At 64.0% G+C, this 91,590-nt stretch carries 77 protein-coding genes and 1 pseudogene; 53 read left to right on the forward strand and 25 right to left on the reverse strand.

Translation table 11 applies throughout. The features are described 5' to 3' along the window. The 12 genes from PCJ21_RS20955 to PCJ21_RS21010 form a co-directional block, all read left to right on the forward strand. Positions 1-4,558: beta strand repeat-containing protein (locus PCJ21_RS20955; protein WP_269933382.1), on the forward strand; the 4,558-nt coding region annotated here is incomplete at its 5' end. A gap of 33 nt (positions 4,559-4,591) precedes the next feature. Next, positions 4,592-4,978, forward strand: coding sequence for a hypothetical protein (locus PCJ21_RS20960; protein ID WP_269933383.1), 387 nt, complete (start codon positions 4,592-4,594; stop codon positions 4,976-4,978). Between the two features lie 83 nt (positions 4,979-5,061). Continuing rightward, positions 5,062-5,436, forward strand: a complete 375-nt coding sequence (locus PCJ21_RS20965; RefSeq protein ID WP_269933384.1) for a hypothetical protein — start codon at positions 5,062-5,064, stop codon at positions 5,434-5,436. Between the two features lie 102 nt (positions 5,437-5,538). Next, positions 5,539-6,243, forward strand: coding sequence for a lytic transglycosylase domain-containing protein (locus PCJ21_RS20970; protein WP_269933385.1), 705 nt, complete (start codon positions 5,539-5,541; stop codon positions 6,241-6,243). Positions 6,244-6,409: 166 nt separating this feature from the next. Next, entirely contained in the window at positions 6,410-7,618 is a 1,209-nt protein-coding gene (locus PCJ21_RS20975; protein WP_269933386.1) for an ABC transporter substrate-binding protein, read from the forward strand. 212 nt (positions 7,619-7,830) lie between these two features. Further along, entirely contained in the window at positions 7,831-8,142 is a 312-nt protein-coding gene (locus PCJ21_RS20980) for a YtcA family lipoprotein (protein WP_269933387.1), read from the forward strand. Continuing rightward, on the forward strand, positions 8,139-9,170 hold the full coding sequence (gene mdtN, locus PCJ21_RS20985; RefSeq protein WP_269933388.1) for a multidrug transporter subunit MdtN: 1,032 nt from the start codon (positions 8,139-8,141) through the stop codon (positions 9,168-9,170). The genes PCJ21_RS20980 and mdtN overlap by 4 nt, the downstream gene beginning before the upstream one ends. Further along, complete coding sequence (locus PCJ21_RS20990; RefSeq protein ID WP_269933389.1) at positions 9,171-11,333, forward strand: FUSC family protein; 2,163 nt, start codon at positions 9,171-9,173, stop codon at positions 11,331-11,333. A gap of 11 nt (positions 11,334-11,344) precedes the next feature. Continuing rightward, positions 11,345-12,865, forward strand: coding sequence for a TolC family protein (locus tag PCJ21_RS20995; protein ID WP_269933390.1), 1,521 nt, complete (start codon positions 11,345-11,347; stop codon positions 12,863-12,865). A 268-nt stretch (positions 12,866-13,133) separates the two neighbouring features. Beyond that, positions 13,134-14,507 (forward strand): glutamate decarboxylase, encoded by a 1,374-nt coding sequence (locus tag PCJ21_RS21000; protein WP_269933391.1) that lies wholly within the window; start codon positions 13,134-13,136, stop codon positions 14,505-14,507. A gap of 80 nt (positions 14,508-14,587) precedes the next feature. Further along, positions 14,588-16,288 (forward strand): aspartate:alanine exchanger family transporter, encoded by a 1,701-nt coding sequence (locus tag PCJ21_RS21005; RefSeq protein WP_269933392.1) that lies wholly within the window; start codon positions 14,588-14,590, stop codon positions 16,286-16,288. A 26-nt stretch (positions 16,289-16,314) separates the two neighbouring features. Beyond that, complete coding sequence (locus PCJ21_RS21010) at positions 16,315-17,997, forward strand: transporter (protein WP_269933393.1); 1,683 nt, start codon at positions 16,315-16,317, stop codon at positions 17,995-17,997. 4 nt (positions 17,998-18,001) lie between these two features. Here the strand turns inward: PCJ21_RS21010 and PCJ21_RS21015 are convergent, their stop codons facing one another. Further along, positions 18,002-19,246, reverse strand: a complete 1,245-nt coding sequence (locus PCJ21_RS21015; RefSeq protein WP_269933394.1) for a TCR/Tet family MFS transporter — start codon at positions 19,244-19,246, stop codon at positions 18,002-18,004. A gap of 219 nt (positions 19,247-19,465) precedes the next feature. On the opposite strand from PCJ21_RS21015, the gene PCJ21_RS21020 reads away from it, so the two are divergent. Beyond that, positions 19,466-20,914, forward strand: a complete 1,449-nt coding sequence (locus PCJ21_RS21020; protein ID WP_269933395.1) for an aldehyde dehydrogenase family protein — start codon at positions 19,466-19,468, stop codon at positions 20,912-20,914. 139 nt (positions 20,915-21,053) lie between these two features. Here the strand turns inward: PCJ21_RS21020 and PCJ21_RS21025 are convergent, their stop codons facing one another. The 3 genes from PCJ21_RS21025 to PCJ21_RS21035 form a co-directional block, all read right to left on the reverse strand. After that, complete coding sequence (locus PCJ21_RS21025; RefSeq protein WP_269933454.1) at positions 21,054-21,725, reverse strand: MBL fold metallo-hydrolase; 672 nt, start codon at positions 21,723-21,725, stop codon at positions 21,054-21,056. Positions 21,726-21,775: 50 nt separating this feature from the next. After that, the gene (locus PCJ21_RS21030) at positions 21,776-22,942 is read right to left on the reverse strand and encodes a diphosphate--fructose-6-phosphate 1-phosphotransferase (protein ID WP_269933396.1); all 1,167 of its coding nucleotides are present in this window, start codon (positions 22,940-22,942) and stop codon (positions 21,776-21,778) included. Between the two features lie 119 nt (positions 22,943-23,061). Next, a complete protein-coding gene (locus tag PCJ21_RS21035) occupies positions 23,062-23,778 on the reverse strand; it encodes a L,D-transpeptidase (RefSeq protein ID WP_442866056.1) in 717 nt (238 codons plus the stop codon). Positions 23,779-23,983: 205 nt separating this feature from the next. Here PCJ21_RS21035 and PCJ21_RS21040 point away from each other — a divergent pair, with 205 nt between their 5' ends. The 3 genes from PCJ21_RS21040 (at position 23,984) to xylB (ending at position 27,607) form a co-directional block, all read left to right on the forward strand. Beyond that, positions 23,984-24,607, forward strand: a complete 624-nt coding sequence (locus tag PCJ21_RS21040; RefSeq protein ID WP_269933398.1) for a LysE family translocator — start codon at positions 23,984-23,986, stop codon at positions 24,605-24,607. A gap of 15 nt (positions 24,608-24,622) precedes the next feature. Further along, positions 24,623-25,942, forward strand: coding sequence for a tetratricopeptide repeat protein (locus tag PCJ21_RS21045; protein WP_269933455.1), 1,320 nt, complete (start codon positions 24,623-24,625; stop codon positions 25,940-25,942). A 213-nt stretch (positions 25,943-26,155) separates the two neighbouring features. After that, positions 26,156-27,607, forward strand: coding sequence for a xylulokinase (gene xylB / locus PCJ21_RS21050; protein WP_269933399.1), 1,452 nt, complete (start codon positions 26,156-26,158; stop codon positions 27,605-27,607). A gap of 11 nt (positions 27,608-27,618) precedes the next feature. Here xylB and PCJ21_RS21055 read toward each other — a convergent pair whose 3' ends face one another. Then, positions 27,619-27,978: a nuclear transport factor 2 family protein gene (locus tag PCJ21_RS21055; RefSeq protein WP_269933400.1), complete on the reverse strand. Its 360-nt coding sequence runs from the start codon at positions 27,976-27,978 to the stop codon at positions 27,619-27,621. Positions 27,979-28,129: 151 nt separating this feature from the next. Between PCJ21_RS21055 and xylA the strand changes: the two genes are divergently transcribed. The 3 genes from xylA (at position 28,130) to PCJ21_RS21070 (ending at position 30,798) form a co-directional block, all read left to right on the forward strand. Then, entirely contained in the window at positions 28,130-29,440 is a 1,311-nt protein-coding gene (gene xylA / locus PCJ21_RS21060; protein ID WP_269933401.1) for a xylose isomerase, read from the forward strand. A 303-nt stretch (positions 29,441-29,743) separates the two neighbouring features. Next, positions 29,744-29,977 carry a hypothetical protein gene (locus tag PCJ21_RS21065; protein WP_269933402.1) on the forward strand — a complete coding sequence of 78 codons (234 nt, stop codon included), beginning with the start codon at positions 29,744-29,746 and terminating at the stop codon, positions 29,975-29,977. Positions 29,978-30,006: 29 nt separating this feature from the next. Beyond that, complete coding sequence (locus PCJ21_RS21070; protein ID WP_269933403.1) at positions 30,007-30,798, forward strand: TIGR01458 family HAD-type hydrolase; 792 nt, start codon at positions 30,007-30,009, stop codon at positions 30,796-30,798. 179 nt (positions 30,799-30,977) lie between these two features. Here the strand turns inward: PCJ21_RS21070 and PCJ21_RS21075 are convergent, their stop codons facing one another. Next, on the reverse strand, positions 30,978-31,958 hold the full coding sequence (locus PCJ21_RS21075; protein ID WP_269933404.1) for a GlxA family transcriptional regulator: 981 nt from the start codon (positions 31,956-31,958) through the stop codon (positions 30,978-30,980). A 79-nt stretch (positions 31,959-32,037) separates the two neighbouring features. Between PCJ21_RS21075 and PCJ21_RS21080 the strand changes: the two genes are divergently transcribed. The 7 genes from PCJ21_RS21080 (at position 32,038) to PCJ21_RS21110 (ending at position 40,190) form a co-directional block, all read left to right on the forward strand. Then, a complete protein-coding gene (locus PCJ21_RS21080) occupies positions 32,038-32,955 on the forward strand; it encodes a 3-keto-5-aminohexanoate cleavage protein (RefSeq protein ID WP_269933405.1) in 918 nt (305 codons plus the stop codon). A 173-nt stretch (positions 32,956-33,128) separates the two neighbouring features. Beyond that, entirely contained in the window at positions 33,129-34,193 is a 1,065-nt protein-coding gene (locus PCJ21_RS21085; protein ID WP_269933406.1) for a carnitine 3-dehydrogenase, read from the forward strand. 51 nt (positions 34,194-34,244) lie between these two features. Beyond that, positions 34,245-34,664, forward strand: a complete 420-nt coding sequence (locus tag PCJ21_RS21090) for a hypothetical protein (protein WP_269933407.1) — start codon at positions 34,245-34,247, stop codon at positions 34,662-34,664. Next, positions 34,661-35,824, forward strand: coding sequence for an acyl-CoA dehydrogenase family protein (locus PCJ21_RS21095; RefSeq protein ID WP_269933408.1), 1,164 nt, complete (start codon positions 34,661-34,663; stop codon positions 35,822-35,824). The genes PCJ21_RS21090 and PCJ21_RS21095 overlap by 4 nt, the downstream gene beginning before the upstream one ends. Before the next feature lie 73 nt (positions 35,825-35,897). Then, the gene (locus PCJ21_RS21100) at positions 35,898-38,198 is read left to right on the forward strand and encodes an acetate--CoA ligase family protein (protein ID WP_269933409.1); all 2,301 of its coding nucleotides are present in this window, start codon (positions 35,898-35,900) and stop codon (positions 38,196-38,198) included. 114 nt (positions 38,199-38,312) lie between these two features. Further along, positions 38,313-39,095, forward strand: a complete 783-nt coding sequence (locus PCJ21_RS21105) for a carnitinyl-CoA dehydratase (RefSeq protein ID WP_269933410.1) — start codon at positions 38,313-38,315, stop codon at positions 39,093-39,095. Positions 39,096-39,248: 153 nt separating this feature from the next. After that, entirely contained in the window at positions 39,249-40,190 is a 942-nt protein-coding gene (locus PCJ21_RS21110; protein ID WP_269933411.1) for an alpha/beta hydrolase, read from the forward strand. Between the two features lie 141 nt (positions 40,191-40,331). Here PCJ21_RS21110 and PCJ21_RS21115 read toward each other — a convergent pair whose 3' ends face one another. The 5 genes from PCJ21_RS21115 to PCJ21_RS21135 form a co-directional block, all read right to left on the reverse strand. Further along, positions 40,332-41,996, reverse strand: a complete 1,665-nt coding sequence (locus PCJ21_RS21115; RefSeq protein ID WP_269933412.1) for an ABC transporter ATP-binding protein — start codon at positions 41,994-41,996, stop codon at positions 40,332-40,334. Then, positions 41,989-42,819: an ABC transporter permease gene (locus PCJ21_RS21120; protein ID WP_269933413.1), complete on the reverse strand. Its 831-nt coding sequence runs from the start codon at positions 42,817-42,819 to the stop codon at positions 41,989-41,991. Before PCJ21_RS21120 ends, PCJ21_RS21115 begins: the two co-directional genes overlap by 8 nt. A gap of 9 nt (positions 42,820-42,828) precedes the next feature. Next, on the reverse strand, positions 42,829-43,788 hold the full coding sequence (locus tag PCJ21_RS21125; RefSeq protein ID WP_269933414.1) for an ABC transporter permease: 960 nt from the start codon (positions 43,786-43,788) through the stop codon (positions 42,829-42,831). Positions 43,789-43,804: 16 nt separating this feature from the next. Continuing rightward, positions 43,805-45,388, reverse strand: coding sequence for an ABC transporter substrate-binding protein (locus tag PCJ21_RS21130; protein ID WP_269933415.1), 1,584 nt, complete (start codon positions 45,386-45,388; stop codon positions 43,805-43,807). Between the two features lie 141 nt (positions 45,389-45,529). Then, a complete protein-coding gene (locus PCJ21_RS21135; protein ID WP_269933416.1) occupies positions 45,530-47,530 on the reverse strand; it encodes a CocE/NonD family hydrolase in 2,001 nt (666 codons plus the stop codon). 147 nt (positions 47,531-47,677) lie between these two features. Between PCJ21_RS21135 and PCJ21_RS21140 the strand changes: the two genes are divergently transcribed. Further along, a complete protein-coding gene (locus PCJ21_RS21140; RefSeq protein ID WP_269933417.1) occupies positions 47,678-47,926 on the forward strand; it encodes a type II toxin-antitoxin system Phd/YefM family antitoxin in 249 nt (82 codons plus the stop codon). Then, positions 47,916-48,197, forward strand: coding sequence for a type II toxin-antitoxin system RelE family toxin (locus PCJ21_RS21145; protein ID WP_269933418.1), 282 nt, complete (start codon positions 47,916-47,918; stop codon positions 48,195-48,197). Before PCJ21_RS21140 ends, PCJ21_RS21145 begins: the two co-directional genes overlap by 11 nt. A 7-nt stretch (positions 48,198-48,204) precedes the next feature. On the opposite strand, the gene PCJ21_RS21150 is transcribed toward PCJ21_RS21145, so the two are convergent. The 4 genes from PCJ21_RS21150 to puuE are packed head-to-tail and all read right to left on the reverse strand — an operon-like array spanning position 48,205 to position 51,607. Continuing rightward, positions 48,205-48,798, reverse strand: coding sequence for a nucleoside deaminase (locus tag PCJ21_RS21150; protein WP_269933419.1), 594 nt, complete (start codon positions 48,796-48,798; stop codon positions 48,205-48,207). Between the two features lie 3 nt (positions 48,799-48,801). Then, complete coding sequence (locus PCJ21_RS21155; RefSeq protein WP_269933456.1) at positions 48,802-49,302, reverse strand: ureidoglycolate lyase; 501 nt, start codon at positions 49,300-49,302, stop codon at positions 48,802-48,804. Between the two features lie 21 nt (positions 49,303-49,323). Next, a complete protein-coding gene (locus tag PCJ21_RS21160) occupies positions 49,324-50,169 on the reverse strand; it encodes a bifunctional allantoicase/(S)-ureidoglycine aminohydrolase (RefSeq protein ID WP_269933420.1) in 846 nt (281 codons plus the stop codon). Between the two features lie 4 nt (positions 50,170-50,173). Further along, positions 50,174-51,607, reverse strand: a complete 1,434-nt coding sequence (gene puuE, locus PCJ21_RS21165; protein WP_269933421.1) for an allantoinase PuuE — start codon at positions 51,605-51,607, stop codon at positions 50,174-50,176. 176 nt (positions 51,608-51,783) lie between these two features. Between puuE and uraH the strand changes: the two genes are divergently transcribed. Genes uraH through xdhC form a run of 4 tightly spaced genes read left to right on the forward strand, consistent with a single transcriptional unit; the run spans position 51,784 to position 56,931 of the window. Then, positions 51,784-52,149: a hydroxyisourate hydrolase gene (uraH, locus tag PCJ21_RS21170; RefSeq protein ID WP_269933422.1), complete on the forward strand. Its 366-nt coding sequence runs from the start codon at positions 51,784-51,786 to the stop codon at positions 52,147-52,149. A 3-nt stretch (positions 52,150-52,152) separates the two neighbouring features. Further along, complete coding sequence (gene xdhA, locus PCJ21_RS21175; protein ID WP_269933423.1) at positions 52,153-53,634, forward strand: xanthine dehydrogenase small subunit; 1,482 nt, start codon at positions 52,153-52,155, stop codon at positions 53,632-53,634. Between the two features lies 1 nt (position 53,635). Continuing rightward, complete coding sequence (gene xdhB / locus PCJ21_RS21180; RefSeq protein WP_269933424.1) at positions 53,636-55,996, forward strand: xanthine dehydrogenase molybdopterin binding subunit; 2,361 nt, start codon at positions 53,636-53,638, stop codon at positions 55,994-55,996. Beyond that, complete coding sequence (gene xdhC, locus PCJ21_RS21185) at positions 55,993-56,931, forward strand: xanthine dehydrogenase accessory protein XdhC (RefSeq protein WP_269933425.1); 939 nt, start codon at positions 55,993-55,995, stop codon at positions 56,929-56,931. The genes xdhB and xdhC overlap by 4 nt, the downstream gene beginning before the upstream one ends. Before the next feature lie 22 nt (positions 56,932-56,953). Here xdhC and dps read toward each other — a convergent pair whose 3' ends face one another. Then, complete coding sequence (gene dps, locus PCJ21_RS21190) at positions 56,954-57,442, reverse strand: DNA starvation/stationary phase protection protein Dps (protein ID WP_269933426.1); 489 nt, start codon at positions 57,440-57,442, stop codon at positions 56,954-56,956. 217 nt (positions 57,443-57,659) lie between these two features. Next, the gene (locus PCJ21_RS21195) at positions 57,660-58,580 is read right to left on the reverse strand and encodes a LysR family transcriptional regulator (protein WP_269933427.1); all 921 of its coding nucleotides are present in this window, start codon (positions 58,578-58,580) and stop codon (positions 57,660-57,662) included. Between the two features lie 145 nt (positions 58,581-58,725). Here PCJ21_RS21195 and PCJ21_RS21200 point away from each other — a divergent pair, with 145 nt between their 5' ends. The 4 genes from PCJ21_RS21200 (at position 58,726) to PCJ21_RS21215 (ending at position 63,399) form a co-directional block, all read left to right on the forward strand. Next, positions 58,726-59,949: a urate hydroxylase PuuD gene (locus PCJ21_RS21200; RefSeq protein WP_269933428.1), complete on the forward strand. Its 1,224-nt coding sequence runs from the start codon at positions 58,726-58,728 to the stop codon at positions 59,947-59,949. A gap of 134 nt (positions 59,950-60,083) precedes the next feature. Continuing rightward, positions 60,084-61,403 carry a guanine deaminase gene (gene guaD / locus PCJ21_RS21205; RefSeq protein ID WP_269933429.1) on the forward strand — a complete coding sequence of 440 codons (1,320 nt, stop codon included), beginning with the start codon at positions 60,084-60,086 and terminating at the stop codon, positions 61,401-61,403. 58 nt (positions 61,404-61,461) lie between these two features. Beyond that, positions 61,462-61,959: a heme-degrading domain-containing protein gene (locus PCJ21_RS21210; RefSeq protein WP_269933430.1), complete on the forward strand. Its 498-nt coding sequence runs from the start codon at positions 61,462-61,464 to the stop codon at positions 61,957-61,959. A gap of 174 nt (positions 61,960-62,133) precedes the next feature. Beyond that, positions 62,134-63,399, forward strand: coding sequence for a glycerate kinase type-2 family protein (locus PCJ21_RS21215; protein WP_269933431.1), 1,266 nt, complete (start codon positions 62,134-62,136; stop codon positions 63,397-63,399). A gap of 195 nt (positions 63,400-63,594) precedes the next feature. On the opposite strand, the gene PCJ21_RS21220 is transcribed toward PCJ21_RS21215, so the two are convergent. Continuing rightward, complete coding sequence (locus PCJ21_RS21220; protein WP_269933432.1) at positions 63,595-64,983, reverse strand: glutamine synthetase family protein; 1,389 nt, start codon at positions 64,981-64,983, stop codon at positions 63,595-63,597. A 30-nt stretch (positions 64,984-65,013) separates the two neighbouring features. Further along, positions 65,014-66,399: an aspartate aminotransferase family protein gene (locus tag PCJ21_RS21225; protein WP_442866055.1), complete on the reverse strand. Its 1,386-nt coding sequence runs from the start codon at positions 66,397-66,399 to the stop codon at positions 65,014-65,016. 239 nt (positions 66,400-66,638) lie between these two features. Here PCJ21_RS21225 and PCJ21_RS21230 point away from each other — a divergent pair, with 239 nt between their 5' ends. Next, the gene (locus PCJ21_RS21230; RefSeq protein ID WP_269933434.1) at positions 66,639-66,998 is read left to right on the forward strand and encodes a hypothetical protein; all 360 of its coding nucleotides are present in this window, start codon (positions 66,639-66,641) and stop codon (positions 66,996-66,998) included. A gap of 63 nt (positions 66,999-67,061) precedes the next feature. After that, entirely contained in the window at positions 67,062-67,226 is a 165-nt protein-coding gene (locus PCJ21_RS21235; RefSeq protein ID WP_269933435.1) for a hypothetical protein, read from the forward strand. A gap of 33 nt (positions 67,227-67,259) precedes the next feature. On the opposite strand, the gene PCJ21_RS21240 is transcribed toward PCJ21_RS21235, so the two are convergent. Together PCJ21_RS21240 and PCJ21_RS21245 are read right to left on the reverse strand one after the other, a co-directional pair. Continuing rightward, positions 67,260-68,234: a WD40 repeat domain-containing protein gene (locus PCJ21_RS21240; RefSeq protein ID WP_269933436.1), complete on the reverse strand. Its 975-nt coding sequence runs from the start codon at positions 68,232-68,234 to the stop codon at positions 67,260-67,262. 168 nt (positions 68,235-68,402) lie between these two features. Beyond that, positions 68,403-69,485, reverse strand: coding sequence for a CobW family GTP-binding protein (locus PCJ21_RS21245; RefSeq protein WP_269933437.1), 1,083 nt, complete (start codon positions 69,483-69,485; stop codon positions 68,403-68,405). A gap of 186 nt (positions 69,486-69,671) precedes the next feature. Between PCJ21_RS21245 and PCJ21_RS21250 the strand changes: the two genes are divergently transcribed. The 6 genes from PCJ21_RS21250 (at position 69,672) to PCJ21_RS21275 (ending at position 74,913) form a co-directional block, all read left to right on the forward strand. Beyond that, entirely contained in the window at positions 69,672-70,403 is a 732-nt protein-coding gene (locus PCJ21_RS21250; RefSeq protein WP_269933438.1) for an intradiol ring-cleavage dioxygenase, read from the forward strand. Positions 70,404-70,592: 189 nt separating this feature from the next. Further along, positions 70,593-71,105, forward strand: a complete 513-nt coding sequence (locus PCJ21_RS21255; protein ID WP_269933439.1) for a MarR family winged helix-turn-helix transcriptional regulator — start codon at positions 70,593-70,595, stop codon at positions 71,103-71,105. A 188-nt stretch (positions 71,106-71,293) separates the two neighbouring features. Continuing rightward, on the forward strand, positions 71,294-72,187 hold the full coding sequence (locus PCJ21_RS21260) for a DMT family transporter (protein WP_269933457.1): 894 nt from the start codon (positions 71,294-71,296) through the stop codon (positions 72,185-72,187). A gap of 77 nt (positions 72,188-72,264) precedes the next feature. Beyond that, on the forward strand, positions 72,265-73,287 hold the full coding sequence (locus tag PCJ21_RS21265) for a LacI family DNA-binding transcriptional regulator (protein WP_269933458.1): 1,023 nt from the start codon (positions 72,265-72,267) through the stop codon (positions 73,285-73,287). 235 nt (positions 73,288-73,522) lie between these two features. Continuing rightward, a complete protein-coding gene (locus PCJ21_RS21270) occupies positions 73,523-73,981 on the forward strand; it encodes a hypothetical protein (RefSeq protein ID WP_269933440.1) in 459 nt (152 codons plus the stop codon). Positions 73,982-73,992: 11 nt separating this feature from the next. Further along, the gene (locus tag PCJ21_RS21275; RefSeq protein ID WP_269933441.1) at positions 73,993-74,913 is read left to right on the forward strand and encodes a hypothetical protein; all 921 of its coding nucleotides are present in this window, start codon (positions 73,993-73,995) and stop codon (positions 74,911-74,913) included. Positions 74,914-74,968: 55 nt separating this feature from the next. Here the strand turns inward: PCJ21_RS21275 and PCJ21_RS21280 are convergent, their stop codons facing one another. Then, complete coding sequence (locus tag PCJ21_RS21280) at positions 74,969-75,742, reverse strand: gamma-glutamyl-gamma-aminobutyrate hydrolase family protein (RefSeq protein WP_269933442.1); 774 nt, start codon at positions 75,740-75,742, stop codon at positions 74,969-74,971. A 300-nt stretch (positions 75,743-76,042) separates the two neighbouring features. Between PCJ21_RS21280 and PCJ21_RS21285 the strand changes: the two genes are divergently transcribed. Then, complete coding sequence (locus PCJ21_RS21285; RefSeq protein ID WP_269933443.1) at positions 76,043-77,152, forward strand: TRAP transporter substrate-binding protein; 1,110 nt, start codon at positions 76,043-76,045, stop codon at positions 77,150-77,152. Positions 77,153-77,298: 146 nt separating this feature from the next. Here PCJ21_RS21285 and PCJ21_RS21290 read toward each other — a convergent pair whose 3' ends face one another. From PCJ21_RS21290 to PCJ21_RS21300, 3 genes are all read right to left on the reverse strand, one after another. After that, complete coding sequence (locus tag PCJ21_RS21290; protein ID WP_269933444.1) at positions 77,299-79,023, reverse strand: TRAP transporter large permease; 1,725 nt, start codon at positions 79,021-79,023, stop codon at positions 77,299-77,301. Next, entirely contained in the window at positions 79,020-79,604 is a 585-nt protein-coding gene (locus tag PCJ21_RS21295; protein WP_269933445.1) for a TRAP transporter small permease subunit, read from the reverse strand. Before PCJ21_RS21295 ends, PCJ21_RS21290 begins: the two co-directional genes overlap by 4 nt. Positions 79,605-79,808: 204 nt before the next feature. Then, positions 79,809-80,714 (reverse strand): branched-chain amino acid ABC transporter permease, encoded by a 906-nt coding sequence (locus PCJ21_RS21300; RefSeq protein ID WP_269933446.1) that lies wholly within the window; start codon positions 80,712-80,714, stop codon positions 79,809-79,811. 95 nt (positions 80,715-80,809) lie between these two features. On the opposite strand from PCJ21_RS21300, the gene PCJ21_RS21305 reads away from it, so the two are divergent. The 8 genes and pseudogenes from PCJ21_RS21305 to PCJ21_RS21340 form a co-directional block, all read left to right on the forward strand. Further along, complete coding sequence (locus PCJ21_RS21305; RefSeq protein WP_269933447.1) at positions 80,810-81,406, forward strand: CGNR zinc finger domain-containing protein; 597 nt, start codon at positions 80,810-80,812, stop codon at positions 81,404-81,406. Further along, on the forward strand, positions 81,399-81,920 hold the full coding sequence (locus PCJ21_RS21310) for a hypothetical protein (RefSeq protein ID WP_269933448.1): 522 nt from the start codon (positions 81,399-81,401) through the stop codon (positions 81,918-81,920). Before PCJ21_RS21305 ends, PCJ21_RS21310 begins: the two co-directional genes overlap by 8 nt. Before the next feature lie 202 nt (positions 81,921-82,122). Beyond that, entirely contained in the window at positions 82,123-85,599 is a 3,477-nt protein-coding gene (locus PCJ21_RS21315) for an indolepyruvate ferredoxin oxidoreductase family protein (RefSeq protein ID WP_269933449.1), read from the forward strand. 140 nt (positions 85,600-85,739) lie between these two features. Beyond that, a complete protein-coding gene (locus PCJ21_RS21320; RefSeq protein WP_269933450.1) occupies positions 85,740-88,049 on the forward strand; it encodes a putative bifunctional diguanylate cyclase/phosphodiesterase in 2,310 nt (769 codons plus the stop codon). Between the two features lie 135 nt (positions 88,050-88,184). Continuing rightward, positions 88,185-88,967 carry an N-acyl amino acid synthase FeeM domain-containing protein gene (locus PCJ21_RS21325; RefSeq protein ID WP_269933451.1) on the forward strand — a complete coding sequence of 261 codons (783 nt, stop codon included), beginning with the start codon at positions 88,185-88,187 and terminating at the stop codon, positions 88,965-88,967. Between the two features lie 91 nt (positions 88,968-89,058). Further along, positions 89,059-90,393, forward strand: coding sequence for an ABC transporter substrate-binding protein (locus PCJ21_RS21330; protein WP_269933452.1), 1,335 nt, complete (start codon positions 89,059-89,061; stop codon positions 90,391-90,393). Positions 90,394-90,609: 216 nt separating this feature from the next. After that, positions 90,610-90,858: an aa3-type cytochrome c oxidase subunit IV gene (locus PCJ21_RS21335; RefSeq protein WP_269933453.1), complete on the forward strand. Its 249-nt coding sequence runs from the start codon at positions 90,610-90,612 to the stop codon at positions 90,856-90,858. Between the two features lie 275 nt (positions 90,859-91,133). Then, positions 91,134-91,590: pseudogene (locus PCJ21_RS21340) on the forward strand (Re/Si-specific NAD(P)(+) transhydrogenase subunit alpha); the annotation flags it as partial.

Here is a 91,590-nt window from a genome sequence, read left to right on the forward strand (position 1 = left end):
CGGCGCAGTCGTCGGCTCGACGGTGGGCGGCGGCGAGATCTTCCGCATCAGCGTCGATGCCAATGGCACGGTGACGCTGAAGCAGTCGGCGGAGATCGACCATCTGCCTGAAACTGCCGATGCGACCAACGACAATGCCAACATCGCGCTTGCGTCGGGCAAGGTGACGCTGTCGGCGACGGCGACGGTGACGGACGGCGACAACGACACGGCGACGACGACGGTGTCTGTCGACCTCGGCGGCAACATCTCGTTTGACGACGACGTTCCTGCGGTCATGCCCAATGCGATCGTGCAGCTCGACGACGATGCTCTCGCCGGCGGGAATCCAGGTGGTGTTGGCGATGCTGACATCAGTCCCACTGCTGGGACGTTGGGGCATAGTTTCGGTGCCGATGGTGCAGGTGCGATCAGCTGGCTGACCACAGGCAATCCTTTGGGCTTCACCTATCAGCTTGGCCCCAACGGTGCACTTGAAGTCCTGCAAGGGGGGACAAAGGTGCTGACTGTGACGCTGGACAGTGCAACTGGCGCCTACTCCGTGACACAGAACGCGCCGATCAAGCACGCGGCTGGAAACAACGAGAACGACCAGACCTTCACGCTGAATTATCAGGTGAGGGACGGCGACAATGACACCGCGACGGGGTCGCTGACGATCAACGTCGACGACGACACGCCTGTTGTCGCCTTTAGCGGTGCAACAAGCGTCAATGAAAACGCGGCTGGCACAGTTGGTGGCACCTATGCGTTCAAGCCGGGTGCAGATGGAACGCTCCTGGGTAGCGGCATCACGATTACGGTTGGTGGGTTCAGCAAATTCATTGCTGCTGCTGACCTGGCCGATGGCGAGACCGTCACTACGCCCGCTGGGCAACTGGTGCTTTCGGCGCCGAATGCTGCTGGCGACGGTACCTGGACCTTCGATCCGAGTTCAGTCACGGCGACGACGACGGTGAACATCTCTGTCACCTTGACCGACAATGACAATGACACCGCTACCGTCACGCATTCGATCAAGGTAAACAATGTCATTACACCGTTGACGATCAACGGAGCAGTTACCGGCGTCGTCGAAGAAGAGCACGGTCTGCCTGGCGGCAACGAAGACCAGACCGCCAATCCTGACAACGATGGCGATACGGTCGTTGACTCCAACGTCACCACAAACGTGGCGAGCGGCAGTTTCGGAGATTTGATCACCGGTGGTATCGATGGCAACCTGACCTTTGCCTTCAACACGCTTTCCGGCAATCCCGCCGTTCAGACGGTGTCCAATGGTCCGCTGACTTCAGGGGGGCTGCCGGTGCTGTTCGCCCTCGATGGTGGCAACCTTGTCGGTTATGTCAACAAGGGCGGCACTGGTGGATATGAGGCGGGCGCCGACACCAAGGTGTTCACCCTCACTCTTAACCCGGCGACCGGCGTCTACAGCTTTACGCTCAATGCGCCAGTCGATCATCCGGTTAATTCGCAGGCTACGGAAGACTCCATTGCCATCAACCTGAATGGCTATGTGACGGTGACCGACGACGGTGGCCCGGCCGGAGACACCAAGTCGCTCGACGCGTCGATTACCGTCATCGACGACGTGCCGATAGCCAACAACGACACCGCAACCCTGAACGTCGTGGTCGACGAACTCGGGGTTGGCGAGATCGTGGGCGCCTGGACCAACATCGACATGACGTCGGGCAGTGCAACGTCCTATGATCGTGACGGCGACGGTGCGACGGACGAAATTCGCTGGGGATCGGAGAGCAACCAGTCGGGCTACGGCTTTGTCGACAACGCCTTGCTGGTGAACACGTCAGTGACGACCAACGAGACGTTCACCCTCGGCACATTCACGCACTACAATTTCCCAGTGACCGGCGGAAGCTTGGACACGGTGACGCTGACGGTGAACTTTACGGCGATCATCAACGGCGAGGAGGTTCAGGTCGGGCCAATCGAGATCAGTTTCGATCACACGGAAACCACGAATACCAACGATCCGGTTGCAAGCCGCGACATCATCTCGATCTCGACGACGACCGCGACGGTCAACATCGCGGGGCAGAACTACACGCTCGACGTCCTGGGCTTCGTGACCAACCCTAATGATCCGAACGCCCAGCCCGTCACGACGGTCTATACCGACGAGAATGCCAGCAACAGCTATCAGTTGGCTGTGCGCCTCGTCTCGTCCGACACGACGAGCCTTACCAGCAAGGGCAACGTCATCAGCAATTCCGATGCTTCGGGGGCCGACCTGCCGTTGCAGGTTACCGCAATCGCCCATGGCGCCACCACTGACAATTCGGCCGATGGTTCGGGCGACTTCCAGGTGGTGGGCAACTACGGTACCCTGGTCATCAACAAGGACGGCACCTACACCTATACGCTGACCGACGACGCCAGCGACATTCCCGCAAACGCCTCCGAGATCTTCACCTACACGGTCAAGGATGCCGACGGCGACCCGGCGACAGCGACGTTGACGATCAACGTCAACAAGGACGACAGCGGCGCAAATCCGCTGCATAGCGACCGCGTGCTGACCAACGTTAGCGGCAACAACGTCGTCATCTCCGAGGAAGCACTTCGGGACAATGACGACGCCGGATCGACGATTTCGGGCGTAAGCAACCCGATTGATGGCACGGTGTCGCTGGGAGGCGGAAACGTCACCTTCGTCGACAATGACGGCGACGGCGGTTCGTTCACCTACAACGGCCAGAACGGCGGCTCGCCCGACAGCGCATCGGTGACGATCGGGCGTCAAAACACTGGAACGCTTACCGGCACTGCCAACAGCGAGATCCTGATCGGACGTGACTCCGGAGACACGATCAATGGAGGCGGCGGCAACGACTACATCCTCGCCAATGGCGGCAACGACACGATCGACGGCGGTATCGGTGCCGACAAGATCTTCGGCGGCGCAGGCAACGACACGATCATAGCCGACCAGGCCGACAAGCTGATCGACGGTGGCGATGATGTCGATACGTTGCGTGTCGGGGGGAACTTCACCAGCAGCAGCGATGCCCAGATCGTCGGCATCGAAAACGTGACGCTTACCACGCAGGCAACGGTGAACCTGTCCAACCAGACGGAAGCGTTCACAATCACCGGGTCGTCCGGCAACGACACAATCATTGGTGGCGCCGGTGGGGACTCGATCACCGGCGGCAAGGGTGGCGACACCATGACCGGTGGCACAGGCGCTGATACCTTCAAGCTTGCCAGCGGGGATACCACTCTCAGCATCGGTGGTAGCGGGAACTCTGGCACGATCTCCGGCTTCGACGTCATCAAGGATTTCTCGACCGCTTCCGACAAGCTGGATTTCAGTGTGACGCCGTTTGCCGCAGGCGACACCACTGCAACAAACGGCAATAACTCTGATCTTGAAATAAGTGGAAACGAAGTCAGTTCGCATCGGATTTCGAACGGCATCATCACCTTTGATGATACCGGATCGTATGCAAATGCATTGACGATCAACAATTGGGCAAGGGTTGCCGCAGTTGTCGACTATCTGCGACAGAACGACCTGGGCAATGCCGGCGCCACGGTGGCATTCACGGCCACAATCAGTGGTGTGGCGCACACCTTTGTCTACCAGCAGGTTGGCAGCAGCCCGAACGCCACTAATGATTTGCTTGTCGATCTTGAGGGCGTGACGATCAGCAACCTGTCCAACCTTATTGGAGTGGGCAAGCCGATCGACCCGATCATGCTCGACCTCGACAACAACGGCATGTCGTTCTCAGACGTCGGCGGCGGTATCCGCTTCGACATCAACGCCGACGGCGTGGCCGACCAGGTCGCCTGGAACACCAGCGGCGACGGCATCCTGGCCTATGACGTCAATGGCGATGGCAAGATCGACAGCGGCGCCGAGATCTTCACGCCGAACTTCGGCGGCGGCAACTTTGCCACCGGCGCCGAAGCGCTGGCTTCGCTCGACAGCAACGGCGACGGTATCGTCGATGCCAATGACGAGGCCTTCTCCAAGCTGCTGATCTGGCAGGACGCCAACAGCGACGGCATCGGCGAAGCAGGCGAGCTGACACATCTCAGCGACCATGGCATCACCGGCCTCGGCACATCGACGACGCCGTCGAACGATGTCATCGACGGACAGACCGTGGCCGGCGAGGGCGCCGTCCACTATGCTGACGGCTCGTCGGGCACCTATGTCGAGATGATGCTCGATGCGGCGCTGGGCAGCCACGACGATGCCCCGCCATCCGGCGAAACCTTCGTCGTCGACGGGCTCGATGTCGCCGACATCATCCCGGACTATGACGGCGGCAAGGGCGACCAGCTCGATCTCAGCGCATTGCTGAGCGGTCTGGCACCCGATACCGACCTGGCGGCGCAGGGGTATGTCAGCGTCGTGCAGAACGGCGCCGATGCCGAGGTCAGGGTCGATGTCGATGGCGGCGGAGACAGCTATCAGACTGTCGCGGTGCTCGAGAACTTCAGCTATAATAGCGAGACGAACGAGACCGTGAGGGTGCTGTTCGAAGATAATTCAGGCAACAAGCATTCAGATACTCTATGAGTGCTTGTCGAAAGTAGGACAGACAGCGGTTCGATGACTGACAACAAGCCGGACGCAACCGACGAAGGGGCAGGCGCCTTGCCGCTTGCCCCCGTCGTCGACATGGCTTCGTGGTACGGGGAGGCGGGTTTTGCCGACCTGCCGATGCTGGCGCCGAGTCCGCTGCCACCGATCGACCATTCAGCGCTCGGCGAAATCCTTGCTGATTCGCTGTTCGGTGAGGTCATCGAAATCTCCGACCTGTTGCCGCAGCTGCTGGCCAGCGGCAACGACGACGGGGCTGCGCAAGGTGGGGACCTTGCAATGACATCGGTGCCTGAGAGTGAAAGTGTCGACCTCGCGGACAACGGGTTCTTGGTCGCCGCACCATTCACCATCCTGTTCGAAGAGGATGGCCCATCGGGGCACGGCACGCTTTGAGTTCTGGAATACGCCCGGTGTTTGCCGGGTGGGGACATGTGGGTGACAGCCGGCAGCGATGCCGGTCAGGAGAGGGACTGAAAATGGCATTCAACTGGACGAAGCGGTCGGCGCTTGCCGGCCTTTGTGTTTTCGCAGTCGCCGGCCAGGTCGCGGCGGCCGATCTCATGGACATGCCGACGGCGGACTATTGCCGGACGGTGACGACTTCCAATCTCGCGCTGACCGAAAACATCGGCGAGCTCAAGACCGAGGTCGTCCGGCTGATGGACGAGTCGGTGGCTGCCGCCAACAGCTCGCAATGGATCGACTCCTCGCGCCCGGTCTTCGTCTGGGCTTCGGAGGCCAAGGTCGCCTGCGGCATGGCCTATGGCTACCTCAAGACCAGCTATCGCGACGAGGATACCCTCAACAAGTGCGAGTGCTTCCACAGCCGAATGGTGGAATACATGCGCTGACCGAGGGCGAGCAGCGGGATCGCCGTGACGCAGTGCCGGCCAGAACGGCGAAGGCCTGGCGCGGCGGGTCGTTGCCTTGCCACAGCGTTTTGTGCCGGCCTGATGCTGCCCGTGGCAGCCGCCTCGGCTTCGGTGATTGAGTTTTCGCTGGGGCGGGCCGACCAGCCCCAGCAGCGGGTGGAAACGGAGTGCGGACAGCTGGATGCGGGCTCCGGCAGGCAGGCCTACCGCGCCGTGGCCAGTTGTGAGGCGCGAGCCCGGAAGCTGCCGGCGGAGTTCGCGCTGGCGGTGATGGAGATCGAAAGCCGCTACGATCCGGAGGCACGCGGGGAAGCCGGCGAGGTGGGCCTGATGCAGGTCATGCCGGCCACTGCCAGGCTGATGGGCTTTCGCGGAACGCCAGATGAGCTTGCCGCGCCGCGCACCAACATCGTGTTTGGCGTGCGCTACCTTGCCGATGCGTTTCGGCTGGCGGGAGGAGATCTCTGCACGACGGTGATGAAGTACCGCGCCGGCCATGCGCAGACGCGGTTCTCGGCACTTTCGGTGCGCTACTGCCTGCGGGCGCGGGCGATCCTGAGGCGCGACGGCTACCAGGTGACGGGTTCGGTGCCGGAGGCGACGTTCGGTTTTGCCGCGGTGGCAGGCCTTGGCGAGGTCACGGCGACAGGCTCGGCGACACCCAAGGGCGTTTGCATCAGGCGGTCTTTCGTTCCAGGGCCGCGCTACATGCGCTGTGCCGAGTATCGGCCCGCTGCCCAGGCTCGTCACATACGCTCCTTGCGCGCCAGGCTGTTCGGTGGCTAATGCTTGACCCAAGGCAGGCCCGCAGTGCTATCGCGTCTCGGACATTCATAGGACCTTGCGAGCGGTCAGGTGCCACGCTGAACTGCCGGGCCGATTTTCGACACGGCTCGGGGATTCCGCGTGAGGCGCCTGTTTCCAAACTGGAATGGAAGGGCAGGGAGGAATGATGAGGGGAGCCAGACATTCCGTGCCTGGGGCTGCCGCACTGGTGGCAGCAGCCTTGTTGCTGCCGCTCGGCCTTGTCGCCTGCCAATCCGGCAGCAACGAGGAGTTGCTCGGCACTGCAGCCACGGAGAGCACGGCGCCAGAAACCGGTCCCGCCAGCTCGGGCCCGGCGAAGTCGGGCGAGACCATGGGCAAGGGGCCGGTGAAAATTTCCATGCTGCTGCCGCTTTCGGCCAGTGGTGCTGCTGGCGAGCGTGGCCGCAAGATGCGCGATGCAGCTGCGCTTGCCATGACCGACCTGGGCAATGACCTGCTGACGCTCTCGGTCGAGGACACCGCCGGCGACGAGGCTCGCGCGCGGACGCTGACGACCGGCGCGCTGGCCTCCGGCTCGAAGCTTGTCATCGGGCCGTCGGAACAAGGCGCCGTGCGCCAGCTCGCGGGTCTGTCGGGCAGCAACAGGCCGCTGGTGCTGGCGCTTGCGGACAATTATGCCGGTGCCCCCGGGGTGTACTCTGTCCGGCTGAACGAGGCCGACAGTGCCGCCGCCGGGGCTGCAGCGATTGCTGCCAAAGGCGCGCGCAAGTTCGTGCTGTTCACGGCCGAAGGCGATGCCGGCAAGAGCATTGAAAAGCGTGTCGCAAACAGTCTCAGCATCTATGGAGCGACGCTTGCGATGAGCCTGCCGTTTGGTCCTTCGACCGGCGGGTCCGACAAGGCTGTTGGCGACATGATGGCGCTGATCAGCGATCCGCAGGCGATCGTGATTGCCAGCGGCAGCGCCAACCCGGCACCGCTGGTTTCGGCATTGAAGGCAAGAGGCCTGCTTGCCAACAATGTAACGCTGATCGGTTCAAATCGCTGGCTCGAGCATGGCATCGGTGATCCCGCCCTGCAGGGCGCCTACATTGCCACGCTCGACAGCGCCGAGATCGGGCCCATCGCCGAGCGTTTCCGCAAGGCCTACAGCTACGAACCCGACGTCAACGTCGCCTATGGCTACGATACAGTGGCGCTTGCCGCAGGCATCGCGAGCGCACTGGGTCCCAAGGGCTTTACCAAGAAGGTGCTTGAAAATCCCACGGGCTTCCGCGGTTCGACCGGCGTCTTTCGGTTCCGCGAGGATGGTGCCGGCGAGCGCGCCATGCCTTTCTACCGCGTCGACAAGGGCAAGCTCAAGCAGGTCGAGAAGTCGACGTCCGGTTTCTGACGCGACCCTGCGTGAGCGGTATCAATGCCGAGTTGGCCTGTGCCACCAAACGCAACTGAGCTGTAGGCAACGCCCTTTGCCTATTGTTCCGGTCCCAAACAGCGCTACCATTCTGCCTACAGACGTGCAGGAGAGGCGGCCGGACCGTATTGATCATCGAGGTGGGACGCAAACATAGCGCGCATGGCGTGCGCTTGCGCGGGATTTGGTGAATGGCAGGGCGTCATTTGCCGGCCTGCCGGCGTGTGCTCAGGGCATTGTGCCCGGGGGCTCTGCTCGCCATCTCCGCAACGCCAGCTGCCGCGTTCGCGGTGGCGCCAAGCGTGCCGATCTTCGGGTCGTACTTCCCGGTCTGGATCATCTGCGCGGTGCTGGGCGTGATCGCCGCGGTGATCGGCCGGCAGCTGTTCATCTTCCTTGGGCTCGATGAATTCCTGCCGCTTCGGCTGCTGGTCTATCTGTGCCTTGCGATCGGGTCGGCGCTGGCGATCTGGTTCTTCTGGTTCGGAGGCGTCGTGCTTTGAGCTGGGGCGAGCGCATCCGGGCAGTCATCGCGACCCTTTTGGGATGGTCGATCATCGCCGCGACGCTGGTCGGCGGCTACCTTGCCTATTCCATCCTTGAAAACAGCCCACGCACCGATGTCGCCGAGATCGACGCGCCTGTCGTCCAGATGTCTCCGACCGTGCCCGGCCGGATCATCGCCTTCCATGTCGTCAACAACCAGGCGGTGAAGAAGGGCGAGGCGTTGTTCGAGGTCGACCCCGAGCCGTACCGGCTGCGGCTCGACCAGGCGAAGGCAGAACTCAGGGCGACCGAATCGGAGGTCGAGCAGGGCGGCCGCAACATCTCGACCGAGCAATCGAACGCCGAGGTGGCGCAAAAGCAGATCGAGCGCGCCCGCATCAACAGCGATCTTGCCAAGCAGACGCTGGACCGGCTGGTGCCCTTGCTGCCCAAGGGCTACGTCACCGCCCAGCAGGTCGACGAGGCGCGGACGCTCTACAACGACTCGCTGGTCAGCCTGGAGCAGGCGCTGCGCCAGTCGCAGGGCGCCCACCAGATCATCGGCACGCTGGAGACGCGCAAGGCCCAGGTCGAGGTCGCGCGCGCGGCGGTGGCGCTGGCCGAGCGCGACCTGCGCAACACGGTGGTGCGTGCGCCGTTCGACGGCAAGATCGTCGGGCTGACACAAGACGTCGGCGAGTATGTCATCACCGCGCAGACAGTGTTCACGCTGATCAATTCCAACGCCTGGGAGGCTGTCGCCTTCTTTCGCGAAACCGAACTCGGACGCATGAAGGTCGGCGACAAGGCGCAGGTCTTTGCCATGGCTGACCCGACGCTGGCGATCGAAGGCACCATCGAAGGCATCGGCTGGGGCGTGCGTTCCGACGACGCCGTCAACCTGCTCGGCATGCCCTTGATATCGAAGTCGCTGAACTGGGTTCGCGTGGCTCGTCGCTTTCCGGTGCACATCCGCCTGCACAACCCGCCTGACAATCTGATGCGGGTGGGCGCGTCGGCGGCAGTCGTGGTCAGCGAGCGCTAGATGGCGGTGGCGGGCGGCAGTCGCAGCATGCTCGGCGTCTTCTGGGACGAACTGCAGCCCTATCCGGGGCGCCTCGGCATGTCGCTGCAGACGTCGGTGCTCTGCATGGCCGTGGTCATCACCGCCATGGCGCTCGAGGTGCCAGAGGCCGCGCTGTCCTGCTACCTGCTGTTCTTCGCCGCGCGCGACAATGCCGGCGAGGGCATACTGATTGCGGTTGCGCTGATCGGCGGGGCGACACTGGGCATTGCGCTCGGCGTCGTGTTCCTGGCGTTTTCGGCCGATGAGCCGATGCTTCGTATCGCGCTGATGATCCTCTTCACATTCGGCGGCATGTTCTTCTCTCGCGCCAGCCAGGCTGGCGAAGTGGCTGGAACGGTGGGTTTCGTCTTTGCCTTCGTGGTGTCGCTCGACGGGCTGGTGCCGACGCCGGAACTGCTGATCCGGGCGCTGGCCTGGATGTGGGTGGTGGTGTTCTTTCCGATGCTTTACCTCGTCATCGCCAACATAGTTGCAGGGCGCAACCCGGCGACGATGGCCAGACAGGTGGTTGTGGATAGGCTGCAGGCGGTGGCGGCGCTGCTCGCCAGCCCTTCGGCCGAGACCAGGGGCAGGGTGGTCGAGCTGCTTGGCGAGGGTAGCGCCGGCGCGCGCAAGTATCTCGACGTCGCGCGACTGCTGAGCTTCGCGCCAAAGGCCGAGATGCAGCGGACCGCCGAGCTGGTCGATCGATCCTACCGGCTGATGGTCGTCGCCGAAGCGACCTATGCGAACGACGATATGGACGCAGTTACGGCGGTGGAACGTGCTGCATTGGCGCAGGCATGCCACCGCCTTGCAGCACAGGCCGGCCGCAGCCCGCGTCCTGGCAGCGTGCCCAGCTTCACGGTCGGCCCGGCTGCCCGGACAGACAGGGAAGCGGACGACGTTGCCGCCCTGATCGACGATGTCGGTTCCGTTCTGACGTCGGCGCGCCCGCCGCAGGCGGCGCCGAGGCCCGACATCGCCCACCTGATCGGCGAGGTCAGCGAGATCCTGTCGCCGGAGCGCGAACCCAAGCCGGCGCTCAAGCCGGGGGCTGAACCGATGCTGGCGCCGGACGCCTTCACCAATCCCGAATATGTGCAATTCGCGCTGAAGACGACGCTCGCGGTGATGATCTGCTACATTTTCTACACCGCGCTCGACTGGTTCGCGATCCATACGGCGATGATCACCTGCTTCTACGTCGCGCTCGGCAGCACCGGCGAGACCGTGCACAAGCTGACGCTGCGCATCATCGGCTGCCTGATGGGCGGCGCGCTTGGCGCGCTGACCATCATCTTCCTGATGCCGCACATGGTCGAGATCGGCCAGCTGGCGGTCGTCGTCGGGGTCGTCGCCTTCGTCGCCGCATGGATCGCCAATGGCAGCGAGCGCATCTCCTATATGGGCTGGCAGCTGGCGCTGGCGTTCTTTCTGTGCACGATCAACAGCTTCGGTCCGGCCTACGACCTCGATGAGGCGCGCGACCGTATCATCGGCATTCTGGTCGGCAACGTGGTGATGTTCGTGGTATTTTCGACGATATGGCCGGTCAGCGTGATGGCGACGATCCGCTCCAGCCTGGTCGCCTGTTCCCAGGCGCTGGCCAATATCGCCGGGCCCGCCGCATCGCCGGCCAACCGGCTGCTCGACTACGAGCGCCTCCATACGGCGCTAGCGGCCTCCCGGCGCTACCACCGCTATCTCGCCTTCGAACCGGCGGCCAACAGGCGGCAGCGCGCCGAACTTGCCGAGATGGACAACGCGCTGGCAGGCATTGCCGAAATGGCGGCGCCGGTGACGCTGATTGCCGAACATGGCGACGCCTCGGACAGTCTGCGCAGCGCCCCGCATCCGCTCAAGAAGACCCTGGACGCGTTCCGCACAAGCGTCGCCGGCTATCTCGCCAGCCTTGCCGCACGGTTGCACCAAGGTGATGATGAAACTCTGCTGCCGGCCTGGCGCCACTCTCCCGAACACGCGCAGGCTGTGTGGGCGCGTACGCGGCGGCGCGCCTTGGACGACGGCCAACGGCTGCCCGTGGCGCTTCAGGCAGATATCACCGGCCGGCTGGAACTGTACCGGAAGCTCGACCGCCGCATGGCGAACCATGCACCGCAACGGGGCGGACGCCGATGATGTGTGTTCACATGCGCCGCGCCAGAATGACGCTGCCGCTGTTGATGGCGGCGCTGAGTTTGATTGCCGGCTGCGCGACCTCGGCGCTCGATCTTGCGCCCGCGGATTCGTCGTCGCCCTACAAGGCCGCTTCCGCCGGCGCCAGGGCCGAGCCGACCGGCGCGCGTGACTTTGCAGTCGCAGCAGACCCCAACCTGCCGGTCGAGACCGCCCAGCCGAGCATAGACAGCACCCATGCCCATACGCTGCCTGAACTGATCGACATCGCGCAGTCCAGCAATCCGCTGACCAAGGCGGCATGGGAGCGCACGCGCCAGGCGGCGCTGGCCGTTGGCGTGGCCAAAGCGACATACCTGCCGATCCTGTCGGCCGACATACTGGCGGGGTACGAGCGCAGTTCGCATGTCGCGGCCGGCCTCGACGTCGGCCCAATCGACGTGCCGCCAGGCACCATCGTGACGACGGGAACGCAGTTTGTGCCGTCGGCGACGGTCAAATGGCTGCTGTTCGATTTTGGCGGGCGCGAGGCGGCCAAGAACGCCGCCCAGGAACTGTCCTTCGCTGCGAACGTCACGTTCAACGGTGTGCACCAGAAGCTGATCTTCGACGTCTCCAACGCCTACTACATGCTGACAGCATCGCGCACGCAACTGTCCATTGCCCGGCAGACGCTGAGCAACGCCAAGAACATTCTCGCCGCGGCGGAAGCGCGGCGGGCGCGTGGCATCGGTACGACCATCGAGGTGGCCCACGCCAGGCAGCAGGTTGCGCAAGCCGAATTCGACCTGACGCTGTCGGTCGGGCACGAACGCTCCGCCTACCAGGCAGTGCTCGGGGCAATGGGCATATCGCCGACCGCTTCGATCAAGGTGGCTGACGCCAGCGGCCGAGCGTTGCCACGGGCGGTGCCGCAGAACCTGGACAGGCTGATACTCGCCTCGTTGCAGCGCCGGCCCGACATCCAGGCAGCCTTTGCGCGGGTGAAGGCCGATCAGCACGGTATCGAAGCGGCCAAGGCGGATTTCCTGCCCAAGGTTGCCCTGATCGGCTCGCTGAACCGGCAATACGGACGATACAGCGTTGATGACAGCCGCCTGCCGGGGGATGCCAGCCTCAACGTCAACCATCCCAATGCGAGCGTGCTGCTTGGGGTCACGATGCCGATCTACGACGGAGGCATCAAGGCAGCCAAGCTGAAGGCGGCCGAGTCGCAGGTTGCGGCATCGCGTGAAGAATTGCTGCAACTGGAGAACGTTGCGGCGCGGGAGATCGTGACCGCCTACGATTTGCTGAGGACCAACCTGGCTTCGTATACGGCGGCGACGTCACTCACCAATGCCGCCAATGTCACCTACCAGGCGACGCTGGACTACTACAAAAACGGGCTTGGAACGATCGTCGAGGTCAATGCCGCCCAGACCGGCCTGCTGCAAGCACGACTTGCCCAGGCGACGGCGCACAGCAATGCACTGATTGCCGCGGCGACCATGGCCTTCGCCTCGGGCACACTGACCAACAGGTCGTCGCCATAGCAGCCTGCTGCGCTGCCATCGTACCACCTGCAGTTTCAACTTCGCGAGCAGAAGATTGTGAGGTGCTGCCTTGACCAAGCGCAACGCAACCCTAATCTTGCCTTCGGGGGCAATGTCACGCTCGAATGTGCGTACTGTTGTTTCGCCTCCCGCGTTTGCCGGTGGAGGACTTTTCCAGACGACAATCTGAGCCGAGTTGCCAAACTGTCATGTAGCCTCGGTACTTGATGAGCAGTTTTCCTCCCCGATTTTCGAAAGGAAAGTAGCCGTGAAGCACAAATCCCCCTTCGACCTGTTCTATGACGAGTTCAACGAGGAAATCCCTGAGGACAAGTTTCCTCGAAACAGCATCTCGGCTTTTGCCGCCGAAGCGATCGTCAACAGCGAGGCCTGGTCCGACTCGCAACCGGTGATGAACCTGTCGTCCTTCGTCACCACCTTCACCGAGCCGGAAGCGCTGGAAGTCGGGCGGCGCAATTTCCTCAAGAACTACATCGACCACGACATGTATCCGCAGCTGTTCGCGATGGAGACGCGAATGGTGAAATGGCTGCACGAGCTGTGGAACGGACCCAAGGATGCGGTGCCGTATGGCACAGCCACCGTCGGCTCGTCGGAAGCCTGCATGCTGGCCGGGCTTGCCCACAAGTGGAACTGGCGCAAGGCACGCGAGGCTGCCGGAAAGGACGGCAGCAAGCCGAACATGGTCACCGGCGGCAACGTCCAGATCGTGTGGAAGAAGTTCCTGCGCTACTTCGACGTCGAGCCGCGCATTGCGCCACTGAAGCCAGGCAACTACCGGCTGACGACCGAACACCTGGATAAGCTGGTCGACGAAAATACGATCGCCGTGGTGGCGATCGCGGGTCAGACGTTCACCGGTGAGGACGACGATTTTCAGGAGATCCACGACTGGCTCGACGCCTACGAAAAACGCACCGGCATCAACATTCCGATGCACATCGACGGCGCCTCCGGCGGTTTCGTCAACCCGTTCCTCTATCCCGACTACAAGTGGGACTTCCGCCTGCCGCGCGTGAAATCGATCAATGCTTCGGGCCACAAATATGGCCTGGTGCCGCCCGGTCTTGGCTGGGTGATCTTCCGCGATCGCTCGGTGTTCAACGAGGAGCTGGTGTTCTACGTCAACTATCTTGGCGGCGAGATGCCGACGGCAACGCTGAACTTCAGCCGCAACGCAGCACAGATCGCCTATCAGTACTACACCTTCGTGCGGCTGGGTTTCGAAGGCTACAAGGAGATCATGCAGCACACCGTCGACAACGCGCAGCGCCTGCGCGATCTGCTGGTGAAGAGCGGCTACTTCGTCATCATGAACGATACCCAGCGCATCCCCGTGGTGGCGCTGACGCTGAAAAGCGAGTTCAAGAACTTCAACGAGTTCGACGTCTCGGCCAAGGTGCGCGAGCGCGGCTGGGTGCTGTCGGCCTATTCGATGCCCCCCAACGCCGAGACGGTCAACAGCCTGCGCGTGGTGGTCAGGCCGCATCTCAACCTGAATGTCATCAACGGGCTGGCCCAGGATATCATAAAGGCCTGCGACTGGCTGAAGGAGCATGGCGGCACCTCGACGCCGCCGAAGCTGCACGATCATACCAAGGCCACGGTCAGCAAGTGCTGAACGGGTCGATGACCCGCAACCGGCAATGAGGATGGCAATGCCTGCGCCTGACCGGGCGCAGGCCATTCCGGAGACGCGCAGTGATCGCATTGTTGCAGTACCTCGCAGACTACCCCTACGTCCTGCTGTTCCTGGTCGTTGGCCTCGCCGTGTGGATCGGCGGCTTCACCTTCAAGGGCTACGGCCTCGGATCCGTGGCTGGCGCAATCGTCGTCGGCGCCGGCCTGTCGGCCTTCGCCGCGGCCTTCGGCGTCACCTACAAGCTCGACGAATTCACCAAGTCGCTGTTCTACTACCTGTTCATGTACGGCGTTGGCCTGCGCGTCGGGCCGTCATTCCTCAATTCGCTCAACGCCGAGGCGTTCAAGTACGTCACGCTGGCGGTGCTTTCCTGCATCACCGCCCTGGCCATCACCGTCATCGGGGTGCGCTACCTGAATCTGCCGATGGGCACCGCCGGCGGCATCCTCGCCGGCTCCAACACCATGTCGGCGGCGATCGGATCGGCGCAGCAGGCAATCAGCTCGGGGATTGTCGTGCCCCCTGCCGGAACCACCGAGGACCAGGTCAGCGCCATGATCGCGCTGTCCTACGGCATCACCTATATCTGGGGCACCGTCGGCATCGTCATGCTGTGCAAGTACCTGCCGCGCTGGTGGGGGCTGGACGCCAGGGTCGAAGCCAAGCGCTATGAGACCGAGCATGGCGTGGCCAATGTCGACGATCCGGGCATCACCGGGTTCCAGCCGTTCGGCATGCGCGCTTACCGGCTGGTTCAACCCGAGACAGCCGGACAGACCATCCACCAATTCCGCGTCAAGTATCCGCAGTATCGTATTCTCAACGTGCGCCGGGGCGACGAACTGCTGGGCGCCGATCCAAACCTCGTCCTCAAGCTGGAGGACGTGGTGGCGCTTGGCGGAACGGCGGAAGACCTGACGAGCAACATGGGAATTATCGGGCCCGAAGTGCCGGGCAACCGTGTCCTCAACATTCCCATCGATCAGGCCGAAATACTGGTCACGCGCAAGGACATGATCGGCAAGAAGCTCGGCGAACTGCGGAGCGAGGACCTTGCCGGGCAGATCCAGCTTACCCGCCTGGAACGCGCCGGACACCCGCAGCCGATCGGCCGAGATTTCAAGCTCCAGCGCCGCGACGTGCTGTACGTGACCGGCCTCAAGCCGGCGGTTGACGAGGCGGCCCGGATACTCGGCGTTGTCGCGCGCCACAACACCTCGACCGATCTGGTCACGCTATCGTTCGGCATGATCCTCGGCTTCCTGATCGGCGCCATCCAGTTTCCGGCCTTCGGCGCCTCGATCGGCCTCGGCAATGCCGGCGGGCTCTTGCTGTCGGGCATCATCGTGTCGTCGATCTCGTCGCGTCTGCGCTATTTCGGCAATACACCGAACGCCGCGCGCAACATCCTCGAGGATATGGGCCTGCTCGTCTTCGTCGCCATCGTCGGCGTCAATGCGGGGGCCGGACTGACCTCGCAGATCACCGGCGATCTCGCCCTGAAGATCCTGCTGGTCGGCTTCCTTGCCTGCACCATCCCGCCGATCATCGTGTGGATGGTCGGCTACTACGTCTTCCGCATGAATGCGGCTCTGCTGATGGGCGCAACCGCCGGCGCGCGCAGCCATTCCGGACCGGCGCGCGAAGCGGCCAAGGAGGCCGACAGCAACGTGCCGTGGCTAGGCTTCCCGGTGGCCTATGCGGTCTCGGGCGTGCTGCTGACGGTCGGAGGCTATTTCGCGATGCTGCTCGCGCACTAGCTTGGCGGCCATGGGGAGGGCGGGGAATGGAACTGTTGCGGCCGATCATTCATTCGCCCGAGGCGATGCTGTTTCTCACTGTGGCGATAGGGGTGGGGTTCGGTCGCCTCAAGCTGGGCGGCTTTTCCTTCGGCAATGCCGCGGGAACGCTGATCGTCGGCACAACCCTGGGCGCCCTGCTGGGAGGCGCGGCACCCGAACTGTCGCCGACGCTGAAGTCGGTGGCGTTCCTGTTGTTCGTCTTCGCCGTCGGCTTCCAGAGCGGGCCGCAGTTCTTCTCGTCGCTTGGCCGCACGACGTTGCCGCTTGCGGTCATCGCTGTAGTGGTCACAAGCACGGGCCTGGCCAGCGCCATACTGGTGTCCAGGTTGTTCGGCTTCGACCAGGGCAGCGCCATCGGGCTGGCCGCCGGCTCGCTTTCAGAGACTGCAATGCTTGGTACCGCCTATGGTGCGCTGAACGAGCTTGGGCTTCCGCAAGAGCAGCTATTGTCGACACAGGGGCAGGCGGCGGTGGCGTTCGCGCTGACCTATGTCTTCGGCACCATCGGGGTGATCCTTTTTTGCTCGCAGCTCGGGCCGCGACTGATCGGGGTTAACCTGAAGGAGGAAGGCCGCAAGTTCGACAGCGCGCTGTCGCAGGTCGCGGTCGGCGGCGGCCAGCTGCTCGATGTGCGTTCGCTGGTGGCCCGCGCCTTCAGGGTCGACCAGGCCGATGGTGAGACGATCGGCCAGCTGCGGGAGCGGTTGGGGACGCAGGCGTCGATCCAGCGCGCGCGCCGCCGTGGCAAGGACCTGGAGCTCACGCCGGAAACGGTGCTCAAGCGTGGCGACCTGATCGCCTTGCAGGGCTATCGCCCGGCGATCGTGCGCGCCGCACCGCGCATCGGCAAGGAAGTGGTGGCGGATGAGCTGGTGCGCGACCTGCTCGGCCATGGCGCGGATGTGGTGTTGGCGCCGCGCTTTGCCGGCAAGACGCTGTCGCAGGCGGTCGGCATGCTTGGCGAAAGCGGTCGCGGCGTTTTCTTGCGCGGCATCAAGCGCCAGGCGCAGGAGATCCCCGTGACTGCACAGACGGTGTTGGTGACCGGAGACATCCTCAGCCTCGCCGGCACGGCTGAACGACTTGACGAGGTGTTGCCGCGCATCGGCGAAAGCCTGAGCACCGGCAAGCGCGCAGACATTTCATTCCTTGCGGTGGGGTTGTTCTGCGGCGCGTTGATCGGGCTTGCGACGCTGACGGTGGCCGGCCTGCCGATCACACTGTCGACCGGCGGTGGCGCGCTGGTCGCCGGCCTGATTTTCGGGTGGTGGCATGCGCGTCATCCGGAACGCCACAACGTGCCGGTCGCGGCGACCCAGATCATGTGGGACTTCGGTCTCGCGACATTCTGCGCGCTGGTCGGTCTCACGGCCGGTCCGCAGGCGATCGCAGCTCTTGCCGCCGATGGCGCCAGGCTGCTTGTCGCCGGGGTCTTCGTGACGCTGGTCCCACAACTGGTCGGCCTTCTGGTCGGGCACTTCGTGCTCAAGGTCGAGCCGATCCTGCTGTTCGGCGCGCTGGCCGGCGCGCAGACGCAGGATGCGGCGATGCTCGCCGCAAGCGATGTTGCGGAAAGCTCGGCGCCAGCGCTCGGCTTCACCGTTCCCTACGCGATCGGCAACATCCTGCTGACGATCATGGGGCCGGTGATCGTGGCTTTGACGTGAGGCGTCAGGCCGTCTTCTCAGCCTCTTCGGCGCGTCCTGCCTTGCGGGCCACCACCCAGCCCAGAGCTGCTGCGCCCAGCAGCACCACCGCCGCGATGTAGAATGACAGACCGGGATAAGGCATCGGCGTGCTCTCCCGCACAGTCCAGGCGTAGACGGCGCCGAAGAACAGCGGCGAGGCAACGCCGGCGACGCTTGCGACGCTCATGTTGGCGCCCTGCAGCTGGCCCTGTTCGGATTCCGAGACGCGCTGGGTCATCAGGGACTGCGTCGTTGGCATGGCTAGCCCCCAAAGCGCGTTCGGGATGATCGCCAGCGAGAACCAGAAGCCGGTAGGCGCGAGGCCCATGCAGGCGATGCCGAAAGCGCCGGCAAACAGGCCGAAGACCATTGTGGCGCGGTCGCCGAAACGCTTGGCGACAGGGCCGACAATGAGGCCCTGTACGATCATGTCGAGCACGCCGACCATAGCCAAAAGCGTGCCGACCTCCCAGGCATGCCAGTTGTAGCGATAGGCGGCATAAAGCACGAACACCGCCGAGAAGACGTGGTGGGAGAAATGCAGCAGAAAGGTCACGGCGGCGAGGCCGGTCAGTTCGGGATGCGAGCGCAGCAGCAGCATGGCGCCAAATGGATTGGCCCGGCGCCAGGAAAACGGCATGCGCTTTTCCGGCGCAAGCGATTCCGGCAGCACGAACGCGCCATAGAGGAACGCCAGCCCGCTCATCGCGGCGGCGACCCAGAATGGCGCGCGCGGCGAGATCTCGCCGAGGAACCCGCCCATCAATGGGCCGGCGACGAAGCCGGCGCTGAAGGCGGCGCCGATCAATCCGTAGGCGCGGGCGCGGCCCTCAGGCGGCGTGATGTCGGCCATGTAGGCGAACACGGTGGTGAAGCTCGACGAGGTGATGCCGGCGATGATGCGGCCGAGCGCCAGCCACCAAAGGTTCGGCGCCACCGCCATCAGCACATAGTCGGCGGCGAGGCCTGCCGTCGACAGGAGGATGACCGGCCGGCGGCCATAGCGGTCGGACAGGGAGCCGATGATCGGCGAGCAGACGAACTGCATGGCAGCCCAAAGCGCGATGAAGACCCCGTTGATCCAGCCGGCATCGGCGTTGGAGCCGGCATATTCCTCGATCAGCGAAGGCAACACCGGAATGATGATGCCCATGGCAATGATGTCGAGCACGGCGGTGACAAAGATGAAGGTGATCGCCGCCTGGCGACGGGAGCCAATGATTGACATGGTGGTGGCCTCGATGGAGGACGGCTTATAGGGGCTGTCCGACCTGCGATCCACCCAGAGTGGTGAAAATTAGCAAAACCTACTGACATTGTGACAGCCGCCGGCAAGCGCTGACCCAGGTCTTTCCGACAACGGGCTGCCGACCTAAAAATGCAGTCGGATTCAGGACATGGCTGGCCGGCGCGCCGGTCTACAAGACGGCCAAACAGGGAGCATGCCATGCTGCGCAAGACGGATTTTTTCATCGACGGAAAATGGGTCGCGCCCGTTGTTGCGAAGGAGCTGGAGGTCATCAACCCGGCCGACGAGCAACCGTTCGCGGTGATCTCGCTGGGCTCGACGGCCGATGTCGACAAGGCGGTGGCCGCTGCCCAACGTGCTTTCCTGTCGTGGAGCACGAGCAGCCGTGAGCACCGCCTGGCGCTGCTCGAAAAGCTGCTTGCCGCCTACAACCGCCGCATGCGCGACATGGCCGAGGCGATTTCGCTCGAGATGGGCGCGCCGATCAAGCTGGCGCTGGAATCGCAGGCGGCCTGCGGCGCCGGGCACATCGAGAGCTTCATCGACGTGCTGCGCGATTTCGAGTTCGAGGAGCCGCTCGACGCCAGGAACCCCGGGGAGCGGATCGTGCGCGAGCCGATCGGCGTGTGCGGACTGATCACACCGTGGAACTGGCCGATGAACCAGGTGACGCTGAAGGTCGTGCCGGCGCTGGCCGCCGGCTGCACCGTGGTGCTCAAGCCATCGGAGATCGCGCCGATGTCGTCGATCGTCTTTGCCGAGATGATCGGGGAGGCGGGCTTCCCCGCCGGCGTGTTCAACATGGTCAACGGCGACGGCCCTGGCGTCGGCGAAGCGATGTCGAGGCATCCCGGCATCGACATGATGTCGTTCACCGGCTCGACACGCGCCGGCGTGGCGGTAACCAAGGCCGCTTCCGAGACGGTCAAGCGCGTGACGCTGGAACTCGGCGGCAAGTCGCCGAACATCGTCTTCGACGACGTCGACCTGGAAGATGCAGTGACGCGCGGGCTGGCGCATTGCTTCGAGAACACCGGCCAGTCGTGCAATGCGCCGACGCGCATGCTGGTGCAGCGCCCGGTCTATGGCAAGGCGGTCGATATCGCAGCGAAATACGCGGCGTCGGTGAAGGTCGGCAATCCAGCGGAAGACGGCGACCATATCGGCCCGCTTTCGTCGGACGTTCAGTTCGACAAGGTGCAGGGGCTGATCGAGGCTGGCATCAAGGAAGGCGCGCGGGTCGTCGCCGGTGGCATCGGCCGCCCCGAGGGCTTCAACCGCGGCTACTTCGTGCGGCCGACGGTGTTCGCCGACGTCAACAACCAGATGCGCATCGCCCGCGAGGAGGTGTTCGGCCCGGTGCTGGCGATGATCCCGTTCGAGACCGAGGAAGAGGCGATCGCGATTGCCAACGACACGCCCTACGGCCTGTCCGCCTATGTGCAGTCGGCAGACAAGGTTCGCGCCCAGCGCGTGGCCCGCAAGCTGCGCGCGGGCATGGTCCAGATCAACGGCACCGATCGCCCCTATGGCAGCCCGTTCGGCGGCTACAAGCAGTCGGGCCTCGGCCGCGAAGGCGGCAAGTGGGGGCTCGAGGACTTTCTCGAGGTCAAGGCGATCAGCGGGTTCGAGGAAGGTCTGGGGTAACAATTTCCCCCTCACCCGACCTCCGCTACGCTCGGTCGACCTCTCCCCCGAGGGGAGAGGAGATCTGCCGCGTTGACGCCTGCCTCTTCTCCCCAGCGGGGAGAGGGTGGTAGCGAAGCGACCGGATGAGGGGGCAATTCTACCCCTCGTTCCTCCGCAGATACTCCACGGCAATCTCACGCATCCTGGCGCCGTCCATGCTGTGGGCGTGGCCGCCATGGGCGACCCGCACGGGCAGGCCGATGAGCCGGCGCATCGTCGCGCAATAGGCGGTGCGGTCGGAATCGGGCATGTCGTCGACCAGCAATCCGCCATGGACGGCGTCGCCCGAAAACAGCGTGCCGTCGCGTTCGTCGAACAGGCCGATGGATCCCGGCGAATGTCCCGGCAGGTGCAGAACGGTGAAGCTGCGGTCGCCGAGGTCGATCTGCTCGCCCTCGTCGAGCAGGCGGTGGAGCGGGGCGGGCGCGATGGCGTAGTCGGCGGAATGCCAGCCGGGCCAGGGCAGTTCGGAGACTGCGCCGGGGAAGTTGCGGAACATGTTGGCGTAGGTCGCCTGGTCCGGCATGGTTTCGAAGAAGGGCGCCTCGATGCGCGGGCCGGCGCGCCAGGCGAATTCGTGCAGCGAGCCGACATGGTCGAGATGGACGTGGGTCGCGACCGCCAGCAGCGGCTTGCCCGGTGTCGTCCCGATCTCCGGGGCGAGCGGGCAGATGCCCATGCCGGTGTCGACCAGCATGTCGAAATCCCTGCCGCGCACCAGCCACATGTTGGCGCGGCAGTAGTCGGTGACGAACGGCTCTGTCAGCATCGTCACGGTTGCGTCGACGATGCTTTTCGAGAACCAGCCGGGGCGGGGCGTCACACGAACGGCCTGCCGATCTGGAAGCGGCCGGGCACCAGCCGGCGCAGATAGTCCATGCCCTTTTCCGACAGGTGGTTGACGTCGGGCAGCATGTAATTGTCGGGCATGTGCCGGGTCTTGCCGGCGACGTTGGACAGGGGCACCAGCCTCAGCACCGTCTTGCCGCCCTCGTATTTCAGCGCCACCGAGCCGCCGCCCTTGTCGGCCGCGTCGATGGCGAAGACGCCGGCGTCGTAGGCCTCTTGCGCGTCGACGGGATTGACCGCGCCGATGTAGCCGCGTGGCATGTAGCCAAGCGCGTCGACGCGGGCGCGCTTGCCGGGCAGGCCCTCGGCGAGCGCGTTTTCGAAGGCGCGGCTGAGATCGCTGCCGGACAGCTTGATGTTGCCATGAGCGTCGCGCTCGAGCTTGTCGGCGGGCACGATGCTCTCGACCAGAGCGCGTCCGTCGGCAGTGGTGACGCCTTCGGAGACGGCGACGACGCAGCGGCGGTGGCGGGCAAGCGTCTCCTTCACCTCGTCGATGAAGCGCGGCACCGAGAATGCGCGCTCCGGGACATAGATCAGATGCGGGCCGTCGGATTCCTCGTCGCGCCAGGCGGCGGCGGCGGCGGTGAGGAAGCCGGCATGGCGGCCCATGACGATGCCGACATAGATGCCGGGCAGCGCGCGGAAGTCGAGGTCGACCGAGAGGAACGCGCCGGCGACGAATTCGGCCGCCGAGATGAAGCCCGGCGTGTGATCGTTTTCCTCGAGATCGTTGTCGATGGTCTTGGGCGCATGGACGAAGGCCATGCTTCCCTGGGCCGCGTCGGTCAGGATCTGCTGGGTTCCGGCGGTGTCATTACCGCCGATATAGATGAAGGCCTGGGCGTCGGCCTTCCTGAGGCCTTCGAGGATGACTGCGCAATAGGCGGCGTCGGGCTTGTCACGGGTGCTGCCGAGCGCTGCGCCCGGCGTTGCCGCGATGCGCCGCAACTGCTCCTCGGCGATGTCGGTCAGATCGACATAGTCGCCGTCGCGGATGCCGCGCACGCCGTGGCGCGAGCCGAGAATGCGCGCCTTGGGATGGCGCCGGCGGATTTCCAGGATAGCTCCGGCCATCGTCTGGTTGATGACGGCGGTCGGACCACCGCCTTGCGCGATCACGAATGTCGAGGGCATGCGGCCATCTCCCCATGGTGCCATTTTCCGGCACATTCGTCCTTCTGGTGGTCGGACGCAATGGGAGATTCTGTCGCTTCAGGCAGGAATGCCGGATCGCCGACCCCGGCCGCCAAACCCTAGCTGACGACAATTGGCGTCTTGCCGTTGACGCGGCTGAACAGGTCGATGACGTCCTGGTTGATCATGCGCACGCAGCCCGACGACATGGCTTGGCCGATGGTCCACCACTCCGGCGAACCATGCACGCGGTAGCCGGTGTCCTTGCCGTCCTTGAAGATGTAGAGCGCACGCGCGCCGAGCGGATTGTCGAGGCCGCCGGGCTGGCCGCCACGCCATCTTTCCAGTTCTGGCTTGCGCACGATCATTTCGGGGGGCGGGGTCCAGGTCGGCCACTTCTTGCCGTACTGGATGTTGGCGCGGCCATTCCAGAGAAATCCGTCGCGGCCGATGCCGACGCCGTAGCGGATCGCCTCGCCACCAGGCTGCACCAGATAGAGATAACGTTCCTGCAGCCGCACGACGATGGTGCCGGGCGCTTCGCCAGTCGGATCGACCACGATTTGGCGGCGATATTTGGGATCGACCTTCTTGAACGGGATTTCGGGCAGCGTGTAGCCCTCGTCGGTGAACGAGGCGTACATCACTTCCGGTCCGGTGACTTGCTTGTCGACGCTGATCTGCGGGCGGATTGAGCCGGTCGAGGTGGTGTCGAGGCCCATTTCCGGGATTTCGAGATCGAGGGTGCGTGTGCAGCCGGCCAACAGACCGGTGGCGCCAAGGCCCAGCAGGACGGCGCGACGCGAGGTGAGCTTGGCGTCCGGGGATCCGATCAGGCCGGATTTCGGCGAAAGGGGCGATTTCGACACGGCACAATTCCACTCGTTACAAGGGGCCGGACCGAAACGCGCAGTCCTGCCGATAGACCGCATTTTCGGCGTTCATGGTTGACAAAGAGTGAATGCGGCGTGTGCCGCCGTAAGGGCTTTACAACCGCACGGCGGCGGAGCTTGATCCCCTTTCCAAAGAGGGAGCATTGCCATGTCGTTCGAAAGCTGGGCCGCCTTTGCCGCCGCGTCCGCGGTGCTGCTGGTCATTCCCGGCCCCACCATCCTGTTGGTCGTGTCCTACGCGCTCGGCCAGGGCTGGCGCACCGCATTGCCGATGGCGGTCGGCGTGGCGCTGGGCGATTTCACCGCGATGACGCTGTCGATGCTCGGCATCGGCGCGCTGCTTGCCGCGTCCGCCACCGTCTTCACCATCGTGAAGTGGATCGGTGCGGCCTACCTGATCTATCTTGGTATCAAGCTGTTTCGCGCCGGTGGGTCGCTCGACGCCAAGCCGCGCACGGATGCCGCATCGGCCGTCAAGATGATGGCGCATGCCTGGATCGTCACGGCGCTGAACCCCAAGAGCATCACCTTCTTCGTCGCCTTCCTGCCGCAGTTTCTCGACCGCAACGCCGATTTCTGGACGCAGATGCTGGTCTTCGAGCTGACCTTCCTGACGCTCGCCTTCGCCAATGCCTTCGGCTACGCGCTGGTCGCAGCTCGGGCTCGAAGTGTCGTGTCCAATCCGCGCGCGATCCGCATCTTCAACCGCACCGGCGGCACTTTGCTGGTCGGCGCCGGCATTGCCGCCGCGGCCGCGCGCTCGGGGCACTGAGGATTTTTGGCCGTGGTGAAGGATCGGCTCGGGCTCGCCCTTTCAGGAGCGGATGAGGCAGCCGCCGCGCATTTCGAGCGTGGGGTGAGCGAACTCCAGCGTTTCGTCGGCGATCCGGTGGGCTCGGCCGACATGGCGATTTCGACTGCGCCCGATTTCGTCATGGCGCATGTGCTGAAGGGCTGGCTCTACGGCCTGTCGACCGAGCGCGAGGCGATGGCGGTCGCTGGCGACTGCCACGCCGTCGCCACCGGGCTCGCCGCGACGGCGCGGGAAAAGGCGCATGTCGCGGCGCTTGGCCGTCTCGCCGCCGGGCATTGGCACGAGGCCGGGCACATCCTCGAAGAGTTGACGGCGGAGCATCCTGTCGACGCGCTGGCGCTGCAGGCGGGACACCAGATCGATTTCTTCACCGGCAACGCGCAGATGCTGCGCGACCGTATCGCCAGGGCGATGCCGGCGTGGAGCAAGGGCATGCCCGGCTATCACGCCATCCTCGGCATGCAGGCCTTCGGCTTCGAGGAGATGGGCGACTATGCCCAAGCGGAGGCGCTGGGCCGCGAGGCGGTCGGGCTCGAGCCACGCGACGGCTGGGCCCAGCACGCAGTGGCGCATGTGATGGAGATGCAGAGCCGCCAGCGCGACGGCATCGCCTGGATGCGCGGCAACACCGATGCCTGGACGAAGGAGAGTTTTCTCCAGGTCCACAACTGGTGGCACCTGGCGCTGTTCCACTACGATCTCGGCGAGACCGGCGACGTGCTGGCTCTCTACGACGGGCCGATCTACGGCGCGCAGTCGAAGCTGGCGCTCAACATGGTCGATGCCTCGGCGATCCTGTGGCGGCTGCATCTCGGCGGCGTCGATGTCGGCGAGCGCTGGGCCTGCCTCGCGGCGAACTGGGCGCCCAAGGCTGCCGCCGGCAACTACGCCTTCAACGACGCTCATGCGATGATGGCCTTCATCAGTGCCGGGCTCGAAACGCCGGCCAGGGCAATGCTCGACGCCCAGCGCGAGGCGATCGCCCGCGACGACGACAATGCCGCTTTCACGAGGGACGTCGGCCATCCCGTCACGCTGGCGATCAAGGCCTTCGGGGAGGGGCGCTATGGCGAGACTGTGCGGCTGCTTGAGCCGGTGAGGGCCATTGCCCACCGCTTTGGCGGCAGCCACGCCCAGCGTGACGTGATCGAACTGACGCTGATCGAGGCGGCCTTGCGCGACGGCGACGATGCGCTGGCCGTGAAGCTCGCCTCTGCGCGCAACCATGCACGGCCGGCAAGCCCGCTGTCGGGCCTGTTCGTCCAGCGCGCGGCACTGCTCGCGCATGGCTGACCACGCTTCAGAGGCTGCAGCGAGGCGTTTGAGTTATTTTTTGCGAGTTCCGAAATAAATGTCGACCCGACCCCGGAAAGTTTGCTAATAAGCTCCGTCCGTCGGAGGAACGGGACGATGCCCTGGCCGTTTCTGCCTGCTGGCAATGAAGGCCGGTCAATGACGTGAGAGGATGGACGCTCGCGTCCGCGTCGCTCATTCGGGAGGAATGGCATGTATCTCGGGCTCGATCTCGGCACGTCAGGTGTGAAGGCGCTGTTGATGGACGCCGACCAGAGGATTGTTGGTTCCGGCCATGGTTCGCTCGACGTTTCCAGGCCGCATCACGGCTGGTCTGAGCAGGACCCGGGAGACTGGATCCGCGCTACCGAGGAGGCGATCGCCGAACTCAGGGCGGCGCACCCAAGGGAAATCGCTGCGGTGCGCGGCATCGGCCTGTCCGGCCAGATGCATGGTGCGACGCTGCTCGATGCCTCCGGTAAGGTGCTGCGGCCCTGCATCCTGTGGAACGACACGCGCAGCTTCGCCGAGGCGGCCGCGCTCGACGCCGATCCGCGTTTCCAAGAGATCACCGGCAACATCGTTTTCCCCGGCTTCACCGCCCCCAAGCTCGCCTGGGTGAAGGCCAACGAACCCGAAATCTTCGCCAAAGTCGCGAAAGTGCTGCTGCCCAAGGACTACCTGCGCCTCTGGCTGTCGGGCGAATACATTTCCGAAATGTCCGACTCGGCCGGCACGTCGTGGCTCGACGTTGCGGCACGGCGCTGGTCGCCGGAGCTATTGGCCGCCACCGGCCTCGGCACAGAGCACATGCCCTCGCTGGTCGAGGGCACTGACAGGGCCGGGGCGCTGCGCGGCGAACTGGCTGCGAAATGGGGCATGAGGCAGGGGGTGACGATTGCCGGCGGCGCTGGCGACAATGCCGCCTCGGCCTGCGGCATGGGCACGGTCAAGCCGGGCGCTGCCTTCGTGTCGCTCGGCACCTCGGGCGTGCTGTTCGCTGCCAATGGTGCCTATCTGCCCAATCCGGAAAGTGCCGTGCACACCTTCTGTCATGCGCTGCCGAATGCCTGGCACCAGATGGGCGTGATCCTGTCGGCGACGGATTCGCTCAACTGGCTGAGCACCATCACGGGCAAGGATGCGGCCGAGCTGACGCGCGAACTCGGCGACGAATTGCGCGCGCCAACGGGCGTGACTTTCCTGCCCTATCTCTCGGGCGAGCGGACCCCGCACAACGACGCGGCGATCCGCGGCTCCTTCGCCGGCCTTGCCCATGAGATCGACCGTGCAGGACTGACCCAGGCCGTGCTCGAAGGCGTGGCCTTTGCCTTCCGCGACAGCCTTGAAGCTTTGGCCAGGGCCGGCACGACGCTGACGCGCGTTACCGCCATCGGCGGCGGCTCGCGCTCGCGCTACTGGCTGAAGTCGATCGCCACCGCGCTCGGCTTGCCGGTCGAGATTCCCGCCGACGGCGATTTCGGGGCGGCCTTCGGGGCCGCGCGCCTCGGCCTGATCGCCACCGAAGGTGCCGATCCGCATCAGGTCTGCACGCCGCCTGCGACCGCCGAAACCATCGAGCCCGTGGCAGCACTGGCAGGCGCCTATGACGAGGCCTACCAGCGCTATCGCAAGCTCTATCCGGCGATCCGGGGGGCGATGTGAGCGGCGATAGATCAGCCCGGCACCTTGTCGAGGAAGCCGGTGATGAGGCTCAGGCGTCCGCCTTCGATGGTGGCGAAGTCGGAGCCTTCGATCACGGCTTCCGCGCCTTCAGGGCCAAGGCCCCAGGAGAAGCGGATGTTGTCGCCGAAGCCGTCGGCCTTGCCCTTCAGCTTGAAGCGGAAGCCGGGAAACTGGCCGTGCACGCCTGTGATCAGCGCGTCGATGCCGCCATGGCCGTCGCCCCGCATGATCGGGTCTCGATAGGTCACGCCGGAGGTGAAGGCGGCCTCGACCAGCGCCTTGCGGGCGGTCGCGTCGGTTTCGTTCCAGGCGGCGAAATAGGCCTCAGTGATGGCGTTGTAGTCGGTCATTTCTGCTCTCCGTCAGGTTCGTCTTTGATAACGCGCCCCTTGTCGCAGCAGTGCCTGCTGGAACCAATTACGCCTGAGGTAATCGAATTCGGAATTTCGTCGGCCGCCCTATCAGGGGCGGCAATGCGTACTCACTGAAAGGAGTTCTCCCATGAGCACCGGCTATTTCGGCGACATCAAGCCCGTCCGCTACGAAGGCCCCGACAGCACCAATCCGCTGGCCTATCGCCACTACAATGCCGACGAGGTAGTGCTGGGCAAGCGGCTGGAAGACCATCTGCGCTTCGCGGTCGCCTACTGGCACACCTTCGCCTGGCCGGGCGGCGACCCGTTCGGCGGCCAGACCTTCGAGAGGCCCTGGTTTGGCGAGACCATGGAGAACGCCAAGCTCAAGGCCGACGTCGCCTTCGAGATGTTTTCGCTGCTTGGGGTTCCCTACTACTGCTTCCACGACGCCGACGTGCGGCCCGAGGGTGCGACCTTCGCCGAGAGTGCCAAGCGCCTCGACGAGATCGCCGACTATTTCGAAGGCAAGATGGCCAAGACCGGCGTCAAGCTGCTCTGGGGCACGGCGAACCTGTTCTCCAACCGCCGCTTCATGGCGGGTGCCGCGACCAACCCGGACCCTGACGTGTTTGCCTATGCGGCGGCGACGGTGAAGCACTGCATTGACGTCACCAAGCGGCTGAAGGGCGAGAACTACGTGCTATGGGGCGGGCGCGAAGGCTATGAGACGCTGCTCAACACCGACATGGGCCGCGAGCTCGACCAGCTCGGCCGCTTCCTCAACCTCGTCGTCGACTACAAGCACAAGATCGGCTTCACCGGCACGATCCTGATCGAGCCGAAGCCGCAGGAGCCGACCAAGCACCAGTACGATTACGACGTCGCCACCGTCTACGGTTTCCTCCGGAAGTACGGGCTGGAGAATGAGGTGAAGGTCAACATCGAGCAGGGCCACGCGATCCTGGCCGGCCATTCCTTCGAGCACGAGCTGGCGACCGCTAATGCGCTTGGCATCTTCGGCTCGATCGACATGAACCGCAACGACTACCAGTCGGGCTGGGACACCGACCAGTTCCCCAACAACGTTCCCGAGATGGCGCTGGCCTATTACCAGGTGCTGCTGGGCGGCGGCTTCAAGACGGGCGGGACCAATTTCGACGCCAAGCTGCGGCGCCAGTCGCTCGACCCCGAGGACCTGCTGATCGCCCATGTCGGCGGCATGGACGCCTGCGCCCGTGGCCTCAAGGCGGCGGCGAAGATGATCGAGGACAAGGCGCTGTCGGCTCCGCTCGATGCCCGTTACGCCGGCTGGAACTCGGTTGAAGCCAAGGCGATGCTGGCTGGCGAGCGCAGCCTCGAACAGATCGCCGCGCGTGTCGTCGCCGACGGCATAGAGCCGCAACCGAAATCGGGCCGGCAGGAATATCTGGAGAACGTCGTCAACCGCTACGTCTGACGGCCTCGCACGCAATGGATGATGGCGCCGGCCCCGGGGCTGGCGCCATTTTTTTGTCTGGCGCTGCAAGAGCAGGAGCTACCAGCAGAGCCAGGCCTTCCATCGCGCCATGGGCTATGTCGAGACGGCGTGCTATCCCGACGAGGAGTGGGACCGCGGGCTGACCACTGTCTTGTTCGCGAAAAGCCACTAAAGGCCGCTAGGACTCGGCCTGATTGAGCCCGGTGGCGGCACACACGCCTGCCCCCGAATTGCCTCTTTCTCGCCCTCAAGACGCCCGTCGAATCAGTGACTTAGCGTACCATGAGACGGGAACAAAAGACTTTCACCAGGGATACCCACGATCCGGCAATCGAAGCGCTGCTCGGCAGCGCAGGGGATGCGTCGTTCGTCGACAGGCTGATGGCGCTGCCGCCTCCGCCGCTGGAGCCGGAGCTTTCAGACGAGTGGACCCGGGTCGTGACGATGCGGCTTGAGGCCGTGCTTGCCCGGAACATGCGGACGCATATCGATACCGACGGCCGCGCCGCGGCCTGATCCCGACAGCGTGGTTTGACGCGCGCGGCATGGTCCGCCATGCTCCCGACATGATACGTGCGATGCTGCTCGATCTCTCGGGCGTCGTCTATGACGGCGACACGCCGATCCCGGGCGCGGTCGCAGCCATCGGGCGGCTCCGCGCCGAGGGCCTGCCGCTCCGCTTCGTCAGCAACACGACGCGGTCGCCGCATCGGGCGATCGTTGCGCAACTGGCAAAACTTGGCGTCACCGTCAGCAATGACGAGCTGTTCACGCCGGCGCGTGCCGCGGTCGAATGGCTCGCCCGCGAAGGCTGCGCCCCACACCTTCTCGTGCATCCCGATCTCGTGCCCGAATTCGCCAGCAATATTTTCGGTGACAGGAAGGCGGTTGTGGTCGGCGATGCCGCCGAGGCTTTCACCTATGCGGCGATGAACACTGCCTTCCGGCATCTGCTCGACGGTGCCGAGTTCCTGGCGCTTGCCGTCAACCGCACCTTTAGGGATGCCGATGGCGGGCTCAGCCTCGACGCGGGTGCCTTCGTCGCGGCGCTCGAATTCGCGGCCGGCAAGCAGGCGACGGTGCTGGGCAAGCCCGCGCGGGAATTCTTCCACGCCGCACTTGCCGGGCTGGAGTGCACGCCGGGACAGGTAGTTATGGTTGGCGACGACGCGGAAAGCGATATCGCCGGGGCCCTGAGGGCTGGCATTGGAGCAGCGCTTCTGGTGCGGACCGGCAAGTATCGCCCCGGTGACGAGAACCGCCACGCGCCGCATCCGAGCGCTGTCATCGATGATCTTGCGGCGGCGGTTGAGTGGGTTCTCCGCAAGCGCGGTTGAGGCGTTACCCCCACCCCTCACCCCTCCCCACAAGGGGGAGGGGGATCGGCACGCCCGGCGCCAAGCGACTTGTGCTCTCCGTTGATCGTCTGGCGCGAAGCAAAGCCTCCCTCCCCCTTGTGGGGAGGGATTGAGGGTGGGGGTACTCTCTGCTCTGGGACGAAAAGTCGAGCGTGGGGTCACCCCCGACGCATCCTCACGGGCGGCGTGCCGAAGGCGTGGGAAAAGCTGCGCGAGAAGGCGGCCGCCGATGAAAAGCCGGTGCGCTCCGCCACCTCGGCCATGCTGACGCGGGTGTCGACCACCAGCCGGCGCGCGGCGTTCAGCCTGAGCCTGAGATAATAGGCGCCGGGCGTTTCGCCGATCGAGGCACAAAAGATGCTTTCGAGCGTGCGCGCGGTGACGCCGGCACGCTTTGCTATCGCGGCGATCGTCAGCGGCTGGTCGACATGTGCTTCCATCAGCCGGATCGCCTGGGCGAGCCTGGGGTCGTAGCCGTCGAGCCGGCCGAGCGAGACCAACGGCTGGGCGTCGGTCGCGGCGCGCGATTGGTCGTAGATGAAGACGCTGGCGACATCGAGCGCGGTCGCCATGCCGAGCCGCGAGCGCACCAGGTGCAGCATCAGGTCGAAGGTCGGTGCCGCACCGCCCGAGGTGAAGACGGGGCCGTCGATGATGTAGCGGTCGGGGCGGACCTCGACGTCGGGGAACGCTGCGGCGAAATCCTCCATGTCCTCCCAGTGGGTGGTGGCGGCGCGGCCGTCCAGCAACCCGGCGCGGGCGACCAGCCAGGTGCCGGCCTCGATGCCGCCTGCCGCGCGGGCCTGGCGGGCGCAGCGCCGGATGCCGCCAAGCAGCTTCGATGTCGCGTACCCTTGCGTGCCGAAGCCGGCGATGACCATCAGCACGTCGCAGGCCTCGTCGGGGTCGAAGGCGCTCGAGACCGCCACCGGCAGGCCGCAGGTGGTGATCGCCGGCTCGCCGGTGGCCGAGACCAGCCGGAAGTCGAACAGCGTCTCGCCTGATATGCGATTGGCGGCACGCAGCGGGTCGACGGCTGATGCCACGCACATGATGGACGCGCCGGAGAACACCAGCATCGTCACCTTGAGCGGCGAGCGCTCCTCGCGAAAGATTGTCGACTTTTCGCTTTTTGCCATTTGTCTTTCGTAAAACGCAAAACAAGCCGACGCAAGCGGCGCAATCATGCAATCGGATTTGCTGACTGGGAGGAATGCGATGCCGCTCGAAATGAACCGCGAGGTTTTCATTACCTGTGCTGTGACCGGGTCCGGCGGCACGCAGGATCGCAGCCACCTGGTGCCGCGTTCGCCCAAGCAGATCGCCGATGCGGCCATCGAGGCGGCCAAGGCGGGTGCGGCGATCGTCCATTGCCACGTCCGCGACCCCGACACCGGCAAGCCGCGCCGCGACATCCATCTCTACCGCGAGGTGACCGAGCGCATCCGCGAAGCCAATGTCGACGTGGTGCTGAACCTGACCGCCGGCATGGGCGGCGACATGGTGTTCGGCTCGCCTGAGGCGCCGCTGCCGCTCAAGGAGGCCGGCACCGACATGGGCGGCGCCACCAACCGCGTTGAACATGTGCGCCAGTGCCTGCCCGAGATCTGCACGCTCGACTGCGGCACGATGAACTTCGCCGAGGCCGACTACGTCATGACCAACACGCCTGGCATGTTGCGCGCCATGGGCGGCATGATGACTGCGATGGGCGTCAAGCCCGAGATCGAAGCCTTCGACACCGGCCATCTGTGGTTCGCCAAGCAGCTGGTGGAGGAGGGCGTTCTGGCGCCCGACGCGCTGGTGCAGCTGTGCATGGGCGTGCCGTGGGGCGCACCCGATGACCTCAACACCTTCATGGCGATGGTCAACAACGTACCGAAGAGCTGGACCTTCTCGGCCTTCTCGCTCGGTCGCAACCAGATGGCCTATGCGGCGGCAGCCGTGCTGGCTGGCGGCAATGTACGCGTCGGCCTCGAGGACAATCTCTGGCTCGACAAGGGCGTGCTCGCCACCAATGCGCAACTGGTCGAAAAGGCCGTCACAGTCGTCGAGACCTTGGGCGCGCGGGTCATCGGACCCGAAGAGGTGCGCAAGAAGCTCAACCTGGTCAAGCGCGCGCCGCTTGCGGCGTAAGCACCTTCGATGACAACAATCACCCCCACTCCGGCTCGCTGCGCGCGCCACCTCTCCCCCAGCCCGGGGGAGAGGAAAGGTGCCAAGGTTGCGGCTCCTCTCCCCCGCCGATCGGGGGAGAGGTGGTTTGCGCGGCAAACCGGAGTGGGGGTCGAATTTGGGGGCATGAAACCATGACAATTTCCAAGGCGGCTGCCATTGGCGGCGGGGTGATCGGCGCTGGCTGGGTGGCGCGTCTGCTGCTCAACGGCATCGACGTGTCGATCTTCGATCCCGATCCGGAGGCCGCCCGCAAGGTCGGCGAGGTGATGAAGGGCGCACGCCGCGCCTATAAGCAGATGGTGCCCGGCGGCCTGCCCAAGGAGGGCAAGCTGACCTTTGCCAAGACCATTGCAGAAGCCGTGGCAGACGCCGACTTCATCCAGGAAAGCGTGCCGGAAAGGCTCGACCTCAAGCACAAGGTGCTGGCCGAGATCGACATGCATGCGCCCGCCAACGCGATCATCGGTTCGTCCACCTCCGGCATCAAGCCATCCGACATGCAGGTGGCGATGAAGAAGCATCCTGAAAGACTGGTGGTCGGCCATCCGTTCAACCCGGTCTATCTCCTGCCCATCGTCGAGATCGTCGGCGGCGCACAGACCTTCCCCGAAGCGATCGAGGTCGCCAAGGAGATCTACTCCTCGATCGGCATGAAGCCTGTGGTCATCCGCAAGGAGATCGAGGCCTTCGTCGGCGACCGCCTGCTCGAAGCCGCCTGGCGCGAGGCGCTGTGGCTGATCAAGGACGGCATATGCTCGGTCGAGGAACTCGACGACATCATGCGCTATGGCTTTGGCCTGCGCTGGGCCCAGATGGGCATGTTCCAGGTCTACCGCGTCGCCGGCGGCGAGGCCGGCATGCGCCACTTCATGGCCCAGTTTGGGCCGTGCCTGAAATGGCCATGGACCAAGCTGATGGACGTGCCCGAGTTCAACGACGAGCTTGTCGACCTCATCGCCACCCAGTCCGACGAGCAATCCGACAAATGGTCGATCCGCGAGCTGGAAAAGATCCGCGACGACAATCTCGTCGCGATCATGGAGGCGCTGTCCAAGCAGAACAAGGGCAAGGGCTGGGGTGCTGGCGCGCTCTACAAGGACTACACCAAGCAGCTCGCCGCCCAGGCCAAGCCCAAGGTCTCGAAGGCTGCCGAAAAGGCCAAGGCGAGCAAGCCGGTGAAGAAAAAGAGGGCATGAGCCAGTATTGAATGAAATAAATGTCGTCGGACGAAATGGGATGTCTGGTCGATGACGATTGTGAATTTCTTTGCCTACATTGTAGTGGCGCTTGGCTGGCCAGCCATGTCGGCGCCACTGGTCTTGATGGCGACCAGCCGGACTACCGCCTGGGGGCTGTGGTTCGTCGGATTTTTTGTGTCAATTGCGCTGGGTTGGAGCGCGCTGGGAGGAGAACTGTCTCCCAGTGATCAGGAGCGAAGTCCGGGAGCGGAGCTCTTGTTTCGCCTGCTCATGTTTGGGTTTGCGATATGGCCGGCTGCGCTGTCCCTTGTTTTGTGGATGGTCAGGAGGGCTCCTCTTGAGCAGCCGTCTAACGGCAAGCTTCGTGCATCTGGATTTGTTTTCTGCCTTTACCTGCCTTTCCTTCTTGGCCTCCTTTACCTTGGAGCACCCACCTTGTCTGACCCCTTGCCGAGCCAGAACCCATGAATTTCGGTCTGTCCCAAGAACAACAGCTCATCGTCGACACGACGCGCGCCTTCGTCGAAAACGAGCTCTATCCGCATGAGCTGGAGGTTGAGCGCACCGGCCACCTCCGGCGCGAGCTGATCGAGGAAATCAAGGCCAAGGCGATATCAGCCGGGCTCTATGCCGCCAACATGCCGGTGGACGTCGGTGGCGCGGGGCTCGATACGCTGACCTGGCTGCTCTGCGAAAAGGAGCTCGGCCGCGCCAACTACGCGCTGCACTGGACCTGCGTGGCGCGCCCGTCGAACATCCTGCTCGCCGGCACGCCGGAGCAGCGCGAGAGGTATCTCTTCCCCTGCATTCGTGGCGAGAAATCGGACTGCCTTGCGATGACCGAGCCGGGAGCCGGTTCCGACCTGCGCGGGATGAAGGCGAGTGCCGTCCAGCACGGCAGCGACTGGGTGCTGAACGGCACCAAGCATTTCATCTCCCATGCCGACATCGCCGACTTCGCCATCGCCTTCATGGCCTCCGGCGAAGAGGAGTCGCCGCGCGGCAAGCGCAAGAAGATCACCGCCTTCTTTGTCGACAAGGGCACGCCTGGCTTCACCGTGCGTGATGGCTATCGCAACGTCTCGCATCGCGGCTACACCAATTCGGTGCTGGAGTTCGACGATTGTCGCCTGCCGGCGAGCCAGGTTCTGGGCGAGGTCCACAAGGGTTTTGAGGTCGCCAACAGCTGGCTCGGCGCCACGCGCCTGCAGGTCGGCGCCACCTGCCTCGGCCGCGCCGAGCGCGCCTTGAACCATGCCATCGAATATGCCGCCCAGCGCGAGCAGTTTGGCCAGCAGATCGGCAAGTTCCAGGGCGTGTCGTTCAAGCTCGCCGACATGGCGACCGAACTGAAGGCGGCCGAGCTGATGGTGATGGAGGCCGGCTGGAAGTACGACCAGGGCACGGTCACCGACCAGGACATGGCGATGGCCAAGCTCAAGGCCACCGAGATGCTGGCCTTCGTCGCCGACGAGGCGATCCAGATCCATGGCGGCATGGGCCTGATGGACGACCTGCCGCTGGAGCGCATCTGGCGCGACGCCCGCGTCGAGCGGATCTGGGAAGGCACGTCGGAAATCCAGCGCCACATCATTTCGCGCGCGCTGCTCAGGGCGGTGGGTGGATGATGTTGCGGCTGCTTCTTGGTTCGACCCTCCCCCTTGTGGGGAGGGTGGCCCGCAGGGCCGGGTGGGGGTGAAAATGTCTGGCTCGACTTCTGACACCCCCACCCCGACGCTACGCGTCGACCAACCGGGGCGAGCCGCGGGTCTCGCCCGTCCTTCGGACCCGCACAAGGGGGAGGGTAAAGGGCGCCTCGAACGCTTGCTGCGGCCGAAGTCGATTGCCGTCTTCGGCGGCTCGCAGGCCGCGGCGGTGGTCAAGCAGTGCCTGAAGATGGGCTTTGCCGGCGACATCTGGCCGGTGCATCCGACCAAGGACGAGGTCGAGGGCATCAAGACCTTCCGCTCGGTGGCCGAGTTGCCCGTAGCCCCCGACGCCGCCTTCGTCGGCGTCAACCGCTTCCTGACCATCGAGGTGATTGCGCAACTTGCCGAGCGCGGCGCGGGCGGAGCGATCTGTTTTGCCTCGGGCTTCCTCGAGGCCGGCAACGACGATGCCGACGGCGAGCGCCTGCAGGCCGAGCTAGTGGCGGCCGCCGGCGCGATGCCGGTCGTCGGGCCCAATTGCTATGGCCTGATCAACTATGCCGACGGCGCGCTGCTGTGGCCCGACCAGCATGGCGGCCAGAGGCTCCCACTTGGCCGGCGCGGCGTCGCCATCATTACGCAATCGTCCAACATCGCCTGCAACCTGACCATGCAGAAGCGCGGGCTGCCGATCGCCTTCCTGATGACGGCCGGCAACCAGGCGCAGACAGGCCTTTCCGAGATGGCTATGGGCCTGATCGAGGACGAGCGCGTGTCGTGCCTTGGCCTGCACATCGAAGGTTTTGACACTGTCGAAGGCTTTGAGCGGCTGGCGGCTCGGGCGCGCGAACTGAACAAGCCGATCGTCGCCATGAAGGTCGGCCGTTCCGAGCAGGCGCGCAAGGCGACGATCTCGCACACGGCGTCGCTCGCCGGTTCCGACGCTGCCTCGGATGCCTTCCTCAAGCGGCTCGGCATCGCCCGCGTCGACACCATCCCGTCGCTGCTGGAGACGCTGAAGCTTTTGCACGCCGTCGGCCCGCTGCCGGGCTTCACGCTGTCGTCGATGAGCTGCTCGGGCGGCGAAGCGTCGGTCATGGCCGACAGCGCCGAGGGCCGGCGGCTGCGTTTCCCCGCGCTTACGCCTGACCACCATGCGAGGATAAAATCGACGCTCGGCGCCTTCGTTGCGGTCGCCAACCCGCTCGACTACCACACCTTCATCTGGAACGACGAACCGGCGATGACGGCCACCTTCACGGCGATGGCGTCAGGCGGCTTCGACCTCAACATTCTGGTGCTCGACTTCCCGCGCAACGACCGCTGCTCGGACGCCGACTGGTGGCCGACGGTGCGCGCCTTCGAGGCGGGGTTGAAGACCAATGGCGCGCGCGGTGCTGTGGTGGCGTCGATGTCGGAGAACCTGACCGAGGACCACGCCGCTGATCTCTTCGCGCGCGGCATCGTGCCGTTGCAGGGTATTGCCGAGGCGATGGACGCGGCGGAGGCGGCGGCGGCGATTGGAGAGGCGTGGAGCAAACCTTTTACCTCCCCCTTGTGGGGAGGTCGCGCCGAAGGCGCGGGTGGGGGTAACAGCGCCGAAGCTGCAACCCCCACCCCGGCGCTGCGCGCCGACCCTCCCCACAAGGGGGAGGGTGGAACCCTCGACGAAGCTGCAGCCAAATCCCTGCTGCGCGAAGCCGGCCTTGCCGTGCCGGCCGGCCGCCGCGCGGCGAGCGTCGCCGAGGCCATCGCGGCTACCGAGGCGTTGGGCTATCCCGTCGCGCTCAAGGCGCTGGGCGTTGCCCACAAGAGCGAACTCGGTGCCGTCAGGCTCAATCTCCGGACCGGCGAGGAAGTCGGCGCGGCAGCGGCTGCCTTGCTGCCGCTCGGCTCCGGCCTCTATGTCGAGAAGATGATCACAGGCGGGGTGGCCGAGCTGATCGTCGGCGTCACCAGCGATCCGCTGTTCGGGCCCGTCATGACCATCGGCACCGGCGGCGTGCTGGTCGAGCTCATCAAGGACAGCGCCACGCTGCTTTTGCCTGCCTCGCGCGGCGAGGTGGAAACTGCGCTGAAAGGGCTGAAGATGTATCCGTTGCTCGACGGCTATCGCGGTCGCGCCAGGGCGGACGTTGGCGCCGCCGTCGACGCGATCATGGGGATCGCGACATTCGTGGCCGATCATGCCACCGTAATCGAGGAACTCGACATCAACCCGCTGATCGTCTGTGGTGAAGGGCAGGGCGCCTGGATCGCGGATGCACTGTTGGTTGTTTCAAGTGGCCCCTCATCCCCTGCCGGACCTTCTCCCCGTGAAGGACGGGGAGAAGGAAGCCGGCCGCAACGCTGACGCCCCCCTCTCCCCGTCATTCACGGGGAGAGGGTAAGGGTGAGGGGCAATTCTGGCAGAGGTCGTGAAGGTTAATCCAAGCGTAGGCTGCGCAAGGGGCAATGGAGAGAAAAAATGTCCGACGTCGTGAAAACCCGCAGGGAGGGCGTGATCCTCGAGGTCACGCTCGACCGGCCCAAGGCCAATGCCATCGACCTCGCCACGTCGCGGCTGCTGGGCGAGACGTTCAAGGCCTTCCGCGACGATGACGGGCTGCGCATCGCCATCGTGAAGACGGCAGGAGAGAAATTCTTCTCGGCCGGGTGGGACCTGAAGGCTGCGGCAAACGGCGATGCGGTCGATGGCGATTATGGCGTCGGCGGCTTCGGCGGGCTGCAGGAACTGCGCGACCTCAACAAGCCGGTCATCGCCTGCGTCAACGGCATGGCGGTGGGCGGCGGCTTCGAACTGGCGCTGTCCTGCGACCTGATCTACGCCTCCGAGCATTCGAGCTTCGCGCTGCCCGAGATCAAGGCGGGCACCCTGGCGGATGCAGCGACCATCAAGCTGCCCAAGCGCATTCCCTATCACGTGGCGATGGACCTGTTGCTCACCGGCCGCTGGATGGATGTGGCCGAGGCGCATCGCTGGGGACTGGTCAACGAGGTGCTGCCGGCCGACAGGCTGGAGGATCGCGTTTGGGAGGTCGCCCGGCTTCTCGCCGGCGGCCCGCCCCTGGTCTTCGCTGCAATCAAGGAGGTGGCGCGCGCCGCCGAGGTGATGGGCTTCCAGGAAACGATGAACCGCATCACCAAACGCCAGTTTCGCACGGTGGACGAACTCTATGCCTCGGAGGACAATCTGGAGGGCTTCAAGGCGTTTGCCGAAAAGCGCGACCCGGTGTGGAAGGGGAAGTAGGGACCAATCTCCCCCTCATCCGGCCGCTTCGCGGCCACCTTCTCCCCGTTGGGGAGAAGAGGAAGGCGCCACGCTGGCCGGCTCCTCTCCCCAGCGGGGAGAGGTCGACCGAGCGAAGCGGAGGTCGGGTGAGGGGCTATGGAATTGAGGCCAATGACCGACTACACCAAACTCATCGACGCCGAGACCTGGGCGTTCATCGAGCGGACAAATTCCTACTATCCGCCTGATACGATCGACTACACTGTTCAACAGCAGCGCGCGACCTACGACCGCATGTGCCGCGAGTTCTTCGTCGGCTACCCCGACGGTGTCTCGGCCGAGACGATGGTCATCGCGGCACAAGCCCATGACGTGCCAATCCGCATCTATCGCCTCGCCGGCAAGCCCCCGGAGGCGGTGGTGCTCTATTTCCACGGTGGTGGCTTCATCCTTGGCGGGCTCGACAGCCATGACGATGTCTGCGCCGAGCTGTGCGGGCGCACCGGCTACGAGGTCGTGTCGGTCGACTACAGGCTGGCGCCCGAGCACCGGCATCCGGCGGCCTTTGACGACGCGATGGCCGCCTTCGAATGGGCGTTGGGCAGATACAGCCAGCCCATCGTGCTTGCCGGTGACAGCGCCGGCGGCAATGTCGCGGCTGCCGTCAGCCACGCGACGCGCGGGCACAAGCGGCGTCCGATCGGACAGCTGCTGATCTATCCGGGGCTCGGCGGCGACCGCAGCCGCGGCTCCTACGTCAGGCATGCCGAGGCGCCGATGCTGACCATGCGCGACCTTGAATTCTACAAGGACATCCGCACCGGCGGCGAGGATCGCACCGGCGACATCACGCTGTCGCCGCTGGCCGACGCCGATTTCGCCAACCTGCCGCCGACTGTCGTCACCACCGCCGAATGCGATCCGCTATCCTCCGACGGAGAAGCCTATGGCGAGCGTATCGTTGCATCAGGCGGCAAGGCCTTCTGGCTCGAGGAGCCGGGGCTGGTCCACGGCTATCTCCGCGCTCGCCACACCGTCGCCCGCGCCCGCGCCAGCTTCACCCGCATCGTCGATGCGGTGGCGGTGCTGGGGCGAGGGGAATGGGTGTGGTGACTAGCTTCCTTCTCCCCGCTTGCGGGGAGAAGGTGCCGGCAGGCGGATGAGGGGCGGTTCGAACTTGCGGAATTTGGCTCTGCCCCTCACCCGGCCGCTACGCGGCCACCCTCTCCCCGCAAACGGGGCGAGGGAAGGGCCTCAATTCCCCGCGCTGGCCATCCTGCGGCCGCTGATTGCCTTTTCAAGCCAGCCGATCTCCATCTCCGGTACCGACGACAGCAGCAGGTCTGTGTAGGCGTCGAAAGGCGGCTCCAGCACTTCGGATTTCGGCCCGTAGCGCACGACCTCGCCGCGATACATGACAGCAATGGAATCGGCGATCGACTTCACGGTCGCCAGGTCGTGGGTGATGAACAGGTAGGCGACGCCTTCCTCGGCCTGCAGCCCGAGCAGCAGCTTGAGGATGCCGTTTGCGACCAGCGGATCGAGCGCGCTCGTCACCTCGTCGCAGATGATCAATCGCGGCTTGGCGGCAAGCGCACGGGCAATGCAGACGCGTTGCTTCTGCCCGCCCGAGAGCTCTGCCGGATAGCGGTCGACAAAACCGCGCCCCATCTCGATTTTTTCGAGCAACTCGGCGACCTTGGCGTCGCGTTCGCGGCCGCCCATGCCGAAATAGAACTCCAGCGGCCGGCCGATGATCGTGCCCACGGTCTGGCGCGGGTTCATCGCCACGTCAGCCATCTGGTAGATCATCTGCAACTCGCGCAGGTCGTCGCGGCTGCGGTCGGCGAGGCGATTGGACAGCGTGCGGCCGGCAAAGGTGATGCTACCCTGCTCGGGCGGCAGAAGGCCGGTGATTGCGCGGGCCAGCGTCGACTTGCCGGAGCCGGATTCGCCGACCACGGCCAGCGTCTGGCCTGGCAGGATGTCGACGGAGACGTTCTTCAACACCTTGATCTTGCCGCCGCCATAGGCGGCGGTAACGTTCCTGACCGAAAGAAACGGGCTGGCGCCCGGCTCTTTCTCCTGGTGCTCGATCTCGTGCACCGAAACCAGCGCCGAAGTGTATTCCTGACGCGGTTCCTTGATGATCTGCCGCGTGCCCCCCCATTCGACCAGCTTGCCATGGCGCAGCACCATGATCTCGTCCGAGACCTGGGCAACCACGGCAAGGTCGTGGCTGATGTACAGGGCCGCCACGCCAGTATCGCGGATGGCGTCCTTGATCGCCGCCAGAACGTCGATCTGGGTTGTGACGTCGAGCGCGGTGGTCGGCTCGTCGAAGACGATCAGGTCGGGTTCGGAGCATAGCGCCATCGCTGTCATGACGCGTTGCAACTGGCCGCCCGAGACCTGGTGCGGGAAGCGCTGGCCGATGTTTTCCGGATCGGGAAGGCTGAGCTTCTTGAACAGCGCCACGGCGCGCCTTTCGGCTTCGGCGCGGCTTGCGACGCCATGCAGGATCGAGGCTTCGACGACCTGGTCCATCAGCCGGTGGGCGGGATTGAAGGCCGCCGCCGCCGACTGCGCGACATAACAGACCTCGCGCCCGCGCAGCGCGCGGATGCCTTGCGTGCCGCCCTTGCGGATGTCGCGGCCATTGAGGATGATCTCGCCGCCCGCGATCTTCACGCCGCCGCGACCATAGGCCATCGACGACAGGCCGATGGTCGACTTGCCGGCGCCGGATTCGCCGATCAGGCCGAGAACCTTGCCCTTTTGCAGCGACAGCGACACGTCGTGGACCAGGGTTATCGTCCTTGGCGCTTCGCCGGGCGGATAGACCTTGGCCTCGATCCTGAGATTTCGGATGTCGAGCAGCGGTCCGGAGGGGTCGACAGGTCTCGTGTCCTTAGCCATTGCCACGCCCTCCCTTGAGATCGGTGGTGCGGTTGAGCACCCAGTCGGCGACGAGGTTGACGGAGATGGCCAGAATGGCGATGGCCGCCGCCGGAATCAGCGCTGCCGGGATGCCGAAGACGATGCCGTCCTTGTTTTCCTTGACCATGCCGCCCCAGTCGGCGTCAGGCGGCTGCACGCCCAGCCCAAGGAAGGACAGCGCGGAGAGGAACAGCACCGCATAGATGAAGCGCAGGCCGAGCTCGGAAACCAGTGGCGACAGCGCATTGGGCAATATCTCGCGGAAGATGATCCAGCCCTTGCCCTCGCCGCGCAGCTTGGCCGCCTCGACGAAGTCCATGACGTTGATGTCGACCGCTACCGCCCGCGACAGGCGGTAGACGCGGGTCGAATCGAGGATGCCCATGACAAGGATCAGCGTGACCAGGGTGGACGGCAGCACCGACAGCACCACCAGCGCGAAGATCAGCGTCGGGATCGCCATCAGCAGGTCGACAAAGCGCGACATGCCGGTGTCGAGCCAGCCGCCGACCACGGCAGCCGTAAGACCGAGAATCGAGCCGAGCGAGAACGACAGCGCGGTGGCCATGACGGCGATGAAGATCGTCGTGCGGGCGCCGTAGATCATGCGCGAAAGCAGGTCGCGGCCGAGATTGTCGGTGCCGAGCCAGAATTGGCCCGACGCCGGCGCCCATACGTCTCCGACGATTTCACCCTTGCCATAGGGGGCGATCCACGGCGCGAAGATGGCGCAGATGAGGAAGCCTGCGGTCAGGACCAGGCCGATCCAGGCGGTGACGGGAATGCGTTTCAGATCGAGCATGGCGCCATCCTATTTGGGGTGCCGGAGGCGCGGGTTGGCGACGATGGCGGCGATATCGGCGATGATGTTGAGCCCGATATAGACGGCGGCGAAAATCAGACCCACCGCCTGGACCACCGGCACGTCGCGCTTGGCGACATGGTCGACGAGATATTGCCCCATGCCGGGATAGACGAAGATCACCTCGATCACGACGACGCCAACGATGAGGAAGGCGAGGTTGAGCATGACCACGTTGATGATCGGTGCAATGGCGTTCGGGAAGGCATGCTTGCGGATGATGTCGAAGGGCGACAGGCCCTTCAGTTCGGCGGTCTCGATATAGGCCGACTGCATGACGTTGAGGATGGCGGCGCGGGTCATGCGCATCATGTGAGCGAGCACGACGAGCGTCAGCGCCGTTGCCGGCAGGGCGATCGCCTTCATGCGCTCGAGGAAGGGCATGCCGTCATAGACGGTCGATATGCCGGGGAATATCTGCCACTTCACGGCGAAGAAGTAGACGAGCAGGTAGCCGACGAAGAACTCCGGCAGCGAGGTCGATGCCAGAGCCAGGCCGGAGATGGTCTTGTCGATCCAGCCGTTGCGGTAGCGTACGGCAAGCAGACCCAGCAGGATGGCCAGCGGCACCGAGACGATCGCCGCCCAGAAGGCCAGGAACAACGTGTTCCACAAACGCCCGCCGATAGCAGTGGCTATGTCCTGCCGGCTCGACAGCGCTGTGCCGAGGTCGCCGGTGAGGATACCGCCGAGCCACCTGAAGTAGCGCACGATGGCCGGATCGTTCAGGCCGAGTTCTTCGCGCAAGTTGGCGAGAGCCTGCGGCGTGGCCGACTGGCCGAGAATGGACTGGGCGACGTCGCCGGGCAGGATCTGCGTGCCGGCGAAGATCAGGACCGAAACGGCCAGAAGCAGGAGCAGGCCCAGCGCAACGCGCTGGGCTATCAATTTCAGGATTGGGCTGGACATGCGGACAACGCCGTTGTCACGCGTTGAGCCAGCACTTGGACAGCGCGTAGCCGCCCATCATCTCCTGATTGCCGTCATCGACCCAGCCACCGACCTTGGCGCTGGTCGCGTCGATGAAGTCGTTGAACATCGGCGTGATGACGCCGCCTTCGTCGCGCACGATCTGTCCCATGTCGGCATAGATCGCTTTGCGCTTCGCCGGGTCGAGTTCCGAGCGCGCCTGGAACAGCATCTTGTCGAAGTCTTCGCGGAAGAAGCGCGTGTCATTCCAGTCGGCCTTGGAATAGTAGGCGGTCGAGTACATCTGGTCCTGGGTCGGACGGCCGCCCCAGTAGGATGCGGAGAACGGCTGCTTGTTCCACACCTCCGACCAGTAGCCGTCGCCCGGCTCGCGCTTGACGTCGAGCGTGATGCCGGCCTTGGCGGCGCTCTGCTGGTAGAGCTGTGCGGCGTCGACGGCGCCGGGGAAGGCGACGTCCGAGGTGCGCAGCAAGACAGGGCCGCTGTGGCCGGATTTCTTGTAGTGGAAAGCGGCCTTGTCGGGGTCGAACTTGCGCTGCTCCATTTCGGTGAACAGCGGATAGGCCTTGTTGATCGGCGTATCATTGCCCAGCGAGCCGTAGCCCATCAGGATCTTGTCGAGCATCTCTTCGCGGTCGAGCGCGTATTTCAGTGCCAGCCGGAGATCGTTGTTGTCGAACGGCGCGGTGTTGCAGTGGGCGATGAAGACGTAGTGGCCGCGGCCGGCGACGTTGCGGATGACCACGCCCGGAACCCGCTTTATCAGGTTGACGATCTTGGGCTCGACACGGTTGATGATGTCGACCTGGCCGCCCTGCAGCGCAGACGTGCGGGCGGTGGCGTCGTTGATGACGATGATCTCGATCTGGTCGGCGAAGCCGCGGTCGTCGCGCCAGTAGTTGGCGAACTTCTCGCCGCCAAGCCGCACGCCTGCCTCGTTGACCGTCACCTTGTAGGGACCGGTGCCGATGCCGGCGTCGGGTTTGTCCTTGCCGCCATTGGGCTGGATCATCAGGTGATAGTCGTCGAGCAGGAAGGGCAGGTCGGCGTTGGCTTCCTTGAGCTCGAACACGACGTCCTGGCCATTGGCCTTGACCGAGGCGATGCCGCCCATCAGTCCGAGCGCGCCGGATTTCGCCTTTTCGTCGGAATGGCGCTCGATTGTAGCCACGACATCGGCAGGGGTCATCTCCTGGCCGTTGTGGAACTGCACGCCCTTGCGGATCTTGAAGGTCCAGGTCTTGGCGTCGTCGGATGCGCCCCATTCCTCGGCAAGTGCCGGCTTTGGCTCGCCTTCCGGCGAAATCTGCACCAGCTGCTCGCCCCACTGGCGGCCGAAGAAGTAAGGTACCTGGCTCGACCAGGACGCCGGGTCGAGGCTGTCGGTGGCCGCACCTCCCTGCATGCCGGCGCGCAAGATGCCTCCCTTGACGGGGCCTTCGGCCTTGGCTGCGCTGGCCAGCAACGAGTTCGCGAATGTTGCCGCGACGCCCAGGGCCGCGGCGCGGCCCAGGAAATCACGGCGGTTCAATTTGCCCGCAGCGACTCGGCGGCTCATATATTCTAGTTCATTGGACATTGGAAAGCTCCTCACTCTGGCGGTCGTTATTGCTCGACTTCTGGTGGCAATATTGACCGTAACGTAAGGGCATCGGCAAGGCCGAATGCGACATCGAGTGGCGCAATCGCCACGTCGCATTTGGACCAAGCCGCTTCCGCCTCAGATATGGTCGCGGGCGACGGTCTCGCTGAACTCGCGCTCGAAAACCAAGCTTTCATTCTCATAGGCCTCGATGCGGCCAGTAAGATGGAAGTTCTCGCCATCGCAGCGCATCGTCGTGAAGGCTTCGGTTCTGACCGACCAGTCGTCGCGTTTCAGCGTCTGGGTCCAATGGGTCTCGCCATGGGCCGCCAGAGGGTCGGCGGGATCGATGCTCCAGGCTTCACGGGCGACCTCGCCGACGGCCAGTCCGTGGTCGAGATCGCGGGTTTCGCCAAAGTCGTCGACGATGCGCAGCGTCACCTTGCCGCCTGTCCGTTCGACCTTGCGGCTGTGGCTGTCCTCGCGCAGCGCTTCGATCTGCCAGGGGGCGGCGGCTTCCGGTTCCTCGAAATGCCATTCGTCGCCTTCACCCGAAGCACGCACCGGCAGGTCGATGGAGCCATCATGGATTGTCAGCGTCACCTCTTTGGGCGACGGCCAGACCAGCGGCCAATAGGTCGAGGACACGGCGATGCGCAGCCGGTTGCCCGATGCAACACGGTAGGCGATGTCGTCGAGCTTGAAAGCGATCTCCATCGTCTCGCCCGGCACCACATCCTCGGGGAGTTCGTGGCTGTTGCGGTGGCAGAGATTGAGCACGCCATAGGTGATACGCGTCGAGGCACCGTCCGGCTGGACGTCGCACAGGCGTACCGCGACCATCGCTCGCCTGCGGTCGGCTGACAATTTCAGCCTGATGACCGCGCTGCCGACGATGTCGAGAGGGGCGTCGAGTACACCACCGTCGAAGCAGGCCGACTTGGCATCATCCGCCCGCTGGTCTCCCGGCAGCTCCGGCCCGAGCCAGATGGCGCAGTATTCGCCGCCATCCATGCCGCAGTCCTGCGGCGAGGCAATCGACACGGCTTGCTCAAGCTTGCCGTCGGTGGCCAGCGTGCCGTTCGCGCCGAGCGCCAGGGTTTTGGTGGCGATGTCGAGCGAGGGCCATTGCTGCTCGGCGATCCAGCGTCCCTGACGCTCAAGGTACCATTCGCGCGGCGGTTCGGAGTCCATGACGTAAAGCCGCATCGCCGGATCGTCCTCGACGCCGGTTTCCTTGCCCTTGAGCCAGTGGTCCCACCAGCGCAACGCCTCCTGCAGGAAGCCGATGGCCGGCTTCGGCACGGCGAAATGCGGGTATTTGTGCACCCACGGACCGGCAATGCCCTTGACCGGCGCGTTGAGGTTGCTGACCAGGCGCGAGACTGTGTTCTTGTAGGAATCGCCCCAGCCGCCGATAGCGAGGACGGCGGCCTTGATCGCGGAGTAATCCTCGTTGACCGAGCCGCGCTTCCAGTAGGCGTCGCGGCGCTGGTGCCTGAGCCAGAGGGGCGGCAGGAAGGGTTCGTGGCTGAGCCGGGCGAGCCACATATCGCGCCACTTTTCGCCGACCAGTGCCGGGTCCGGCGGCCGCGATGAGTAGGACAGCATGGTGGCGCCCCAGCCCATGTTCTCGTTGAGCAACAGGCCGCCCTTGTAGTGGATGTCGTCAGCATAGCGGTCGTCGGTCGAGCACAGCGTAATGACGGCCTTCAGCGCCTTGGGCTGCAGGGCTGCGACCTGGAGCCCGTTGAAGCCGCCCCAGGATATGCCCATCATGCCGACCTTGCCGTTGCACCAGGGCTGCGCCGCCGCCCAGGCGATGACGTCGCAGGCGTCCTGCCACTCCTGGTCGGAGTATTCGTCGTCCATCAGACCTTCAGAATCGCCGTTGCCGCGCATATCGACGCGAATCGAGGCATAGCCGTGCCCGGCGAAATAAGGATGGGTCAGGCAGTCGCGAGCCGTCGTGCCGTCGCGCTTGCGGTAGGGCAGGTGCTCGAGAATGGCAGGGACCGGATCCTGGTCGGCATCGGCAGGCATCCATATGCGTGCCGATAGCCGCGTGCCGTCGGGCATGACGATGCCCATGTCGGGAAATTCGACGATGTCGCGCGGAAATTCGGTGATGGTTTTCATTGATATTCCAGTCTTGTGCTTCGCCATTTGTGCACGCTGGTGCCACTGCTGGCTAGCGTGGAAACGTCATCGGCAGGCGCAGGGCACAGCAGATTGAAATGACCTTTTAAAGGTACTAATTATAGCTCTCGAAATGGGGCCACGAAAATGCCGAACACAGTTCTCGCCGAAGTTACCGCCAGCGTCTCGGAGCTGAAGAAGAACCCGATGGGCACCGTGGCTGCCGGTGAAGGGTTTCCCGTCGCCATTCTCAATCGCAACGAGCCGGCCTTCTACTGCGTGCCAGCCAAGGCTTTCGAGGCGATGATGGACCGCCTTGAGGATATCGAACTCAACACGATCGCCGATGCTCGCAAGGGCGAGAAGCGCGTGCGGGTCGATATCGATGCCCTATGAGGTCGAGTTCCTCGAAACCGCACTGAAAGAATGGAAGGCGCTCGACGCAAACACGCGCGAGCAATTCCGCAAGAAGCTGAAGGAGCGCTGTGACACCCCGCGCGTGCCTTCAGCCAAGCTGCACGGCGCCAAAGACCGCTACAAGATCAAGCTGCGCAGCGCCGGTTTTCGTCTCGTCTATGAGGTGGAAGACGACAGGCTGGTGGTGCTGGTCATCGCAATAGGCAGGCGTGACCGCCTTGAGGTTTATGCCAAGGCGGCCAGGCGCTGATTTCGCGTCAGTTCAGCGGGATGTCGTTGTCGTTCTTGCTCTCCTGGTAGGTCTCCGACATCTCGTCATAGAGCTTCGAGATCTTTGCGACGCGCTCTTCCAGCCGCTTGCGGTCGGCCTCGGGCAGTTCGCGCACCAGCTTGCGCAGGGAAAAGCTCTTCCAGTAGGCGTTCTCGGCGTTGTAGCCGCCGGGCTCGAGCGTGAAGACCTCTTTCAGGATCTTGAGATCATGCGGGATGGCGAAGCTGTCGCGCGAATCCTCGTGGCTGAAGAGATAGTAGAAATTGTCGAAGCCGGCCCAGGTGATGGCCGACAGGCACAGCGAGCAGGGCTCGTGGGTCGACAGGAAGATAAGGTCCTTGGTGTCGGCGCGGGTTGCCTTGGGCATTTCGTAAAAGCGCTTCAGGCAGTGCATCTCGCCGTGCCAGAGCGGATTTTCGAGCTCGTTGTTGGTCTCGGCGATGACGAGCGAGCGGTCGTCCTTGGCAAGCAGTGCGGCGCCGAACAGCTTGTTGCCCTTCTTCACGCCTTCGGCGGTCATGGGCACGATATCGTTTTCGATGACGTCGAAGAGGCGTTCGATGAGCGAGAGTTCGGCCATGTGTCAGAAGCCTTCCGGAAGGACGATTTCGTAAGGGTGCGAGAAGTGGAACTCTTCGAGATTGGAGCCATTGCCGCCGCGGTCGACGACGACGAAGTCCTGGTTCTCGCCGATCGGCGTCAGCACGCCGTGCCAGAGGTTGCGCGGATAATTGACGCCCTGGCCCGGTGCGGTGACGAAAGCATGCGGCACACCCGGGCCGTCGCCGATGTCATGGCAGACAACGACGAGATAGGGCCGCGGCGACAGCGGAATGAAGGCCTGGCTGCCGAAGGGGTGGCGCTCGACCATCGAGAGCTTCAACGGGAACGGGTAGGGCGTTCCCTTGAAGATGTTGATAATGACGTGGCCGTCCGGGCCGGCCGCCTCGGCGCGGGCGAGCGCATGATAGCGCTCGCATTTGCCTGCGTTGATCGGGTAGTGCGTGTCGCAGTTGGTGTCGATCACCTCGCCGAACTCGGCGAAGTTCTCCCGCGTCAGCGGCTTGGCCACGATCAGCTTCATCTCACCCGACATGGCTTGTCCTCAGCGGCGGCGCGTGGCGTTGAAGGCGCCGAGCTGCATATGGCGGTTGACGTCCTTGTAGAGCAGGTAGCGGAATTTGCCGGGGCCACCGGCATAGCAGGCCTGCGGGCAGAAGGCGCGCAGCCACATGAAGTCGCCGGCCTCGACCTCGACCCAGTCGTTGTTCAGCCGGTAGACGGCCTTGCCTTCGAGCACATAAAGCCCGTGCTCCATGACGTGGGTTTCGGGGAACGGAATGATGCCGCCCGGTTCGAAGGTCACCACCGTCACATGCATGTCGTGGCGCAGGTCGTTGGGATCGACAAAGCGGGTCGTCGCCCATCTGCCGTCCGTATCCGGCATTGCGTTCGGCGCGATGTCGTTGTCGTTGAGGAACAGCGGCTCGGGGGCGTCGAGGCCGTCGACAAATTCGTAGGCCTTGCGGATCCAGTGGAAGCGCGCCGTCTCCGCGCCGGCGTTGCGCATCGTCCAGCCGCCCGCCGGCGGCAGGTAGGCATAGCCGCCGGGCGTCAGCACATGGCTCTTGCCGGCAATCGTGACGGTTACCTCGCCTTCGACGACGAAGAACACGCCCTCGGCGCCGGCGTCGGGCTCCGGCCGGTCGCTGCCGCCGCCCGGCTGCACTTCCATGATGTATTGCGAGAAGGTCTCGGCGAAACCCGAGAGCGGTCGCGCGATGACCCACAGCCGCGTCTTGTCCCAGTGCGGCAGGAAGCTGGTGACGATGTCCGAAAACTCGCGCTTCGGAATCACCGCGTAGGCTTCGGTGAAGACGGCACGGTCGGTGATCAGGTCCGTCTGGGGGGGCAGGCCGCCTTTCGGCGCGTAATAGGAGCGTTTTGCCATGGTCTTAACTGGGAAGGAGATCGTTGAGGCGGTACCAGGCGATACGCTCCACCTGCTTGCAGGCGGTTGCGAATTCCTGGTCGCGGGTGTTGGCGATGCGGGTCTCGAATGCCTTGAGAATGCTCGCCTTGTCATTGTCGCGCACGGCGATGATGAAGGGGAAGCCGAATTTCTCGACATAGGTTGCGTTGAGCTCGGTGAAGCGGGCGCGCTCGGCGTCGGTCAGGGCGTCGAGGCCGGCCGAGGCCTGTTCCTTGGTCGACTCCTCTGTCAGGCGCCTGGCCTGGGCCAGCTTGCCGGCGAGGTCGGGGTGGGCGGTCAGCACGCCGAGGCGCTCGGTCTCGCTGGCCGAACGGAAGGCGCGGCAGAGCGCGTTGTGCAGGCCACCCGCGCTGTCATGCGCCGGCCCGAGCTCGAATTCGAAGGCGCGTTCGGCGATCCACGGCGAATGTTCGAAAATTCCGCCGAAACGCTGCACGAACTCGTCGCGGGGCATGCGTGACGGACGCAGCGCTTGCGGCTGGTAGGGATGATTGTCGCGCCAGTGCTGGGCGATGTCCTGGCGGCGGGCCAGCCAGACCTTGTCGTGGCCCTGCACATATTCGATGAAACGGCGAAGTGCTTCGGCGCGGCCGGGACGGCCGACAAGCCGGCAGTGCAGGCCGATGCTCATCATGCGCGGCCGACCGGCGGCACCTTCGCGGTACAGCGTATCGAAGCTGTCCTTGAGATAAGCGTAGAACTGATCGCCCGAGTTGAAGCCCTGCGCGGTCGCAAAACGCATGTCGTTGGCGTCGAGCGTGTAGGGGATCACCAGCTGCGGGCGTATCGCGTTGCCGTGGCCGTCATGGTCGAGCCAATAGGGCAGCTCGTCGTCATAGATGTCGGAAATCCACTCGAAGCCGCCTTCGGCGGCGGCAAGGCGTACCGAATAGACGGACGTGCGGCCGAGATAGAGGCCCTTGGGCCGCTCGCCAACGACTTCTGTGTGCAGGCGGACGGCTTCGACAAGGTCGGCAAGCTCATCCGCTTCCGCGTGATCGCGGTAATCGATCCATTTCAGGCCGTGCGAGGCGATTTCCCAGTCGGCGTCCTGCATCGCTGCGACATGGTCGGGCGAACGCGCAAGGGCGGTCGCGACGCCATAGACGGTGACCGGCACATTGGCTTCGGTGAACATGCGGTGCAGCCGCCAGAAGCCGGCGCGGGCGCCGTATTCGTAGATTGATTCCATGTTCCAGTGGCGCTTGCCCGGCCATGGGGCCGCGCCGACGACCTCGGACAGGAACGCTTCCGAAGCGGCATCGCCGTGCAGGATGTTGTTTTCGCCGCCCTCTTCGTAGTTGACCACGAACTGGACGCAGACATTGGCCGCACCTGGCCACTGCGGGTTGGGTGGGTTTGCGCCATAGCCGCGCATGTCTCTTACGTAACGCATCGTACCTCGAAAACGGTCTTCACTGCCACTTGAGCAGGATAGCGAAAGGTGGGGCAGGCATTCCCTCGAAAAATTTTGAAAGTCTTTTTGTGGCGGTCCGCTCGACCGCACCTTATGCAATGGCCTTAAATGGCGCAAAATCCAAGATGACTGCGAATATCGCCAAGGGAGGGCGAATGACAAAGGCCGAAGGCGGACGCCTCACCACCCATGTCCTCGACACTGCCACCGGCAAGCCTGCCGAAGGGTTGTCGATCTCGCTGTTCCGCATCGAGGGCGATGTACGCACCCTGCTCAAGAAGGTCGCCACCAACTCCGACGGCCGCTGCGATGCGCCGCTGCTCGCCGGCGACGAGTTCCTGGCCGGAGAATACGAGCTGATCTTCGCCGCCGGCGATTATCTTCGCGGCCTGGGCACGGATCTGCCGAAGCCGGCATTCCTCGACATCGTGCCGATCCGCTTCGGCATGGCCGAACGCACGCATTATCATGTGCCGCTGTTGATCTCGCCCTTCGGCTATTCCACCTATAGAGGGAGCTGAGCCATGGCGACGGTCAAGACACGCAATCACATCCGCTTCATCCTCAACGGCGAGGATGTGACGCTGGGCAATGTCGCGCCCGACGCCACGCTGCTCGACTATCTGCGGCTCCAGCGCACGTTGCGCGGCACCAAGGAAGGCTGCGCTGAAGGCGACTGCGGCGCCTGCACGGTGCTGGTCGGCCGGCTCTCCGGCGGGAAGCTCGTCTATGAAAGCGTCAACGCCTGCATCCGTTTCATGGGCTCGCTCGACGGCTGCCATGTCGTCACGGTCGAGCATCTCGGCAGCAGCAATGGCCAACTGCATCCGGTGCAGCAGGCGATGGTCGATTTCCACGGCTCGCAATGCGGCTTCTGCACGCCGGGCTTCGTGATGTCGCTCTACGGCCTATGGATGGCATCGCCCGAACCTTCCGATGCCCTGATCGAGAAGGCGCTGCAGGGCAATCTCTGCCGCTGCACCGGCTATGAGGCGATCATGCGCGCCGCACGCGCCATCTCCGACTACGGCAAGGTGGCCAAGGACCCGCTGTTGGTTGAGCGGAAGGCGATCACTGCCCGCCTCGAAGCGTTCAAGGACGGCAGCCGCGTCGAGGTCGGCGAGGGCAAGGACCGCTTCGTCATCCCGGCCAATGTCGATGATTTCGCGACCGTTCTGGAAGCCGAGCCGACGGCGACCGTCGTCGCCGGTTCGACCGACGTCGGCCTCTGGGTCACCAAGCACATGCGAAACATTTCGCCCGCCGTCTTCATCGCCAACATCGACGGCCTGCATTCGCTTGAAGAAGACAAGGGCGTCATCTCGATCGGCGCAGGGGTCACCTACACCGAAGCGTTCGAGACGCTGTCGCAGCGCATTCCGGCACTCGGGCCGCTGTTCGACCGTCTCGGCGGCGAGCAGGTGCGCAACATGGGCACCATCGGCGGCAACATCGCCAACGGCTCGCCGATTGGCGACACGCCGCCGCCGCTGATCGCGCTCGGGGCGACGCTGACGCTGCGCAAGGGCAAGACGCGCCGCACCATCCCGCTGCAGGACTTCTTCATCGCCTATGGCAGGCAGGACCGCGCGCCGGGCGAATTCGTCGAGGCCGTGCACGTGCCGGTGCCCGCCAACAGCGCAAAATTCGCCGTCTACAAGATCACCAAGCGCCGCGACGAAGACATCACGGCCACCCTCGGCGCCTTCTGGCTGACGCTTGCCAAGGACGGCACGGTCGATCAGGTCCGCATCGCCTATGGCGGCATGGCGGCGACGCCGAAGCGCGCCTCGGCGGTCGAGGCAGCACTTGCCGGCAAGCCGTGGACCGAAGCAACGGTCGAGGAGGCAATGGCGAAATACGCCGAAGACTTCACGCCGCTGACCGACATGCGCGCCACAGCGGAATATCGTGCGCTGGCGGCGAAGAACCTGCTGCTGCGTTTCTATTTCGAGACGACCGGCACCAAGGCGCCGTTGACGGTGTCGAGATACGAGGCCGCGTGAGATGACCCAGCACCAACCGAACCTCAAGGCCCAAAAGATTTCGGGCGGCGTCCATACCGATCAGCGCCATGATTCCGCGCACAAGCACGTCGCCGGCGAGGCCGTCTACATCGACGACATGCCGGAGCCTGCGGGCACGCTGCATGTCGGGCTCGGCCTGTCCAACGTCGCCCATGGCACGCTGAAGTCGGTCGACCTGTCCGCTGTGCGGGCAGCGCCAGGCGTCGTTGACGTTTTGACCTATGCCGACGTGCCGGGCGAAAACGACGTGTCGCCGAGCGGCATGCATGACGACCCCGTGCTTGCCGAAGGCAAGGTGCAGTTCCATGGCCAGCCGATCTTCGCGGTCGTGGCCGAGACACGCGAGCAGGCGCGCCGTGCCGCCCGCCTGGCCAAGGTCGAGTACGAAGAACTGCCTGCCGTCATCAGCATCTGGGATCTCGATACCGAAAAAGACAAGCAGGTGACGACGCCGCTGACGCTCAATCGCGGCGACGCGGCGGCAGCGATCGCCGCAGCTCCGCGCCGGGTGAAGGGGCGGATGAAGCTCGGTGGCCAGGACCATTTCTATCTCGAAGGCCAGGTGTCGCTTGCCGTGCCCGGCGAAGACGACGAGGTCACCATCTATTGCTCGACCCAGGGGCCGAGCGAAACCCAGCATCTCGTTTCGCATGTGCTCGGCGTGCCGAGCCACGCGGTAACGGTGGAGGTACGCCGCATGGGCGGCGGTTTCGGCGGCAAGGAAACCCAGGCCAACCAGTGCGCGGCGATTGCCGCCATTGCCGCGAAGAAGCACAAGCGCGCCGTCAAGGTCCGGCTCGATCGTGACGAGGACATGACCGCCACCGGCAAGCGCCACGACTTCGCCATCGACTACGAGGTCGGCTTCGACGACGAGGGCAACATCCTTGGCGTCGACTACATGTTCGCGCTCAATGCCGGCTTCTCGGCCGATCTCTCGGGACCGGTGGGCGACCGCGCGCTGTTCCACTGCGACAACGCCTATTTCTATCCGAACGTGCATGCCAAGTCGGCACCGCTCTACACCAACACCGTCTCCAACACGGCGTTCCGTGGTTTCGGTGGCCCGCAGGGCATGATCGGCGCCGAGCGCGTCATCGATGAGGTCGCCTTTGCCGTCGGCAAAGACTCGCTCGAAATCCGCAAGCTGAACTTCTACGACCCGATCGGTTCCGCCGGTGCGCGCAATGTCACGCCCTATCACCAGAAGGTCGAGGACAACATCATCCAGCGCATTGTCGCGGAACTCGAGGAAAGCGCGCAATACGCCCGGCGCCGGCGCGAGATCGCGGCGTTCAACGCCAACAGCCGCTTCGTCAAGCGCGGCATGGCGCTGACACCGGTCAAGTTCGGCATCTCGTTCACCAAGACCGAGTCCAACCAGGCCGGCGCTCTGGTGCATGTCTATGCCGACGGCTCGGTGCACATGAACCATGGCGGCACCGAGATGGGCCAGGGACTGCACCTCAAGGTGGCGCAGGTGGTGGCCGAGGAGTTCCAGATCGACCTGGAAAGGGTGAAGATCACCGCAACCACCACCGCCAAGGTGCCGAACACGGCGCCGACGGCAGCGTCGTCGGGCGCCGACCTCAACGGCATGGCGGCGCAGGATGCGGCGCGTCAGATACGCAAGCGGCTGACCGATTTCGCCGCCGACAAGTATCAGGTGCCGACTGACCAGGTGGTGTTCCTGCCCAACCGCGTGCGCGTCGGCAACCAGGAGATCAGCTTTAACGATCTGGTCAAGCAGGCCTATCTCAACCGCATCCAGCTGTCGGCGGCCGGCTTCTACAAGACGCCGAAGATCCACTGGGATCGCGCCAAGGGCAGGGGCCACGCCTTCTATTATTTCGCCTATGGCGCGGCCTGTTCGGAGGTTTCGGTCGACGTGCTGACCGGCGAATATGTCGTCGAGCGCGCCGACATACTGCACGACACCGGCCGCTCGCTGAACCGGGCCATCGACATCGGCCAGGTCGAGGGTGGCTTCATCCAGGGCATGGGCTGGCTGACCACGGAAGAGCTGTGGTGGGACGGCAAGGGCCGGCTGCGCACGCACGCGCCGTCGACCTACAAGATCCCGCTCGCTTCCGACCGGCCCAAGATCTTCAATGTCGCGCTGACCGACTGGTCCGAGGCCTACGAGCCGACGATCCATCGCTCGAAGGCGGTGGGCGAACCGCCGCTGCCCCATGGCATGTCGGTGCTGCACGCACTGTCGGACGCGGTGGCAAGCGTCGCCGACCACAAGATCTGCCCGCGTCTCGACGCCCCGGCCACGCCCGAGCGGGTACTGATGGCGATCGAACGCCTCCGGGCCGAGGCGGCCCAGGCAAAGTGAGCACGACCGCCAAGAGCCTGCGGGCCTTCCTTGACGCAGCGCCTTCGGTGGCGCTGGTCGAGGTGACCGAGGCCAAGGGTTCCACCCCGCGCGAAAAAGGCGCGTGGATGCTGGTGTCGCCTGAGCGCATTTTCGGCACTATCGGCGGCGGCCAGCTTGAATTCATGGCAATCGACACGGCGCGGGCGATGCTGAAGGGGTCTACACCCTCCCCCTTGTGGGGAGGGTCGATCCGCGAAGCGGAGCGGGGTGGGGGTGAGGCCGGGTCACAGGTAGTTGTTACCCTCACCCCGGCGCTGCGCGCCGACCCTCCCCACAAGGGGGAGGGTGGGGCGATCACCCTCGACATTCCGCTCGGGCCGGAGATCGGCCAGTGCTGCGGCGGACGGGTCGAGGTCGCCGTCAGGAGTGTCGACGAGGCGATGCGCGCCGATCTGCTGGCCTCGGCCGAGGCGTCCGACGCTGCGCGTCCGCATGTCTATGTCTTCGGCGGCGGCCATGTCGGCCACGCGCTGGCGTCGGCCTTCGCGCTTTTGCCGCTCAATGTCGTCATCATCGAGACCCGCGCCGATGCGCTCGAAGGCATGCCCGGGGACCTCGATGTCAGGCTGACCCCGGTCCCCGAGGAGATGGTACGCGAAGCGCCGGCAGGCTCGGCCTTCGTCGTGCTGACCCATGACCATGCGCTCGACTTCCTGATCGTCGCCGAGGCCTTGAAACGCGACGACACCTGTTATGTTGGCATGATCGGCTCCAGGACCAAGAAGGCGACGTTCAGGAGCTGGTTCCTCAAGACCGCCGATGGCAGCGAGGAAGATTTCGCACGGCTCGTCTGCCCGATCGGCGGCGACGCCGTCAAAGACAAGCGTCCCGCCGTCATTGCCGCGCTTGCCGCAGCCGAGATCATGACCGCGCTGGCTTTCCGGGCAAAGTGACCGGCCTAAGTCCGGCTGGCTGCTATTCGCTATCCTGGATGTGGGCTTCGAGGAACCACAGCGACTTGTCGAGCGCGCGCGAATAGGCGGTGAAGATGTCCGCCGTGTCGGCGTCGCCTGCCTCGCCCGTCTCGTCGATGGCCGAGCGCACGCTTTTCGCCGCATCGGCATAGCGGTCGATCAGCGCGGCGATATGGTCCTTGGTCTTGGCGATATCGGTGGGATAGGGCTTCAACTTGCTGGCCTCGACGACGACCTGCGAGGTGCCGAGTGCGGTTCCGCCCAGCTGGGCGACGCGCTCCGCGATGATGTCGACGTGCTCGTCCAGGTCCTTGCGGAAGCCATCGAGCATCTCATGGATGGCAATGAAGTGCGGGCCCTTCACGTTCCAATGCGCCTGCTTGGACAGCAGCGCGAGATCGATTGCGTCCGCAAGACGCGCATTGAGAAGCTCGATCGAAACCTTCTTGGCGTTGGATTTGACGTCATTGCGCGTCGGGTGGGATGTCATCGGCTGATCCTTTTTCCGAAATCTTGAGGTGCCGTCGTGCGGGCGACTTGCCCGGCCAACAACGCTCGCATCTGGTTTCCGTTCCAGGCTGCGACGAGGCGTCAAGCAACAGTAGCGTTGCGTGCGACGACGGCAAGGTAGGGGGCCTGCAATTACTCGGCGTCTACGACGAGGCCGAGGCTGGTCGGCCTAGCAGCCCCATCACTTAGGCTCCGCCTTATTTGCCGGCCAGGATGTCCTTGATCAGCCGCTGGCAGCGGTCGGCCATGAAGTCGAGCAGCAGCCTGACCTTGGGGTCCTGCAGCTTCTTGTGCGGGTACACGGCAGCGAACTGAACCGGCGTCGGCGGCGCCGAAGTCAGGATTACCTTCAGCCGCTGGTCGCGGATGAAGGGCTCGACCTCGAAGCGTGGCTTGTTGATGATGCCGCGGCCGGCCAGCGCCCAGCCGGTCAGCACGTCGCCGTCGTCCGAATCGAAGGGGCCATGCACCTCGAACTTGGCCGGTCCCGTGGGCGTTTCGAGCGTCCAGTAGAATTCGCGCGAGCCGGGATAGCGCAGCATCAGGCAGTCGTGCTTCTTGCCGACGAGTTCGCTCGGGCTCTGCGGTTCGCCACGCTTTTCCAGATATTTCGGCGAGGCTACCAGCACGCGCTCGCAGTCCATGATGCCGCGCATCCTGAGACTCGAATCCTCGATGACGCCGAGCCGGAAGGCGACGTCGAGGCCTTCCTTCAGGATATCCACATTGTGGTCGGAGAGCCTGAGCCGTACCTCGATATCAGGGTACTTGTCATGGAACTCAGGGATTCCCGACGCGACCAGGCGCCGTCCGAGGCCGAGGGGCGCGGTGACGCGGATGGTGCCGCGCGGCTGGCCGGAGAGGGCGGATACCGCAGCTTCGGCTTCGGTGATCGCTTCCAGCACCTGCTTGGCGCCGGAGTAGAAGACATTGCCGTGCTCTGTCGGCATCAGTTGGCGGGTCGTGCGGTTGAACAGGCGCACGCCAAGGTGCTTTTCCAGTTCCTTGATCCTGTTGGAGGCAACAGCAGGTGAAATGCGCATGTCGCGGCCCGCGGCGGAAAGATTGCCGAGTTCCACGACGCGAACAAAAACAGCGATGTTGTCGAGATATGCCATGCGTGCCGTGGTTCCATAGCCGGCTTCTGCCGGCCGGCGCTACGTTAGTATTTTCCAGATTTTTTTGAAAGTCCTCGCGAATCCTTCCTCTTCCGCGAGGCATAGGGCATCGTAAGATTGCAGGGCTGCGGAAAAGGGACGGCGGATGTACGACTTGGCGTTTTTCATGGATTGGGCGAGCTTCGCCGTGCGGTGGCTGCATGTCATCACCGCGATGGCCTGGATCGGCTCATCGTTCTATTTCATCGCGCTCGACCTCGGGCTGCGCAAGGTCCCCAATATGCCCGTCGGCGCGCATGGCGAGGAGTGGCAGGTCCATGGCGGCGGCTTCTATCACATCCAGAAATACCTGGTCGCGCCGGCGCAGATGCCGGAGCACCTGACCTGGTTCAAGTGGGAGTCCTACGCCACCTGGCTGTCGGGCTTCGCGCTGCTTTGCCTTGTCTACTACGGCGGTGCCGAACTGTTCCTGATCGACCGCAATGTGCTCGATGTGTCGGCGCCGGTGGCGATTGCCATTTCGCTCGCCTCGATCGGCCTCGGCTGGGTGATCTACGACCTCTTGTGCAAGTCGAAGCTCGGCGACCACGACACGCTCCTGATGATCATCCTCTATGCCGTCGTGGTGTTCATGAGCTGGGGCTATACGCAGCTGTTCACCGGCCGCGCCGCCTTCCTGCATCTTGGCGCGTTTACCGCGACGATCATGTCGGCCAACGTCTTCATGACTATCATTCCCAACCAGAAGATCGTTGTCGCCGACCTCATTGCCGGCCGCCAGCCCGACCCGAAATACGGCAAGATCGCCAAGACGCGCTCGACGCACAACAACTACCTGACCCTGCCGGTCGTGTTCCTGATGCTGTCGAACCACTACCCGCTGGCCTTCGGCACCCAGTTCAACTGGGTCATCGCCTCGCTGATCTTCATCATCGGCGTGCTGATCCGCCATTATTTCAACTCGATCCACAAGCGTTCCGGCAATCCGACGTGGACGTGGCTGGCGGCGACCATCCTGTTCATCATCATCATGTGGCTGTCGACCGTGCCCAAGGTCTTGACCGGCGAGGACAAGAACGCCTCGGTCACCACCCAGCCCTTCGTCGCCTCGGCACAGTTCCCGAAGGTGCGCGATACGGTGCTCGGCCGCTGCGCCATGTGCCATGCCAACGAACCGTCCTACGAGGGCGTCTACCATGCGCCCAAGGGCGTGGTGCTGGAGACCGACAACGCGATCGCCTTGCATGCGCGCGAGATCTACCTGCAGGCCGGCCGTAGCCATGCCATGCCGCCGGCCAACGTCACCCAGATAACGCCGGAAGAGCGGGCGCTGCTGGTCGCCTGGTACGAGCAGGCGCGCAAGAACTGACGGCCCAAGACATTTGAGGATCAAGACGTCTGGGGCAATGACGTGACGGCTGTCCGCCGTTCGCAGACCTGATGGCTGGCCGCGCCGAAACTGGCCCGAAATGAAAGCTGGCCCGACATGAAAGCTGGATTGCCATGACCACAACTCTTCTCCGCGGCCGCACGCTATCGTTCCTGCGCTGGCCCGACAGTGCCGACGACCATGCCGCCTATGCCTATGAAGAAGACGGCGCGGTGCTGATGCGCGACGGCAAGATCGCCGCCGTCGGCGGCTACGCCCAGGTTGCGGCCCAGGCCGGCGGCAACGTCCAGGTCGTCGACCACCGCCCGCATCTCATCCTGCCTGGCTTCATCGACGCGCATGTGCATGTGCCGCAGATGCAGATCATCGCCTCCTATGGCGCCGAGCTGCTCGACTGGCTGAACAACTACACCTTTCCGGAAGAGACCACGTTCATCGACGCCCAGCACGGCCGCCGCATCGCGCGCCTGTTCCTGGACGAGATGGTGCGCCACGGCACCACGACGGTGGCTGCATATTGCTCGGTCCACAAGCAGTCGGCCGAAGCGTTCTTTGCCGAGTCCCACGACCGCAACATGCTCAACATCGCCGGCAAGGTGATGATGGACCGCAATGCGCCCGAGGGCGTGCTCGACACGCCGCAGGCGAGCTACGACGACACCAAGGCGCTGATTGCCGATTGGCATGGCAAGGGCCGCCAGCATTATGCGATCACGCCGCGCTTTGCGATCACGTCCTCGCCCGAGCAGATGGAGATGGCCGGCCAACTGGCGAAGGAGCATCCGAACCTGCACATCCAGACGCACCTGTCAGAGAACCATGCCGAGATCGCCTTTACCCAGGAGCTCTACCCCTGGTCGCGCGACTACACCGACATCTACGAGCACTACGGACTGCTGGGGCAGCGCACGCTGCTCGGCCACTGCATTCATCTCGGCGAGCGCGAGTCCGATGCACTCTCCGACCACGGCTCGATTGCCGTGTTCTGCCCGACTTCCAACCTGTTCCTCGGCTCGGGCCTGTTCGACTATCACCGCTACCGCCGGCGCGAGAAGCCGCTGCGCATCGCTACCGCAACCGACGTTGGCGGCGGCACCAATTATTCGATGCTGCGCACCATGGACGAGGGCTACAAGGTCATCGCGCTCAATGGCGAGAAGCTGAACCCGCTGGCCTCCTACTGGCAGCTGACGCGCGGCAATGCCGAGGCGCTGTCGATCTCCGACAAGGTCGGCACGCTCGATGTCGGCACCGATGCCGACATCGTCGTGCTCAATTCGCGCGCGACGCCGGGCATGCGGCTGAGGATGGAGCGCGTCGGCACGCTGGCCGAGGAGTTGTTCCTGCTGCAGACGCTGGGCGACGACCGCGCCGTGGTCGAGGTCTATGTCGCGGGCCGTCCGGCCAAGACATCGATGGATCAGGCAGCCTGACCTTGCGTCATTGGTCCGCGTCTGCCATGTGACCTCTGGTCTGAAGGAGGAGCGGGCGATGGCAACAACCGATGATGTGAAGAAGATCGCCGAGCAGGAGGCCCGGCTGGTGTTCGACGGTTTCGACGAGGCGACGGCCTTCGACATAGGCGCTGCCATTCGCGAGCGTGGCGTCGCCGAGAAGCTGCCCATTGTCGTCGATATCCGGCTTTGGGATCGGACGCTGTTTTACTGCGCGCTGCCAGGCTCGACATGCGGCAACACCGAGTGGGCGCGGCGCAAGATCAATGTGGTCAAGGTGTTCCACCGGAGCACCTATCGCATGGTGCTGACCAAGGCGCGCGAGGACCGCACCTTTGCGGTCGGAGAGGCGCTGCCGATCGAGGACTACGTGCTTGCCGGCGGCGGTTTTCCGATCAGGGTCAAGGGCGTCGGTGTCATCGGCGCCATCGCCGTTTCCGGTCTGCCGGAGCGACAGGACCATGAGGTGGTCGTGGCGGCGATCGCCGACCATCTCGGCATCTCCAGGCAGGAGCTCGCGCTCGGGCCTGCATGATTTGAACGCGGCGCTGCCCCTCACCCTTACCCTCTCCCCGTGAAGAACGGGGAGAGGGGGCGTCGACGTAGCCGCTTGTCCCTTCTCCCCGTACTTCACGGGGAGAAGGTCCCGGCAGGGGGAAGAGGGGCAGCGCGACATGAACAGACGAAGCGGCTGATAGTGAGAGTCCCGATGGCCACGAGCGACCCGAAGCAGTTTCTCACCAGCATCTTCGAGGCAGCGGTCGCCGCCGCCGATCCGGAACTCACCATCCGCCGCCATCTGCCGGAAAAACCCAAGGGGCGGACGATCGTCATCGGCGCCGGCAAGGGCTCGGCCCAGATGGCCGCGGCCTTGGAAAGAGCCTGGGATGGTCCGCTCGAAGGCGTCGTTGTCACCCGCTACGGCTTTGCCGCACCTTGCGAGCGCATCAGGATCGTCGAGGCGTCGCATCCGGTGCCCGACGCCAACGGCCTCGAGGCGGCGAAGCTTTTGCTCCAGACGGTGTCGGGCCTGACAGAGGACGACCTCGTCGTGGCGCTGGTCTCTGGAGGCGGCTCGGCGTTGCTGCCGTCGCCGGCCGGCAGCCTGACGCTAGCCGACGAGATCGCCGTCAACGAGGCGCTGCTCGCCTCGGGCGCGCCGATCTCGGCGATGAACACCATCCGCAAGCACATCTCCGGCATCAAGGGCGGCAGGCTCGCCGCCGCTGCCTGGCCGGCGCGCGTTGTCTCGCTTGTCGTGTCGGACATCCCCGGCGACAACCCGGCGCTGGTCGCTTCGGGTCCCACGGTGCCTGACGAGGCCTCGCGCGCGGATGCACTCAGGCTGATCGAGACCTATCGCATCGCGCTGCCGGCCAATGTCATGGCGCATATCAACTCGGCAGCCGCCGATGCGCCGCAGCCGTCCGACCCGCGCTTTGCCCGCAACGAGGTGCATGTCATCGCCTCGGCCGCCGTATCGCTCGACGCCGCCGCCGAAGCGGCGCGAAAGCAGGGCGTGGAGACTGTCATCTTGTCCGACGCCATCGAAGGCGAGGCGCGCGAGGTCGGCGGCGTGCATGCGGCCATCGCCCGCGAGGTCGCGACCCGCAACCGGCCGTTCAACAAGCCGGTGCTGATCCTTTCGGGTGGCGAGACGACGGTTACGCTGCGCGCCAAGGGCAAGGGCGGCCGCAACAGCGAATTCCTGCTTGCCTTCGCCATCGGCATCGACGGTCTTGCGGGCATCGACGCGCTCGCCGCCGACACTGACGGCATCGACGGCTCGGAAGACAATGCGGGCGCCTTCGCCGACGGCTCGACCGTGGCGCGGATGCACGCCGCGAGCGTTGACGCCAAGGCGATGCTTGCCGGCAACAACGCCTGGACGGCGTTCAACTCCGTCGGCGACCTGTTCGTGCCGGGGCCGACCGGAACGAATGTGAATGACCTTAGGGCGATACTGGTGCGGTAGCTGCGGCCGGTTACCCCCTCACCCGGCCTCCGCTTCGCTCGGCCGACCTCTCCCCGTTGGGGCGAGGAGGTCGTCAGCGTTTGCGCGAACCTGCGACGTTTCCTTGAAAGGTGGCGGCGACGGCAACAGTCCCCTCTCCCCAACGGGGAGAGGGTGGCCGCGTAGCGGCCGGGTGAGGGGGCTGAAGAGAGCCCCTCACACCTCGTGCAGGTAGAGGTGGTAGTCCAACTCGCTCACCGTGCGGGCGACGCGAAAATATTCGGCTTCCTTGATCGCCGTGAAGGTGCGGTGCAAATCGTGCCCCAGCGCCTCGCGCAGGAATTCCGACGCCTTCGCCGCCTCGATCGCGGTGCGCCAGTCCGGCGGCATCACGCTTGAGGTGCCTTCGGCCTGCTCATAGCCGTTGCCCGACGTCTCAGGACCTGGGTCGAGCTGTTCGTCGAGCCCCTTGGAGATGCCGGCGAGGATGGTCGCGGCGACCAGATAGGGGTTGGCGTCGACGCCCGAAGGGCGATGCTCGATGCGGCGGTTCCTGGCGTCGCCCGCCGGCACGCGCAGCGCCACCGAGCGGTTGTTGACGCCCCAGGTCGGGGCCACCGGCGCATAAGACTGCGACACGAAGCGGCGCCAGGAGTTGGCATGCGGGGCAAACACCAGCATCGATTCCGCCATCGTCGCGGCAAGACCGCCGATCGCGTTGAGCAGCAGTGGCTGCCACTCGCCTTCCTTGGCTTCGGTGAAGACGTTGCTGCCGTTGTTGTCGAGCAGCGAGGCGTGGAAATGCATGCCCGAGCCGGCATATTTTTCGATCGGCTTTGCCATGAAGCAGGCGGTCACGCCGTGGCGGCGGGCCTGCATGCGCACGATGCGCTTCAGCATGATAAGATCGTCGGCGGCCTGCATCACGTCCTTGCGGTAGCGCAGGGTGAGTTCGTACTGGCCCGGCGCGTATTCCGAGATAACGGTTTCCGCCGGAATGCCCTGCAGCTTGGCCGCGGCATAGATGTCGGAAAACAGCGGCTCCATGCCGTGCAGATGGTCGACCGAATAGACCTCGGTCTTGCCCGAGGCGCGGCCGTCGAGCACCGCACGCGCCGGCTGCACCTTGCCGTCGCCGTCGCGCTCGTTGGACAGCAGGAAGAATTCGAGTTCGAAGGCGCCTGCCGGATGCAGGCCTTTATTAGCCAGCTTGTCGACCTGTCGCTGCAATGCGAGCCTCGGGTCCGAGGTCATCGGCGCGCCGTCGAGATGGTACATCGACATCAGCAACTGGCCGCGCGCCGGGCTTGTCGCATGCATCGGCTTCAACGTGCCGGGGATTGGCCAGGCCCTGAGGTCGCCATCGCCGGAATCCCAGATCAGGCCGGTTTCGTGCACGTCCTCGCCCGTGATGTCGAGACCGAGGATGGAGATGGGCAAGTGACGGCCGCCTTCGTAGAGCCCCATCAATTCGTGGCGGCGGATGATCTTGCCGCGGCCGACGCCATTGGCGTCCGTCAGCACGATGTCGAAGGCTTCGACGTCGGGGTTGGCGTCGAGGAAGGCTCTGGCCTCGTCGATGGTCGAGCCGGAAGGAGATGTCATGATCGTACTCAATTGTCCTTGTGCCTTGTCTCACGCCACAAGGCGGGCGGCAATATCGCCGAAGGCCGCAACCAGCCTGTCGACCTGCCGCGCCGAGGTGGCCGGCGAGACCAGCATCATGTTGTGGAACGGCGCGATCAGCACGCCGCGATTGACCAGCGCCACATGCACGGCGGCCTCCAGCCGCGAGGCATGCGCGTGCTCGGCCTCGCCGCCATTGCGCAGCGGTCCGGGCGCGCAGATGAATTCGACGCGGGCGCCGACGCGCATCACGTGCCAGGGCAGTTTGCGTTTTCGGATCGCCTTGTCGAGGCCGGTTGCCAACCGCTCGGCCAGCGCCTCCATGTGGGCGTAATTTTCCTCGGTCATGACCTCTTCGAGCGTGGCCCGCATCGCTGCGAATTGCAGCGGATTGGCCGACAGCGTCGTGCCCATGCCGGAATAGCCCGGCTCCTTGGTGGCATTGTAGGCGCTGTAGCGGGCGGCGAGCTCTTCGCTCATGCCCCAGACACTCGCCGGCACGCCGCCGGCGACAGGCTTGCCGAGCACGAACAGGTCGGGGTCGAGCTTGTGCTTTTTCGTATAGCCGCCCGGGCCGGTCGAGATCGTATGCGTCTCGTCGATCAAAAGCAGCGTGCCGGCCTTGCGGGTGAGCGCGCGCACGCCTTCGAGGAAGCCGGGCTCGGGCAGCACCATGCAGGAGTTGGTCAGCACCGGCTCTGATATGACGCAGGCGACGTCGCCATGGCTCAACGCCTTCTCCAGCGCCGGCAGGTCGTTGAACTCGACGATGCGGGTGCGGGCGGTGAGGTCGCGGAACTCGCCGGCAAGGCCGGGACGGTTGATCGGCTTGCCGTCGTCGAGCCGCACCATCGTCTCGTCGACGGCGCCGTGATAGCAGCCGTTGAAGACCAGGATCTTGTCGCGCCCGGTGACGGCGCGGGCGACGCGCAGGGCAAAGCGGTTGGCGTCGGTCGCCGTGGTGGCGATCTGCCAGTGCGGCAGGCCGAAGCGCTTGGCGAGCAGCAGGCCGAGCGTGATCGCGTCCTCCGACGGCAGCATGTAGGTCAGGCCGCGGCTCGCCTGCCTGCGGATGGCGCGGGCAACGGGCGCCGGCGAATGGCCGAACATCGAGCCGGTGTCGCCGAGGCAGAAATCGGCAAGCCGGTTGCCGTCGACGTCGGTGATGGTGGCACCGCTCGCCTTGTCGACGAGGATCGGAAAGGGCGTCGGCCAGTCCTTCATCCAGTGCATCGGAACGCCGTTGAAGAAGCCCGCCATGCCGTTGCCGAGTGCCGCTTGCGATTTCGGCCGCGCCTTGATGAAGATTTCCGCCTCCGTCGCTGCAAGCTCCGCTATGCGCGACAGCTTCACGCCGTCTTCGGTGGCTTCGGGTCGTTCGATGCGGTTCATCATTGCTCCCATTGGACAGAAGGGTGCCACTCTAGCCAGCGAGCAGGCAAAACGGCAATTGGCCGGGCGTCTGGCGTCGCTTGGCTCACGCACTTGATCGCGGGCAGTTCATTGCCGATCATACCAGCGTGCTTTGGGGGTGTTGGCCAATGCGTGCTATGATGACTGTTATGTCGATCCTGCTTGCAGCGGGCCCGGCCGTTGCCTCTGGCGGGCTCTCATGCGGTGCCAAGGATGAGGCGGTGAAACTCACCATCGAGAGCGGCGTCACGCGCGGAATGGGCAGTCCGGTTTTCGACTTTCGGGGCGACATCGAGATATCCGACAAGGCGATTTCGCAAGATCTGCGCAAGGTGAGCTTTGAACGCATTCATCTTGCCCAGTACTGGCTCGATGGCGAAGAGCTTCGCATGGTCGTCTACCGCGAGCGCGAAGGCGACAAGCCGCACGGCTATGTCGAGGTCACCGTCAGGACCAGGTCGGGCGACGAGGGCGACTATGTCGGCCAGTATTCGGTTACCGTGTTCGACATGACCGACGCCAGCGGCGGCGAAGGCAAGACCTACAACTTCACCGGTCGCGCCGTTTGCATGGTCGAATAGTCCCGTTCTTGGAAACGCGTCTTCAGCGCCAACGGCCTGCTGGCGCTGCTGCCCTCGGCCTATGTGCTGGCCGGCTGGGCCGAAGACGGCCGCTTCGACGCGGCCTTTTTTGCCGTGCAGGCGCTGGAGCTTGCGGCGGGTGCCGTCAACATAGCGCTGCTGTCGCTCAACATGCGCGACGGCCTGGCGCTTCGGCGCAAGACGTCGCGAATGGTGCGGGTCGGCTGATCCTGGCCGCTTCGCAGTCTTTCTGAAATTGAGCTAGCCGGCGATGTCGATAACGCCGCAGTCGCCGGCGGCGCTGCCGAAAGCGAGGCGGCGTTCTTCCTTGTCCCACGCCATCGAGGTGATGGCGCCCTTGCCGGGGCGGCGCAACAGCACCTCCTTGGCGTCGGCGAAACGCACGGCGATGACCATGCCGTCGTCGTAGCCGATCGCGACGATGTCTTCGCTCGGGTGACAGCAGACTGACGTCACCATCGAATTGCCCCTAGTGCCGAGTTCGAGCGGAGCCTTGCCCATCGGGCCGTCCTTGCCGCTGAATGGCCAGACGATGGCGGCGGGGGCGCCCGAGCTTGCCAGCCATTTGCCCTTGGCGCTCCATGACAGGCTCTTCACCTTGGCGGGATAACCGGTCATGCGCATGTGCTTGGCGTCGACCAGCTTCCAGCCGTGCAGGGCGTTCTCCTGCATCGTGGTGACGAGGAACGCGCCATCAGGCGAAAAAGTGATGCCTGTATGCGCGCCATCCCATTGCAACTCGGTCGGCGTGCCGTCGGCGGCGGGGAAATGCAGCGTCGCGCCATTGTAGCGGGCGACGCCGATGCGCATGCCCTTGGGCGAAAAGGCGATGCCCTCGACCGAGCGCGGATGGGCGAATTCCTTGGTCTTGCCATCGGCAAAGCGGACCCAGGCGTTGCGCCCGCTGGCAAAGGCGACGGCACCCTGCGGGCCTGAGGCGACAGAGGTCACCCACTTCTTGCCGACGCTCGCCAGCTCGGCAGTGACGCCAGCCGAAGTCAGCGTCATCACCTTGCCGTCCTCGCCGCCCGAGATCATGAGGTCGTTGTTCGCCGTCGTCGTCGCCGACAGCAGCCCGTCATGCAGCTTCACCGACTTCTGGCCATGGTCGAGCCAGTGCACCATGCCGTCGGCAAGCGCGAAGAAGGGAATGTCGTCGAGGAAGGCGGCCGCGATGCAATGGCCTTCGAGATCAAACGGGGCGACTGTAGGCATAAAGACTATTCCATTCGAAATTTCAGCTGCCCCTCACCCTTACCCTCTCCCCGTAAACGGGGCGAGGGGAGCATCGGCGTTGCGGCCATCTTCCTTCTCCCCGTCGTCACGGGGAGAAGGTGCCGGCAGGCGGATGAGGGGCAGGGTATTCGGTGAATACTGGCGCTGTCACGCCGCCTGGCACGCCTCGAAGCTGCGCTTCAGGCGCTCGGCGTCGAGCTCGCGGCCGATGAACACCAGCCGGCTTTCGTGCTTTTCGTCGTCCTTCCAGGCACGCTGGTGGTCGCCCTCGATGATCATGTGCACGCCCTGGATGACGTAGCGGTCCGGATCGTCCTTGATGGCGATGATGCCCTTGAGGCGCAGGATGTTGGGGCCTTCCATCTGGGTGATCTTTTCGATCCAGGGGAAGAACTTCTTGGAATCCATCTCGCCGCCGCGCAGCGAAACCGACTGCACCGTCACGTCATGGATCGGCGACACCGCGCCATGTTCGTGGTGGTCGTGATCATGGTGGTCATGATCGTGGTGGTGATGATGGTGGTCGTGGTCGCAGTTCGGGCCGCATTCATGATCGTGGTCGTGGTCGTGATCACGGGCGTCGAGGAAATGCGGATCGTCGGCCAGCACGCGCTTCAGGTCGAAGGCGCCGCGGTCGAGCACCTGATCGAGCGCCACGCCGGCGCGGGTGGTGCGGTGGATCTTCGCCGACGGGTTGATGGCGCGGATGGCGGCCTCGACGTCGCGCAACTCGTCCGCATTCACCAGATCGGTCTTGTTCAGCACGACGACGTCGGCGAAGGCGATCTGGTCCTCGGCTTCGCGGGAATCCTTGAGGCGCAGCGGCAGGTGCTTGGCGTCGACAAGGGCAACGACCGCGTCGAGCTTGGTCTTGGAACGCACGTCGTCGTCCATGAAGAAGGTCTGGGCAACCGGCACCGGGTCGGCAAGGCCGGTGGTCTCGACGACGATGGCGTCGAAACGGCCGGGGCGGCGCATCAGGCCTTCCACCACGCGGATCAGGTCACCGCGGACGGTGCAGCAGACGCAGCCATTGTTCATCTCGTAGATTTCCTCGTCGGATTCCACGATCAGGTCGTTGTCGATGCCGATCTCGCCGAATTCGTTGACGATGACCGCATAACGCTTGCCATGGTTTTCCGACAGGATGCGGTTGAGCAGCGTCGTCTTGCCGGAACCGAGATAGCCGGTCAGCACGGTGACGGGGATTTGGGTCTGGGCTTCGGTCATGGTCGTCCTCGGGATCGGATAGAGGCTCCATATAGGATGCGAGCGAACCTTTTGCACGTCTCAAACGGCATCACTGCTGCACGTTGCGTACATTACGGAAGTTTCATTGGGACGGCGGCCGAACCGCACCTAGATTGATGGCCAGGCAAGGGGCTTGCCGACCCCATTTCGCGGAGACAGAGACCGATGCCAAAAGGCTCATTCGACACCAGGTTCAGCCGCCGCCGGGCGCTTGGACTGATCGCGGTGACGGCAGGTGGCAGTGCGCTTGTGCCGGTTCAACTGTTCGCACAGCAGGCCTCGTCGCAATCGACCTCACTGCTGCTGCCGGAAGCCGGCGTCTGCTCGATCACGCCGGAGACCACCGAAGGCCCCTATTATTTCGATCCGGAGCTCGAGCGCAGCGAGATCACCGAGGGTCGCGAAGGCGTCGGCCTCACCGTGCGCCTGCAGATAGTCGATGAAGCGTGCAATCCGATCGAGGGCTCGCGCGTCGATCTCTGGCACTGTGACGCGACGGGTCACTATTCGGGATACCCCGGCCAGGGCGACGGTCGCGACGTCGACACCACGGGCCAGAAGTTCCTGCGCGGGTGGCAGCTGGCGGACAAGGCCGGCATAGTTGCCTTCCAGACCATTTATCCCGGCTGGTATCGTGGCCGCACCACCCACATACACTTCAAGGCCTTCCCCAGGGAAGGCTCTGAAATGACCGGGCAGATGTTCTTCCCCGACGATCTCAGCGAGCAGATCTTCTCGACCAAGGCACCCTACAACCAGCGCGGCGGACAACGCGACACGATGAATGCCGATGACGGTATCCTGCGCCGGGCAGGACAAAGCGTGCAGAGCACCGTGCGCCAGATCGACGCCGCCTACGAAGCGCGGATGATCATCGCGGTGAACCGCGAAGGTTGATCTTGCCGGCAATTTGCCGGCGAAATGCTTTTGTCATCGAACTGTAACATCCGTCTGGCAAGACGCCGTCGCGGGAGAACGTTGCCGGCAAAACGAGATGGCAACTATCGCTCGCTGAGGTCATTGCCAAAGGCCGCGCGGAAACTATTCTCGGCCATTACGGTGCGGGGCGTGGCGCAGGAGATGCGGATGTCCAAGTCGAACAAAGGCGCGGCGATAAGCCGGCTCCATCAGGTGGCACGACTTGCGCGCACGTCGCTCGCCTCGCGGCTGCTTGCCCACGGCTTTTATGCCGGCCAGGACCAGATCATGCTGTCGCTGCATGATGACGACGGCCAGACGCCCGGCCAGCTGGCCTCGCGCCTCGGCGTTCGCCCGCCGACCATCACCAAGACCATCAATCGACTACAGGCGCAGGGCTTCCTGGAAAAGCGAGCGTCATCGACCGACGCGCGACAGGCTCACATCTTCCTGACTGAGGCCGGCCACGACGCCATTCGCGCTATCGAAAAATCGGTGAAGAAGACTGAAAAGCAAGCGCTGAAGGGCTTCGACAAGAAGGACGTGAAGCAGCTTTCCAAGCTTTTGCTGCGGATTGAATCAAATCTCTCAAATCTCGCGCTTACCGACGAAGAGGCCGCCGCCGAAGTCGACGGCGTGAGCGACGCGGAGCCGGAGCTGGAAGCCGAGGCCGCCGAATAGTGAATGGGAGCCCAGCCCGCGTTGCGGGCTGAGATTTTGCGGCCCTGCACTAGAAAACCATCTGGACCACGAGTTTCGCCTTGCCGGGTGCCAGGGATTGGCGCATTACCCGCACTGACCTTGAATTTTCCCGGCTTGCCAGCGTGACTTCCCCAAGACCAGCAGAAACCGCAACGCCGTCTTCGGCGATCTTGCTGATATTTGGCTCCGGGCTGTTCTTTTCGGCCCTCGACGCCAGTGCCAAGCATCTTGTTACCTCCGGCATGGCAGCGCCCTTCGTCACCTGGGTGCGCTTCGCCATGCACGCGGTGCTGGTGCTGCTCATTTTCAAGGCGTGGCAGCGGCCCGAGACGCTGGTGGCCAAGAACCTGAAGATGCAGATCCTGCGGGCGGTCTTCATGTTTGGCTCGACGATCTTCAACTTCATGGCGCTGCAGACGCTGCAGCTCGCCGAGACCGTGTCGATCAATTTTGCCAGTCCGATGGTCATCACCGCGCTGGCCGGACCGTTGCTGGGTGAGTGGGCGGGGTGGCGGCGCTGGCTTGCCGTCGGCATCGGCTTCATCGGCGTGGTGGTCATCACCCGTCCGGGCTTCGGCGGCTTCGGCATCGGCTATGTCTTTTCGATCTGCGCGATGCTGAGTTCGTCGCTGTACACGATCATGACCCGCAAGATGGGCGGCAGTGAAACGGCCGAAAGCCTGATCCTGTACTCGGCCGTGGTGCCGGCAATTTTCATGCTGCCGGCAGTGCCGCTCACCGGCTCCTTGCCGGCTCACTGGTATGACTGGATGATACTGCTCGGGCTCGGCTTTTTCGGTGGCTTCGGCCATTGGCTGCTGATCAAGGCCTACCAGCGCGCCACTGCAACCGCGCTCGCGCCATATCCCTATCTGCAACTCGTCTGGATGATCATCCTGGGCTGGCTCGTCTTTGGCCAGTTGCCGGACAAATGGACGCTTGCAGGTGGCGCGATCATCGTCGCCAGCGGGCTGTACATCATCCATCGCGAGCACACGCTGCGCGTCAGGCACCGTGCCGCCCTCAACGCCGAGGCCGAGGAACTGGCAAAAAAGCTTTGATTTGCCGTTGAACAATGGCATAGGGCTTTAAACGGTTTAAATGACCGCCCGTTCACGCTTGCGGATGGAGGGCCCCGCTGGCTCAGAAGATCAAGCTTTCGACGATTGCCGACGCGCTCGGCGTTTCGACCGCCACGGTGTCGCTCGCGCTGCGCGACAGTCCCCTTGTTGCCGACGTGACGCGTGATCGCATCAAGCAGCATGCCCGCGAAATCGGCTACATCTACAACCGCCGCGCCGCCAGCCTGCGCACGTCGCGGTCGGGCATTGTCGGCGTCGTCGTGCACGACATCATGAACCCGTTCTATGCCGAGATCCTGCGCTCGATCGAGAGCGAGCTCGACCGCAGCCGGCAGACGTTCATCCTGTCCAACCACTATGACGATCTCGAAAAGCAGCGCACGTTCGTCGACACGCTTTTGCAGCTCGGGGCCGATGGCGTGATCATGTCTCCGGCCATCGGAACGCCGGCCGAGGATATCGTCATGGCCGAGGAAAACGGCCTGCCCGCGGTGCTGATCGCCCGTTCGGTCGAAGGGGCGGAAGTTCCTGTGTTTCGCGGGGACGATGCCTATGGCACCGCGCTCGCGACCAATCACCTGATTTCGCTCGGTCACAAGCGTATTGCCATGATCGGCGGCACCGACCAGACGTCGACCGGGCGTCACCGCTATCAGGGCTACCTCAACGCCATGGAAGCCGCCGGCCTCGAAGTGCTGCCGTCCTGGCGCATTGCCGGGCCACGCACCAAGCAGGGCGGTTTCGAGGCGGCCGGGCAGTTCCTGGCGCTGAAGGACAAGCCGACGGCTGCGTGCTGCTGGAACGATCTCGTTGCCATCGGCCTGATGAACGGCATCGCCCGCGCCGGCCTCGTGCCGGGCATCGACGTGTCGGTCACAGGCTATGACGATCTCGAGGAAGCCCAGATCGCGACGCCGGCGCTGACCACGGTCTGGAACGGCCAGCGCGAAGTCGGCCGGCGCGCCGCCAGCGCGCTGCTCGACAAGCTCAATGGCCAGTCGGTTCGGCCGTCGCAGGAGTTGATCAAGCCGGAACTGCACGTGCGGCAGTCGACCGGAAAGCCCAAGGAGCGGACATGACCGTTCCCGACACAGGGCCGGGATTCGCCATAGCGTGAATACAATTATCAATTGTATTCACGCTATATATGCATCTTGAAGTTGTGGTGATGTTGGACTAATGTGAGACCCCAAATCGCGATTGGGGGATCGCAGCATGAGGGGAACTCACGCAAGCACCATCGGTTTCTGTCTGCTCCTGGCGTTGCCGGGCTGCGCCAATGTTAGCGCCGTTCCCGTCAAGCCGAACTCGCCGGTGGCAGGTATTCGCATCTACGAAGTGAAGCCGCTGCTGGTCGTCAGCGGGGCGGAAGTCAGCCTGATGATGGTGCCGAACTACAGTCGGCCCTATGCTCTGAAATTCAGCACCTTCCTCGCCAAACATGATTTCGAGGCCACGTTCCAGAACGGGTTCCTGGCCAGCATCAAGAGCAACCAGGATACCACCGCCGTCGCCTTGGCGCTGATCAAGCTTGTCGAGGAAGCAACGAAAGCGGGCGGCGGCGGGAAGGCCTTTGCCGACAGGGGGGGCGGGACCGGAGATCGCTTCGGCATCTACGACTTCGTGTTTGATGACAACGGCAACATTGCCGGCTTGCGGCCGCTGGTCTCGGACAAGACGCTGATGAAAGTTCCAGCAAGTGCGCCTGTTGTCGTCCCACCAGACGTGCCGGGGAGCGGGGGCGGGACCGGCGAACCCATCCGCGTGAACTAGGCAGGCTGGACATGGCCAGGCAGCGAGCCTACGCACCGACGGTGTGGGACATCCGACGGGCCGGGCTGGCGCAGTTCGATGCGCTGATGGCGATGCCGAACATCCGCTACATGACGGTCGGCTACAAGGCCAGGGATGGCAAAAGGTCTTCCGAAAAGGCGTTGAAATTCTATGTCGACCGCAAGCAGGATGTGCCCGCGGGCGATGCGCTTCCGGAACGGCTTGGTGGGCTGTCGTTTGACGGCGGCTCGGTCGCATTCGTGCCGACCGACGTCGTCGAGCTTACCGGTGTGCCCCGGGCTTTCGGGCTGCGCTCGGGCCACATCATCAGGTCCTTCGGCCGGAAAGGCGTTGGCGCAATCAGCTACACGCGCAATGGTGCCAAGTTTCTGCTGACCAACGCCCATGTCGTGGTGGATGTGCCGAGGGGTGGCGTCGCCGGCCCGGTCGACGTGCTCAACCGCATCGACGGCCAGTTCTACAGGTTCGGCACGGTGGTCAATGCGTCGCCGCTGCAGCCTAACCGCGTCACCACGCATGACGTCGCGGTGATTGCAGTCGATCCGAGGTTCGAGGTCGACGACTTCATGATCCTCGACATGGACAATGACGTCGACAGCATGGAGGGAATAGGCACGCTCGCCACGCACGAATACTGGTATCGGGTCGAGGGGCGGCGTTTCGCCTGCATGTTTCCCGAGCGCGTGGTCGGACCGATGCTGATCGACGTCGATGGCGTCGAGGTGCCATATGCCGAGTTCTGGCAACTCCAGATGACGCAAGGTGTTGCGCGACCGGGCCATTCCGGGGCCTTGCTGTGCCGGACCAGCGGTGCCGATGTCGTTGCCTGCGGCCTGGTCTTTGGCGGCAACGAAAACAACCTCGTCTATGCGTTCCCGTTCAACAAGATGTGGCGGCTGGTCAATCCCTGAGGACCGGGCAGAGGCCCCCGACAGGGGCGAGGCACGGCCGCAAGGCGGTGGTTGGCTACTCGGCCGCGGTCCGCGCGGCGTGCCTGGCGGCGGCATGGGCGCGCACGGCGTCGCCGAAGGCCTTGAAGATGCGCTGCGAGACGTCGTCCGAACTGACCCAGTATTCGGGGTGCCACTGGACGCCCACGGCGAAGGCGCGGGAGTCGCGGACCGACACCGCCTCGACCGTGCCATCGAACGCAACCGCCTCGACCTGCAGCTTTGGCCCGAGACGGTCGACCGCCTGACGGTGGACCGAATTGACCTGGATGTCACCCGCCCCAAACACGCCGGCCAGGCAGCTGCCCGGCTTGATGGTGACGGCCTGGCGGATGGCGAAGCGCTCGTCCTGGATGTCGCTGACCGGCGCCCGGTGATCCATCGAGCCCTCGCGCTCCTGTATCTCGGTGGCGAGGCTGCCGCCGAGCGCGACGTTCATTTCCTGGATACCGCGGCAGATGGCAAGCAGCGGCACGCCGCGCTCGATGGCCTTGCGGATCAGCGGCATGGTCGTTGCATCGCGGGCCGGGTCGTAGGGGCCGTTGGCTTCGGTCGCTTCCTCGCCATAGAGCGTCGGATCGACATTCGACTTCGAACCGGTCAACATCACGCCATCGACCGATGACAACAGCTCATCGAGGTCGAGCCGGTCGCCGAAGGACGGCACCAGAAGCGGAAATACGCCCGCGCCGGCAATCGCCGCCTCCAGATACTGCTGGGGCGCCGCATGCCAGGTGTAGTTCTCGAACTGGCGAACATCGGTCGAGACGGCGACGAGCGGCTGACGCATGATGGAGATCAAATCCTTACCGGGAGCAGCGTGTTCAATTGCTTGCAAAATAGGCGATCCGAAGGCGCATTTCCAACACAAGTTTGCATATCAGGCGTGCATCCGGCGCTGGGCTTAGACTATAGTTTTAGATGCCCGCGCGAGATGCGCGAATTCCGCCACCCAGTCCCGAAAGCCCGGTTTCGTGCGCTTTACTCGCTTCCCTCGCCGTGTATTGTCGCGGGCGGCGTCAGTCGTGGGAGTCCGATAAATTCCCCAGCGTCACATATGTTTCTTTCGGTCCAGCATGGGAGGATTTTGATGGATCGCCGTTCATTTATCAGGAAGGCCGGAACGACCGGCGTCGGTGCGGCCGCGGCTGCCGCGACGCTTGCAGCGCCAGCTATTGCTCAGTCCAATCCGAAGATCACCTGGCGTCTTGCTTCGTCGTTCCCGAAGTCGCTCGACACCATCTACGGCGGCGCGGAGACCCTGTCGAAGTACCTGTCCGAAGCGACCGACGGCAACTTCACCATTCAGCCCTTCGCAGCTGGTGAAATCGTTCCGGGCCTGCAGGCTGCCGACGCCGCTGCGGCGGGTACGGTCGAAGCCTCCCATACGGTGGCATATTACTACTGGGGCAAGGACCCCACGTGGGCACTAGGCGCGGCAGTTCCGTTCTCACTCAACGCTCGCGGAATGAACGCCTGGCACTATCATGGCGGCGGCATCGACATCTTCAACGAGTTCCTCGGCACCCAGGGGCTCTACGGCCTGCCGGGCGGCAACACAGGCGTCCAGATGGGCGGCTGGTTCCGCAAGGAGATCAACACGGTTGCCGACTTGCAGGGCCTGAAGTTCCGCGTTGGTGGCTTCGCCGGCAAGGTTCTCGAACGACTGGGCGTTGTTCCGCAGCAGCTCGCCGGTGGCGACATCTACCCGGCTCTCGAGAAGGGCACCATCGACGCCGCCGAGTGGGTCGGTCCGTATGACGACGAGAAGCTCGGCTTCCACAAGGTCGCGCCGTACTACTACTATCCAGGCTGGTGGGAAGGCGGTCCGACCGTCCACTTCATGTTCAACAAGGCGAAGTTCGAAGAGCTGACCCCGGCCTACAAGTCGCTGCTGCGCACGGCCGCCCAGGCGACCGACGCGAACATGCTGCAGAAGTACGACCGTCTGAATCCGACCGCGATCAAGAGCCTGGTTGCCAACGGTGCGCAGCTGCGTCCATTCAGCCCGGAAATCCTGCAGGCCTGCTCCGACAAGTCGAACGAGGTCTATGCGGAGATGGAAGCCGGCAATCCACAGTTCAAGAAGATCTGGGATTCTATCAAGGACTTCCGCAAGGACCACTATCTGTGGGCCCAGGTCGCTGAATACAACTACGATACCTTCATGATGATCCAGCAGCGCAACGGCAAGCTCTGATCTCATCTGAACGATGCCAAAGAAAACCCCGGGGCTCGCGCCCCGGGGTTTTTGTTTGCCGGACGGAGCCAGCTCGCTCGTCGGGCCTCTCTCAGGCCTATGAAAAAAGGGCGCCTTGCGGTGCCCTTTTTCGCGTTCGACTTGCGTCAGTTGAAGCTTGGCGGCTTCGTCAGATCGTTGGCGGGCGCTGGCTGGGCGGGAGCCGTGCCGGGGGCCGCCGGAGCACCGAGCGGAGGCAGGCCAAGGCCGCCGCCGAGACCGGGCATGTCCGGCATCTTGATCTCGATCGTCGACGGATCGACGACCTTGCCCTTGTAGTGCATCACCATTTGCGGGAAGGCGATGGTCAGGCCGATCATGATGATCTGGATGCAGACGAACGGCACCGCACCCCAGTAGATCTGGCCTGTGGTCACCGGCTGGATGTTCTTGCCGGTGATGCGGTCGAGATAGGGCACGCGGGCCGCGACCGAGCGCAGGTAGAAAAGCGCGAAGCCGAAGGGCGGATGCATGAAACTGGTCTGCATGTTGACGCCCAGGAGCACGCCGAACCAGATCAGGTCGATACCGAGCTTGTCGGCGGCGGGCGCCAGCAGCGGCACGATGATGAAGGCCAGCTCGAAGAAGTCGAGGAAGAAGGCCAGCAGGAAGACCAGGATGTTGACGGCGATCAGGAAACCGACCTCGCCGCCGGGCAGCGACACCAGCAGGTGTTCGACCCAGAGGTGGCCGTTGACGCCGTAGAAGGTCAGCGAGAAGACGCGGGCGCCGATCAGGATGAAGATGACGAAGGACGACAGTCTTGTCGTCGAAGCCAGCGCCTGGCGGATCACGTCGAATGAGAGCCGACCTTTCGCGGCGGCCATGATCAAGGCGCCGACCGATCCCATCGCGCCGCCTTCGGTCGGCGTGGCGATGCCGAGGAAGATGGTGCCGAGCACCAGGAAGATCAGCGCCAGCGGCGGGATCAGCACGATGATGACCTGCTGGGCCAGCCGCGACATCATGTTGATCTTGAGGCCACGGTCGGCGATCGCTGCGATGTAGATGACGATGATGCCGACACAGGCGCCGAGGATATCGGCGTTGGCGCCATGTGTCGGCGACAGGTAGACATGCGCGGCATAGGCAATCACCGCGGCGAGCAGCAGTGCTGCAAACAGCGAGGTTACGCCGTGGCCGAGCGTGCGGGCCTCAAGCGGCAGGGCCGGCATCGATTTCGGCCGGATGATCGACATCAGGAAGATGTAGCCCATGTAGAGCCCGGTCAGCACAAGGCCGGGGATCAGCGCGCCCTTGTACATATCGCCGACCGAGCGGCCGAGCTGGTCGGCGAGCACAATGAGCACGAGCGAGGGCGGAATGATCTGGGCCAGCGTGCCGGATGCGGCGATGACGCCGGAAGCAACCCTGCGGTCATAGCCGTAGCGCAGCATGATCGGCAGAGAGATCAGCCCCATGGCGATGACCGAAGCCGCCACCACGCCGGTGGTCGCCGCAAGCAGCGCGCCGACGAAGATCACGGCATAGGCGAGGCCGCCGCGGATCGGACCGAAAAGCTGGCCGATGGTGTCGAGCAGATCCTCGGCCATGCCGGAGCGTTCGAGCACGATGCCCATGAAGGTGAAGAACGGGATCGCCAGCAGCGTTTCGTTCGCCATCACGCCCCAGAAACGATCAGGCAGTGCATAGAGCAGCGGCCAGTCGAGGGTAATGGAGTTGTTCGAATAGGGGGCGAGTTCGACGCCGATGAAGAAGAACAGCAAGCCATTGGCAGCCAGAGAGAATGCCACCGGATAGCCCACAAGCATGAAGACGATGAGCGAGAAGAACATGATCGGCGCCATGTTCTGGGCGATGAACTCCATCATGGGCGCACCTCGTCGGCCAGCGCCTTGCCTTCGATCTCGGCGGCCTCATGCGCCGAGATGAAGGGGGTGGGGTCCTCCATGTCGCCGCGCATGATGGCGATCTTCTTGATGATCTCGGAGATGCCCTGGAAGAATAGCTGGATGAAGCCGACCAGCAGCAGCGCCTTGGCCGGCCACAGGATCAGACCGCCGGCGCTCGCCGACATCTCGCCCGAGCGATAGGACAGGCCGACATATGGAACGAAGTAGAAGATCATCAGGATGACAAACGGCATCAGGAAAAGGAGATGGCCCAGCAGGTCGATCCAGTGCTGCACCCTACGTGAGAACAGGCCGTAGACGATGTCGATGCGGATGTGCTCGTTCTGTTTCAGCGTATAGGCGGCAGCCAGCATGAAAGCCGCGCCGAACAGATACCACTGCAGTTCGAGCCACGCGTTCGACGACATGTTGAATGTCTTGCGGACGACCGCATTGCCCGCGCTGACGAGAATGGCGACCAGGATCGCCCATGAAACGGTCTTGCCGATCGCTTCGTTGATACGGTCAATGACCCTGGATAGAGCCAGAAGCCCTGCCATGCATTCCTCCCTTTGATTGGTGGGGCTGCCACGTTCCCCGTTTTGATTTTTGAGCTTGCCCCAGCAGTCCATGGGTATGCTGCTGGTGGGGGCCGCGTCAACATGACCACGGCATGGCGTCAACCGTCGAAAGCCCTGCAAATCCGGGGAAAAGGCGGCCTGACCCTGAGGCATTAAACCAAAGTCGAAAGCGCTTCATCAAGCTCAGGACGCGGCGGGGGCATCCCTGCGCTCGGCAGTCAGGACCAGCAGCGCGGCGAGCAGCGCATACATCCAGGCATCGCGCCACTCGATGGGGAAGTAGCCGGCCCAGAGCGATTCAACCATGCCGAAGACCGCGGCTCCAGTGGCTGGGTTCGGCGGTGAGCAATAGCCGCCCACAGCGGTGACGAAGAGGACCTTTATTCCATAGACGAGGCCGGCGCCGAAGCCGAGATTGCCGTAGTAGAGCGCGGCCAGGATACCTGCCAAGCCTGCGCACAATCCGCCCAGCAGCAATGCGCCGTGGAAGACGCGCCCGATGTCGACGCCGCAAAATTGGGCGGCGAGCGGGTCGTCGGCCACGGCGCGCCAGCAAAGGCCAAAGCGAGAGCGCGAAAGATAGACGGTCGCGGCGACAACCACCGCCGCTGCAACCGCGACATTGATCAACTGGATGACGGTCAGCGTGGCGACGAAAACGCTGTTCGAGGCGAAGATGACCGGCGTGGCCAGCATCGGCGGCAGCCAGTAGTCATGGGTGTCGGCGGAAATGCGGCTCAACTCCATCAGCACGATCAGGACGCCCAGGGTGGCGGCAACGATGGTGTTGGGCGAACGCTCGACCAGGGGTGCCAGGACGGCTCGCGACAACACCCGACTGAGCAAGGCAGCGTATCCCATTGCCACGGCAATGCCGAAGGCCACGGTGACCGGCAGCGTCAGCCAAAGCTCCTGCCAGCCATATACTGCCGCCAGGATCATCGTCTGGCCGCAGAAGGCGAAGATGCCGCCATAGGCGAGGTTGGTGCGGCGGAGCAGGCCATTGCCGAGCGCATAGCCGAAAGCGAGCAAGCCGTAGATCGCAGCCGAGTGAATGCCATTCAGAAGCTGCTGCAGGAAATAGAGCATGCATTACCCAGCGCCGCGGCGTGTCAGTCCTCACGGTCGAGGCTGCATCCGAATTCATAACTTGTCAAATGATGATTACAGGTTAGATTTCTCAAATGACCATTTCCTGGACGCAGCATCGTTTTTCGGGCGGAGTGCTCGCACTCGACACGGCCAATACGGTTGTTCTTCGTGGCGACGCGCAGCGCGGTTTCGATCGCTTTGCCGATCCGCTCGAGATCGAGCGTTTTGCCGAGGCCGCTTCCAGGTTTCGCACCGATGAGTTGAAGGGCAGGGTGCTGGCGGCGCCCGAGCCGCTGAAGGTGGCTGGCAAAGTCATCGCGATCAGGGAAGCTACGGACAGGCTGTTTCGCGGGGCTGCCAGCGACGCGGCGCTGGCGGCCGTGGCGATGCCGGCGTTCCTCAATGCCTGCGCGGCCGGCTTGGCGGGAAGCGGCGAGGCTTTCAGCGCCGACGCGCCGTTCGGCCGTTCGCCACAGCCGCTGGCCTTGGAAGCGGCATTGGCGGTATCGGCGCTGTCGCTGCTGGCGAGTGGGACAATCTCCCGCCTGCGGATATGCCCGAACTGCCGCTGGCTGTTCCTCGACCGCAGCCGCAACGGGAGCAGGCAATGGTGCGACATGGCCGTCTGCGGAAACCGCCAAAAGGCCAAACGCCACTACGACAGGCGCAAGGAGGTGCTCAATGGTTGAGTGGAAGGGTGCAACGTTTGTCGTGCTGTCTGCCCTGATCGCAATGGCGGGATGCCGGGACAGCGGCGACGGCGAGCGCTTCGAGCTTTCGGGCCGGTTGTTCGTCTTCAACTATCGTGTCGCGACTGTGCAATATCTGGTGACGTTGAAGCCACTGAAGCCTGTCGGCAATGGCGAAGTCGCCGTTGCCCGTTTCGACAATCCCGCCGGCGGCGAAGCCATTGTCGTTCGCCAGAAGATCTGGCCGATGCTCGACAAGGTGACGATCCAGAGCCCGCCGCTCGAATGCGTCGCCAAGGATCGTCCCTACAAGGTTTCGATCAGCATAGAAGGGCCGACAGGCAAGGTGCTGCAAACGATCGAAACGACGATGGTTTCTTCGCAGGACCAGTCGATGTTGCCGGACGCGCCGCTGGTCGTGGGGCCGCTCTACGATGCCAATCCCAAGCTGCGTGGCCATCCGGACGGCCGGCTGCCAGGGGCGCGCCACCCGAACTGCCCGCCGGCGGCATAGCAGCCCAGCCCATCGGGCAGCATGGAGAGGAGCAAGCAATGCCGTGCCTTCATCAAGCAACGGCCGGGCGTTGATCTGGCGCTGCTTATTTGCGGTGCAGAGAATTTCGTTTGACGCGACAGCGCGTCCCAGAAAAGCTATCCCTGAGCTACCCAAGGTCAGCTGCCCCGAATCGTGGGCGGTTGGGTCACAGGAAATGCCGATGACGCTTCATGACGTCGCTCTCGATGACAAGTTCGATCTGGGCAAGGAGCGGGTGTTCCTCTCCGGCGCGCAAGCTGTCATCCGGATGCTGCAGATGCAGCGCCAGCGCGACCGTCTTGCCGGCCTCGACACGGCCGGTTTCGTTTCGGGGTATCGCGGTTCGCCGCTCGGCGGGCTCGACCTGCAGCTGTGGAAGGCGAAGAAGCAGCTTGCGCAATCCAACATCGTCTTCCAGCCCGGCCTGAACGAAGAGCTGGCCGCCACCGCCTGCTGGGGTGCGCAACAAGCCGAACTGCTGGGCGAAGGCAAGCATGACGGCGTCTTTTCGGTCTGGTACGGCAAAGGCCCTGGCGTCGACCGCTCGGGTGACGTCTTCCGTCACGCCAATCTCGCCGGTTCTTCCCGGCATGGCGGCGTTCTGGCGCTGATGGGCGACGACCACACCGCCGAATCCTCGACCAACGCGCATGCCACCGAGTTCCTGTTCGTCGACACGATGATCCCGATCCTCAACCCCGGCGGGGTGCAAGAGCTGATCGACTACGGCCTCTACGGGTTTGCGCTGTCGCGTTTCGCCGGGACGTGGGCGGCGATCAAATGCGTCAAGGACAATATCGAATCGACCGCGTCCGTCGACGCCTCGCTTGGACGGCTCAACATCGTCATCCCCGAGTTCGACATGCCGCCGGGCGGGCTCAACATCCGCATCGAGCTCGACCAGCTTGGACAAGAGGCGCGACTGCACGAATACAAGCGCGCCGCTGCCGCTGCCTTTATCCGGGCCAACGGCATCAACCGCATCGTCTACTCAGGCGGCCGCAAGCCGAAGATCGGCATCATTACGGTCGGCAAGAGCTTCCTCGACGTGCGCCAGGCGCTTGATGATCTCGGCATCGACGAGAAGCGCGCCAACCAGCTGGGCATTCGCCTGTTCAAGGTCGGCTGTCCCTGGCCGCTCGATCTTGAGCACATCCGCGACTTTGCCAAGGGCCTCGAGATGATCCTGGTTGTCGAGGAAAAGCGCTCGCTGATCGAGACCCAGGTGCGCGAGGAACTGTACGGCACATCGATGCAGCCGAGAGTGGTCGGCAAGAAAGACGAGCGCGGCGACTGGCTGTTTCCGGCCAAGGGCGCGCTCGACCCCAACGACATCGCCATCGCGATCGGTGAGCGGGTGCTGAAGGTGATCGGCTCGTCGGAGGAGATCGCGGTGCGCGTCGGCAGGTTGCGGCAATACCAGGCGATGCTGGCGGACACCAAGGACGTCGGCGCGCGCACGCCGTTCTTCTGTTCGGGTTGCCCGCACAATTCGTCGACCAGGGTGCCTGAAGGATCGATCGCCGGTGCCGGTATCGGTTGCCATTTCATGTCATTGTGGATGGACCGCAGCACGGTGGGCTTTACCGCCATGGGCGGCGAGGGCGCGCAATGGGTCGGGCAGGCTCCGTTTTCCAAGCGCGAACACATTTTCCAGAATCTCGGCGACGGCACCTACAATCATTCCGGTGCGCTGGCGATCCGCTTCGCGCTCGCCTCGGATGCCAACATCACCTACAAGATCCTCTACAACGACGCGGTCGCGATGACCGGCGGCCAGCCCCATGAAGGCAGCCTGACCGTCGACATGATCGCCCGCCAGGTGCGCGCGGAAGGCGTCGAGCGCATTGCCGTCGTCACCGACGAGCCGGACAAATATGGCGGCCGCTCGCAGTTTCCCGCCGGCACGACATTTCATCATCGCGACGATCTCGATCTTGTCCAGCGCGAGCTGCGCGACATCAAGGGTGTCACGGTCCTGCTCTACGACCAGACCTGCGCTGCCGAAAAGCGCCGGCGTCGCAAGCGCGGCACCTTTCCCGATCCCGACAAGCGCGTGTTCATCAACGAGCTTGTCTGCGAGGGTTGCGGCGATTGTGGCGTCAAGTCGAATTGCGTCTCGATCCAGCCGGTCGAAACGGAGTTCGGCCGCAAGCGCAAGATTGACCAGTCGAGCTGCAACAAGGACTTTTCCTGCGTCAACGGCTTCTGCCCGTCCTTTGTGACCGTGCATGGGGCCAAGATCCGCAAGGCTGAAGGTATTGCCGGCACCAGCGATGCGTTGCAGGGCGTACCCGATCCGCGGCAATTCCCGCTCGGCCGCGATGGCTGGGCCGCGATCATCGACGGCGTCGGCGGTACCGGTGTCGTCACCGTCGGCGCGGTGCTGGGCATGGCGGCCCATCTCGAGGGCAAGGGCTGCGGCATGATCGACATGGCCGGTCTCGCCCAGAAGGGCGGTTCGGTTTTCACCCATGTCCGCATCGCGCGTTCGCCCGAGGATATCAACGCCATCCGCGTCTCTGCCGGCAAGGCGGATCTGATCCTCGGCTGCGACCTCGTGGTTTCCGGCGCGAAGAAGGTGCTGGCGGCCGTTCGCGAGGACCACACGATCTTTGTCGCCAACACCGCCGAGGTGATGCCGGGCGAATTTACCCGTTCGGCCGACTTTTCGCTGCCCAGCGAGCGACTGCGGAAAGCCATACGTTCCGCCGCCGGCGACGGAAACGCGCACTTCTTTGACGCGACGCGCACCGCCTCGGCGTTGTTCGGCAATTCGCTTGGCGCCAACATGTTCATGCTCGGATTTGCCTTCCAGCATGGCGGGCTTCCACTGTCGGCCGAAGCGGTCGAGCGGGCCATCGAACTCAACGGCGAAGCCGTGGCAATGAACGTTTCCGCGTTCCGCTGGGGCCGGCGGGCAGCGCATGAACCGGAGTTCGTCCGCGCGATGGTCGGCCGATCGGGCCAGGGCGAGCAGCGCGAGGTGTCGCAGACGCTGGACGAGATGATCGCGCGCCGCGCGGAATTCCTGACCGCCTACCAGAACGCCCAGTATGGCGAACGATATGCCGGCCGCATCGCTTCGATCCGCGCCGCCGAAGAGAAGGCGAGACCAGGATCGACAGTCGTCAGCGAGGCCGCGGCGCGCAGCCTGTTCAAGCTGATGGCGATCAAGGATGAATACGAGGTGGCGCGGCTCTACACCGATGGCTCGTTCCAGCGCGCGTTGGCCAGGCAGTTCCAGGGCTATGATCGCCTGGAGTTCCACCTCGCCCCGCCGATCCTTGGCCGCAAGGGTGCGGACGGCGTGGCGCGCAAGTCGAGCTTCGGGCCGTGGATGATGAAAGGCTTCAAGCTGCTGGCGGCCATGAAAGGGTTGCGTGGCGGGGCGTTCGATGTTTTCGGCTACACGACAGAGCGGCGCATGGAGCGCGAAATTCTGACGCGCTTCGAAGCCGATCTCGATCTCATCCGCGCGAGCCTGAGAAACGACAATATCGAGGCTGCCGCCGCGCTTGCGTCGGTGCCGCAAATCATTCGCGGCTATGGTCATGTCAAGCACGCGAGCGCCGACAAGGCTGCAGGCGAACGGCAACGACTGGTCGAACGCGTGAAGTCGGCTTCGCCGGAGCCTGTGCTCCAGGCGGCCGAATAGAGATACGAGTTGTTTACCTGAAACTAAATTAGTGGTTGTGGCGCGCAAATCTTCGCGCGGCCAATGATGGCGGCCCAAAGTTTCTAAGCCTTTCTTAAGGCGAATATGACAGTGGTGGGGTCCTCCAGCGGGCCTCGGACGTGCGCAGAAGAAACAACGATATACCGGTCGACGTCTACATACCTTTCGTGGAAACGCTTTTCCGCGACGGCGCGACGCTGGCCGTTGGTATTGTTGCCCAGACGGTTCTGATTGTCGTCGTATACTGGAAGACGGCCCATCCGCTTTATCTGGCCGTTGCACTGTTCATGGTGCTCGTCGGCACTTTGCGGATGCAGAATTTTCGCAAATACAACAACATGCCATCGCCGACGACGTGGGAAGAAGCTCACAAGCGCGAGAACGACTACATCCTCTATGGCACGCTGCATGGTGGGGCGCTGGGGGCGTTCTGCCTTGCAGGCATCTATTTCGCCCATGACAACTTTGCCGAGATTGCCGCTGTCTGCGTGACACTGGCGTCGGCCACTTCTATCGCCGGGCGCAACTACGGCTCGCCGCGCATGGTGATGATTTTCATCGTCACCACCACGTGGCCGATATCCCTCGGATTTCTGTTGCGTGGCGATTTCTATCACGTGTTCCTTGGCTTGTTGTCTGCGCCGTTTCTCTTTGCGATCCGGAAATTTGCCGACACCGTTCGAGACGTGCTGTTTACGGCGGTTTCCGAAGAGAAAAAGGCAAACCATCTCGCGCAGCGCTTCAATCGCGCTCTCAACACCATGTCGCATGGGCTTGTTATGCTCGGCCCCGATGGCCGCGTCGCCGTTGCGAACGCCGAAGCCGCTCAGCTGATGTCGGTCAAGTCGCCCGAGGCGCTGCTCGGGCGCTCGATACATGGTTTGCTGATGCGCGGCGTGGCCGGTGGGCTGCTGGCCCTCAAGGACTGCCGCTACATTGAATCCCAGCTTACGCGCGCGTTGCGCGAGGGCAGGGATCGCAAGGTTCTGGTTTCGTTGTCCAATGGCCAGTGCCTGGAGTTTTCCGCTCGCGAAGGCAGTCAGGAACTCGGCGTCATCACCTTCGAAGACGTGACGGCTCGCGTTGCCGCCGAAGAGAAGATCCGCTTCATGGCTCGCTACGACAGCCTGACGGCTCTGCCCAATCGCGCACATTTCCACGAGGTGGTTGCCGAGTGCCTGCAACTGGGCAACCAGGACCGCTTCTGCGCACTGGCGGTGCTCGACCTCGACGACTTCAAGAGCGTCAACGACACGCTGGGACACCCCGTCGGCGACGGTTTGATCTACGCCGTGGCGGAGCGCTTGGCCGGATTCGCCTGCGAGAGCGTCAAGGTCAGCCGTTTTGGCGGCGACGAGTTCATGATCTATTTCGACCGGATCGACGACGAAGCCCACTTGAGATCGTTGCTCGACAGCATCTTTGTCGGCTTGCAAGGCGAGGTCGACGTAGCCGGCCACCTGTTGCGCATCCAGGCGAGTGGTGGTGCCGTGCTCGGCCTCGCCTCGGCCTCCGATGTGGACGGCATGATCGTCAAGGCCGACCTGGCGCTCTACAAGGCCAAGGAGCAGGGCAAGAATGCCTGGTACCTGTTCGAGTCTGTCATGGATGCGGCATTCCGAAATCGTCAGGTAATGAAGGCAGACCTGCGCGCGGCCGTCGAGGCAAACGGGCTTCGCGTCGTCTACCAGCCGATCGTTTCGATGAGCACGATGCGCATCGCCAGCTGCGAAGCGCTGTGCCGCTGGGATCATCCGGAGCTGGGGCCGGTTTCGCCCGCTACGTTCATTCCTCTCGCCGAGGAGATGGGGATCATCTCGGAAATCAGCACATTCGTGCTGATGGCGGCTTGTTCGGAATGCGCCAAATGGCCCGCGCCGATCAGTGTCTCGGTCAATCTGTCCGCGAAAGATTTCCGCAGCCGCGACGTTGTTGCAAAGGTCAAGGCTGCGCTTGCCGCGTCAAACCTGTCCGCCAACCGTCTCGAAATCGAGGTCACGGAAACGGCGCTGCTCGATGACAAGTCGCAGACCGGCGCCTATGTCGAGGAACTGAAGGCGCTCGGTGTCCGCATTGCCCTCGATGACTTCGGCACCGGCTATTCCAGCCTGAGCTACCTGCACAAATTGCCGCTCGACAAGGTCAAGATCGACCGCAGCTTCCTCGCCGACGTGGCGCAGAATCCGCGTTCATTGCACTTGCTCAAGGGTGTCGTCGACCTTTCCAAGTCCCTCGGCCTGGCCGTGACGATCGAGGGCGTCGAGACCTTCGAGCAGCTCAAGATATTGGCCGTTACGGTTCAACCAGACCTCGTCCAGGGGTTCTTGTTCGGATCGGCACTGTCGTCCTCGGGCATCGAAACCATGTCGAATACCACTTGGCCGTTCGTCGAGGACATCCGCGCCGCAAGGTTATCGTTGCGCCGCTGACCACGCCGTGCGCGGCGAACGGGCAACCCGCTCGTTAACCTTAACAATAGGTAAATAGTTAAACTCGTATTTTTATGTTTTGAAGTTATACCCGCTACCGTAGTGTCCGCGCTGAGCGGGGGTACGGGGAAAATCATGGACTTGCGAGTAGACGCGTATCGTGAACAGTCGAGTGACCAGGGAAGTTCACAGACCGAAGAGATGTCCAGTTTCGCGCGCCACGTCCACGCGCTCCTGGACCGCACCGAATATCGCCGATGCGAGTCGGGCGAGGATTTCGAGAACATTTACCGGCTGCGCTACAATTCGTACCGGATGAACGATCTGGTGCCCGAAAATGCGTCACGAATGGTGCATGATCATTTTGACGAGCTCCCCAATTGCCATACGTTCGGCATCTATGTCGATGACAGGCTTGTCAGCACGCTGCGCCTGCACGACGTGTCGACTGCCACCCCGCTGTCGCCGGCTTTCAGCGTCTATTCAGACCTGTTGGCGCCTCGCGTGGCGGCAGGCGAGGTATTCATCGATCCCAGTCGCTTCGCTGTCGACGTGGAATGGTCGCGCCTTTATCCGCCGATCCCATACATCACTCTTCGCCTGGCGGGCATGGCATGTTTCCATTTCAACGCGCCATATTGCATTTCCATGATCCGCGAAGATCATGCCGCGTTCTACAAACGCATCTATCAGGCGAGGCCGATCGGCGATGCACGCCCCTATGGCGGGGTGATCAATTGTTTTGCCTTGCTCTATCAGGCGGACGTTCTCGCGATCAAGAATGAGACTTACGCTCGCTTCCCATTCTTCAAGTCGACGCCAATGGAGCAGCGGATGATGTTCGGCAAGCCGCCGAAGGGCGAGCTGGCGCCGCTGACCATCTTGCCAACGGCAAAATACTATCGCGAAGCTGCCTGAGCTTCGCGTAGGCTGTCCCCCGCGCGCGAGCATGGCCGCCGATTCCCGATCTTGCGGGGGTCACGCCGCAGATCAGGGACGACCGGCTGGAATGACGACGCACAACACCAAGCACATTTTCGGGATCGCCTTGCTTCTTGCGCTGGCGCTCTCCGGCCCGGCATGCGCCGAGGAAGCGATCGACATCACCAATCTCGCGTTTCGCACCGGTCCCTATGCTGAGACCGGAGCCGCGCTCGCCAATGGCCAGCGCGATTATTTCCAGATGCTCAACGAGCGCGACGGCGGCGTAAACGGCATCAGGCTGAGTTACAGCGAGTGTGAAACCGGCTTCAACACAGACAAGGGCGTCGAGTGTTATGACAAGGCCAAGGCGGCGAGCATCGTCACCCAGCCCTGGTCACCGGCGACCACGCTTGCAATCCTGCCGAAGGCCGCCGCTGACAAGCGGCCGCTGCTCGCCGCGGGCCACGGGATTTCGGCGATGGCCGACGGCACGGTGTTCGGCTGGGGCTTCAATCCTCCGATAAGCTATTGGGACGGGGCGTCGATCCTGCTCAAGGACATCGCCGACGGCGACCTCGACAAGCTGCGCGGCAAGAAGGTCGCGTTGCTGCATCTCGACGCGCCCTATGGCGAAGAACCTATCGCCTTGCTCAAGGAGTATGCCGACACCTTCGGCTTCTCGCTCGTCGCAGTCCCGGTCGGCGCCAAGGAAATGCAGAGCCAGTCGCCGCAGTGGCGGCAGATCAAGGAGCAGGGCGCCGATTTCGTGCTGCTGTGGGGCTGGGGCACGATGAATGCCGGTGCGCTGGCGGAAGCCGCCAAGGTCGGGTTCCCGATGGACAGGATCGCCGGCATCTGGTGGTCGGGCAATGACGAAGACCTGAAAGCCGCGGGGGATGCGGCGAAAGGCTATCGCATCGTGTCGTGGAACATGCCTAGCCGGGAAGCTGAAGCGATGCGCGATATCGAGCGCTACGTGCTCAAGTCCGGCAAGTCGCAGGTCGCGCCGGAAGAACTTGGAGGCCTTCTCTACCAGCGGGGCGTGCTCGCTTCGATGTTCGTCGCCGAGGTGATCAAGGCTGCGCAGCTGCATTTCGACGTCAGGTTGATCAATGGCGAGCAGATGCGGTGGGGGCTCGAGAACCTCAGCATCGACGAAGCAGCGCTTGCTTCGCTCGGCATGGAAGGCATGATTGCGCCTTTCGCGACGTCCTGCCGGGATCATTCGGGGCGCGGCGGCGCCTGGATGCTGCAATGGGACGGCGCGCGCCTGGTCAAGACCTCGGACATACTCAAGGCAGACCAGGAAATGATCGCGCCACTTGTCGAGGCGGAGGCGAAGAAGTTCGCCGAAGCGCACGCGCCCTGGGCCATGAACGAAGGCTGCGCCGCCGGCCAATCCGCGCCGACAGCGCCGTGAGTTTCCGCGCAATTGCGGTCACTGTCCCGTCATACCTCAAGGGTTGCGGCCGTCGTGGCGCCGACTGCCGTCCGGATGGCGGAAGAACAGGCGCAAACTGCCGATTTCCAAGCTGTTGATTGATAATCTTGTCGCAGTCGCGGTGGCAATCTGCCCATTGCCCTGATGCCCCTATTTCGCTATGTGCCCTTGAACTCGTTTTTTGGAGGGACACTCATGGCTGACAACACGCCGACCGGCCCAGTCGAACTTGGCGCCCAGATGGACTACGCCGAGCATGAAGGCACCTACAATCTTTTCATCAAACTGGCTAAATATTGCACGCTCGTCTGCATCGCGCTGATGATCGCAATGGCGTTCGGCTTCTTTGTCCCGGCCGGATTCTTCTCCGCGACCGTGTTGTTCCTGTTGATCGTCGCTGTTGGCGGCTATCTGCTGCGCGACATACCGACTCACATCAGCTGACGCCGTTGCCTGCAGCCGCGATCGCGGCTGCAGCTGTTCCAGCTGAGGGGCTGGAACCGATGGTACTTGCTTCGAATGTAATCAATGCGGACGAAGCGCTTGGGGGAGTTGTCGGTCATTTCACCGGCAGCGCCCAATTCTGGCATGATCTGAAGACGGGTGCGTTGGCGGTTTCCGCCAGTATCCAAGATAGTTTTCGTTGGTAGGGGGGCCGACGCACCGTTTCGCGTCAGTCGCCTTACGTTTGGTAAGGTTCCAGCCGAAAGGACGTGACGGTGGGCCAGACGATATTCATACCTAAAGAGATTGATTTGACCGAGGGTCGGGTAGGCGCTTCGCCGGATACGGTGAAACGCCTTGTCGCGCTTGGTTTCGAGGTTGTGGTCGAGGCGGGGGCGGGGACGCTGTCGCGGATATCGGATGCCGACTACGTGGCGGTGGGAGCTGTCATCGGCAAGGCGTCGGATGCGGGTCGCGCCGACGTTGTGCTGAAGGTGCGCCGGCCGAGCGAAGCCGAGGTCAAGGGCTACAAGGCGGGCGCTGCGGTGCTTGCCATCATGGATCCCTACGGCAACGATGCAGCGATCGCGGCGATGGCCAAGGCTGGTGTCACGGCATTCGCCATGGAGTTCATGCCGCGCATCACGCGTGCCCAGGTGATGGACGTGTTGTCCTCGCAGGCCAACCTCGCCGGCTACCAGTCGGTGCTCGACGGCGCCTATGAGTACGACC

Origin of the sequence: Aminobacter sp. HY435 (assembly GCF_027568395.1) — a bacterium.
Taxonomy (GTDB): Bacteria; Pseudomonadota; Alphaproteobacteria; order Rhizobiales; family Rhizobiaceae; genus Aminobacter.

Coding starts and splice junctions, on each gene's coding strand:
- PCJ21_RS21195 (WP_269933427.1), bottom strand. CDS start 58,580: ATGGCATATCTCGACAACATCGCTGTTTTTGTTCGCGTCGTGGAACTC.
- PCJ21_RS21240 (WP_269933436.1), bottom strand. CDS start 68,234: ATGCCTACAGTCGCCCCGTTTGATCTCGAAGGCCATTGCATCGCGGCC.
- PCJ21_RS21325 (WP_269933451.1), top strand. CDS start 88,185: ATGGACTTGCGAGTAGACGCGTATCGTGAACAGTCGAGTGACCAGGGA.
- PCJ21_RS21080 (WP_269933405.1), top strand. CDS start 32,038: ATGCCGCTCGAAATGAACCGCGAGGTTTTCATTACCTGTGCTGTGACC.
- PCJ21_RS21300 (WP_269933446.1), bottom strand. CDS start 80,714: ATGCTCTATTTCCTGCAGCAGCTTCTGAATGGCATTCACTCGGCTGCG.
- PCJ21_RS21075 (WP_269933404.1), bottom strand. CDS start 31,958: ATGGCAAAAAGCGAAAAGTCGACAATCTTTCGCGAGGAGCGCTCGCCG.
- PCJ21_RS21015 (WP_269933394.1), bottom strand. CDS start 19,246: ATGTCAATCATTGGCTCCCGTCGCCAGGCGGCGATCACCTTCATCTTT.
- guaD (WP_269933429.1), top strand. CDS start 60,084: ATGACCACAACTCTTCTCCGCGGCCGCACGCTATCGTTCCTGCGCTGG.
- PCJ21_RS21115 (WP_269933412.1), bottom strand. CDS start 41,996: ATGGCTAAGGACACGAGACCTGTCGACCCCTCCGGACCGCTGCTCGAC.
- PCJ21_RS20970 (WP_269933385.1), top strand. CDS start 5,539: ATGCTGCCCGTGGCAGCCGCCTCGGCTTCGGTGATTGAGTTTTCGCTG.
- PCJ21_RS21225 (WP_442866055.1), bottom strand. CDS start 66,399: ATGATGAACCGCATCGAACGACCCGAAGCCACCGAAGACGGCGTGAAG.
- PCJ21_RS21310 (WP_269933448.1), top strand. CDS start 81,399: ATGGTTGAGTGGAAGGGTGCAACGTTTGTCGTGCTGTCTGCCCTGATC.
- PCJ21_RS21125 (WP_269933414.1), bottom strand. CDS start 43,788: ATGTCCAGCCCAATCCTGAAATTGATAGCCCAGCGCGTTGCGCTGGGC.
- PCJ21_RS21025 (WP_269933454.1), bottom strand. CDS start 21,725: ATGCTGACAGAGCCGTTCGTCACCGACTACTGCCGCGCCAACATGTGG.
- PCJ21_RS21110 (WP_269933411.1), top strand. CDS start 39,249: ATGACCGACTACACCAAACTCATCGACGCCGAGACCTGGGCGTTCATC.
- xdhA (WP_269933423.1), top strand. CDS start 52,153: ATGGCGACGGTCAAGACACGCAATCACATCCGCTTCATCCTCAACGGC.
- PCJ21_RS21040 (WP_269933398.1), top strand. CDS start 23,984: ATGTCGTTCGAAAGCTGGGCCGCCTTTGCCGCCGCGTCCGCGGTGCTG.
- PCJ21_RS21140 (WP_269933417.1), top strand. CDS start 47,678: ATGCCGAACACAGTTCTCGCCGAAGTTACCGCCAGCGTCTCGGAGCTG.
- PCJ21_RS21335 (WP_269933453.1), top strand. CDS start 90,610: ATGGCTGACAACACGCCGACCGGCCCAGTCGAACTTGGCGCCCAGATG.
- PCJ21_RS21055 (WP_269933400.1), bottom strand. CDS start 27,978: ATGACCGACTACAACGCCATCACTGAGGCCTATTTCGCCGCCTGGAAC.
- PCJ21_RS20995 (WP_269933390.1), top strand. CDS start 11,345: ATGCGCCGCGCCAGAATGACGCTGCCGCTGTTGATGGCGGCGCTGAGT.
- PCJ21_RS21290 (WP_269933444.1), bottom strand. CDS start 79,023: ATGATGGAGTTCATCGCCCAGAACATGGCGCCGATCATGTTCTTCTCG.
- PCJ21_RS21250 (WP_269933438.1), top strand. CDS start 69,672: ATGCCAAAAGGCTCATTCGACACCAGGTTCAGCCGCCGCCGGGCGCTT.
- PCJ21_RS21085 (WP_269933406.1), top strand. CDS start 33,129: ATGACAATTTCCAAGGCGGCTGCCATTGGCGGCGGGGTGATCGGCGCT.
- PCJ21_RS21070 (WP_269933403.1), top strand. CDS start 30,007: ATGGTCCGCCATGCTCCCGACATGATACGTGCGATGCTGCTCGATCTC.
- PCJ21_RS21280 (WP_269933442.1), bottom strand. CDS start 75,742: ATGCGTCAGCCGCTCGTCGCCGTCTCGACCGATGTTCGCCAGTTCGAG.
- PCJ21_RS20965 (WP_269933384.1), top strand. CDS start 5,062: ATGGCATTCAACTGGACGAAGCGGTCGGCGCTTGCCGGCCTTTGTGTT.
- PCJ21_RS21330 (WP_269933452.1), top strand. CDS start 89,059: ATGACGACGCACAACACCAAGCACATTTTCGGGATCGCCTTGCTTCTT.
- PCJ21_RS21285 (WP_269933443.1), top strand. CDS start 76,043: ATGGATCGCCGTTCATTTATCAGGAAGGCCGGAACGACCGGCGTCGGT.
- PCJ21_RS21160 (WP_269933420.1), bottom strand. CDS start 50,169: ATGGCAAAACGCTCCTATTACGCGCCGAAAGGCGGCCTGCCCCCCCAG.
- PCJ21_RS21090 (WP_269933407.1), top strand. CDS start 34,245: ATGACGATTGTGAATTTCTTTGCCTACATTGTAGTGGCGCTTGGCTGG.
- PCJ21_RS21120 (WP_269933413.1), bottom strand. CDS start 42,819: ATGCTCGATCTGAAACGCATTCCCGTCACCGCCTGGATCGGCCTGGTC.
- xylA (WP_269933401.1), top strand. CDS start 28,130: ATGAGCACCGGCTATTTCGGCGACATCAAGCCCGTCCGCTACGAAGGC.
- PCJ21_RS21245 (WP_269933437.1), bottom strand. CDS start 69,485: ATGACCGAAGCCCAGACCCAAATCCCCGTCACCGTGCTGACCGGCTAT.
- PCJ21_RS21130 (WP_269933415.1), bottom strand. CDS start 45,388: ATGTCCAATGAACTAGAATATATGAGCCGCCGAGTCGCTGCGGGCAAA.
- PCJ21_RS21200 (WP_269933428.1), top strand. CDS start 58,726: ATGTACGACTTGGCGTTTTTCATGGATTGGGCGAGCTTCGCCGTGCGG.
- PCJ21_RS21255 (WP_269933439.1), top strand. CDS start 70,593: ATGTCCAAGTCGAACAAAGGCGCGGCGATAAGCCGGCTCCATCAGGTG.
- PCJ21_RS21295 (WP_269933445.1), bottom strand. CDS start 79,604: ATGGCAGGGCTTCTGGCTCTATCCAGGGTCATTGACCGTATCAACGAA.
- PCJ21_RS21030 (WP_269933396.1), bottom strand. CDS start 22,942: ATGCCCTCGACATTCGTGATCGCGCAAGGCGGTGGTCCGACCGCCGTC.
- xylB (WP_269933399.1), top strand. CDS start 26,156: ATGTATCTCGGGCTCGATCTCGGCACGTCAGGTGTGAAGGCGCTGTTG.
- PCJ21_RS21215 (WP_269933431.1), top strand. CDS start 62,134: ATGGCCACGAGCGACCCGAAGCAGTTTCTCACCAGCATCTTCGAGGCA.
- PCJ21_RS21020 (WP_269933395.1), top strand. CDS start 19,466: ATGCTGCGCAAGACGGATTTTTTCATCGACGGAAAATGGGTCGCGCCC.
- PCJ21_RS21305 (WP_269933447.1), top strand. CDS start 80,810: ATGACCATTTCCTGGACGCAGCATCGTTTTTCGGGCGGAGTGCTCGCA.
- uraH (WP_269933422.1), top strand. CDS start 51,784: ATGACAAAGGCCGAAGGCGGACGCCTCACCACCCATGTCCTCGACACT.
- PCJ21_RS21135 (WP_269933416.1), bottom strand. CDS start 47,530: ATGAAAACCATCACCGAATTTCCGCGCGACATCGTCGAATTTCCCGAC.
- PCJ21_RS21065 (WP_269933402.1), top strand. CDS start 29,744: ATGAGACGGGAACAAAAGACTTTCACCAGGGATACCCACGATCCGGCA.
- PCJ21_RS21150 (WP_269933419.1), bottom strand. CDS start 48,798: ATGGCCGAACTCTCGCTCATCGAACGCCTCTTCGACGTCATCGAAAAC.
- PCJ21_RS21100 (WP_269933409.1), top strand. CDS start 35,898: ATGTCTGGCTCGACTTCTGACACCCCCACCCCGACGCTACGCGTCGAC.
- PCJ21_RS21275 (WP_269933441.1), top strand. CDS start 73,993: ATGGCCAGGCAGCGAGCCTACGCACCGACGGTGTGGGACATCCGACGG.
- dps (WP_269933426.1), bottom strand. CDS start 57,442: ATGACATCCCACCCGACGCGCAATGACGTCAAATCCAACGCCAAGAAG.
- PCJ21_RS21145 (WP_269933418.1), top strand. CDS start 47,916: ATGCCCTATGAGGTCGAGTTCCTCGAAACCGCACTGAAAGAATGGAAG.
- xdhB (WP_269933424.1), top strand. CDS start 53,636: ATGACCCAGCACCAACCGAACCTCAAGGCCCAAAAGATTTCGGGCGGC.
- puuE (WP_269933421.1), bottom strand. CDS start 51,607: ATGCGTTACGTAAGAGACATGCGCGGCTATGGCGCAAACCCACCCAAC.
- PCJ21_RS21155 (WP_269933456.1), bottom strand. CDS start 49,302: ATGAAGCTGATCGTGGCCAAGCCGCTGACGCGGGAGAACTTCGCCGAG.
- PCJ21_RS21010 (WP_269933393.1), top strand. CDS start 16,315: ATGGAACTGTTGCGGCCGATCATTCATTCGCCCGAGGCGATGCTGTTT.
- PCJ21_RS20975 (WP_269933386.1), top strand. CDS start 6,410: ATGAGGGGAGCCAGACATTCCGTGCCTGGGGCTGCCGCACTGGTGGCA.
- PCJ21_RS20990 (WP_269933389.1), top strand. CDS start 9,171: ATGGCGGTGGCGGGCGGCAGTCGCAGCATGCTCGGCGTCTTCTGGGAC.
- PCJ21_RS21105 (WP_269933410.1), top strand. CDS start 38,313: ATGTCCGACGTCGTGAAAACCCGCAGGGAGGGCGTGATCCTCGAGGTC.
- PCJ21_RS21315 (WP_269933449.1), top strand. CDS start 82,123: ATGACGCTTCATGACGTCGCTCTCGATGACAAGTTCGATCTGGGCAAG.
- PCJ21_RS21095 (WP_269933408.1), top strand. CDS start 34,661: ATGAATTTCGGTCTGTCCCAAGAACAACAGCTCATCGTCGACACGACG.
- PCJ21_RS20980 (WP_269933387.1), top strand. CDS start 7,831: ATGGCAGGGCGTCATTTGCCGGCCTGCCGGCGTGTGCTCAGGGCATTG.
- PCJ21_RS21210 (WP_269933430.1), top strand. CDS start 61,462: ATGGCAACAACCGATGATGTGAAGAAGATCGCCGAGCAGGAGGCCCGG.
- PCJ21_RS20960 (WP_269933383.1), top strand. CDS start 4,592: ATGACTGACAACAAGCCGGACGCAACCGACGAAGGGGCAGGCGCCTTG.
- PCJ21_RS21220 (WP_269933432.1), bottom strand. CDS start 64,983: ATGACATCTCCTTCCGGCTCGACCATCGACGAGGCCAGAGCCTTCCTC.